We start from the raw sequence: 112,234 nt of genomic DNA on the forward strand, positions 1-112,234 counted from the left end.
CATCGCCGATGGTAGTGTGGGGTTTCCCCATGTGAGAGTAGGTCATCGTCAAGATTAAATTCCAAAATCCCTGTCTGCTCACGCAGACAGGGATTTTGTTTTTGTGCCTGAAAAAGAGCCTTCAGGTTATCTCTGCTGGGCACCTTCATCCCCAATCCTGCAGCCTTCCAGCCTTGTTTCGCCCGCCTCCGCCTAAAGTCCTACAAATAGGCAGCGTCATTTCGTAGTTCGCACACTAGAATAGGCGCATTCATTTTCAAGCCAGAGACTCCTTATATGCCAGATCCGGTTGACGCCCGCAGGGTGTCAGATTTACCGCTGGGTGAGTTAGTGGCCTGCCATGAGTGCGATCTGTTGATGCGTAAGCCGCATCTCGCCCTCGGTGAAAAAGCTCAATGCCCGCGCTGTGGTTATGAGCTCTACGCCCATCGGCATAACGTCGTAGAACGCAGCCTTGCACTCGTTATCGCCGCATTGCTGTTGTACGTCCCCGCGAACTTTTTGCCCATCATGCAACTCAATCTGTTGGGCCAAGCGACTCAAGACACTGTCTGGAGCGGTGTGGTCGGCCTGTTTGACACAGGCATGCAAGGCATCGCCGTGGTTGTGTTCTTGTGCAGCATGGGGATTCCGCTGCTCAAACTGCTGTGCCAACTGGCAGTCTTACTCAGCATTCGCTTGAATATCGGCCGCTCCTACGGATTGCTGATCTACAGGATTTATCACCACTTGAAAGACTGGGGCATGCTCGAGGTGTACCTGATGGGCGTGTTGGTGGCCATTGTGAAGTTGGCTGACATGGCAGAGTTAAGTCTGGGCCTTGGCTTGACGTGCTTTGTAAGTCTTTTGCTGGTCCAGGTCTGGTTGGAAGTTGTCATGTCGCCTCATCAGATCTGGCAGGCCCTTTCAGGGGAGGACACTCATGCGTGCGATTGATGCGGGCATTTTGATATGCGCCGAGTGCCACGAGTTGAATCGGCAAGACGCAGAAGCTGACGAGCAAACCTGTACCCGTTGCGGGGCATGGGTGCATGCACGGCGCCCTGACAGCCTGATGCGCACCTGGGCGTTACTGCTGACGTCCGCCATTCTGTACATCCCCGCCAACCTGTTGCCCATCATGACCGTCAGTTCGCTCGGTCAGGGATCTCCGAGCACCATCATGGCCGGCGTCATAGAGTTGGTGCAGCACGGCATGATCCCGATTGCCGCTGTGGTCTTTATCGCCAGTATTCTGGTGCCAACGTTCAAACTGGTGGGCATTGCCTTGCTGCTGTTCTCGGTGCAGCGCCGTCAGCCTTTATCGGCCCGCCAGCGCATCATCATGTACCGGTTTATCGAATTCATTGGTCGCTGGTCGATGCTGGATATTTTTGTCATCGCCATTCTGGTGGCGGTGGTCAACTTTGGGCGAATAGCCAGCGTAGAGGCCAACCTCGGCGCTGTGGCCTTTGCCAGTGTGGTGATATTAACAATGCTTGCTGCTGTTACTTTTGATCCCCGACTGATTTGGGATAACACGGAGTCGGACGACGACCATGAGTGATTTACCTACCGCAAAAACCCGCCCGGCATCTAACTGGTCGGCCATCTGGATTCTTCCTCTGATCGCGCTGGTTATCGGCGGCTGGTTGGGATGGCGTGCCTACAGTGAAACCGGCATCAACATCCAGGTTCGATTCGAAAGCGGGGAAGGGATCGTCGCCAACAAGACCGAAGTGGTCTACAAAGGCATGCCTGTGGGTAAGGTAAAAACCTTGGCGCTCGATGAGGATGGTCCCAGTAAAGGGGTAATTGCCACCGTTGAGATGGACAAGGATGTTGAGCGTTACCTGAGAACCAATACCCGTTTCTGGCTGGTCAAACCCAGCGTCACATTGGCTGGTATTACGGGCCTTGAAACCCTGGTATCGGGTAACTACATCGCTGTCAGCCCCGCCGATGGCGAGCCCACACGCAAGTTCAAGGCCCTGTCGCAAGAGCCGCCTTTGTCGGATGCCAAGCCGGGTCTGCACTTGACCCTTAAAGCCGAACGACTCGGGTCGCTTAACCGTGGCAGCCCGGTGTTCTACAAGCAGATTCAGGTCGGCCAGATCAAAAGCTACGTGCTGTCTGAAGACCAGAGCACCGTGGAGGTCAAGGTTTACATTGAACCGACCTACGCCAATCTGGTGCGCAAACACACGCGCTTCTGGAACGCCAGTGGCATCAGCATTGACGCCAACTTGTCCGGGCTGAAGCTGCGCAGCGAATCGCTGGCCAGCATCGTCGCCGGCGGGATTGCCTTCGCCACCCCTGAAAACCGCCAGGACAGCCCGCCAACGGATCCCAACCTGCCGTTCCGTTTGTATGAAGACTTCGACGCCGCTCAGGCCGGTATCAAGGTCAAAGTTAAACTCAGTGACTTTGAAGGCCTGCAAGCTGGCCGCACGCCCGTTATGTACAAAGGTATCCAGGTGGGCAGCCTGAAAGGCCTGAAGGTCGACCCTGATCTCACCAGCGCAAGCGCAGAACTGGCCCTGGATCCGCTGGCCGAAGATTATTTGGTCGAAGGCACTCAGTTCTGGGTCGTCAAACCTTCGATTTCGCTGGCCGGTATCACCGGGCTTGAAGCCTTGGTCAAAGGTAACTACATCGCGATTCGGCCGGGTGACAAAGGCAGCAAGCCGGAGCGTGAGTTTGTTGCACGCCCCAAAGCGCCGCCTCTTGACCTGCGCTCACCGGGTCTGCACATGGTGCTGTTCACCGATAACCTCGGCTCACTCGATGTAGGCAGCCCGATTCTCTACAAGCAAGTCAAAGTCGGTTCGGTGCAGAGCTACCAATTTTCGCGCACGAAAAAGCAATTGATCATTGGCGTGCACATCGAGAAGGAATATGAAGGTCTGGTCAACGGCTCCACCCGTTTCTGGAACGCCAGCGGTGTGACGTTGACAGGCGGCCTGACCGGCGGCATTCAGGTCAAAAGTGAATCATTGCAAAGTCTGATGGCAGGCGGCATTGCCTTTGAGACCCCGAAAGCCGCAGCCCCCCTGCAAAAACGCATCCCGCGTTTCCGCCTGTTCAAAGATCGCGACGCGGCCATGGAGCAAGGTGTGCCGGTCACCATCAAAGTCGCGCGGGCAGACGGCTTGAGCAGCGGCTCGCCCATTCGTTTCAAGGGCCTCACCGTGGGCAAAATTGAAAGTGTCGACCTGAGTGATGACTTGCAGTCAGTCCTGCTTCAGGCCCGTATTACTGAAGTGCCGGAGCGCATTGCACGGGTAGGGACCCAATTCTGGGTGGTCAAACCCGAGTTGGGCCTCATGAAAACCGCCAACCTCGAAACCCTGGTGACAGGCCAATACCTTGAGGTGCAACCCGCGCCGAAAGACCGTGGCCCGCAAAGCCATTTCGTCGCCCTCGATCAGGCGCCTGACGCCACCGTGCCTGAAGCCGGGTTGCGCCTGGTGTTGAGTGCCGCACGTCGAGGCTCCCTCAAAGAAGGCGTGCCCGTCACCTACCGGGAAGTCACCGTGGGCAAAGTCACGGGCTATGAGCTGGGCAACACGGCAGACCGCGTGCTGGTTCATATCCTGATTGAGCCCCGTTATGCACCGTTGGTGCGCAGCGGCAGCCGCTTCTGGAACAGCAGCGGGTTCGGTGTCGACTTCGGGTTGTTCAAAGGGGCAACGATTCGTACGGAATCGCTCGAAACCCTCGTACAGGGTGGTATCGCGTTTGCCACGCCGGACGATGACAAAATGGGCAACCAGGCCCGCCCGCAACAGACCTTCCCGCTCTTCGACAAATTTGAAGAGGAATGGCTGCAGTGGGCCCCCAAAATACCCCTCGCAAAGTGACCTTATAAGGTCGCCGTTTAACTAGCCTCCCTCTCAAAGGCCGCGATCATTCAATGATCGCGGCCTTTTTGCATTGTGCGTTTCCTGCTGCCTGCTGCTTCCTCTACCTATTTGAAATTGTTCAGAGAATTCCTACGTCAGATTTAAGTACGGTGCGCTAACTTCATATCAGTTTTCACCGACGGGGGTTTTAACTTGGGAATATAAAGAAACGGAGTTCTTGTGTTTTTCCTTTGTTTTAGAAGTGCGGTAAAACTCGCAGGTCTGGGTGGCCAACTTCACGGTTGTTTAATCTGAAGTGCGTTATATTTTTGCCCGGTATTAATAAGTAAGGAAACTACGGGTGAAAGGCCGGCCTTTCAATAAGAGCTGTTTCGGTTCTTTTATTAATTAAATGGGAATACACGAATGAAGTACGTACTTAAATCTGCTTTGGCTTCTATGGTCTTGCTGGCGGGCTCGGCCTCCATTGCACACGCAGCAGGGGCGGGGTCGGGCACTGTCACGTTCGAGGGCGCGATCATTGAAGCTGCGTGCTCTATCAAGCCAGAAAGCGTTGATCAGACCGTCAGCCTGGGTCAGGTCGCCAGATCGCAGTTGGCAGATGGCGGTTACGCTGATCCAGAACCCTTCTACATCAAGCTTGTAGGCTGTGACACCAGCACCCTTAAAACCGTGACCACCACCTTTACCGGTGCCGAGTCAGCTGCGGTTCCTGGCGCGCTGGGGATTGTCGGTACAGCCAGTGGCGCAGGCATCATGATGCGCGACGGTACCGGTACGCAAATCGTGCTCGGTACAGCGACCAAGCCACAAGCCCTGCAGGATGGAGACAACCAATTGTCCTTCGGCGCTTACTTGCAAGGCAGCACCGCAACGGATGCTGTCAAACCTGGCAAGTTCACAGCCGTTACTAACTTCTCATTGGCTTACCAATAAGTACTTGCCCTGCCACCGCGAGGTGGCAGGGCTAAGTTAATGGGATCAACAACGTGAAAGCACTTTCACCGGCAGCTCTTGCAACGTCACTTGTTCTTTTAACGCTGTCTGTTAATACGGTGCTCGCCGCAGGACAAGGCAGCGGTATTGTCAGGTTGGGTGGAGAAATCATTGATACGGCCTGCACCCTGGATACCGGCAGTGCCTTTCAAATTATAGAAATGGACCCGGCGCCTGTAGGGCGACTTATTCGTGAAGGTGAAGGCGATCCGCATCCGTTTACCTTGCGCTTGGTGGGCTGCTCGCTGACCCGCTACGACCCCGATCACATCGGTGAACGGCTGCCCGACTGGCAGCATGTCAGGGTGACTTTTGAAGGGGAGCCCGATCGAGAAGGGCGTTCGTTTGCGGCGACAGGGACCTCGCAAGGGGTTGCGCTGCACATCATCGATGCGCAGGGCCGCGAAAGTTTGCCAGGCGTGCCGATGCCGCTTGTTCCATTCTCTGCCACCAAAGATCAGGTGCTTCATTACACCCTTCGCTTGGTCGGCAATGACCAACCCATGTCTGTGGGTAGCCACAGCGCGGCGGTGCGTTTCAGGCTGGAGTATTACTGAATGAATGGGTTGTATGCCCTGCTGAGTCCTTCAGCAGTCAAGGCATTGTTGCGCCCGGGTTTTGTGGGCGGCCTGATGTCGATAACAAGCGCAGCGTTGGCTGCGGAGATTCAATTCAATACCGATATTCTGGACGTGAACGATCGCACCAATATCGATCTGTCCCAGTTTTCCCGCAGCGGTTTCATCTTGCCAGGTGTGTACCCGATGACTGTGCAAATGAACGCGCAACACCTGCCCGAGCAGCGCGTGGAATTTTTACCGCCCGACGATGACCCCAAAGGCAGCGCAGCATGCCTGACGCCCGAGTTGCTGGATCAGTTTGGCCTCAAAGAAGAAAAACTGGCCCAACTCACGTGGTGGAAAACGGCCAAGTGCCTGGACCTCAGCAGCTTGCCCGGCCTGGAAGTCAGTGGCGACCTGAGCACCTCAACCTTGCATGTCTCCTTGCCCCAAGCGTATTTGCAATACACCGCCCAAAACTGGGATCCGCCCTCGCGCTGGGATGAAGGTGTGCCCGGTCTGTTGGTGGATTACAACCTCACCGCGCAGTCCATTCATCAGGACGACAGCGACTCGCGCATGGGGTTGAGCGGTAACGGCACCGTGGGAGCCAATGCGGGCCCATGGCGGCTGCGTGCCGACTGGCAGGGAAGGGTCGATAACGACAGCACCCGGCGCACTCAGAATCTGGAATGGAGCCGATTTTATGCCTATCGGGCATTGCCTGCACTCCAGGCGCGCCTGACGGTGGGTGAAAACTACCTCTATTCGGATGTGTTCGACAGTTTCCGTTTTACCGGCGTGGCCCTGACTTCTGATGACAGTCAACTGCCTCCCAATTTGCGGGGATACGCCCCGGAAGTGGTCGGTGTGGCTAAAACCAACGCCAAAGTCATCATCAGCCAGCAAGGCCGCGTGCTGTATGAAACGCTGGTAGCGGCCGGGCCGTTTCGCATACAGGACTTGAACGATGCCGTCACGGGCTCACTCGATGTACGCGTCGAGGAGCAGGACGGGTCGGTGCATACCTTCAAGGTGGACTCGGCCAGCATTCCTTACCTGACGCGTCCCGGCACCGTGCGCTACAAGTTGGCCAGCGGGCGGCCATCTGCGCTGCATGGCGGCAACGAAGGCGACTTCTTTGGCACTGGGGAATTTTCATGGGGGATCAGTAACGGTTGGTCACTGTATGGCGGTGCACTGGGCGACAACAGCTACCGGGCTCTTTCACTGGGGCTCGGCCGTGATTTATTGGCGTTTGGGGCCGTGTCGCTGGATGCCACCCGTGCCAGAACCCAATTGCGGGATGAAACCTTGTCGGGTGCGTCCTATCGCCTGAGTTATTCCAAAAGCTTTGCCGAGTACGACAGCCAGATCACGTTTGCCGGATACCGCTTTTCCGAAAAGAACTACATGAGCATGAGCGAATACCTGGACGCGCGTCATTACGGCGGCCCGGTCGGTGGCAGTAAGTCGCTGTACACCGCGACGTTCAACAAGCAGTTCCGGGACGCGGGCGTGTCGGTATTTCTCAACTACAGCAATCAGTCCTATTGGGACCGTCCTGACCAGAAACGCTGGAACCTGTCACTGGCGCGCTATTTCAATGTGGGCGCGATCAAAAATGTCAGTTTCTCGCTGAACATGTTTCGTACCCAGGAGCGCGATCAGCCCAGCAGTGACGGGGTTTACCTCTCACTCAGCCTGCCGTTGGGGCGTACGGGGTCGCTGTCCACAAGTGCCAACCGGTCACAAAGCAAAAACAGTTATTCGGCGCGCTTCAGTGATCGCCTGAATGACCGCACCCACTATCAGCTCTCGGCCAGCAACACATCTGTCGGCGGGTATTTGAGTCATACGGGTGATCTTTCCGATGTCGATCTCACCGTCGGTCTTGAGGAAGATAACTACACCAGTTTCAGCCTTTCCGCACGGGGCGGAGCGACAGTCACTGCCAACGGTGGAGCGCTGCATCGTAGCAGCAGCATGGGCGGGACACGCTTGATGGTGGACACCCAAGGCGTGCCGGGCGTACCGGTTCGCGGTTACGGCAGCCCGACGCGCACCAATGCCTACGGTAAAGCCGTGATAGCGGACATCAGCAGTTACTACCGAACCGGGGCCAGCGTTGACCTGGAAAACCTGCCCAAGAATGTCGAAGCCACGCAGTCCGTGACCCAACTCACCCTGACCGAAGGGGCGATCGGCTACCGCTCGCTGGATGTAATCGCTGGCGAGAAAGCCATGGCCGTACTGCGCATGCCCGATGGCAAAGCGCCGCCTTTTGGCGCCACGGTGAAGAACGCCCGCCAACAAGACACCGGCATTGTGAATGACGGCGGCAGTGTCTACCTGAGCGGCATTCATCCGGGCGATCAGATGATCGTCAGTTGGGGAGCGGATGAGCAATGCACGCTCACGCTTCCGGCATCAATTCCAACGGACGGCCTGAGTTCTGAACTGAAGCTGCTCTGCCAGACCGGCACCGCCAAGAACGCTGTTGCGCCTCCCCCCACCGTGGGCACCCCTGACGACATGGAGAAGAAAAACTCATGAGTAACTCAACACGCTGTATGCCGCTGGCTCTGGCCGTTCTGACCGGGTGTTTGGCGCTCCCGGCGCAGGCTGCCATTGGTCTTGACCGAACCCGGGTGATTTTTGACGGGGCCAAAGATGCGGTGAGCATGAACATTGCCAATAACAACACCGAGCTGCCCTATCTGGCGCAGGGTTGGATCGAAGATGAACAGGGCAACAAGATCACATCGCCCCTGACCGTACTGCCGCCCGTGCAGCGTTTGGAGCCTGGCAAGCGCAGTCAGGTGAAAGTCCAGGCTTTACCCGGCGCCAAGTTGCTCGCCCAGGATCGCGAAACGGTTTACTACTTCAATTTGCGCGAAATACCACCGCGCAGCGACAAGAGCAACACGCTACAGATCGCGTTGCAGACACGTATCAAATTGTTTTATCGGCCTGCGGCCATCATCCCGAGCCAGCAAGAGCTGGCCAACCCCTGGCAAGAAAAGCTGACCCTTACACGGCAAGGTGACCACTATCAGGTCAACAACCCGACGCCTTACTACATCACGCTGGTGGACGCGCGCAGTAGCAAGGACGCCAAAACGGCAGACGACTTCGAGCCCCTCATGGTGCCGCCCAAAGGCTCTTTGACCTTGGGGCCACGGGCTACAGCGCTGGGTGCGACGCCTTATCTGACCTACATCAATGACTATGGCGGACGGCCTACATTGGCGTTTTCTTGCAAAGGCGATAACTGCGCGGTCGACCTTAAAGCGTCGCCCAAGCATGAATAACCGCAGAGGCTGGAGGCCGTCATGAAGTCTTGCTCAATGATGGTATCGCTTGGGCTGCTGCTGGCGACACAGCTCCAGGCGGCAGATGAACCGGGGATGTCCCACGACGGCATGCTTGATATTCGTGGCTCCCTTAATCATGCCCCCTGCGTTCTGGACATGACATCGGCGTTTCAAACCGTCGACTTGGGTAACGTGCCGCGCAGCTACCTGCAGCGTCCCGGAGACATGGCACCGCCCATCGCGTTTCAGATGCGCTTCATGGACTGCCGCCGCATTGCGGGCGGCTTGCCAGATGCACGAACGTCCACATTGGTCTGGAGCCCTTATGAACCCGTGCTCTCTGTGGCCTTTGTGGCCCCCGCTGATGCCGATAACCCCAAGCTGGTAAAGGTCAGAGGGGTGACAGGGATGGGGTTGCGGCTGACCGATGAGCTGGGGCGTGACATTCGCTTAGGCGCTTGGGGTGTGCCGTTATTTTTGACCAATGGCAGTGATGTTGTGACATGGCATGTTCAGCCCACGCGAACCTCGGCACCTCTGACCAATGGCGCCTTTAGTGCGGTGGCGGATTTCAGGCTCAACTATGACTAATCAAACCTTGTTGCATAAAGCAGCGGATGCCTGCGCAGTTTTTGTATTCAGTGCGTTGTTGTGCGTCGTTCCGCATCTGGCCTGGGCGGACGTGAATGTCACGATACGAGGCACTGTCGTGGCGCCTCAGGTCTGTGTGATTAACGGCGGCAGCACGTTGACAGTGCCTTTTGGCGACAATTTGCTGACGACCCGGATCGACGGTATCGAGTATCGACGCTCCGTACCGTACACCGTGACGTGCACAGGCTCGCCCGCGAATGCCATGACGCTCACCTTGACCGGTTCAGGTGCCTCCTTTGATGCTCAAGCACTGGCGACCAACAACCCAGACCTTGGAATCAAGCTGTATATCAATGGTGCGTCATGGCCCCTCAACACGATCATTAAATTTACCTATCCGACGTTGCCCGTGATGGAGGCTGTACCTGTTAAAAAGGCCGGCAGCACACTCAAAGGCGGGGCGTTTTCGGCAGTGGCCACGTTGGTGGTAGCTCAGCAATGAGAAGGAATGCGTCATGAAAAACTGGAAACAGCTTTCACTGTTGGCCCTGTGTACCGCAGGCATTCATGCCACGGCATCCGCCAACCTCTCGTTTATTGGCACATTGGTGGAGCCCCCCCTGTGCACCATCAACAACGGCAATACGCTGACCATCGACTTCAAGGAGGTTGGAGTCAACAAAGTGGATGGAGTCAATTACCGATTGCCGATGAATTACACGATCACCTGCGCGGGCAGCACGCTGCCATGGGAAATGATCTTGAGCGTTAAAGGTACGGCCACCTCGTTCGAATCGTCAGCGGTGCAAACGAGTGTCACTGATCTCGGGGTTCAACTCCTGCAAAATGGTCAGCCCTTTAAGCTCAACACGCCCATCGTCATCAACCCGGCGTCCCCGCCCGCGCTGGAAGCCGTTCCGGTGAAACGGCCGGGCACGACCCTCAAGTCAGGCGGCTTTAACGCAGCGGCAACGTTGCTGGCCGAGTACCAGTGATGGGGTGTGCAATCTCAGGTATGGGTTGGCGGCAAGCGGTAATAGTCGGGTGGCTGGGTGTGCCTTTGCTAATGCCTGATACAGCTGGCGCCGCCGATAACCTCAGTTTCACCGGTAATCTGGTCGCTGAAGCCTGCACGATCCGGCCGGGTGATGAAGCCCTAAAGCTCAAGTTCGACGACTTGTCCTCCCACTATTTGTATGTCAACACACGCACCGTGGGGCAGCCATTTTCGATTCACCTGGTCGGATGCGACACAAGCATTGCCGACTCGGTGACAACGACCTTCAGTGGCGTTGAAAACACCGAGTTGCCAGGTTTGTTGGCGTTAGCCGCGGGCAGTCGTGCGCGAGGCATTGCGATTGGTCTCGAAACCTTGACCGATGCGGCGCTGCCCTTAAACACGCCGAGTGACAAACAAACATTGAGCGCTGGTGACAACACCATCGAATTCAAGGCCTATGTGCGCGGAGAGCCTCGCGCCATTGCTCAACACGCCATCAGGGCTGGGTTATTCAGTGCCGTGTCGACATTCACGTTGGGTTATCCGTAACCGTTTAAGCACGATTGCCAGGGTGCGTAAGCATATGAGAAGAGTCGTAAGTTGGGTCGTGGGTGTTGCTCTTATAGTCGGCGTAGCGCCTCTATCAGTCGCCTGGAACTTAGTAAACAAAGCTAATCATGATCCGCATGTTATTAACTGGGACTTTATTAGTGTCTCAGGGTCTGGAAGTGCCTTTAATAACGGCGTTGCTAATCAATATCCCGGAAAAGTGGAGTGCCGAGGTACCGGGTGGGAATGCAACTTTGGACCCATGAGCGTGAGTTTTCCAGGGTCGTATTTTCCCATGGGCTGTGAGCCGGTGAATGGGGGCAACTGTCTGGATACGCCTAATACCGCCGTGAAAGTCAATAACAGCATGACCTGGGATCAAGCCATCAGTCTGTGGGTCAACCGTTATGGAACGACTTTACATCGGCACAACGCTTATACGTTTTATTCGATTACCACTTCGCTGTGCACCATGTGGGGGAGTTATACGCGTGGAGGTATTAAGATTGTGCCCAATACGCAGACCTGCGGAGGTGTACCCACGGTACCCAATCAATGCACGGTCAGCGGCGGCACGGTGGACTTGAATCACGGCATTTTAAATATCGGGGACATCAGGAATAAAAAAGTTGAAGTGTCTCGGCAGGTCAGTTGTACGCGAAGCACATCCATAAAATACAACGTCTCTTTGGGTAACCCCGTCGACTTGGGTAATGGAGTGAGTAGCCTTATTACGGTCAATGGTGTAGCGGCCGGGCAGGCAATTAACCTGCCCGGCGGTTCTTCTACATTGCGCATTGCTTCCACACTGACCGACAACGGTGCAAAGCCCGGGGGCTTCTCCAAAACGGTGGTGCTGATTCAAAGTTTTATGTGAACGTGAGTAAGTATCGCGAAGTGTGCAGGAGATGGCTATTGATGAGGGGATTAACCCTCTGGTCCGTTCATTGAAACAAATTGAGTGAGCCAACCCATGAAAACAGCTTCATTTTTGGCATTTCTACTGGCGTGCACGGCGCCCGCTGCGAGTGCCTGGAACCTTGTAAATAAGGTAAACGCAGACTCTCGTGGCATGCCCGGTGCAGAAAGCTTCGTATCGGTGACTTCTGGTAGTGCCAGTGCTTATGCAACTGATGGCAACGCGAGGCCGGGAAAAGTGATATGCAGCAGTGGGACAACGTGTCGATTCGGACCAATATCTGCAAGCATACTGGTCAATGGTAAGCGCACGGTAACGCCCATGGGGTGCACAACGTGGAGTAACTGTGGGTATCAAATTACGGATACCAATGTGGCAGTGACTACCGGCATGTCGTGGGATGACGCTATTAAAACCTGGGTGGCCAGATACGGAACGAGTATCACAAGATCCTACGCATACGCGTACTCAACAGACCCCGGATGGACTGTACGAATATGCGCTGCTTGGGGCACTTACACGACAGGCGGTTATTACATGTTGCCAGGCACTGACTCTTGCGCTACTCCCCCAATCCCTCCTAACCAATGTGATGTGCTAGGCGTGAGTGTCGATCTGAATTTTGGCGATTTAAAGATTGGAGACATCACTGGAGCCAGAAAACAAGCGACCCGCCAAGTCAGGTGTACGCGTAAGGCGAGCGTGCGGTATCAAGTGTCAGTCGGTAATCCATTCCCGTTGGGGAATGGGATCAGCTCAACCCTGACCGTTAATGGAATACGCGCTGGCGAAATGATTAGTCTGCCTGCCGGTACCTCAACACTGACCATCGCGTCCACGCTGACAGACACCGGGGCACGAGCCGGAGCCTTTTCAAAAACAGTGGTACTGATTCAAAGTTTTATGTGAGGAAGAACGTGTTGCATCCCTGATTAATGCCGTGCGCGAGCAAGGCCATGCGGATGTTTGTCTTTAAAGCAACCTTCTTTTCGAGTCCTCCTGGCCTCCAGGGGGGGGCATGATCACACCCGATACGCCTCAATCACTTCCAACACCTGCGCCATCGCTTCGTATTGCTCGTCCACCCGTTGCGCCAACTGGCTCCACTCCGGGCTTAGACATGCCTGCTCCAGGCGTTCGCAACAGTGGGTCAGGTGGGTGGCCTTGATCATGCGGGCGCCACTTTTAACTTTGTGCGCAATTTCGCTCATGCCCGGCAGATCGTTTTTAGTGAACGCATTCAATAACCCGCCCATGTCGTCTTCCAGGCTGTCGATCAAAGGCTCAAGCAGGTTCTTCAGGGCATTGGCATCTCCGCCGGTCAAATGTTCCAGCGCTTCAAGATCAATGAGCGGCGTAACCTGCCCAACATCCTGCTCGTTTTGCAGATTGACGGGCGCCCCGTCAGCGCTGGCCAGACGGGCTTCCAGGCTGTGCAAACTGATGGGTTTGAACAGGCAGTCATTCATACCCGCCGCCAGACAACGTTCGGCCTCTCCAATTTGAGCGTTGGCGGTAAAGCCGACAATCAAGGTGGGGGGGTTATTGGCTGCGGCTTCTTCTGCCCGGATGGCGCGGGTCAGCTCGTAACCATCCATTACTGGCATAGCGCAGTCGGTCATGATCATGTCGAAGTGGCGGCTGCGCCAGATTTTCAAGGCTTGCGTGCCGTCTTCGGCTTCCATCGCGGAATGGCCCAGATACCCCAGTTGTTGGGTCAGTAACTTGCGGTTTGGCGGGTAGTCATCGACCACCAAGACGTTGAGCGGTCGCGCATTGCTGGAAGGCAAGCGCGGGGTTGGCGCGGCGGGTGTTTGCGACAGCAGCGTCACAATATCGAACTGCATCGTGATGCATGTGCCTTTGCCCACGGTGCTGTTGAGCGTCAACGTACCGCCCATCAAGTCGCAGAGTTGACGGCTTATCATCAGGCCGAGCCCTGATCCGCCGGGCTTTTGCGCGCGTGTGTTCACTTGGGAAAAGGGGCTGAACAGGCGCTTTTGATCGCTGATGGAAATGCCAATGCCGGTGTCTTCAACTTGCACATTGAGTTGTAGCCGTTCGCCGTCCTCTGACCCTCTGGCCCGTACACTCAGACGCACCTGACCGGCATCGGTGAATTTGATGGCATTACTCAGCAGGTTGGACAGAATCTGTCGGAAACGCAGCGGATCAATCAATACATCCAGGTTGATTTTAGGGTCCAGCTCGGCACTCATCTGTATCCCTTTTTGTTGCGCCATGCCCTCAAACACGCGCACGGTGGATTGCACCAATGTCATCAACTGCGTGCGTTGCTGCTTGAGCGACATACGCCCGGACTCGATTTGTGCGATGTCCAGAATGTCCCCGATCAGCTCAAGCAAGCCGTGTGCCGCTTCGGAAGCCACGTTAATCGACGCTTTGTCCGCCACGCCTTGTTCGGCTTTTTTCATCGCCAGCTCCAGCATGCCGATCACGGCGTTCATCGGTGTGCGGATCTCGTGGCTCATGGTGGTCAGAAAATCACTTTTGGCCAGGTTGGCCTGGTCGGCATGGTTCTTCGCTTCTTTGAGTTGTTCGACCAATTGCTGGCGCTCGCTGATATCGATCCAGCCGCCGATGATGCCCATGACCGCACCATCGCTGCCGCGGTAGGGCAACACCCAGTGATAAATGGTCAGCACCTTGCCGTCGGGCAGGGTCAGCGAATGATCACGCAGCACCGGGCGCCCCTCTTGCATCACCTCCAGGTAGTCGGTGTGGTAAACCCGGCGCTGGTCTTCGGGGTTGAAGGTGGACTCCAGCAGGTTTTTGCCGATCACGGCTTCGCGGCTCACACCAAAGGCTTGCAGATACACCTCATTGCAAATCAGCAAGCGTCCCTCGCGGTCGCGCACATAGATCGGGTGCGGCGTGCCGTCGATCAAGGTGCGCATGAACGCCAGTTGGTCATTGAGGGCACGCTCGGCCTGATCGCGTTTTTGCACCAACCCCCGCAAATACGCAATCCACACCACCCCCACGGTCAGCACGCCCAGCAGCATCAGCGTCACTTTGATCACCGTCGAGCGATTGCGTACCCAGTAACGATTGTCCAGCACCACAGCGCTTTGCCAGCGGTTGGTCAGGGTGTCCATTTCCTCGGGGGAGATACTGGTCAATGCTTTGCCCAGAATCGAGTACAGCTCGTGCGCGTCGGGGTGGATGGCCAGTGCGAACTGGGCAGGGGCGACCCCGACGGTGCTGCGGATGCGCAGGCGTCCGCTGTACTGCTGCTTGATCAAATAACGGGCACTGATCAATGAGTTGATGGCACCGTCCACCTCACCTTTGGCGGCCATGGCCAGCGCGTGCGCCGAGTTGGGCGCGGACACCAGATTGACCTTGGGAAAATTTTGCTCAAGGTAGGTCTGCATCAGGCTATCGGTCACCAGCGCCACGCGTTTGCCTTGCAGCTCATCGAGGGTGGCAGGGCTTCCGGCTTTCAATGGCGTGACCAATACAAACGGCGTGGTGAGATAGGGTTTGGTAAAGCGCAGCACATCTTGCCGGTTGCTGCTGGGGGTAAATGCCGGTGTCAGATCGGCTTCACCCCGGCTGATCAGTTCGGTCAACTGGCTGACGGAAGGGCTGCGCACCAGATCAAACTTGAGCCCGGTGCGCACACTGATTTTGGCCAGCAAGTCCGCCGCCAGGCCGCTGAACATGCCATGTTCGTCATAAAAATTAAACGGCAGAAAATCTTCTGTAACGGCGACTTTCAGGCGCGGATTTTGGTCAATCCAGCGTTGTTCGGCGGGTGAAAAGTGCAGCGGCCCGCGGCCCTCGAATTTCATGCCGCTGACGCCCCAGCGGCTCAGGATCGCGTACTGCTCATCGCTGGGGATGCGCGCCATGGCCGTATTGATCAGCCGCAGCAGACGCGGGTTGGGGTGATGCGCTGCAAATGAAAAGGGATGCCCTTCAAGGCTGGAGAAGTCCTTGAGGTACACGTTGTTCAAGTAGTTTTTGTTGATCAGGTAATTGGTACTGATCGCGTCTCCCAAATACAGGTCGGCTTGACCGAACGCCACGGCGCCAATGGCGCTAAGGGTTGAGGCGTATAACTGAACGTCGGCTTGCGGGTATTGAGCTTTAACTTCCTCAATCGGCTGGTAGTGATACAGCATGGCCAGCCGCAGGCCACTGGGCAGTGTTTTTGTTCTCGGGTCATCGCCCATCCGAGTGACCAGTACTGGCGTGTCCAGCGCATACGAGGAAGAAAAGACCAGTTGCGGATCAGCCATTTCATACCCGTTGGCGGTCCCCAGCAGGTCGATTTCTCCCCGTTTCAACGCCGAGATCACGTCGCCCCGGGACGCGTACCGGCGCACTTTGAACGGGACTTGCAGCAAGTGACTGAGCAGGCCGGCGTAGTCCGCTGTCACCCCTTCAAAGTAATCACTGCCCGTGGAGATATCGAAAGGTGCATAGTCCGGGGAGGAAGTACCCAGCGTCAGTGCGGCTTTACCGGTTAACCATTGCCGGTCGCCTTCGCTCAAGTCCAGCGGGGGGATGTCGATTTGCGAGCGGGCCAATAGCTGTAAATCAACGGGATTGGCCTGGCATACAGACGTCATGCACAGCGATAAACAGAAGGGAATATATCGCCGGACTGACACGGTTTTCATTCGACCAGGTTATTGCGCTTGGCAAATTCGGCCAGGTACACCACTGATTTAATGTTGAGTTTGTTCAGGACGCGGGTCTTATACGTACTGACGGTCTTTTCGCTCAATAACATGGTTTCAGAGATTTTCTTGTTTGAGTAGCCCGACACTAAGTATTGAAGTGTGCGCAGCTCACGGTCAGACAGTTTTTTTATAAGTTGTAGGTCGCTGGGGTTGTCATTGTCAGCAGTGGCGACATTGGCATCCGGGTCATTTAAATAAATACGGCCACTCATCACATGATTGATTGCCTGAGTCAGCGCATCGACATCTTCTGTTTTTTCAATGAATCCGATGGCCCCCGCGCGTATACAACGATCCGCGAAAAACGCAGAGCCCTTGGACGTCAGAACCAAGACTTTAATGGGCAAGCCGAGAATGTTTAATCGCTTCAATACTTCGAACCCATCGAGCTTGGGCATCGACAGATCAAGCACGATCAAGTGCGGTACATGAGAACGCGCCAAGTCCAACGCTGTTGCGCCATTATCGGTTTCAGCGGCGATCTGGAAGTTGGCTTTTTCAAGGACTAATCTGACTATTCTTCGAATAAATGGATGGTCGTCTACGATAAGGGCTTTACGCATGATTTCTCCTACAACTTCTCAAGAGTTTCTTGTAGGCTTTTGTATTCAATGCTCACAAGTTGTGAAAGCAAAGCGCTTTTTAATGTTGAATAGTTTAATCGTTATTTAAAGTCATAAACATAGTTGTTGATCGTGAAGTGAAATTTCTAGCGTGCACTGGCCTGCTGTTGAGCGTGTTGGCAGGCGTGCTTGCTGTTGTTGTTTTTCCTTGTTTTTCCTTGTGTTTCAGAGGCTTCTTGATGGTGTTGTAGAGTTTGCCGTTTGGTTGCACAGTAGTTGGTAGGAATTTTCTGAAATTTAAAATATATTTTTTATTTGGATCAAGACTGATCTAAAAGACGTTATATGAGCGCTACGTTTGCGCACGCTTAATACGAGCGGGTATAAAAAACCGCGATCGGTGATCGCGGTTTTTAGGGTGAGGTGCTTAGGGTCAGGCTTCGTCCAGCTCGGGCAATGCCGTGTCAATGGCCTTGGCGGGCTGCACTTCGTCGTGGCGGCGAATGTACTTCCAGTCGTCCTCATCGATATAAATACCGTTAGGCCCGCTGCCGCCTTCAAGGTCGATTGCCACATGCGCACAGACCTGCGGTTTCACGCTCGCCAGAATCGGCACAAACCCCAGCTGCAAGCTGGTTTCGAGCAGCGCGGTCTGGTTCTTTTCGTCAATGTCCGCCGCCTCATCCAGGTAGTACGGCAAACGGATGCGCCCGGCCTGCTCGCGGTCCATCAAGTGCAGCAACAAATACATGTTGGTCAGCGCCTTGATGGTCATGGTGGTGCCGTTGGAGGCGGCACCGTCAATGTCGGTATGGATCACCGGCTGGCCGTTGACCTTGGTGATCTCGAACGCCAGTTCGAACAAATCCTTGAGGCCCAACTGGTTATGGTTGGCGGCCACGAGACGAGCCAGATACTCCTTGGCTTCCTCGTTTTTTGTGTCCTGTTCGGCGCTTTGGCTGAGGTCGAACACCGAGAGGGTTTCGCCTTCTTCGTACTGGCCGGCGCTGTGGATAATTTGATCGATGTGCTTGAGGGCTTCCTTGTTGGGGGCCAGCACGATGCGGAAACTTTGCAGGTTGGACACCTGACGCTTGTTAATCTCGCGGTTGAACAGCGCCAGTTGATGCTCAAGGCTGTCGTAGTCACTGCGAATGTTGCGCAACGTGCGGGCGATGTCGGTCACCGCCGCACGACGCGCCTTGCCCAGGGTCAGGGCTTCTTCGGTACGGTGCGCGTAAGCGTTAATCAACAGTTGCAGGCGGCGCTCCATGTCGTCTTCGCTGTCGAACTTGGCCACGCCCTTCAAGCGCACTTGGGCATAAAGGGCTTCGATCTGGCCATCACAGCGCAGCAGGCCTTGCCACGTGTCCTGGTAGTCGTTGAGCAACGGCAGCAGGTTGTCCATGGAGTCGTCGACCGGGTCCATGAACGGCGTACCGAACGGCAGGTCGGCGGGCAATAATTGACGGCGGCGCAGGCTGTCATCCAGCGTGCGCTGTTTGGCTTCCATGTCGCCCAGTTGACGGGCGACCAGTTGCAGCTTGGCCGACAGCTGTTGAACGCGCTCGGTGAACGCATCGCTGGAGCGCTTCAACTCGTCCTGGGCGGCTTCGGCCTGAGCCAGTTGTTCCAGTTTCTCGCCTTCCTCGGCACTCAGCGTCTGGCTGCGGCGGAAGTCTTCCAGCGCTTTTTGCGCGTCCAGTACCTGTTGGTAAAGCGACTCGGCTTCACTCTTGCTCGCCGCGCGGTCAGACGTCACGGCTTGCTGGGTTTTGAGCTGCTTGAGTTCTTTGTCCAGACGCTCTTTTTGATCGCGTAACGCCGCCCGGTCTGCCAAGGCCTGCAAGGCAGGTGGCTCGATGTGGCTGAGGTCAATCGACAACCCCGGCGCTTCAAAGCGCTCGCCTTTGAAGCCGTCGAGGATCATCTCCAGTGATTTGACCCAGGCGTCGCTGTCGTCCAGCGCAATCCCGTGTTCGCCCAGCGGCAGGCTGAACAGAGCGCTGTTGAACAGGCGCATCAGGCGCTCGACATCCTGTTGCGAAAACTCTTCGCGCAGGCGTGCGTAGCTGTTGTTATCGGCGTGATCGAGTTGCTGCTTGACCGACTTCAGGCGTTTTTCCAGATCCCGGACCCGTTCGTCCAGGTCCTCGGCGCTGAACTGCCGCGATTGCGCCAGGGCACCGGCCAGTTCGTCGTGGGCGTCCTTGGCGGCGAGCAACTGCTGCTCCAGCACCTTCACATCGTCCACCAGGGCAAACCGGTGCTTGAGCACGGACAGCTCGCCCAACCAGCGCTGGATGCCGGAGATTTCACGCTCCAGGCGCATCAATTCCTGAGTGCTGCTGCGCTGATCGTTTTGCAGCGCGTCTTGCTCGTGACGGTAGTGCTCGGACTGGGCCAGCAGCTCTTCTTTGCGTGCCCCCGAATAGTCCTGCCACGTACCGAGCAATGAGTCGAGCAGCGGAGACAGGCGGTGCAACTTGCCGCGCAGCAGATCGCGCTGGCGCACCCCGGCCGCCAGCGACTCAACCAATGGCCCGGCACCGACCAGGGCGTTGTAGTCCTGCTCCATGCGGCGTACGTCGCGGAAGGCCTCTTCACAGGCGGCAATGTAATCCACGCTGCCCGAGCGCAGGCTGTGCTCGAAGGCATCGAGGAACAGCTGCTTGAGTTTGGCGGCGGTGATTTCGCGCATGTGCAGCAGGTTGATAAACAGCGCGCGGAAGGTCTTCAGGCTTTGCTCGCTGGTGGAGCGCAGCGGGATCAGCGTCAGGTCCAGCGGGATGGACGTGTGGCCGCCCACCAACAGGCGCCGCAGTTCATCGGGTTTAAGCTCGTAGGCTTTAAGGCCGTTGCGCTCAAGGTTGTTGAACAGCTCTTTTTGCCGCAGGCAGGTGTCGTCTTTTTGGTAGTGCGCCAGGTCCAGTTGACCGGCGTAGGCAAAAAACTGGTGCCCGAAACCGCCGCCCGGGCCACGGCCGACCACGCCAATCACGTGCGGGCCATGGGGCAGCGACACTTCGACGAGGATGTAGCTGGTGTCGGAGGCAAAGTAAAAACGCCGCGATTGTTCGAGGCTGTACTTGCCGAAGCTCATGTCCGACATGCGCGCCAGAATCGGGAACTGCAAGGCGTTGATCGAGGCCGATTTGCCCAGGTTGTTGGCCCCGTACACCGACAGCGGGTGTTCCAGCGGGAACAGCCCGAGGCTGTAACCGGCAGTGTTCAACAGGGCAAAACGGCGTATTCCGTAGCGTTCCTGGCTCATGCATCCATCTCCTGTTGCTCGGCGGCAATGGCACGCGCCAGTGCGGCTTCTTCGTCTTCTTCCTCGACCTCGGGGTCGTCACCGGCCAGTACGGGCGTCGGCAGCGGCAAGATGCTGTGCAGGCTGGCGGCCAGATCGCGGTCCTGCTGCACCGACAGGCACACATCCAGAAAACGGTGCATCGGCGGCAGAAAGCGGTAAATGCCGTTTTCTTCACCGGCAAAGCCGAGCTGGGTCATGCGGCGCATGATCTTCTCTTCCAGCTCGTCCTGAGTGGTGACCTCGGCCTGTACGAACAGGTCGCGGTATTTTTCCAGCAGCGCGGGCAGTTCGTCGCGGCCCAGGCTGCCGCCATCGAGCACGGCAATCGGGTCGCGGCCCTGATCGGCCAGGTGCTCGACAATGATGAACGTGAACAGCGCCAGACGCTGTGCGGTCTTGTTCACCTGGGCGGTGGCCGTGTCGGGGACGAAGTAATAAAAACCGCGGGTGTCACACACCAACTCAAAGCCCAGCGCCTTGAACAGCGCGCGGTATTGATCCTGGAAATTCGACAACTGTGCGTACAGCTCGGGGTCGCGCCGGCTGACGTGATAGCCCTTGAACAGTTCGCGAAAAATCGGTGCCAGTTGGGACAGTTCAGACAGATCAAGATGCATGGAGGGGGCTCGCAGTAGGCTCGGTTGCGTCTTCGCTACGTGACAGCAGGGCGAAAGAGCGCAAGCTGACCACGTGTTCGTGGGTGTGATACTCGCGCCGTTCGAGACGTTCGCGCACGAAGCGTTTTTCCCGCGACAGGCGCGAGAACCAGTACAGCAATTCGTCGGTGTCGCCGTCGGGCTCTTGCGTCAGCAACCAGCTCATCAAGTCCGGCATGGGCAGTGCATCGCTGCAGCGGTCGAGCATTTCCTTGACCGTGCGTGGCGCCTTTGGGGCTTCGCCGCCTTTTTGGGTTTTGTGCGCCTTGGGGAACCGCGCAGGTTTTGCCTCGAAGCGCGCCAGCGCATACACGTACGCTTCCACCTGGCTGGCGCTGCCCAGAAAGGTGCTTTGCGGGCGGGTGAACATCGGCATCGCCGCTTGTGGCACGGCGTCCAGCCCTTTACGGCGGATCGCGGCCAGTGCCAGCGCCGCGCCGCGGGTCACGGCATTGTGGCGGCGGGCTTCTTCGCGCAACGGCAACAATAGCTCGCGCGCATGGCGCAGGGTGAGTTGAGCGCTGGTTTGCATTTCGAGGATCCGCGCGTGGGTACGCAGCAGCATGTCGTCGTCGACCAGGTGGCCGAGGCGCTGCTGTTCGCTGAGCATGCGCAGCAGCACGTTTTCAACCTTGCGCACACCTTGCTCGAAGGCGCCGTCGGCGTTGACCAATTGAATCATCGGCTCGACGTATTCATCCCACGTCGCCAGCACTTCGGCATACCGCTGGCGCAACGGGATTTGCCGGTCGCTGGTCTTGGCGCGCTCTGCCACGGCCACCAGCGCCTGCTCATCATTGGCCAGTTTTTTCAGCACATCGCGCACGCGCATGTCCAGCAGACGCAGTTGACGCGCCAGATCGTTGCCGTCGCGGATGTCGAACGCATCCTGGATATACCCTGCCAGACGCTCAAGGTGGCGCAGGTAGGCTTCGATTTCCAGGCACAGGCCGAGGCGGTGCTCGCGCCGCAGATAGGCAAGGAAGTCATGGATTTGCGCATTCAGCTCGAAGCGGTTCGGGCTTTTGGCGACCGGCACCAGAATGTCGAGCCGGATCCAGCTGTCGAGCACGTGGGTGATGTCTTGAGGGGTGCTGTCCAACTGATGCGCCGCCAGTTGCAGGCGCAGTTCGCTGAGGCTCAACGTGCCTTGGTCGAAGTGTTCGCACAAGGGCTCAAGGAGTGCCCAGTGCTCGGCGAGGGCACGTAAAACGCGCTTGGGTTCGATCATGGGAAGGCCGGTCGATTGGCAATGAAAGGCGGCGATTGTACTGCGCACATCTTCCCTTGGCGATCTGCCGCCCGATCGGCTGCCCACCGTTTAGCGATCAACTGCGGGCGGGAAGGGCAGAAGGGCGGTAGAATCCCCGTTCTTTTGTTATCCACAGATGGCCGACCCTTGTTGAACGAGTCCCGCCGCCGCGCTTATTTGACTGCCATGCAGGTGGTCACCTGGTTACCGCGCACCGAATTGCCGTTCGCCGCCCCGTCGCGGCCTGAACTGCTGGTGGTCCCCGAGCCGCCCGCAGCGCCGGTCATGGCGCCGCCTGTTGCCCAGGTGGCGGCGGTGCCGAGCACGCCTGCCGAACGCCCGAAGATCGAAGTGCCACGCCCGTCCGTCACCCCGCGTGCAGCGAGCAAACCGGTCGCCGAAGCCGACGCTGCGCCCGTGGTGGCCAAAGTAGTGCCCTTGCCAGCGCCGCGTTTTGCGTTGCAATTGTTGCGCGCCGGTCGCTGCCTGGTGCTGGTGGAGTTACCCACAGGCGGCGCGTTCCAAAGCCGCGATCCGGCTTATCTGTTGCTCAAAGACATGCTGCGTGCTGCCGGACTGCCGGACAGCCCGCAAATCATTGGCGAGCCGATTCGCTGGCCTTTGCTGCGCCGGGGCAATGTCGATCAGGGCCCGGAGGCTGCACGGGAATTTGTGCAGGGCTTTTTGATGGCGCGCCTTGAAGACATCGAGTGTGCGTGTTTGTGGCTGATCGGGCTGCCTGCCGTGCGTTTTGCGGGCCAAGCCAATGCTGAAGCCTACAATCGCGATCTGGACATTGAAGGGCTGGGCTGCGTTTGGGCGCTGCCGGGTCTTGAATTATTAATGGATGAGCCACAACGCAAAGCGGATGTGTGGCAAGCCATGCGCCGGCTGATGGCGCGCTGGAAACCAATCAATGAGTGACGCTGTAACTTTCCGCCCGATGACCGAAGCGGACCTCGATGCCGTGTTGAAAATTGAATACGCCGCCTTCAGCCACCCCTGGACGCGCGGGATATTCCTCGACGGGCTGGGCAAATATCACATCTGGTTGATGTTTGAAGGCGAACAGCAAGTGGGGCACGGCGTGGTGCAAATCATTCTCGATGAAGCGCACCTGCTCAATATCACGGTCAAACCCGAAAGCCAAGGCCGCGGCTTGGGGCTTAAATTGCTGGAGCACTTGATGTCCATTGCTTACCTGCATGACGCCCGCGAGTGCTTCCTTGAGCTGCGCGACAGCAACACCGCCGCGTTCAAGTTGTACGAGCGTTATGGCTTCAACGAAATCGGCCGCCGCCGCGACTATTACCCGGCCGTGGGCGGTCGCGAAGATGCCGTGGTCATGGCGTGTACGCTGGTGGATTGATTTACACCCTGTAGCCGCTGCTCGACAGCGGCCACAAAAGAGGGGGCTCAACGTTTTTTGCGGCCCACCGGATCTATATCCGCCAGTTCAGCCTCATCCAGCCCGCGGCCTGCGCCGATCTCGTCTTCATTCACAACGCTCAAATCCCAGTCTGCCGCGCCGCCCTGTTCTTCAAGGGCTTCATACGCATCACGTGCACCGTCTTCGGGCGTTAGCATGTCGGCGTCCAGATCGTCCGGGTTCGAATCGCGTCCCGGCAGCGCAGCACCGCTCAATTCCCGATTACGCGGGCGATGAGGGGCAATGTGACGTGCGTATTCCTCATCCGTCACCAAGTCGGTCAGCGGCTCGTGAGTATCTTCGGGATCATCGAAATCCAGCGGCTCAACCGAGCCCATGCGGTCTTCGGTGTCGTCGATGTCCAATGGTTCTTCTGCCCCGAACGGGCGACGTGAATCGGTCATGGTAAATCCTCATACTGTGGGGCCTTGATACGGTGGACTGTAGCTAAGCGTGAAGATTCCACCCGATTGATCGTCGGATTTGGCATTTGTCCACGTGACGTCGACCGCCGGTCGGCAGTCAAAGCTGAGCATCAACTCTTGAGGCCTTACCGCATGAACGAACTACAAGACCTGATTGATAACAACGCGCGCTGGGCCGATGCGATCAAGCAGGAAGATCCCGAATTTTTCGCCAAGCTGGCCCGCCAGCAAACGCCGGAATACCTATGGATTGGTTGTTCGGATGCCCGTGTACCGGCCAATGAGATCGTCGGCATGTTGCCCGGCGATCTGTTTGTACACCGCAACGTGGCCAACGTCGTGCTGCACACCGATTTGAACTGTTTGTCGGTGATTCAGTACGCCGTGGATGTATTGAAGGTCAAGCACATTCTGGTCACTGGCCACTACGGCTGTGGCGGCGTGCGTGCTTCGATGAAGGACCAGCAGCTGGGGCTGATCGACGGCTGGCTGCGCTCGATCCGCGACCTGTATTACGAAAATCGCGACGTGCTGGCGCTGTTGCCCACCGAAGAAGAGCGCGTAGATCGTTTGTGCGAACTCAACGTCATCCAGCAGGTGGCCAACGTGGGTCACACCAACATTGTGCAAAATGCCTGGCACCGCGGGCAGAGCCTGTCGGTTCACGGGTGCATCTACGGGATCAAGGATGGTCGCTGGAAGAGCCTGAACACGACCATCAGCGGGCTTGACCAATTGCCGCCGCAGTACCGTTTGCGGCCGGTCAATCCCGTTTAGCGATCGCGGTTCATCCTGCCCCTCTCCCACAGGGAGAAGGGCAGGGCGAGGGGTTAGGGCATCACCGGCGCCACATAAGTCAGCGTCGTGCCCAACGCCCACAGCAAAAACAGCACCAGTGGCGTGTGCACCAGCAATTGCACGAACGAGAAACCGATCAAATCCCGTGCTTTCAAGCCCAGTACACCTAGCAGCGGCAGCATGTAAAACGGGTTGATCAGGTTCGGCAAGGCTTCAGCTGCGTTGTAAATCTGTACCGCCCACCCCAAGTGGTACTCCAGATCATTGGCGACTTGCATCACGTAAGGCGCTTCGATAATCCATTTGCCACCCCCCGATGGGATGAAGAACCCCAGCACCGCCGAGTACACGCCCATCAACACGGCGTAGGTATCGTGGGACGCAATCTGCACAAAGAACGTGGAGATGTGATGCGCCAAGGTTTCGCCGTTTGTGCCCTTGACCACCGTCATCAGGGCCGCAATCGAGCCGTACAGCGGAAACTGGATCAGCACCCCGGTCGTGGTCGGCACGGCGCTGGCCACGGCATTTAGAAAACTGCGCGGGCGCCAGTGCAGCAATGCACCGAGCATCAGAAACAAAAAGTTGTAGGTGTTGAGGCCTGAAATGGCGCTGATTGCCGGTTTGGTCGAGAACTCGTGGAATAACCAGCCCGCCGCCAGCAACACCAGCAAAAGGGTCAGCACCGGACTGTATTCCAGCCACTCGCCGGGTCGCGTGCGCGCCGGCAGTTTGGGGAGGCTGAAGGCCGGATCAACGCCGCAGGCCGCCGCATCCCGGGCCGACTCCGGCCCCGGCGCCGTGGCGTAGGCAACGATCAGCGACACCACCACCAGCGCCGCCAGCAACACACCGGACTGCCACAGGAAGATGGTTTCAGTGAACGGGATCACCCCGGTGATTGCCAGAATCGAAGGCGGCAGGCTGGCGGGGTTGGCCTGCAACTGCGCGGCCGAGGATGACAGCCCCAGCGCCCACACCGCCCCCAATCCCAGGTAGGCGGCTGCTCCGGCGGCGCGGTAGTCCATGCGCAGGTTCGTGCGGCGGGCCAGTGCGCGCACCAGCAACCCGCCGAATACCAGCGACAACCCCCAGTTGAGCAACGACGCCACCATCGAAATCAGGGCGACCCAGCACACCGCCTGTCGGCCGTTTTTCGGGACGTGTGCCAGTTTGTCGATGAGTTTGACCGCAGGCGGTGAGCTGGCCACCACGTAGCCGCCAATCACCACGAAGCACATTTGCAGGGTGAAGGGGATCAGGCTCCAGAAGCCGTCACCGAACGCCTTCGCGGCATCCGTGGGTTTGGCGCCCATCGCCAGGGTGGCCAGTGCCACGGTGATCACGGCGACGGCGGCAAACACCCAGGAGTCAGGGAACCAGCGCTCCGCCCAATTGGAGCAGCGCAGGGCAAAGCGGGCATAACGGCTGGATTCAATCTCAGCGGCCATGGGAAGTACCTCGTTGTTCTTATGATTATGGTGACGCCTGCGCGAAGCCTTGCAGAGCGTCAAGGCATCAGCGGCGGCGGGCCAATACAGTAAATCAATCGACGGGGATTTCCGATGGGCAGTCGCTTTGAACCAACGCGCGAGGTCTACAGTCACTGCCTGTAAGCGGCAATGGTGCCGTTGTGTAACGACCTGACTACAAGGAGTTCACCATGAAAGAGCAAACGTGTGATTGTCCGGACTGCAACTGCAAAGTGGGTGCCCAGGGAGTGGAGCGCGACGGGAAACAGTACTGCTGCAAGGCGTGCGCCGATCATCACCCCGACGGTCAGGGGTGTGCGTCATCCAGCGGTTGCCATTGCGGCGATAAACGCTAAATGAACTGAGTGCAGACGCGCGCAGTCGTGGACTGCGCGTTTGCGCCACTGCCCTTCATGTTGAAGCCAGGCGCCATTTCACGTTGGCAATGCCTTTTCGTTCCATTTGCGCGCGATCGAGCTTTTTGGCGGCTTCGCGTTCATTGCGGGCAATGCGTTCAACCCCTGCGTCACAACCCGCCCAGTACCAGGCCGTGAGATTGTCCAGCGCGGCGTGGCGGATGATGAATGACTTGGGCTCGCCATGCAGCGTGTAATCAATAATGAATAATTTTGCCGAGTTCATGATTCAGACATTTCTCCCAGTGTTGAGTAAGTGAGTCTGTGGCTTTCAAAAAATTCACTCCAATTGACGGTCGCCGCCATCGGTTCAGGGCTATCTGCCAGTGGAATGATGTGGATCCATTAAAAGGTGAATTATTTTGATGGGTGGTCGTCTCAGTCTCTCTAGAAAATCGGCCGGCCGCCGATGTTGTGGTATGCAGCCCCCCATTCCCTCAGGTATCCCATGTTTAACAAACGCATGAAGCAAGAGCTAGCGGCTCTTCGTGAAGAATTGTCCAGCCTGCAGCAAGTCAGAGAGAGCCTGGACAGCGAAATGCTGGTGCTCTCGCTTGGGGCGGATGGGCGGATTGAGACGGCGAATCACAATTTCACGCAAGAAATGCGCTATGCAAACAGTTCGCTGGTGGGGCGGCATATTGATGAGCTGGTACCTGCTCACCTGAAAAACGACGAACATCACCGTCGGTTCAAAACGGCGATGACCCGCAACGAGCATTTCAGCGGCACCGTGCGGTTGCTGCGCGGTGATGGGCAGGAGGCATGGCTGCGCTCGATCATGCAGCCAATTCTGGATTCCAGCGGCCGTGTGCTGCGGATTTCTATTTTCTCCAGCGACCTGACACGCACCATCGAAGCTTCCCGCGATCATGAAAATCTGATGAGTGCGCTCTTGCGTTCCACGGCCGTGATCGAGTTCAACCTCGCTGGCGAAGTGCTGACGGCCAACGATCGCTTTCTGCACGGCATGGGGTACACCCTGGCGCAAATTCAGGGCAAGCATCACAGCCTGTTTTGCACGGCTCAGGAGCAGAACAGCGCTGAATACGAGGCGTTCTGGAAGCGGCTCATTGCCGGTGAATTTGTTGCCGGGCGTTTTCAGCGCGTTGACAGCCATGGCCGTGACGTCTGGCTTGAAGCCTCGTACAACCCGGTGCGTGATGCCAATAACACCCTGTACAAAGTGGTCAAGTTCGCGACGGTGATTACCGATCAGGTCCACCGGGAACAGGCGGTTTCAGAGGCGGCGGGTATCGCTTACAGCACGTCTTTGCAAACCGATGAAAGCGCCCAGCGCGGCACCAAGGTGGTGACCCAGGCCGTTGAGGTCATGCGGGATCTGGCCAAACACATGCAGCAGGCCGGCGATGGCATCGAAGCCCTTAACGACCAGTCGCAAGTGATTGGCAGCATCGTCAAAACCATCAGCGCGATTGCCGAGCAAACCAACCTGCTGGCGCTCAACGCCGCGATTGAAGCCGCCCGCGCCGGGGAGCAGGGGCGCGGTTTTGCGGTGGTGGCCGACGAAGTGCGGCAATTGGCCTCGCGCACCAGCAAAGCCACGGAAGAGATCATCAACGTGGTGCGTCAAAACCAGGACATGGCGCGTGACGCCGTGACCCTGATGGCCGACGGCAAGCTGCAGGCCGAACAGGGGCTGGCATTGGCGGCGGAAGCGGGTACGGTGATTGTCGAAATTCAGGACGGCGCGCAAAAAGTGGTGGATGCGGTCGGGCAATTCGCCAACCAACTGTCGACCTGAGCCGTGATGCACGAGGGTTGCGCATAAGAAAAGTAACCCTCGAGTGACGGAAAAAGAACGTCTGGGAGTAAACTCTGCGCTTTCCAAAGGAGTTTCTATGAGTCTCTACCAGTCGAGCATTCTGGCTAAACCTATCCCTTCGCAAGCGCGTTACCTGTTTTTCGCCCTCAAGTCAGTAGAAGCATTGCCGGCTGCACTCGACGTTCTGTCGCAGTGGGTGGACGGCAAAAGCGTGGTGGCGGGGTTTGGCTCGCCGCTGGTAATGGCGTTGGGGGCAAAGGTTCCAGGCTTGCGCGTCTTTCCGGCACTCAATGCCATGGTTGAAAACCCGTCGACCCAGCACGCGCTGTGGTTGTGGCTGTTGGGTGATGACCGTGGCGAGCTGCTGCACCGCAGCCAAAAAATCGAGACGTCGCTGGCGTCAGCCTTCAACCTGCTGCAAGTGACGGAAGGCTTCCGCTACGGCACCGACCGCGACCTGACCGGCTACGAAGACGGCACGGAAAACCCGGTGGACGATGCAGCGGTCGAGGCAGCCATCGTCGCCCATGCAGGCCCGGGCCTGGACGGTGGCAGTTTTGTTGCGATCCAGCAGTGGCAGCATGATTTGAACGGTTTTGCGGCGCTGCCGTCCGAAGAGCAAGACAACATCATGGGCCGTCGCATGAGCGACAACGAGGAACTGGACGACGCGCCAGCGTCCGCCCACGTCAAGCGCACTGCCCAGGAAAGCTTCACGCCTGAGGCCTTTATCGTGCGTCGCTCGATGCCGTGGACTGAAAACGGCAAGTCGGGCCTGATGTTTGTCGCCTTCGGTCGCACCCTCAACGCCTTTGAAGTGCAATTGCGCCGCATGAGCGGCATGGAAGACGGCATCATTGACGGCCTGTACCGCTACAGCCGACCGCTCAATGGCGGCTATTACTGGTGCCCACCGATGAAAGACGGCCGCCTGGACCTCGCAGCGGTGTGCGCGGGCTAACCCGTTTTGGTGTTCTCCCCCTGCCTTGGCTGAACCGTTTTTTTAAGGTTTGTCTGATGTTTCACATGCTGCTGGCTCCCTAGGCTGGCAGCATGAAGCTCAAACAGTTTTTCCGTCCGTTAGATGCCTCGTTCTCGACCTCAATCGCAGCGCGTACGTTGCTGCGTTCTTTTTTCGTGGCGTTGCTGCTTTCGTTGTTCGGCGGGCTCTATGTCTATGTGAATTCCAGCTTCGACCGGGAGATATCCAAGCGTCGCGGCTATATGAGCGGCGCCATTCTCGAAGCCCAGCGCTTTTTTACCGGCCATGAAATTCTCCTCAAGAACCTGAGCCTGTCGGCGGTGCGCAACACCAGATCCGCCCCCCCTGAAGCGCAAGCAGACAGCGACGAGTTCCAGCTGGTGTTGGGACAGGGCGCCCATTCGTGGAGCCTGTGGCAAACGTCCCGCGAACTGGATGACCTGCGCGTCAGCAAACCCAGCTCCACGGCCTTGGCATACGCAGCTGAAGAGACTTGCACGCCCAGCGCGGTCTGATTGGTGTTGACCCCCGACACCGCCTGATCGCTGCATTCAATCTCGATGCTGAAATCGCTTTCGCGGGTCATGTTGTCGTTCAGTTCCTGGGCCGTGACCGGCGGGAACACCACCAGCGGCGTGACATTGCGCGCGACGCAGGTGGCGGTGTAGCTGATGGAGGCCGCGCTGCGCATGCCAAAGCCGATGCCGTTGTACTGGCCCCAGAAGTAATAATGGGTATTGGAGTCGGTGCCCACGGTGTCGGACTTATAGCCAGGCCCCTGAAATTGCACATAGCCATTGGGCTGGGTGCAGGTGTAGCTGTAGGTGCCGCTGCCACTGGCAGCCGCCATGCCGCCGCAAAAGTTACTGCCGCTGCCGGATGTGGGCGGCAGGCTGGAAACGCGGGCCAGATCCGCTTGCACCATGCTCAGGTGCTTGGGTTTGATTTGCAGCTTGGTGCCGACCACGTCGTATTGGGTGATTTTGCTTTGCTGCCAGTAGCGGGTGAACACTTTGCCGGAGTTGAGGTGCGTCAGCTTGAGCCCGACATAGGGGAAGTAGGTGGCGTAGTAGCCGGGCAACCCGTCATTGGTCGCGGTACCGGCGCCGTTGCCGATTTCCCAGTAGCCACCGACCCGGTCATCGCCGTTGGTGGCAAACACTTCATACAGCTCGTCCTTGTCCGCCAGGTCGCATTCCCACAGCACCGTCTCGCTGTTGAGGCCCGTGGCGGTGGCGCTGTCGACAATCGTCGTGCCCAGCGGCGTCCCTACCGGTTGCAGGTAGGTGCTGGTGAGGTTGACCCGGCCAAAGTTGATTTGCGCCGAGTAAGGGTCAAGCACGGTGATGCCGTTGTAGACCCGTCGGCACGTGGCTTCAGCCGTGGGAAGCAAGCCGAGTGTCAGCGCCAGCAGCAGTAACTGATTCAATCGTGGGCGTAAGGTGAACATAAGAAAGCCTCGATTTTCGGGGTGATTAACGCGATGAATCCACTGGGCGGCAGTCGCTGGTCACACGCAGCAAGGGCTGGTCCAGATCGCGTCCGGAGACGTCGTAGTGCAGGGCGCATTGCTCTTCAGGGCGATCGCCCCAGCGCAAGGTCAAGGCGCCTGCTGGCTTCTCGCTGCGCAAGTAGGCCTGGCTGCCCTGACCCACCATGCCGATCACGCTACCGGTTTCATCGAGTACATCCGCGCCCATCGGTACGGCCTGGTTGTCGGGCAGCAGGGCCTTGACCAGCAGGGCGTTGCCGCTGCGGGTCTTGAACGTGATCTTGACCGCGGCACCGGCGTACGGCGCCACCCGGCGCTGGCCATCGTCGAGTTCGGTTTTCTGGTTCATGCCTTCCGGGGTGATGGCCACGGTGTTGTAGCGGTAAGGCGTGAGGGCTGGCACCAGGGCATAACCCGAATCATCAATGGTCGTGCCTTGGCTGTTCATGACTTTTGCACCGCTGGCGCCTTTGGCTACAGCCGGGCTTTAATCAGACGATTCTTAAAAGGCCGTGGCGGGCGATTGAGGCGGGGGATTTGCCCCAGGCAAAAAAAATGGCTGGCCATGCGGCAAGCCATTTTTCGGTACGGGTACACGGTCTTTATCAACAGGGGTTTGACGCGACGGTCACCTCTGAGGTCCAAGGGCAAGCGATCGCCCAAACCAGCGAGAAACGCTCATCCGCTCACGCGCGTCGACTTCGCCTTCACACCGGCGTGGAAAGCGAAAACGGGATGCGCAGCTCCCCGACAGGCCCAGTATCGCGGCCGCACATTTCGTCGTGCACGCAGTGCTGCACCAGCACGCACGGGAATACCGGCACGGTGTGCAGCACCTCCCGCAGGTGGGGGATTGAGCGCAGGTGCATCGGCTGGGCCGCCTCGTCAAGCAAGGTGAACTGGCCGTGATCCAGGCGGATCCGTGCCAGATAAACACCACCTTCGAGTGACAGCAGCTCCAGCTCGCGTATTTCGCTGTTGGCCGCATGTTGGGTGAGGGTGTGCAGGTTCATGCTTCACTCCTTGCCTACCAGGGCAGGCGTTGTCCATCGTAAGCAAAGAAATGGCCACTGTCGGCCGGTGTCAACTGGTCAATCAAGGTCAGTAATCGCGCCGCGGCAACGTCTGCGGGACGGGCGCTGTCGGCGACGCGGAAAGGATGCGACAGCCCCGACACCACCGTGCCCGGGTGCAGGCTCAGCAAGCGGCTGTGCGGACGAGTGCGCGCCAGTTCGATGGCGGCAGTCTTGATCAGCATGTTCAGCGCGGCCTTGGACGCACGGTAGGCGTACCAGCCGCCCAAACGGTTGTCGCCAATGCTCCCGACCTTTGCCGAGAGCATCGCCATGGCGCCGCGCGGTGCGAGCAGTGGTAGAAAGTCGCGCAACACGATGGCCGGCCCCAGCGTGTTGACTTGAAACACAGCCTGCAGCGCCTCGGGTTCGAGGGCGCTGATGCTTTTTTCCGGTTTGATCCCCTCGCGATGGAGCAGGCCGGCCGCGTGTACGATCAGGTGATACGGCGCTTCGGCTGCCAGTTCGGTGGCGGCGCTGGCAATCGTTTCGGGGCGTTCAAGGTCCAGCTCGGGCACGGTACGGCGCCCTAGCGCACGAACCCCGGCGCAGCGCGGATCCTGCCTCAGGAGTTCGCAAAACGCCGTGCCGAGGGCGCCGCTGGCGCCGATCACCAGCGCGCGATAGCCGTCGTCGAGGGAGGTCATGGTCACGACGTGGTTCATTGGCTCACCCCGGCGCCCTGACGGCGGAAGAATATCGTCACCTGACCCACCTCAACCCCGAACTTGGACATACGGGTGCGGTTGATTAACGTGTCTTCGTCCATCAAGTACATCCAGTCGTCCATGCTCATTTCGTAGGTCGAATCATCGACCGGCAGGTTCAGACGGTACCGCCAGTGCAACGTGTTTCCGGCGACTTGGCCCTTGGCGATACCCACCACATCCTCGGCGCGGCCGCTCCAGCGTCCCTGGCCCTCGGGCGTGAGGGTCCAGACGCGGCGCTGGCGGGTGCCGTCGCTGTAGAGGAAGCGCTCGTCGAGAATCAGGTTGTTGCCCTCGCGACGGCTGACGATATTGACCTCGAAACGCTTGACCACCTCACCGCTGCGCTTTTGAAACATCCCCCAGGCTTTGACGGGCTGGCTGAAATACTGCTCCAGATTCAACGTCGGTTGTTGATCTGCATACCGGGCGACATCCACACCGGTACAGCTGGTGATGCTGAGGGCCAGCGCCAGTAACAGCAGTAATCGTTTCATTGTCTTTCTCCCTGAAGCACGCGGCTCACGCGTGCGAAGCATCGCGCCATGGGTGCGTTCGGTGGGCAGTCCTGGTAGAGGGTTCTGCGTCGGCCTTGCGGGTCAGTATCAAGCCCCATCTAAATACTTGTACAAGGACGATCGCCTTGTATAGGTTTTATTCAAGATAGGCTGAAAAAAATCAACTGACAATCCATCGGCAATCTTTTTATGCAGAGGCGAAAACCTCACCTCGCAGAGCACGAGGCTGCTTGGGGCTCGCCAGTGCGGTGGGGGCATGTGCGATAGCGTCGGGCACGTTATTCAAGGGGCCTTATCAGGCCAGAAAGCGGTTAGCGCTGATGGAGTAGCGATTGTGCTGCGTAGGTTTTTTGAATGGGTTGCGCTGGATTGGCGGGTGTCACGTTGATTCGAGTTCGTAACGAAGGAGGAACACGGGGGATGCACGGAGGGGGAGGTATGGAGAGAGACAAGAAGAAACCCCCAGACACAAGAAAGCCCGCACTAGGCGGGCTTCTTGTACTGTTTATAGACTCAAGGAGACATCTGTAAACAAGCGTTTGGTGGCTACACAGGGACTTGAACCCCGGACCCCAGCATTATGAATGCTATGCTCTAACCAACTGAGCTATGTAGCCAATGGCGCGCATTATTCCTTCGAGCCGGGCATGTGTCAAGCAAATATCTTAAAAAAATCTTTGTTCAATCAACCGCTTAAGGATTTACGGCGTTTGGATGGCAATATCCTGTTAAAAAATGGCACATTGACCGACCTGCACGTGCGCATTCACCTGATGTACGGAAAGTCTCATGGCCCTTAGCAACACTCAAACAACAACAACGACTGCCTCACAAACGCCTCAAACCAGCCCGTTGGTGCTACGCATTATCGGTGCAGTGGCGTTGGCGCATCTGATCAATGACTTGATTCAAGCCGTTCTGCCTTCGATCTATCCGATGCTCAAGGCCAAATATGACCTGACCTTTACCCAGATCGGCCTGATTACCCTGACCTTCCAAATGACCGCCTCGCTGTTACAGCCCTGGGTAGGTTATTACACCGATCGCCATCCCAACCCGTTGCTCTTGCCTGCGGGCATGGTGTGTACGCTGGTGGGGATTTTGATGTTGTCCCAGGTCGGCAGTTTTCCCTTGATCCTCTTGGCCGCCGCGCTGGTGGGCATCGGTTCGTCGACCTTCCACCCCGAGGCTTCACGGGTGGCGCGTCTGGCCTCAGGCGGGCGCTACGGTTTTGCACAGTCTACGTTTCAGGTGGGCGGTAATGCCGGTTCTGCGTTTGGTCCTTTGCTGGCAGCATCGATCATCATTCCATTCGGGCAAGGCAATGTGGCCTGGTTTGGCCTCTTTGCGCTGTTCGCCGTTGGCTTGCTGTATGCGATCAGTCGTTGGTATCGCAGCCACTTAAACCTGTTCAAGCTCAAAGCCGGGCAAAAGGCCACCCACGGGCTGTCTAAAAATCGGGTGTTGAGCGCGTTGGTCGTGCTTGGGCTGCTGGTGTTCTCCAAATATTTCTATATGGCGAGCCTGACCAGCTACTACACGTTCTTCCTGATCGAGAAGTTCGGCGTCTCCATCGCCAATTCGCAGATGTACTTGTTCCTGTTCCTCGGTGCGGTGGCGGCCGGTACGTTTTTTGGCGGGCCGATCGGCGACCGCATCGGGCGTAAAGCCGTGATCTGGTTCTCGATTCTGGGTGTAGCGCCGTTCACTTTACTGCTGCCCTATGCGGACTTGTTCTGGACCAGCGTGTTGAGCGTCATCATCGGCTTTGTACTGGCCTCGGCGTTCTCGGCGATTGTGGTGTATGCGCAAGAATTGGTGCCAGGCAATGTGGGCATGATTGCCGGTATCTTCTTTGGCCTGATGTTTGGTTTTGGCGGGATCGGTGCGGCGCTGTTGGGCCATCTGGCGGATATTCACGGTATCGAATACGTGTACACCTTGTGCTCATACCTGCCGCTGCTGGGTGTGCTGGCGATTTTCCTGCCGCGGACCAAAAAGGTCTGATCCGCGCAGGTAAACAGCCTCAGCGCTTAAACAGTGGGTTTGTCGTTTTGGGTGGTGAAGCCAAACGTGAGCAGGGCACTTTCAACCGTGCTCATGTGTTGCAGGCACAGTTGCCACGGCGCGGACACCGCATCGGCCACTTCATTGGGCGCCACGGGAAGCAATACCGGGCGCTGGTTGTCGCTGGCGATGGCCGCGCAGCCTGATGCCACACTGGCCAACCGTTCGTGCAATGACGCTGGAGGCGGGCCCTGTTCCTTGCGCAAGGCATCGGCAAAGGCCTCGGCGAACAGCAGCGAGCTGGCGTACAGGCGCACGGCATGGCGTTCGTAGCGGCTGGCAATGTCTTTGACTTCTCGTGATACAAAGCGCCCGCGTAACGTCCAGCGCGCCGTATTACGGGCGCTGCTGATGCCGGTTTCCAGTGCAATCAGGCTGTCATGGGCGGCCGAGAAGATCAGCACGGCATTTTTGGCTTTGTTGGCGTCGTTCTCTTCCAGTGATTGCAGGCTTTTACCGAAACCTTTCGCCAGCTTTTCCAGCAAATCCTTTGCCGAGCTGTCGATGATCCCGATGGGGTTCGGGGTCAGCAGGATCTGACTGAACACCAGCCCGACACCCGCGCCCACCAGCACGTCCATCATGCGCACAACACCGGCGCTTTCCGGCCCCACAGCCAGCATCAGCACCGCCGAGACGCCCGCTTGAATCGGTACGACAGCGCCCAGGCCATACAGGGCTGCAATGGCGATGGCGGAAAACGTGGCAAATCCGATCCGCAGCAGGGGATAGCCATCCGGCAGCCAAAGCGCGGCTTCCCCCACGATGATCCCGGTGGCCACCCCGACCATTAGTCCTACTGCCTGTTTGCCATGACTGGGCAGGCCGGGCGCCAGGCACACGACAGCGCTGATGGCTGCAAACACCGGGTGTTCATGTCCCAGGAAATGCACCGCCAGAATCCACGCCAGCGCGGCGGCAATGGCTGAGGCCAGCGCATCACGCCAGCCGGAGGCCCAGCGGGTTTTGATTTTTTCGACCAGCGAATCGATAGAGCGAGTCAGGAAATTGGGGCGGGCGATCATTCAGGCTCCTGAAGTTGAACAATGGTGGTGATAACCATAGACCTTCGCGCGCCGATAGCGTGCGCCACGGTGCCGGCGTCCAACTCAGAGCCCAAAAAAAACCGCGCCTGAGCGCGGTTTTGTACGTGTGGTGTTTACACGTTGAAGCGGAAGTGCAGAACGTCACCGTCTTTAACGATGTAGTCCTTGCCTTCCAGGCGCCATTTGCCAGCGGTTTTGGCACCGGCTTCACCCTTGTACTGGATGAAATCGTCGTAGGCGATGACTTCGGCGCGAATAAAGCCTTTTTCAAAGTCGGTGTGAATCACGGCGGCGGCTTGCGGGGCCGTTGCACCTACTTTTACAGTCCAGGCGCGTACTTCTTTAACACCTGCCGTGAAGTAGGTTTGCAGGTTCAGCATCTGATAACCGGCACGAATAACCCGGTTCAAGCCCGGCTCTTCGAGGCCCAGCGCTTCCAGGAACATGTCCTTTTCTTCGCCTTCTTCCAGTTCTGCGATTTCCGCTTCGATCTTGTTGCAGACCGGAACGACCATTGCGCCTTCTTCTTCGGCAATGCCCATGACCACGTCGAGGAACGGGTTGTTCTCGAAACCGTCTTCAGCGACGTTGGCGATGTACATAACCGGCTTGGTGGTCAGCAGGTGGAAGCCACGGATGATGGCTTTTTCGTCTGCCGACATGTTCTTGATCAGGCTGCGGGCTGGTTTGCCTTCGGTGAAGTGGGCGATCAACTGCTCCAGCAGAGCCTTTTGAGCCACGGCTTCTTTGTCGCCGCCTTTGGCGTTGCGCGCCACTTTCTGCAACTGCTTTTCGCAGCTGTCGAGGTCAGCGAAGATCAGTTCAAGGTCGATGATTTCGATGTCGCGTTTCGGGTCAACGCTGTTGGAAACGTGAATCACGTTTTCGTCTTCAAAGCAGCGGACTACGTGAGCGATGGCATCGGTCTCACGGATGTTGGCCAGGAACTTGTTACCCAGGCCTTCACCTTTGGAGGCGCCAGCTACCAGGCCCGCGATATCGACGAACTCCATGGTGGTCGGCAGCACCCGCTCCGGGTTCACAATGGCAGCCAGCGCGTCCAGACGCGGATCGGGCATCGGCACGATACCGGTGTTCGGTTCGATCGTGCAGAAGGGGAAGTTCTCAGCCGCAATACCGGATTTGGTCAGGGCGTTGAACAGGGTGGACTTACCGACGTTAGGCAGGCCGACGATGCCGCAATTGAATCCCATGGTGTTTTCCCCGAGGAGTAGAGTCAGGCCTTCTGGCTGTGCAGGTTTTTCATCGCACGGTTCCATTCCCCGGCGAGGATATCCGGCAGCACGCCGAGGGCAAAATCGATGCTGGCATCCAGTTTTTCCTGTTCGGCGCGCGGCGCGCGACCCAGGACAAAATTGGAGACCATGCTGGCGACGCCTGGGTGGCCAATGCCGAGCCGCAGACGGTAGAAATTATTGTTGTTCCCCAGTTGCGCGATGATGTCACGCAGCCCGTTGTGACCTCCATGGCCGCCGCCCAGTTTGAGCTTGGCAACACCTGGCGGGAGATCGAGTTCGTCGTGGGCCACCAATATGGATTCCGGCGCAATCCGGAAGAAACCGGCAAGCGCCGCAACGGCCTGGCCGCTTCGGTTCATATAGGTGGTGGGAATCAACAGACGAACATCCTGACCTTGATGGCTGAATCGACCGGTCAGGCCAAAATACTTTCGGTCTGCAACGAGGTTAACCCCGTGCGCGGACGCGAGACGCTCAACAAAAAGGGCCCCTGCGTTATGCCGGGTCTGTTCGTATTCGGTGCCTGGATTTCCCAGACCAACGATCAGTTTTATGGCGGTCACGACAAGGGCCCTTCTATGGAGTTGTGGATAACATCGCCGCTGACAGCAGCGGCGAAAACGGACAAAAAAGCGGGTTTACATGAGTAAACTTCGCGATCTTGTCCGCTTTACTCGCTGCGTGTTAGCTCGCGATGTTCCTCAAAACTCCAGACAGAGTAATGAATTACTCTGCTTCAGCTTCTGGTGCAACACGTGGAGCGTGAACGTTGGCTACTGCCAGGTCGTTACCGTGTGCCAGTGCTACGAACTCAACGCCTTTAGGAGCGGTGATGTCCGACAGGTGAATGATCGAGCCGACTTCGGCGTTAGCCAGGTCAACTTCGATGAATTCAGGCAGGTCTTTTGGCAGGCAGGAAACTTCGATTTCAGCAACAACGTGCGAGATCTCGCCGCCTTTCTTGATCGGAGCAGCTTCACCAACGAAGTGAACTGGAACGATTGCAGTCAGCTTCTGACCGGCAACAACGCGTACGAAGTCAGCGTGCATCACGTGGCCTTTGGCCGGGTGACGCTGCAGCGCTTTGATGATTACGTTTTGCTTGGTGCCGCCAACAGTCAGTTCGATAACGTGGCTGTAAGCCGCTTCGTTTTCGAGCAGTTTGGCAACTTCTTTAGCCAGCAGGCTGATGGATTCAGGGGCTTTTTCGCCACCGTAAACGACAGCTGGAACCAGGCTTGCGAGACGACGCAGGCGGCGGCTCGCACCTTTCCCCAGGTCGGAACGCACTTCAGCATTCAGAGTAAATTCGTTCATGTTGTATCTCCAAAATAACCACATCCGGCCTAGCGTTTGCGACCAGCGCTATGGACGGTATGGGCAAAAAAGCCCCGCCCCAACAGGCTGTTGGGGCGGGGCGCTTTTCGTCAACGAGGCATTCGAGAAGGGCAGGGCCCTTATCGGAACATCGCGCTGATCGATTCTTCGTTGCTGATGCGGCGAACCGCTTCAGCCACAACCGGTGCGATATCCAGTTGACGGATACGCGAACAGGCTTGTGCGGCAGCGGACAGCGGAATGGTGTTAGTCACCACCAGCTCATCCAGCATGGAATTTTCGATATTCTCGATTGCCCGACCCGACAGCACAGGGTGTGTGCAGTAGGCGAACACTTTGGCAGCGCCATGCTCTTTCAAGGCTTTAGCCGCGTGGCACAGAGTGCCGGCGGTATCGACCATGTCATCAACCAGAATGCAGGTACGCCCTTCGACATCACCAATGATATGCATCACTTCCGAGTGATTGGCTTTCTCACGGCGTTTGTCGATGATACCCAGATCAACGCCCAGGGATTTGGCAACAGCACGTGCACGCACGACGCCGCCGATATCCGGGGACACGATCATTAGGTTTTCAAAGCGCTGATCTTCGATGTCATCCACCAAAACTGGGGAGCCATAGATGTTATCTACAGGAATATCGAAGAAACCCTGGATTTGGTCAGCATGCAAATCAACCGTGAGAACACGGTCAATGCCGACAACGGTAAGCATGTCAGCCACAACTTTTGCGCTGATAGCCACACGTGCGGAACGCGGACGGCGATCCTGACGGGCATAACCAAAGTAAGGAATAACAGCAGTAATACGAGTCGCTGAGGAGCGGCGGAAGGCATCAGCCATCACGACGAGTTCCATCAGGTTATCGTTGGTCGGAGCACAAGTCGGCTGAATGATGAAAACGTCTTTACCGCGGACATTTTCATTAATCTCAGCGGTAATCTCGCCGTCGGAAAACTTACCGACAGAAATGTCACCGAGTGGGATATGCAGCTGACGTACGACACGCCGAGCCAGATCGGGGTTAGCGTTCCCCGTAAAGACCATCATCTTGGACACGCGCAGTACCTGAAGGCTGAGGGTAACCTGGATGAGTATAAGAAATGGCAGGGGCGGCTGGATTCGAACCAACGCATGGCAGGATCAAAACCTGCTGCCTTACCGCTTGGCGACGCCCCTGTATCTGTTGCTACGAGTACCGTGTACCCGTTTCCTTTGACAGATCTTGTAGCTTGCGATGCAACATCGAAACGTTGCTTCCTTTCGCTACAAACCCTGTAAGGGTGTCTGCAAGAAGGTGCAGGACTTTATCAGCATCTGCTTCGTTTGGGAAGGCCCCAAATATACAACTTCCAGTTCCAGTTAATTTTGCTTCGGTATATTTACCTAACAAATTCAAAGCCTTACGTACATCTGGGTAAAGCTCCGTTACTACTGCTTCGCAGTCGTTTCGGCTGTTTCCCTTGGGAACGGGGCGCACTTTAATGGGCAAAGAGTTACGTGTCAACAAAGGATGCGAAAAAATTTCTGCTGTGCTTACAGAGACTTGCGGTACGAGCACGACGTACCACGGTTCTTCCGGGTATTCGGGTGACAGTTTTTCGCCAACCCCTTCGGCGAAAGCGGCATGCCCGCGAACGAAAACCGGTACATCCGCGCCCAGGTTCAACCCCAGTGCCGCCAGTTGATCCTCGCTCCAGCCCAGCCCCCACAGATGATTGAGGCCCAGTAATGTGGTGGCGGCATTCGAACTTCCGCCGCCGATTCCGCCACCCATGGGCAAAATTTTATTGATGTGGATATCGATGCCCAGCGTGCAACCTGATTGCGCCTGAAGTTGTCGAGCCGCTTTCACGATCAGGTTGTGATCGTGCGGCACGCCTGCAAACTCAGTGAGGAGACGAATCTCACCGTCCTCTCGCACTGAAAACGTCATTTCATCGCCATAGTCGAGGAATTGAAACAACGTTTGCAGTTCGTGATAGCCATCTTCACGGCGGCCGAGAATGTGCAGCATCAAATTCAATTTTGCCGGGGAGGGCAAAATCAGTGGGTCGTTTTGCATGTCATTGTCCCAACTGACGGGGTTGCCAATCTTTCACCACCAAGGTGACGTCCAAATCTTTCCCGTGCAGTTTTACGCGCTCAGGGAGCCAGAAGCCGTTCTGCTCGACGTAACTCAGGTATTCGATTTTCCAGCCGTCCTGTTCCAGTTGGCCCAGGCGGCTGTCTGCATTCAAGGCAACGCGGCTTTTGCTGCCCGGCGCCGGCAAGCCGCGAACCCACCAGACCAGGTGCGACACGGGCAGGCTCCAACCCAGCTGTTCGCCGAGCAACTCTTCAGGAGAAGAGGCTTCGTAGCGGCCCTGATTGGCCACTTCCAGTGTGACATTGCCCGGGCGCCCGGTCAGGCGGGCAGCGCCACGGCCTAGCGGGCCTGACAAGCGAATGTCGTAATAATCCTGGCGTTGCAGCCAGAACAACGTGGCGCTGCCGGAGTCTTTCGGGGCGCGGATGCCGACTTTGCCGTTGATCTGCCAACCGTCGAGTTGGGTCAAATGCTGTTTATGTGCTGACCACAATGCCGGGCTGCCATGGCCTTCGACCGATTCACGGGCGCCAAACATGGAACAGCCAGCCAGCAAGGCGATAAGGCTAAAGGCAATAAGGTGTCGCAGGGTGCGATAACGCATGATTTAAAGAGTCTCGGATCCGGTCAAGCGCAAAACGGTTTTGCGCAGGATAGGGCTTTCTGGGTTGTCTTTAAGGAACTTGGCCCAGATTTGCCTGGCTTCACGCTGTTTGCCATTGGCCCATAGCACTTCGCCCAAATGCGCGGCGACTTCTTGGTCCGCAAAGCGATCCAGCGCCTGACGCAATAACCGCTCGGCTTCATTCAAATTGCCGAGGCGGTAATTGACCCAGCCCAAGCTGTCGAGCACGGCAGGGTCGTCGGGGTTGATGTCATAAGCCTGTTGAATCAGCGCTTTGGCTTCGGCGTAACGTGTTGTCCGATCTGACAGGGTGTAACCCAGCGCGTTCAATGCCATGGCATTGTCAGGTTCGCGGGCGATGATGGCACGCAGGTCCTTCTCCAGTTGAGGCAGGTCATTGCGCTTCTCGGCGAGCATGGCGCGCGAGTAGAGCAAGTTCAGGTCATCCGGATACTGTTTCAGCGCTTGCTGAAGGACATCCCATGCGCGGTTTGTCTGATTATTCGCACTCAGCGTTTCTGCTTCGATCAAAAACAGCTGAATGGCGTAATCGGGTTGCTCGTCGCGGGCCGCCGCCAATTTGGCAGAGGCTTCTGTGCCGCGACCGTGGCTGATCAGGATGTCGGCCTGTCGCAGTTGGGCGGGCAAGTAGTCATTGCCGGGGCCGACTTGAGCGTATTCGATCAACGCGCCTTGGGGGTCGTTGCGCTCTTCAGCGATACGCCCGAGGTTCAAGTGCGCCGCGTCGACATGGCTGTCGCGTTCGATCAGCGTTTGCAAATACCCTTCTGCTTCATCCCAGGCTTTGCCTTCGAGGCACACCAGCGCCAGAGAAAAGCGCAGTTCGTCGTCTTCTGGGTATTGCTGGACCAGGCTGGCGAATTGCGCCTTCGCCTCATCCATGCGGTTTTGCTCAACCAGCGCGCGGGCGTAGGTGAGCGCCAGGCGTTTGTCTTGCGGGTATTGCTGAATGCTTTTCTTCAGTAGCGGCAGGGCTTCATCGCCGCGATTGAGGCTTTGCAGGATTCTGGCCCGCAACAGCACGGGGGCGACTTCACCAGCTTGCGGCGGATTGTTCTCCAGTAACTTGAGTGCGCCTTCGGCGTCTCCATCCTGCTGCATGAGCAACGCTTTACCGAAAATCAGCTGACCGTTGTCCGGATGCCGGGCGAGCAGGCTGTTGAAACTTTTCAACATGCCGCTGCGGGTTTCGGGGTCTGATTCAGAGGCTGACAACGCTAAAAAGTCGAAGTGAGTATCGCCCTTGGCTTGCAGGACTTTTTCCATGTACACGATGGAATCGTCGTAACGGCCGTTGCGCGCCAGCTGAATGGCGGCGGCGCGTTGAGCTTCAAGGTCGTCCTGTGCGTTTTTGGCCCAGATCAGCGACGTGTCGAGTGCGGCCTGATCGGCGCCCAGGTACTCGGCGATGCGAAATGCGCGCTCGGAAATGCCCGGGTCCTGAGTATTGATGGCCTGGGTCACGTAGTTGTCCAGCGCAATGTCCAGACGATTACGTTGCCCTGCCAGTTCGGCACTCAACAGGCTATACAGCGTGTCTTCGCTGAAAGAGCTGTAGACCTTTGGCTTTTCGGGCACAGAAGTGGTGTCTTCAACCGCGGACGATTCATCCGGCGACGTGGGAGCCAAGGCCTGGCAGCCACTGAGGAAGACAAGAGCAAGGAGCAACGCGGAGGATCTATTCATATAAGAGAAGGGCGACTTACCTGCGGTCGGGGCATCATGACACATGCGAAAGGGCAAACCTAACGGCTGCGACTATCGATATCAGGATGCAGATGATGGCTAATTGGGCGTCAACAGACCTTAACTATAGAGACAATAGTCAGCAATGGTTGTTCTGAATCTGGCGAAGTAGGACAATTGCCGGCTTCTCGTCATCATCAGCGATCTTGAATGGCCTTCCTCGCACTCGGTATTAACCACAAGACTGCTTCAGTAGACGTCCGCGAGCGCGTGGCTTTTACCCCGGAGCAGTTGGTTGAGGCCTTGCAGCAGCTCTGCCGACTGACCGACAGTCGTGAAGCTGCGATCCTCTCAACCTGCAATCGCAGTGAGCTGTATATAGAGCAAGACCAGATTTCAGCCGATACCGTTCTGAAATGGCTGGCCGATTACCATCAGCTCGACCTTGAAGAATTGAAGTCTTGCGCCTACATCCATGAAGACGATGCTGCCGTTCGTCACATGATGCGTGTGGCCGCAGGCCTCGATTCACTGGTGTTGGGCGAGCCGCAAATTCTCGGCCAGTTGAAGTCGGCGTATGCGGTGGCGCGTGAGGCGGGCACCGTCGGGCCGCTGCTTGGGCGCCTGTTTCAGGCCACGTTCAACTCGGCCAAGCAAGTGCGCACCGACACGGCCATCGGCGAAAACCCGGTTTCCGTGGCGTTTGCCGCGGTCAGCCTGGCCAAGCAGATTTTCAGTGACTTGCAGCGCAGTCAGGCTTTGTTGATAGGGGCTGGCGAAACCATCACCCTGGTCGCCCGACACCTGCATGACTTGGGGGTCAAACGTATCGTGGTTGCTAACCGTACGCTGGAGCGTGCCAGTCTGTTGGCCGAACAGTTCGGCGCGCATGCCGTGTTGTTGTCGGACATTCCTCAAGAGTTGGTGCACAGCGACATCGTCATCAGCTCGACGGCCAGTCAGTTGCCTATTCTCGGTAAAGGCGCGGTTGAAAGCGCGCTGAAGCTGCGCAAGCACAAACCCATCTTCATGGTCGATATTGCTGTTCCTCGCGATATCGAGCCAGAAGTCGGCGAGTTGGACGACGTTTACCTCTACACCGTCGACGACTTGCATGAAGTAGTGGCTGAAAACCTCAAGAGCCGCCAAGGCGCTGCTCAAGCCGCTGAAGAGCTGGTCAGCATTGGCGCCGAAGAATTCATGGTGCGTTTGCGTGAGCTGGCGGCCGTGGATGTGCTCAAGGCCTACCGCCAGCAAGGCGAACGCCTGCGCGATGAAGAGCTGCAAAAAGCGTTGAAAATGCTGGCCAATGGCGGCAACCCTGAAGACGTGCTGGCCCAATTGGCGCGCGGTCTGACCAATAAATTGCTGCACGCGCCCAGCGTGCAGTTGAAAAAGCTGTCCGCCGAAGGCCGCCTCGATGCGCTGGCCATGGCACAAGAACTTTTTGCCCTCGGTGAGGGCTCATCGCATAGCTCTGCGGATAAAAAATCGTAATGAAAGCGTCATTGCTTAATAAGCTGGACATCCTCCAGGACCGTTTTGAGGAACTGACCGCATTGCTTGGCGATGGCGAAGTTATCTCCGACCAAACCAAATTCCGCGCTTATTCCAAGGAATACGCAGAAGTTGAGCCCATTGTTGGCGCGTACGGCCAGTGGCTGAAAGTTCAGGGCGACCTGGAAGGCGCTCAAGCCTTGCTCAAGGACAGCGACCCCGACATGCGTGAAATGGCTGTCGAAGAAGTGCGCGAAGCCAAAGAGCGACTGATTGAGCTCGAAGGTGACCTGCAGCGCATGTTGCTGCCCAAAGACCCGAACGATGGGCGCAACGTCTTCCTCGAAATCCGGGCGGGCACCGGGGGCGATGAGGCCGCGATTTTTGCAGGCGATCTGTTTCGCATGTATTCCCGTTATGCCGAACGGCGTGGCTGGAGGCTGGAAATCCTGTCGGAAAACCCCGGTGAGCATGGCGGCTATAAAGAAGTCATTGCGCGGGTTGAAGGCGAGAGCGTGTACGGCAAGCTGAAGTTCGAGTCGGGCGTTCACCGTGTTCAGCGTGTCCCGGCGACTGAATCCCAAGGGCGTATTCACACCTCGGCCTGCACCGTCGCGGTATTGCCTGAGCCTGACGAACAAGAAGCGATCGAGATCAACCCGGCCGATTTGCGCGTCGACACCTACCGTTCTTCGGGCGCGGGTGGTCAGCACGTCAACAAGACCGACTCCGCCATCCGCATCACGCACTTGCCGTCGGGCATTGTGGTGGAGTGCCAGGAAGAACGCTCCCAGCATAAAAACCGTGCGCGGGCGATGTCGTGGCTTTCAGCTAAATTGAATGACCAGCAAACCAGCGCCGCCGCCAACGCGATTGCCAGTGAACGCAAACTGTTGGTGGGTTCGGGAGATCGTTCCGAGCGCATTCGCACCTACAACTTTGCCCAAGGCCGAGTGACTGACCATCGCGTCAACCTCACGTTGTACTCACTGGATGAAGTGCTCGCAGGCGGCGTCGAAGCCGTGATCGAACCGTTGTTAGCGGAATATCAGGCTGATCAACTGACAGCCCTGGGTGAATAAATGACCATTATTGCCAGCTTGTTGCGCGCCGCCCAATTGCCCGATTCGCCGACGGCGCGTCTGGATGCAGAGCTGTTGTTGGCAGCCGCCCTGGGCAAGTCGCGCAGTTACCTGCACACATGGCCCGAGAAAATTGTCAGCAGCGAAGCCGCACTGACCTTTGCCGACTTCCTGCAGCGCCGCCGCGCGGGCGAACCCGTGGCCTACATTCTGGGGCAGCAAGGTTTCTGGAACCTCGATCTGGAAGTGGCCCCGCACACGTTGATCCCGCGTCCGGATACCGAACTGCTGGTGGAGACGGCCCTGCAATTGCTGCCTGCAACCCCGGCCAGCGTGCTGGACCTGGGCACCGGCAGCGGCGCCATCGCCTTGGCCCTGGCCAGTGAACGCCCGGCCTGGAAGGTCACGGCCGTTGATCGCATCCTCGAAGCCGTGGCGCTGGCAGAGCGCAACCGGCAGCGCCTTGAATTGAATAATGTCACCGTGCTCAACAGCCATTGGTTCAGCGCGTTGGCAGGCCACCGTTTTGATTTGATCATCAGCAACCCGCCTTACATTGCGGCCGGGGATGTGCATCTGGATGAAGGGGACGTGCGTTTCGAGCCCGAAAGTGCGCTGGTCGCCGGTGCTGACGGGCTGGATGACATTCGTGAGATTGTCGCCGCAGCCCCGCACCACCTGAATGCCGGGGGCTGGTTGATGCTTGAGCATGGTTACGATCAGGCGCCTGCCGTGCGTGACCTGTTGCAGGGCGTGGGATTCGTTGAGGTTGAAAGCCGCCAGGACCTGGGCACTCACGAACGTATTACGTTGGGTCGCCTGCCGTGCTGACCGATCAGGAACTGTTGCGCTATAGCCGACAGATCCTGTTGCAACAGGTCGATATCGCCGGGCAGTTGGCCCTCAAAAACAGCCGTGTATTGATCGTCGGCCTCGGCGGGCTAGGCTCGCCGGTGGCGTTGTACCTGGCCGCGGCGGGGGTGGGCGAGTTGCACCTGGCTGACTTCGACAGCGTCGACGTCACCAACTTGCAACGCCAGATCCTGCACGACACGGCCAGTGTCGGTGAGAGCAAGGTCGACTCGGCCCTGACCCGGCTTACCGCGATCAACCCGGCGATCACCCTGATTGCCCACCGTACGGCGCTGGACGAAGACTCATTGGCCGATGCAGTCGCCGCCGTGGATCTGGTGCTCGACTGTTGCGACAACTTTGGCACCCGTGAAGCCGTGAACCGAGCGTGTGTGGCGGCGCGCAAGCCGTTGGTGAGCGGGGCTGCCATCCGCCTGGAAGGCCAGTTATCGGTCTTCGATTCGCGCCAGCCTTCCAGCCCCTGTTACCACTGTTTATACGGGCACGGCAGCGAAGATGAATTGACCTGCAGCGAAGCCGGCGTCATCGGCCCGCTGGTGGGGTTGGTGGGCAGTTTGCAAGCCCTTGAAGCCTTGAAGCTACTGGCCGGTTTTGGTGAGCCGCTGGTCGGTCGACTGCTGTTGATTGATGCCCTCGGCACGCGTTTTCGCGAGCTGCGGGTCAAGCGTGACCCGGCGTGCAGCGTGTGCGGTTCAGCCCATGAGTGAAGCACCGATTGGCGTCTTCGACTCGGGTGTCGGCGGCTTGTCAGTGCTCAACGAGATTCACGCCTTACTGCCCAATGAGTCGCTGCTGTACGTCGGTGATTGTGGGCATATTCCGTATGGAGAGAAATCCCCGGAATTTATCCGCCAGCGTTGTGCGGTGATTGCCGACTTCTTTCAGCACCAGGGCGCCAAAGCCATCGTGTTGGCCTGCAATACCGCCACGGTGGCGGGTGTGGCAGATTTGCGCCAACGCTATCCGCACTGGCCAATCGTTGGCATGGAGCCTGCCGTCAAGCCGGCTGCGGCCGCGACCCGAAGTGGCGTCGTGGGGGTTCTGGCCACCACGGGCACGTTGCAGAGCGCCAAATTCGCCGCCTTGCTGGACCGGTTCGCCAATGATGTCCGCGTCATCACCCAGCCTTGTCCCGGGCTGGTGGAATTGATCGAAACCGGCGATCTGCAAAGCCAGGCCTTGCGCTCACTGTTGCAAGGCTATGTCGAGCCGCTGCTGGCTGCCGGGTGCGACACGATCATCCTGGGGTGTACCCACTATCCCTTCCTCAAGCCTCTGCTCAGTCAGATGCTCGCGCCGTCGATCTGCCTGATCGATACCGGTGCGGCTGTCGCCCGTCAATTGCAACGTTTACTCCGTGAACGTGGGCTTTTGGCCACTGGGCCGGCTCAAGAAACCCAGTTTTGGACAAGCGCCTTACCTGAACAGATGAGAAATATCCTGCCTGCGCTGTGGAATAAGTCTGGCGTTGTGCGAAGCTTCGGCCTGTAAAGAAATGTGTGTCCGTTCAAATGGGTTGAACTTTCACGTTGTGATCGGATTCATAACGCCTGCCTGATGGGGCACACAACAAATGACCTATGCATACGAAAATAGGATTTTCTTATGAAGCGCTTTTTAGGCTTGGCTGCTCTCGCAGCAACGGTTCTGGGGCACAGTTACACGGCACAAGCGGCCGGTATCGAGTTTGGGGTAGGGCATACAAGCCAATCGAGCATGACCTATCGCCTGGGGTTGAAGTCCGATTGGGACAAGAGTTGGCTACAAAGTGATGTCGGTCGCCTGACCGGCTATTGGGACGGTGCTTACACGTTCTGGGATGGCAAGAAGTCATCCAGCAGTAACAGTCTGTCGTTCTCCCCTGTATTTGTGTACGAATTTGCCGGCGAAACGGTGAAGCCTTATATCGAAGCGGGGATCGGCATGGCGTTGTTCTCCAAGACCGAAGTGGAAGAGCAAAAGCTGGGCACCGCGTTCCAGTTTGAAGACCGCATTGGTGTTGGCCTGCGTTTCAACGGCGGTCATGAAGTCGGGATTCGTGCGACGCATTACTCCAACGCCGGGCTTTCCAGTACCAATGACGGGGTTGAGAGCTACGCCCTGCATTACACAATGCCGCTGTAACCTCAGCGATACGCGGTGGCAATGCCTTGACGCTCGTTGAGGCATTCAACCTCACCCATTTCGAACTCGCGGCAAATCAGCGGACGCTTTTCGTAAATGGTGCACATCATGGTGTTGCGGTCCAGGGCTGCACACCAGCCATCGTCCAGGCGCAACATCACTTCGCCTCCCCAGTCATCGGTATCGATAAAACGCTCGGGCACACCCGTGTCGGTGATCAGCATCACTTCGAGCTGGCAACAGCACGCCGCGCAGGTTGAGCACGTGACGGCGGGTTCGGTAATTTCAGTCAACGGGATGGTGGTCATAGGCGCGCAGTGTAAGGCAGTGCCGCATCAAGGTGTGAAACAGCTGACAGCTGCACCTATCCGGCCGGGTGAGAAAGTTTACCTGCCAGCCATTGCAGGGTTGGGAACAACGCCCCCCAAACAACCCCCAGCCCGATCAGGGTTGGCCACAGGCCCAATGGAAACGCCACGGCGTCCAGGCGCTGCCCTGCATAGTACGAAAGCGGACCTGCCACGGCGCCCAGCACTGCGCAAAGCCAGAGCGGTTTCGCGGTCCATGCCAGGCAATGATTCAAGGTAGTGGCCAACAGGGCCCACAGCAGCATCAGCCAGAACGGGATGATCTTTCCTGGACTGTCGAATGCAAACACGCCCACGTTCAACAGAACGCTGTCGATGACGCTGCCCAGCACGCACACCAGCACCACCAGGCGGATGTCAGCTTTTATCCACAGCACTTGAATAACCAAGGCCGCGCCTGCCAGCAGGAGCCAGGCGCTGTGGCCGCCCAGCACGCAGGCAAACCAGCCGACCTGAAACAGCGCGGCGTTGGCCAGCGTCTTGTTAAGCATCGAGTCGGCCCAACAGCGGTTCGAGCGTGGCGCCCGGTTTGGCCAGCAGCAATTGCGCGGTGCCAATGCTGCGCTCCAGAAAGCCGCCTTCGCAGTAGCACAAGTAAAACTCCCACAGCCTCAGGAAGTATTCGTCGTAGCCCAACTCAGTCAAACGGCCATGGGCGCGTCGAAAATTCTCGCGCCACAGGTGCAGGGTTTTGGCGTAATGCAGGCCGAAGTCTTCCATGTGCATCAAGTTCATGTCGGTGTCCTGGCCGACGATTTCGAGCATCTTCTGCACGCTGGGCAAAGCGCCGCCGGGGAAAATGTAGCGCTGGATAAAGTCCACGCTGCGTTTTGCCTGCTCATAGCGTTGTTCGCGGATGGTAATGGCTTGCAGCAGCATCAAGCCGTGGGGCTTGAGCAAGTGGGAACACTGTTTGAAATAGCTGGGCAAAAAGCGGTGACCGACTGCTTCGATCATTTCGATGGACACCAGCTTGTCGTACTGCCCTGTCAGATCACGGTAATCCTCAAGCAGCAATGTCACCTGATCTTGTAGGCCAAGTGCATGGATGCGCGCGAGGGTGTAGTCGTACTGCTCCTTGGACAAGGTCGTGGTGGTGACTTTGCACCCGTATTGCTGAGCGGCAAACAACGCCATGCTGCCCCAGCCCGTGCCGATTTCCAGCAAGTGGTCGTCGGCAGTCAGCCCGAGTTTCTGACAGATACGCGCCAATTTATTAAGCTGCGCCTGCTCCAGCGTGTCGTCGGGCGTAAGGAACTGGGCGGCGGAATACATCATGGTCGGGTCGAGAAACTGCTCGAACATCTCATTGCCCAGATCGTAGTGCGCGGCAATGTTTTTCTGCGAACCCTTGCGCGTGTTGCGATTGATCCAGTGCAGGCCCCGAATGAACGGGCGGCTCAGACGCGCCAGGCCTCCTTCCATGGCATCCAGCACTTCCATATTGCTGACCAGCACACGGATCACTTTTGTGAGGTCCGGGGAACTCCAGTAGCCATGGATAAAGGCTTCCCCGGCGCCAATCGAACCGTTGCTGGCGATCATGCCCCACACGCTGGCGTCGTGGATGTGAACCTCCGCCACAAGCCCCGCGCCATGCTCGCCGAATGTCCGGCGCTCGCCTTTTTCGACGACGGTCAGGTGGCCGTTTTTCAACTGGGCCAATTGGCGCATCACTCCGCGGCGCAATAGCGCGCTGGTCAGATTATGGGTACTCGACGATGACGATTTGCTCACCAGGCTAGGGCTTTTCATGGCGTTGTTCCTTGTTATGCGCAGTAGCAATGCGAAAGGCGCCATCGGCGGCCTGATGGGAAAAAATCGGTGTGCGCTTGAGAAAAAGCCGCACGGCTTGCCAGTAAATAGCCACGCACGTCTTCGCCGTCATCCATGGGAACTGGCGCACATAGCGATGCAGTCCCGCGCGGTCCAGCGACGTGCGTTGCAGATTGAGGGTGGCATCAAACAGTTTTAACTCACCTTGCCAGTCGGCCATGTGTACACCGAGGCGCGCGTCGGGCGCGCTGAAGCTCATGCGGTATTGCAGATCGCGCGGCAAAAACGGCGACACATGAAAAGCCTTGGCCACGGCGACGTGCTGAAAACCGTCACCTTGCGCCGGGAGAACATAGTGATAGCGCTCGCGCCAGGGCGTATTGGTCACTTCGCACAAGACAGCAGCCAAGGTGCCGTCAGCCTCAAAGCAGTAAAAAAAACTCACCGGGTTGAATGAAAGCCCCCAACTGCGCGGTTGCGTGAGCACGCGGATTGCGCCTTGCGGGGTGTGCCCCAACGCGATACCGACTTGTTGGCGCACCGCGTCGATCAGGCGCATGCCCGTATGGGTGTACGTTTTCAGGTAATCGGTTTCACGGAAAGAGAAGGGCGCCAGTCGGCTTTTTCCGGCCAAAGGGGAGAGGCCCAAGACCGCCTCTTGTTCATCCAGGTCGAGATAAAGCAGCCCGATGCGGTAACGAAACGCATGGGCGGTGGGCGCGAAGCGCCGGTGGGCGATCCACCCGGTATACAGGGCGCTGTTCATAAGCGATGCCCGAAGGCGTTGGTCACACGTAATGCGCTGACCACACCATCTTCATGGAAACCATTGGCCCAGTAGGCGCCGCAAAAATAGCTGTTGTTCGCGCCCAGCAGTTCTTGCCAGCGCGCTTGTGCGGCAATGCCCTGCAAGCTGTATTGCGGGTGGGCATAGGTAAAGCTGGCCAGCACTGTAAGCGGGTCGATGGCTGAAGTTTGGTTAAGACTGACGCAGAACGTGGTCTCGCTCTGAATACCTTGCAGGATGTTCATGTTGTAGGTCACGGCAGCGCGTTTTTGTACGGCTGACCCCAGGCGATAATTCCAACTGGCCCAAGCGAGTTTTCGGTCAGGCAACAGGCGCGTATCGGTGTGCAGCACAACATCGTTGTCCGCGTAGGGCAGCGCGCCGAGGATGTCCTTTTCGGCCGTTGAGGGCTGGGCCAGCAAGGCGAGGGCCTGATCGCTGTGGCAGGCAAAAATCACTTTGTCGAATCGCTCAACACCGGCCGCCGTGTGGATCAGTACGCCTTGCTCGTAGCGCTCGACCTGAGTCACCGGGCAATTAAGGTGGATTCGATCAGCAAAACCGGCACTCAGCGGTTTGACGTAAGCACTTGAGCCTCCCTCAATCACACGCCATTGCGGGCGATTACTGACGCTGAGCAGGCCGTGGTTCTTAAAGAAACGTACGAAAAATTGCAGGGGAAACGTCAGCATGTCGGCCAGTGACATGGACCAGATGGCGGCGCCCATCGGCACGATGTAGTGCTCAATGAAACGTTCGCCATAGCCGCGCCGTTGCAAATAGTCGCCGAGCCGGGTGTCAGCGGCGATACGCTGCTCGTCCAGGTCGCGGACGGCTTCGCGGTTAAAACGCAAAATGTCGCGCAACATGCCCCAAAAAGCAGGCGACAGCAGATTGCCGCGCTGGGCAAACAGGCTGTTGAGCGTATTGCCGTTGTATTCAAGCCGCGTGTCCGTATCGTGCACGGAGAAGCTCATTTCAGTGGCGTTGGAGCGCACCCCCAGTTGGTCCATCAGTTTAATGAAGTTGGGGTAGGTCCAATCGTTGAAAACGATGAATCCCGTGTCGACCGCATAGGATTGCCCGTTGACGTCAACAGTGACCGTGTGGGTGTGGCCGCCGACCCAGTCGCTGGCTTCAAACACCGTGATGTCGTGGGTCTTGTGCAGTAAATAGCCACAGGTCAGGCCTGATATGCCGCTGCCGATAATCGCGATTTTCATGGGTGTGGTTGCTCGCCATTACGCGCAAGACGTTTGCCCAGCGCCACTTGCATGCGCTTGGGCAGGCTGGACAACAGGCGCAACAGCGCGATGAAAGGGGTTGGAAATGCGATCTCCAGCGGGCGTTTCTCCAGACGCTGGGCAATATGGCTGGCTGCTTTGTCGGCAGGCCAGCGCATGGGCATCGGAAAGTCATTTTTTTCAGTCAGCGGCGTGTCCACGAAGCCAGGGCTGACGAGGGTGACGTCCATCCCTTCGTGGGCAAGATCCAGCCGCAGGGATTCCAGCAAGTAACGCAGCCCCGCCTTTGACGCGCCATAGGCGCCTGCCCGTGGCAGCGCCCAATAGGTGACGGAGCTCACAACGCCCACCAGATGCGGGCGCGAACCGGCGCGCAGCAAGGGCAGTGCCGTCTCGATGCAATAACTGGTGGCCAATAAATTGGTGCGTACGACGCGCTCGATCAGGGCGGCATCAAAGTGGTCGACGTCGATGTATTCGCAGGTGCCCGCATTGAGAATTACGGTGTCCAGCGCTCCCCAGGTCTGGGCAATGTGCATGCCGATCTCACGCACCTGAGCGCAGTCGGTCAAATCGCCGGGGACAACCAGAACTTGTCCGGGATAGCGGTCAGACAGGGCTGTAAGCGGTTGCGGGTTTCGTGCGCTGACGGCGAGCCGGGCGCCTGTTTCAAGCAGCACCTGAGCCAGATGCGCACCGATACCGCTGCTGGCTCCTGTGAGCCAGATTCTGCGCCCGTCAGTCATGACTCATCTCCAACATGTGCCTGGTAGGAAGATTTTTGAAGGCGCTGAGCGCGCGGTCGCGGCTTTGGCTCAAGTTCACGATAGGAGCAGGGTAGTTGACTGCGCCGAACAGGCCGCCCACTGAGGCCGGGTTATGCACCTGTTTTTTATTCAAATCAGCCAATTCGGGGAGCCAGTGTTTGATGAAGGTGCCTTCGGGATCGAAGCGCTCAGACTGACTCAACGGGTTGAAAATTCTGAAGTACGGAACGGAATCGGTACCGGTGGAAGAACTCCATTGCCAACCGCCGTTGTTGGCAGCCAAATCGCCGTCAATCAAGTGCTGCATGAAAAAGCGTTCGCCTTCACGCCAATCAATCAGCAGGTTCTTGGTCAGGAACATCGCCACCACCATGCGCAGGCGGTTGTGCATCCAGCCGGTTTCCAGCAGTTGGCGAATCGCGGCATCAATGATCGGAAAGCCGGTGCGGCCCAGTTTCCAGGCCTCCAACTCCTCCGGGGCCTCACGCCACGGCATGAATTCGGTTTCGGGGCGGAAGGCGCGATGCCGTGAGACGCGGGGGTAACCGACCAAAATGTGCTTATAAAACTCGCGCCACAGCAACTCGGTGATCCATGTGAAGACGCCGGGGCTGCCACTTTCGAACTCGCCGTTGTTGCTCATGAGTGCTGCGTGCAGGCATTGACGCGGGGAAATCACACCCGCCGCCAAGTAGGCGGAAAGCTGGCTGGTCCCCGGCTTGGCCGGCAGGTCGCGCTCATCCTGGTAGTAGTGGATGTGTTCATCAGCGAAGCGTGCCAGGCGTGTTTGGGCTTCTTCCTCTCCGGCGGGCCACAGCGCACGCAGCGCGTCATTGGGCGTGGCAAAGCCGTCGATTGCAGCAGGCACCGGGTCGCTTTGGATATTCAAGGGCGCTTGAGCCGCGGGGGCGGCGAGGGTCTGCGGCAGGGCCATGTGCAAACGGTTGTAACAGACTCGGCGAAATTGGCTGAACACCTGAAAGTACGAGCCCGACTGGGTGAGGATGCTGCCCGGTTGAAACAGCAGTTGGTCAAGGTAACGGTGGAAGGCGATGCCTTGGGCTTCCAGGGTTTGAGCCACCGCCGTGTCGCGGCGCGTTTCATTGATGCCGTATTCCTCATTGGTGTGCAGCGCTTGAATGCCTTGCTCTTGGCACAGCGTGAGCAGCACCGCAGGGACGTCTTCCCACGTGGCGGCGGTGCGAATCAGAAGAGGGATATTGAGCTGGCGCAAACGCTCGCTCAAGGTGTGCAGGTTGCGCAACCAGAAGTCGACTTTGCAGGCCGCGTCATCGTGCATCAGCCATTGCTGGGGGCTGATCACATACACCGCCAACGTGGGACCACGTGCAGCGGCGGCGCTCAGGGCGGTGTTATCGAGGTGACGCAGGTCGCTTCTTAGCCAAAAAAGTTGCATGTCAGTTCCTTGAGCCCATAGCAGAGCGTTACAAAAGCCCGAGTTGGTTGAGGCGTAGATGCGCTTCCATGGGGTCGTTGGCCAGGCACAGGCCTGCGATCTCGGTTGTGCTTACGGACAACACGTCGTAATGAATGCGTACCGCCGGGCCGGCAATCAACGTCGGGCACTCGATGCCGTTCAGTAATTTGTTCAATGCCTGGGTGTTAATGGTTTTGCTGGAGTACAGCACCACCGCTCGAGGCTCCAGTCGCTCGACTGCCAGGCCCAGTTCACCCACCGGCAAAGGCGCGTCAAACATCTCAACCGGGCAGTGACTGCTGCTGATCAGCAAGGCGGTGAGCCACAGGTGGGGGTCGAAGGGCAGGTCCGAGTGGTTAATCAGCAGGACCGGATCGCCTTTAAGCGAACGGTTGTTGTGATAAATGCGTGCGCCCAGCTTGCTGCGCAGCCAGGTATGAAAGAACACCCGCTCCAGTTGGGCGCCGAACTGCCCTTGCCAGCGCTGTTCCAGCTCATCGAGCAGCGGCATCAACAGTCGCTCGCACAAGGGGCGTGTGGGGTAGAGCGACATGACTTGGTTGAAACAATCATCGAGGCGGCGCTCGGCCAACTCACTGATGGCTTCAATCAGGGTATGACGCCAAACCTGCCAGTCGCTGCCGGGTGCTTCGGCAGACGGACCGGGAGCATCAAGCAATGGCTTGATTTGGCTGACAGCCACGCCGCGGTTAAGCCACAGCACAATCTGCTGGATCCGCTGAATATGCTCTGTGGAAAACAGCCGATGCCCCTTGGCGGTGCGATGGGGGACGATCAATCCGTAGCGACGCTCCCAGGCACGCAAGGTCACCGCGTTAACCCCCGTAATACGCGAAACATCACGTATGGGCAGCCAACCTTGTGCCAGAGCCTGGCTGTAGTCCGTATCAGGTGTGTTGGACATAATCAGGTCGTCGGTCATGGTCAGATGGCATTGCGCAGGCTGAGGTTTTCCGGATGCGGCTGCAGGTACACCTGACGCGAGATGTAAGGGTCCGGGTGCTGACGGAAGTGATGCTTGAGCAGGGTCAGCGGCACCACTAAAGGCACGATGCCCTGCAAGTATTGGCCGATGATCTGCTGGATCTCTTGCTTGTCGGCACTGCTGATGGATTGTTTGAGGTAGCCGCTCAGGTGTTGCAGCACATTGGTGTGCGTGCGCCGGGTGGCACATCGTTTGAGGGCTTTCATCAGCTCGCTGAAGTACTGCGGTGCAATAGCGTGCGGGTCTTGTTTGCCAAGGCTGCCCAGTAAATTGCCCAGGGTTTTGTACTGGACCGGATGGTTTGCCATCAGTTGATATTTATACCGGGCATGGAACTCGGTCAGGCTGCGCCGTGTGATGCCTTGTTTGAGCAGCGCTTGCCAGTCCCGGTAGGCGTAGACCCGGGTCATGAAGTTCTCGCGCAATACCGGGTCATTTAAACGACCGTCTTCTTCCACCGGCAGGTTGGGGTGCGCGTCACAGAAGGCGCGGGCGTATATGCCGCGGCCACTGAGTTCGGCCGGGCGGCCACCGTCCTGATAGACCTTGACCCGCTCCAGCCCGCAGGACGGTGACTTCTGCATAAAAATGTAGCCACAAATGTCGGTGTGTTCGGCCGCCATGTCCACCCCGTAGTCATGCAGGGGGCCGGTGACGTCCAGCGCGCTGTCGACACTGCCGACGGCCAGCGGCTGTTGCGGGTTGCCAATCAGACGGATGGGTTGACGGGGAATGCCAAGGCCGATGGCGACCTCGGGGCACAGCGGCACAAAGTCGAAATGTTCACTCAGGGCCTGGCTGCACAGGCGCGACTCTTTATGGCCGCCGTTAAAGCGAACTTCAGCTCCCAGCAGGCAGGCGCTGATGGCGATTTTCGGTTTGTCATGAGCTGAGACGGCGCTGGCCATGTGATGAACCTCCAAGAATTACTTGTACATCTTTTGTGCGATGTACAACTTAAGGTCATCATAGGCTTGATATTGTACAAGTCAAATAACTTGTACAGGTTTTGGGGCTTCTACGGAGTTATCGCATCTGATGTCGTTTGGTAAGACCACGGCAGTGCCTGCAGACGCCGCGCGAGGCGGCGTCAGGGGGGGGGAGTGATGTGCGGTGCGTTATTCCAGGTGCTCAAGCAACTTTCGCGCAGCGTCCTGGCCGCTGAGCCAGGCGCCTTCGACCCGGCCAGACAAACACCAGTCGCCGCAGGCGTATAAGCCCAGGTCTGAGTCGGCCAAAGCGCCCCATTCATGGGCCGTTGCGGGTCGAGCATAGAGCCAGCGGTGGGCCAGGGTAAAAATCGGGGCCGGTGTGGGGAAGTGCATCAGCTCGGCAAAGGCGCCGTGCAGTTGCTCAATGACCGCTTCTTTGGGCAGGTCGAGGTTTTGTCGGCTCCAGGCGCTGGTGGCATGCAGCACCCAGGTGTCGGGCTGGTTGTTACGGCCCGGTTTGCTGCTGTTGCGTGCCAGCCAGTCCAGCGGGCTGTCTTGTACAAAACAGCCATCCATTTTGGTTGCCAGAGGGGTTTCAAAGGCCAGCGCCAACGCCCAGGTGGGGTCCATCTTCACACTGGCCACCATGCTGGCCAATTTAGGGGCCAGGGCCAGTAACGCCGTGGCCTGTGGCGCGGGAGTCGCGATGATCACATGGCTGAAGGGGCCATGATCATCACCGTTTGCATCTTGCAGGTGCCAGTGTGTCTCACCTTTGATCAGGTCGGTGATCCGGCAGGAAAAGGTCACGTGGGATTTGCCTAGCAGGCCGCGGGTGATCGCACTCATGCGCGGGCTGCCGACCCAGCGGGTTTGCTCGTCGGGGGAAGGAGTCAGTTGGCCATGTTTGTGGTTGTACAGATGCGGTTCCCATTCACTGGCCCAGCCTTTGGCTTGCCAGCGTTGCACTTCTTCGACGAAACGTCGATCGCGGGCAGTGAAGTACTGCGCGCCCATGTCCAGGTTGCCCGCTTCACTGCGTTTACTGGACATACGGCCACCGCTGCCCCTGCTTTTATCGAACAGGTGCACCGTGTGACCTGCTGTTTGAAGGGCGTGCGCTGCTGAAAGACCGGCAATGCCGGTGCCGATGATTGCGATGGGTACAGTCATAGTGGCCTCGATTCCTGTTTGCACAGACTACGCCGACGGTAATACCTGTACAAATCTATTTATTGGTATAAGTTTTAGCGTGCTCGCTGGGTCCATCTGGCCTATTCTTATACACAGCCGACGGCGCGACGAATTGGGGCTTTCTCTAAAAATAGACCAGTGCTTGCGATAAAACTTCCTGCGAGGTTGAACAGATGCACATATTGCTGACAGGCGGTACAGGCTTGATAGGGCGCCAGCTTTGTCGTCACTGGTTGGCCCAAGGTCATCGTTTGACGGTGTGGAGCAGACGCCCCGCGCAGGTGAGTGAACTCTGTGCAACAGGCGTCAGGGGCATCGCCACGCTCGAAGAACTGGGGCAGGACCCCGTGGATGCCGTGATCAATTTGGCGGGGGCACCGATTGCGGATCGGCCCTGGACGCGCAAGCGCAAGATGTTGCTCTGGAGCAGTCGGATCACCCTGACCGAAACCCTCCTGGCATGGCTCGAAAGCCGCGAGCAAAAACCTTCTGTGCTGGTTTCGGGGTCGGCAGTGGGCTGGTATGGGGATGGCGGTGAGCGCGAGTTGACCGAAGACGCCGCGCCGGTCAGCGAAGATTTTGCCAGTCACCTGTGCATCGCCTGGGAAGAGACCGCGCTGCGTGCGCAGGCACTGGGGATACGTGTGGTGTTGGTGCGCACCGGGCTGGTGTTGTCAGCCGAGGGCGGCTTTTTGTCACGCCTGTTGCTGCCTTTCAAGCTGGCGCTCGGCGGGCCGATAGGCAATGGTCGGCAATGGATGCCCTGGATTCATATTCAGGACCAAATCGCCCTGATTGATTTTCTTGTGCATGAGAATGCGGCAACCGGTCCTTATAATGCCTGCGCCCCGCACCCGGTGCGTAACGCCGAGTTCGCCAAAACCCTTGGCCGCGTGCTGCATCGCCCGGCCGTGATGCCCATGCCCGCGTTTGTATTGCGCGTATTGCTGGGCGAAATGTCGCAGTTGTTATTGGGCGGGCAGCGGGCGACCCCCGCACGCTTGCTTGAAGCCGGTTTCACTTTTCAGTTCACCGATTTGCGAGCGGCACTCGATGATGTGTCCGCCCGCCTCTGAAATAGGATGTTGCATGACCGACCACGCGCTGTTGCTGGTAAACCTGGGTTCACCGGCGTCTACGTCGGTAGCGGATGTTCGCAGCTACTTGAACCAGTTTTTGATGGACCCGTACGTGATCGACTTGCCATGGCCGGTTCGACGCTTGCTGGTGTCGCTGATCCTGATCAAACGCCCCGAGCAGTCGGCGCATGCCTACGCGTCAATCTGGTGGGATGAAGGTTCACCGTTGGTGGTGCTCAGCCGCCGTTTGCAGCAGGCCATGACCCGCGAGTGGAAGCAGGGGCCGGTGGAATTGGCGATGCGCTATGGCGAGCCGTCCATTGAAACTGTGCTGACCCGGCTGGCCGCTCAGGGCATCAAGAAGGTCACCCTTGCGCCGCTCTACCCGCAATTTGCGGACAGCACCGTGACCACGGTGATTGAAGAAGCCAAGCGGGTGGTCAAGGCTAAAAAGCTGCCGATTCAGTTCTCAATCCTGCAGCCGTTTTATGACCAGCCCGAGTACCTGGAAGCGATGGTGGCCAGTGCCAAACCGCATCTGGCGCAGGATTACGATCACCTGCTGCTGAGCTTCCACGGTTTGCCCGAGCGGCATCTGCACAAACTCGACCCGACCGGTAATCACTGTTTCAAAAATGAAGACTGCTGCCAAAACGCGTCCCCTGCGGTGATGGCTACCTGCTATCGCGCGCAATGCCTGCGTACCGCTGAGTTGTTTGCGCAGCGAATGGGCTTGCCGGACGGTAAGTGGTCGGTGGCTTTTCAGTCCCGTTTGGGGCGCGCGAAGTGGATCGAACCCTATACCGAAGCGCGGCTGGATGCGCTGGCCAAAGAGGGCGTGAAAAAAATTCTGGTGATGTGCCCGGCCTTTGTCGCCGATTGCATCGAGACGCTGGAAGAGATTGGCGATCGCGGTCGCGAGCAGTTTATCGAGGCGGGGGGCGAGGAGTTGGTGCTGGTGCCGTGCCTCAATGACAGCCCTGAATGGGCGGCTGCGTTGAATACGTTATGCGAAAGGGCGCCGCTGGCGCTGTGAAATAAAAAACCCTCTCCCGAGGGGAGAGGGTTGCAGGTGACGCAGGCCGGTTTAGATAATCGGCTCGTCACCTTTTTTCTTTTTCCAACTGTCGTTACCCGGCAGGATCAGGTTCAGCGCTATCGCCACAATGGCGCACAGCGCGATGCCCTTGAGACCGAAGTCTTCAGGGCCCATCCCGGTGCCGATCAGCACACCGCCAATACCGAACACCAACGTGACCGAAACGATCACCAGATTGCGTGCCTCGCTCAGGTCGACCTGATGACGGATCAGGGTGTTCATCCCCACCGCCGCGATCGAACCGAACAGCAGGCACAAAATCCCGCCCATGACTGGCACTGGAATGCTTTGCAGCAGTGCGCCGAACTTGCCGATAAATGCCAGGCTGATGGCAAAGATGGCCGCCCAGGTCATGATTTTCGGGTTGTAGTTCTTGGTCAGCATCACGGCGCCCGTCACTTCGGCGTAGGTGGTGTTGGGTGGGCCGCCCAGCAGACCAGCAGCCGTGGTGGCAATACCGTCACCGAACAGGGTGCGGTGCAGGCCGGGCTTTTTCAGGTAGTCGCGACCGGTCACGCTGCCCACGGCAATCACGCCGCCAATGTGCTCAATGGCCGGGGCCAATGCCACCGGGACGATAAACAGAATCGCCTGCCAGTTGAACTCCGGCGCCGTGAACTGCGGCAAGGCAAACCAGGGGGCTGCGGCAATTTTGGCCGTGTCGACCACGCCAAAATAGAAGGCCAGGGCAAACCCCACCAACACACCGGCAATGATCGGAACCAGACGGAAAATCCCTTTACCGAACACCGCCACGATCAGGGTGGTCAGCAAGGCTGGCATCGAGATCATCATGGCGGTCTGGTAGTGGATCAGCTCGGTGCCATCTTCAGCGCGGCCCATGGCCATGTGCGCGGCAATCGGTGCCATCGCCAGACCGATGGAGATAATCACCGGGCCAATGACCACGGGCGGGAGCAGGCGATCAATGAAACCGGTGCCCTTGAGCTTTACCGCGAAACCGAGAAAGGTGTACACGAAACCGGCTGCCATCACGCCGCCCATGGTCGCCGCCAGGCCGAATTGACCCTTGGCGAGAATGATCGGGGTAATGAAAGCGAAACTCGAAGCCAGAAAGACCGGCACCTGGCGCCGGGTCACGATCTGGAACAGCAGAGTCCCGAGACCCGCCGTGAACAGCGCAACGTTAGGGTCCAGGCCTGTAATCAAAGGCATCAACACCAACGCGCCAAAGGCCACGAAGAGCATCTGCGCGCCAGAGAGGATCTGGCGCCAGAGCGGGTCGTTGAACTCGTCCTGCATGTTATGCGTCCTTTTGCTTGGTGCCGAAGATCTTGTCGCCGGCATCGCCCAAGCCCGGAATGATGTAGCCGTGTTCGTCCAGACGGTTATCGATGGACGCTGTGTAGATGGTGACGTCCGGGTGAGCGGCTTCTACCGCAGCGATCCCTTCGGGGGCGGCAACCAGCACCATGGCGCGGATCTCTTTGCAGCCGGCTTTTTTCAGCAGGTCAATGGTTGCAACCATCGAAGAACCGGTGGCCAACATCGGGTCGATGATCATCGCCAGACGCTCGTCGATTTCCGGTACGAGTTTTTCCAGATAAGTGTGGGCCTGCAGGGTTTCTTCGTTACGGGCAACGCCGACGGCGCTGACTTTGGCGCCCGGGATCAGGCTCAGCACACCTTCGAGCATGCCGATGCCGGCGCGCAGGATAGGCACGACAGTAATTTTCTTACCGGCGATTTTCTCAACGTGAACAGGGCCGCTCCAGCCTTCAATCTCGTAGGTTTCGAGCGTCAGGTCGCTGGTGGCTTCATAGGTCAGCAACGCGCCGACTTCCTGAGCGAGCTCGCGGAAGTTCTTCGTGCTAATGTCGGCACGGCGCATAAGGCCGAGCTTGTGACGGATCAGCGGATGGCGGATCTCACGGATAGGCATAGGGAAAAGCTCCGGGGGCAGGCAAAAAAACCGGCCTAGATTAATCTAATCCGGGGTGATGTCCTATAGACATAACAGCACGTTAGTCCATAAATGCTTGATCTGAGCCATGCGGATGCGTACCTTTGCCCGCTTTTCTTGAGCAACCCCCCCTGGAGAGCGTCATGTCTGCTGATCTCGAGCATATCCGTCAAGTCATGCGAGAGGCTGACTGCCTGTACACCGAAGCTGAAGTCGAGGCGGCCATTGCCCGTGTTGGCGCGCAAATCACGGCCGACATGGCCGAGATGAATCCAGTGGTTTTTTGTGTGATGAACGGCGGGCTGATTTTTGCCGGCAAGCTGCTCACGCATTTGAAATTTCCGCTTGAGTCGTCTTACCTGCACGCCACGCGCTACCGTAATCAGACCAGCGGTGGCGATCTGTTCTGGAAGGCCAAGCCGGAAGTGTCGTTCATGGACCGCCATGTGCTGATCATCGACGACATTCTGGATGAAGGTCACACCCTGAGCGCCATTGTGGATTTCTGCAATCACGCTGGCGCACGTCAGGTGCACACGGCGGTGTTGATCGACAAAGAACACGACCGCAAGGCGAGTGCCGGCCTCAAGGCCACTTATGAAGGCCTGCCGTGCATCGACCGCTACGTATTCGGTTATGGCATGGACTACAAAGGCTACTGGCGTAACGCCGCCGGCATTTATGCCGTTAAAGGTTTGTAAACAAGGACGTTGAAACCATGACTACCCCCAGCTTTCTCGATCAGACACTGTTTAACGAACTGGCCGAGAAGGCTGCCGGTAACCCTCGTGGTCGCCAGCACCACAACCTGCATCAGATGCAGGAGCCTTGTCATCGCATGGTGGTGGGCCTGCAACCCGCCACGTACATCCCGCCCCACTGTCACCTGAGCAGCGACAAGGCTGAAACCCTGTTGGTGCTCAGGGGCAAGCTGGGGGTGCTGATTTTTGACCGCAACGGTCAGTTGCTCGAAACGCGCGTGTTGATGGCCGGGGGCGAAAGCCTCGGCGTAGACCTGCCGCCGGGAGTATTTCATGGCCTTGTGGTGCTTGAGCCTGACAGCGTGATGTTCGAGTGCAAAGCCGGACCCTATCGCCCTGTGGGGGATGGCGAACTGGCACCTTGGGCGCCTCGTGAAGGTGAGCCTGAAGTGGCCCAGTACCAGGCCTGGATGCGCGCGCAGTTCGATTGATCCGGGCAATAATGGCTTTTCAATATTAGGTGTTGCTCCTGTCCATGGCATAAGATTCGCGGTCTGACGATTGCAATCGGAATTGCTTGGCATGCTGGCTATCTTCCTTCAGACCTTGACCATCACTGCGCCCGTGTTTGCCATGCTGTTTGTGGGGGTAGTGCTCAAGCGTGTCGGCTGGATCAATGACAGCTTCATCCATACCGCGTCGGCTCTGGTGTTTAACGTCACCATGCCGGCGTTGTTGTTTCTGGGCATTGTGCACGCGGACCTTAATGCCGCCTTGCAGCCTAAAGTCTTGGGCTACTTCACGGTGGCGACCCTGGTGAGCTTCGCGTTGGCCTGGGGCTGGTCGATCTGGCGGTGCCCACGCGAAGACCGTGGCATCTACACGCAGGGCGCCTTTCGCGGCAATAACGCGGTGATCGGGCTGGCGCTGGCCGCCAGTATGTACGGCGCCTACGGCATCTCGTTGGGGGCTGTGCTCGCGGCGCTGGTGATCCTGCTGTACAACACGTTGTCGACCATCGTGCTGGCCGTATACAGCCCGGTGATCAAATCCGACCCGTGGAGCATCTGCAAAAGCGTGTTTCGCAACCCGCTGATTATCAGTGTGCTGGCAGCCGTGCCGTTTGCTGCATTCAAGATAGTGTTGCCCGGCTGGTTGCAGGCATCCGGGGAATATCTGGCTGCGATGACCTTGCCGTTGGCGCTGATCTGTATCGGCGGCACGTTGTCACTCGCGGCCCTGCGCAAAAGTGGCGATCTGGCCTTCAGCGCCAGCTTGCTGAAGATGATTGGCCTGCCGCTCATTACCACGTGGGGCGCATGGTTGTACGGTTTTCGCGGGCCGGAGCTGGGCACGCTGTTTCTGTATTTCGCCAGCCCGACTGCCGCGGCCAGTTTTGTCATGGCGCGCGCCGCCAATGGCAATCATGAACTCGCGGCTGCCATCATCGTGATCACCACGGTGATGGCGGCGGTCACGACCAATATCGGGATTTTTGTCTTGCAGTGGGGCGGCTGGATTTAAGCGTCGTAGCTGTCGATGACTTCTTGCGCTGCCCGAAACGCATCAATGGCCGCCGGAACCCCTGCGTACACCGCGCAATGCAGCAGGGCTTCGCGGATCTCCTCTACGCTGCAGCCGTTGTTCAGCGCGCCGCGCACGTGGCCTTTGAGTTCCTGAGGGCACTTGAGCGCGGTCAGGGTGGCCAGGGTGATCAGGCTGCGGGTCTTGAGGGGCAAGCCTTCTCGGTTCCACACACCGCCCCATGCGTGCTCGTTGACGAAGTCTTGCAACGGCTGCGTGAAGTCAGTGGCGTTGCCCAGGGCGCGGTCCACAAATTCATCGCCCATCACCTGGCGGCGCATTTCAAGTCCGGTCTTTTTATTATTCAAGGGAAGACTCCTCAGTGTTGTCGACGCCACGCGCGCAGGGTACTGAACAGCACATACACCAGCAGCGCCGGCAGGATAAAAAACTGCATCAGGTGTTCGAGTTTTCCGGCCAGCGGCATGCCGGTGGTGAAGGACACGACATGCAGCCCGTAGACGAGATACAACCCCAGAAGCAACACGCCTTCTGCCCGCGTGACGCGGTAGCCGCTGTAGAAAATGGGCAGGCACAAGGCCGCGACCCCGAGCATGACAGGCAAGTCAAAGGCCAGGGCGTTCGGTGAAACGGACAGCGGTGCGGGGGACACCAGTGCGGTGATGCCCAGCACGCCCAGCAGGTTGAAGACGTTGCTGCCGATCACGTTGCCCACGGCAATTTCACGTTGCCCGCGAAAGGCGGCAATCAGCGAGGTGGCCAGCTCCGGCAGCGACGTGCACACGGCAACGATGGTCAGGCCGATGATGCGCTCCGACAGCCCGAGCTGCGTCGCGACATCAACCGCGGCGCCTAGCAATAGCCGACCGGCAAGCCCGAGCAGGAGCAGGGCGCAGAGTATCATCAGCACATTGCGCAGCCAGGAATGCTGGGGTTGGTCGTGACTGACATGATGATGGCTGCCATGGCGCGACTGGCGCAGCAACAGGCCCAGGTAGCCTGTCAGGCCGCACAGCAAGATCACGCCGTCCAGCCGGTCGAGTTCCGTGTTGAGGGCCAGGGCGAGCACCAGTGCGCTGGCAATCACCATCAGCGGGATGTCCAGGCGTACCAGCTGGCGAGAGACGCGCAACGGGATAATCAGTGCGGAAAGCCCCAGGGTGACCAGCACGTTGAAGATGTTGCTGCCGATCACGCTGCCGACGGCAATGTCCGGGGTGTCATTGAAGGCGGCTTGCAGGCTGACGGTCATTTGCGGGGCGCTGCTGCCCAGTGCGACCACGGTCAGGCCGATCAGCAACGGGCGGACTTTGAGCGTGGCTGCCATGCTGACGGCGCAGCGCACCAGCAGTTCTGCACCGGCGATCAGCAGGCCGAGACCGCAGAGCAATTGCAGCAGGTTCCATGTCGATAACGCGTTCAAGCCCAAATCGCAGCCACTCCCTGATTAATCGCTCAAGCCCTGGATTCGGACATTGGCGGTGCCGCTGCGCAGCATACCCAACTGCCGGGCGGCCTGGCGCGAAAGATCAATCAATCGGCCACGGGTGTGAGGGCCGCGATCATTGATGCGCACCACAACCGATTTGTTATTGCTCAGATTGGTGACCAGAACGCGACTGCCGAACGCCAGTTGGCGATGGGCGGCGCTGAGGGCGTGCTGATCGAAAGGTTCGCCGCTGGCAGTACGTTTGCCATGGTGGCGGGCGCCGTAATAAGAGGCAACGCCGGTTTTGTCATAGCCGCGCGGGTCTATGTCGTGACTGGCACAACCCGCGAGCAGGCTCAGCAGGGCGCAGGCGCCGAGTAGCTGCTTCATGGGGGAGAATCCTCGTAAGCGTGTTAACCGGTGTAGCCGCTGACAAGGTGCTAGGCTGCGACAAGGCCGGGTGAGGCCTTCCCGATAAAGGGGGCTGCTTCGCAACCCCTCGCAGCCTGAGGCCTCGTCCGTGACCACAGGTATCGTATGTAGCCGGTGCGTCAGCCTTCGAGCTTGCTCTTGAGCAATTCGTTGACTTGTTGCGGGTTGGCTTTGCCTTTGGAGGCTTTCATGGCCTGGCCGACAAAGAAGCCGAACATTTTGCCGCGCTTGGCTTCGTCTGCCGCACGGTATTGCTCAACTTGCTCGGTGTTGGCTGCCAGCACTTCATCCAGCACTTTTTCAATCGCGCCGCTGTCGGTCACTTGCTTGAGACCGCGTTTTTCGATGACGTCGTCTGCGCTGCCTTCGCCGTTGGCCATGGCTTCAAGCACCACTTTGGCGATCTTGCCGGAGATGGTGTTGTCCTTGATGCGCTGCAACATGCCGCCCAGTTGTTCGGCCGTAACCGGCGACTGGTCGATGTCCAGGCCTTGTTTGTTGAGCAGGCTGCCCAGCTCGACCATGACCCAGTTGGCGGCCAGTTTGGCGTCACCGCTGATGCTGACCACTTTTTCGAAGTAGTCTGCTTGCTCACGGCTGGAAGCCAAGACGCTGGCGTCATAGGCCGACAGGCCGAACTGCGACTGGAAACGCTCGCGCTTTTGCGGCGGCAGTTCCGGCAGGGTGGCGCGTACGTCTTCGATGAACGAGTCTTCGATGACGACCGGCAGCAAGTCTGGGTCCGGGAAGTAACGGTAGTCGTTGGCTTCCTCTTTGCTGCGCATGGCGCGGGTCTCGTCTTTGTTCGGGTCGTACAGGCGGGTTTGCTGAACCACCTTGCCGCCGTCTTCGATCAGCTCGATCTGGCGTTGTACTTCGCTGTTGATCGCCTTTTCGATAAAGCGGAACGAGTTGACGTTCTTGATCTCGCAGCGGGTGCCGAACTCGGTCTGGCCCACCTGGCGAATCGACACGTTGCAGTCGCAACGCAACGAACCTTCGGCCATGTTGCCATCGCAGATGCCCAGGTAGCGCACCAGGGCGTGCATGGCCTTGACGTAAGCGACTGCTTCTTTGGCGCTGCGCATGTCCGGCTCGGAAACGATTTCCAGCAGCGGGGTGCCAGCGCGGTTCAGGTCGATACCGGTCGAGCCGCTGAAGTCTTCGTGCAGGCTTTTGCCGGCGTCTTCTTCAAGGTGCGCACGGGTAATGCCCACTCGTTTGACCGTGCCATCTTCCAGTGTGATGTCCAAGTGACCCTTGCCGACGATCGGCAATTCCATCTGGCTGATCTGGTAGCCCTTGGGCAGGTCCGGGTAGAAATAGTTTTTACGGGCGAAGACGTTGTGCTGACCGATTTCAGCGTCCACTGCCAGGCCAAACATCACGGCCATGCGCACGGCTTCTTCGTTGAGCACCGGCAATACGCCCGGCATGCCCAGGTCAACCAGGCTGGCCTGGGTGTTCGGCTCCGAGCCAAAAGTGGTGGCGCTACCGGAGAAAATCTTCGATTGGGTGGCGAGCTGGGAGTGAATTTCCAGCCCGATCACAACTTCCCATTGCATATGTTTCTCCTCAGAAGCCGGCAGGTGAGCGCGTGTGCCAGTCAGTGTTCAACTGGTACTGGTGAGCGACGTTGAGCAGACGACCTTCCTGGAAGTAAGGTGCCAGCAACTGCACGCCCACTGGCAAGCCGTCGACAAAACCGGCTGGCATCGACAGGCCCGGCAGGCCCGCGAGGTTGGCGGTGATGGTGTAGACGTCTTCCAGGTAGGCCGAGACCGGGTCGCTGTTTTTAGCGCCGATTTTCCAGGCCGGGTTAGGCGTGGTTGGGCCGAGGATGATGTCGACTTCATTAAAGGCAGCCATGAAGTCGTTTTTGATCAGGCGGCGGATTTTTTGCGCTTGCAGGTAGTACGCATCGTAGTAACCGGCCGACAGCGCATAGGCGCCCACCAGAATCCGGCGCTGCACTTCAGGGCCGAAGCCTTCGGCGCGCGAGCGCTTGTACAGGTCGGTGAGGTCTTTCGGGTCTTCGCAGCGATGGCCGAAGCGCACGCCGTCAAAACGCGACAGGTTGGAAGACGCTTCTGCCGGCGCGATCACGTAGTACGCAGGGATCGCGTGCTGCATGTTGGGCAGGCTGATGGGCTTGATCACGGCGCCGAGTTTTTCGAGTTCTTTGATGCTGGTGTGCACTAGCTCCGCGATGCGCGGGTCGAGGCCCTCGCTGAAGAACTCTTTCGGTACGCCAATGCGCAGGCCTTGCAGCGATGTGTTCAGGTTGGCGCTGAAGTCCGGCACGGGCTCATCGATGCTGGTGGAATCTTGCGGGTCGAAACCGGCCATGCCTTGCAGCAGGATGGCGCAGTCTTCAGCCGTGCGCGCCAACGGGCCGCCTTGGTCAAGGCTGGAGGCGTAGGCAATCATGCCCCAGCGCGAGACGCGACCGTAGGTCGGCTTCAGGCCGGTGAGGTTGGTCAACGCGGCGGGCTGGCGGATCGAACCGCCGGTGTCGGTGCCGGTAGCGGCAGGCAACAGGCGGGCGGCTACTGCGGCGGCCGACCCTCCGGACGAACCGCCGGGCACGTGCTCAAGGTTCCACGGGTTTTTGACGGCGCCGTAGTAGCTCGATTCGTTGGCCGAGCCCATCGCAAACTCGTCCATGTTGGTCTTGCCCAGGCTCACCGCGCCGGCAGCGGCCAGCTTGGACACTACGGTGGCGTCGTACGGTGCCTTGAAGTTGTCGAGCATCTTCGAGCCGCAGCTGGTGCGTACGCCGAGGGTGCAGAACAAGTCCTTGTGACCGATTGGCGCACCCAGCAGGGCGCCGGTTTCACCGTTGGCGCGACGGGCGTCGGCGGCCTTGGCCTGCTCCAGGGCGAGGTCTTCGGTGAGGGTAATGAAGCTGTTGAGCTGCGGGTCCAGTTGGGCGATTCGCGCCAGCAGGGTTTTGGTCAGCTCTTCAGACGAAAACTTTTTATCGGCGAGTCCGCGGGCGATCTCGGCCAGAGTCATTTGATGCATGCAGGCTCTTCCTTTTACTCGATGACCTTGGGAACCAGATAGAGGCCGTTTTCGACCGCTGGCGCGATGGACTGGTAAGCCTCGCGATGATTGGTTTCAGTCACGACGTCTGCACGCAGGCGCTGGCTGGCTTCCAGGGGGTGGGCCAGCGGCTCGATACCGGTGGTGTCGACAGCCTGCATCTGGTCAATCAGCCCCAAAATGCTGTTAAGGGCTTCGGTGGTGCGTGGCAGATCGGCATCATTCAAACCCAGGCGGGCCAAATGAGCGATTTTTTCCACGTCGGAGCGTTCAAGCGCCATGGGATTCTCCAGTGGAAAACAAGACGGATGCTATCCGTGTGTTAGATTGTCGGAACACTACCGCATTTCTACGGTCATATGGCCGCGATTGTGGGGGCTGGTGCTCGGAAAAGCGGCCAATTTAACATATTGGCGCCTTGCCCAAAATCCCTGTCGTTGTTAGAGTTTGCCGCACTTTTTTACCCACGCGTTGCCTAGGGTCCCTTTCCCATGTTCAAGAAACTGCGTGGCATGTTTTCCAGCGATCTTTCCATCGACCTGGGCACTGCCAACACCCTTATTTACGTGCGCGAGCGCGGTATTGTCCTGAATGAGCCATCGGTTGTGGCTATTCGGACACACGGTAACCAGAAAAGTGTCGTTGCCGTCGGCACCGAGGCCAAGCGCATGCTGGGCCGTACACCGGGCAACATTGCAGCCATTCGTCCGATGAAGGACGGCGTGATCGCTGACTTCAGCGTGTGCGAAAAAATGCTGCAGTACTTTATCAACAAGGTTCACGAGAACAGCTTCCTGCAGCCAAGCCCTCGGGTTCTGATTTGCGTGCCGTGCAAATCGACTCAGGTTGAGCGTCGCGCCATTCGTGAGTCGGCACTGGGTGCCGGCGCTCGTGAAGTCTTCCTGATTGAAGAACCGATGGCCGCTGCCATCGGCGCCGGCTTGCCGGTTGAGGAAGCTCGCGGCTCGATGGTTGTCGATATCGGTGGCGGTACCACTGAAATCGCGCTGATCTCCCTGAACGGTGTGGTTTACGCCGAATCCGTACGGGTTGGCGGCGACCGCTTCGACGAAGCGATCATCACCTATGTGCGCCGTAACTACGGCAGCCTGATCGGTGAGTCGACCGCCGAGCGCATCAAGCAGGAAATCGGCACGGCCTATCCGGGCGGTGAAGTGCGTGAAGTAGACGTGCGCGGCCGTAACCTGGCTGAAGGCGTTCCACGTGCCTTCACTCTGAACTCCAATGAAGTGCTTGAAGCCCTGCAAGAGTCGCTGGCGACCATCGTTCAGGCGGTTAAAAGCGCGCTGGAACAATCCCCGCCAGAGCTGGCGTCGGACATCGCCGAGCGTGGCCTGGTGCTGACCGGTGGTGGCGCATTGTTGCGTGATCTCGACAAGTTGCTGGCCCAGGAAACCGGTTTGCCGGTCATCGTTGCCGAAGACCCGCTGACCTGCGTCGCGCGTGGTGGTGGCCGTGCGCTGGAAATGATGGATAAGCACACCATGGATCTGCTCTCCAGCGAATAATATCGGTGGTTGCAGTTCGAGGGTTATCACCAAAAGGTAGCACTTTGCTGTGCTGCCTTTTGGCGTTTATCTTTTGTCAATCTTCATCCAGGCCGCTTGAAGCCGTATGAATACATTGAATCCTTGCCCCGGAGGAGCGGCTTATTAAACCGCTCTTTTCCAAAGGCCCCTCTTTGGGCGTGCGCCTGTTGGTGCTGGTCGTGCTATCGGTCGCGCTGATGGTGGTCGATGCCCGTTTCACGTTGCTCAAGCCGGTGCGCAGTCAAATGTCGCTGGTGCTGATGCAGACCTACTGGATTACCGATCTGCCGCAACGTCTGTTCCAGGGCGTCGCCAGTCAATTTGGTAGCCGGACGGAGCTGGTCGCCGAGAACGAGAAGCTCAAGACTGAAAACCTTCTGCTGCAAGGGCGCATGCAAAAACTCGCCGCCCTGACCGAGCAAAACGTTCGCCTGCGCGAGTTGCTTAACTCCTCTGCGCTGGTCAACGAAAAGGTTGAAGTGGCCGAGCTGATCGGCATGGACCCCAACCCGTTTACTCATCGCATCATCATCAACAAGGGTGAGCGCGACGGCGTGGTGCTCGGTCAACCGGTGCTCGATGCCCGCGGGCTGATGGGGCAAGTGGTCGAGTTGATGCCGTACACCTCGCGGGTTTTGCTGCTGACCGACACCACCCACAGCATTCCGGTCCAGGTCAACCGCAACGGGCTGCGTGCAATTGCCAGTGGCACGGGCAACCCCGAGCGCCTTGAGTTGCGCCATGTGGCCGACACGGCGGATATCAAAGAGGGCGACCTGCTGGTCAGCTCGGGTCTGGGGCAACGCTTCCCGGCGGGCTATCCGGTCGCAACGGTCAAAGAAGTGATTCACGACTCGGGCCAGCCATTCGCCATTGTGCGGGCCGTGCCGACAGCCGCTTTGAACCGCAGCCGTTACTTGCTGTTGGTCTTCAGCGACAGCCGCACCCCTGAAGAGCGCGCCAACGACGCGGCTCAAGCCCAGGAAGCCGAAAACAACGGCGAGCCACAGCCCATTATTCCGGCGACTGTGCCCAAGCCCGTGCCTGCATCCGTGCCCGCCGTGGCCCCGGCGCCCGCTGTCACCACGCCAGCAACGCCTGCGCCCGCCGCCGGAGCGGTCAAAAAACCTGCGCCAGTTGCAACACCCGCCGCAGCCACGCCGCCAGCCGCTGCGCCGGCCACCACCCGGGAGAGGCAATAATGGCGGGTATCCGTTCACGTAATGGCTGGATCATCTGGCTGACGTTTGCCATTGGCGTCTTGCTCAGCGTTTCGCCAATGCCGCAGTTCATGGAAGTGTTCCGTCCGCTGTGGCTGGCGTTGTTGCTGGCTTTCTGGGCGCTGTACATGCCGCACAAGGTGGGCATGGTCACCGCGTGGTGCCTGGGCCTGGTTGAAGACGTGGTTTACGGCACGCTGCTGGGGCAGAACGCCTTGATCCTGACCCTGATCACCTTCCTCGTGCTGTCCCTGCAACAGCGCCTGCGCATGTTCCCGATGTGGCAGCAAAGCCTGGTGTTGCTGGTCATCTTTGGCCTGGCCCAGTTGGCGCAATTGTGGCTCAGCGCCTTGACCGGGAACCGTCAACCAACCCTGGCGCTGGTGTTGCCTGCACTGGTCAGCGCCTTGTTGTGGCCTTGGGTCAGCTACGGGCTGCGCGGGCTGGTTCGACGTTTCAAAATCAATTGATGGAAGCGTGAGCCATTTCCTGGTTTGCGCACACTGACAGGGAGATGTCTCGATGACTTCGCTTTATCTGGCCTCAGGCTCACCCCGCCGACGCGAGTTACTGACTCAAATCGGCGTGCCCTTCAGCACCGTCAGTGCTGCCATCGACGAAACCCCTTTGGTCAATGAGGCCGCCACGGCGTATGTCGAGCGGCTGGCGCGGGAAAAAGCGCGGGCAGGTTATAAGCACGTCATGGTGTCGCCTCCAGACGATGCTTTTTGCGTGTTGGGCGCTGACACCGCCGTGGTGCTGGACGGACAGATTCTTGGCAAACCCGTCGACGAAGCCGATGCCTTGGCTATGCTCATGGCGTTATCTGGCCGCGAGCATGAAGTCTTGACCGCCATTGCCCTGATTGATGCAACCCGCTGCGAAACCCGTGTGGTGCGCAGCGCGGTGCGTTTCAGAAACATCAGCACACAAGAAGCTGCGCGTTACTGGGCCAGCGGCGAACCGCTGGATAAAGCCGGTGGCTACGCGATTCAGGGGCTGGGCGCGGTATTCGTGTCCGGGCTTGAGGGCAGCTATTCCGCTGTCGTGGGCTTGCCCGTGTGCGAAACCGCAGAACTGCTGGGACATTTCGGCATACCCTGTTGGCAAACCCTTTCCGTGCGCTAACTATTGCACCCATGAAACGTGGCACTACTGTGATGACGCCTGAACGAGACCCAGCCATGAGTGAAGAGATCCTGATCAACATCACGCCGATGGAATCGCGCGTGGCGGTGGTAGAAAACGGTGTTTTGCAAGAGGTGCATGTCGAGCGCACCCAGCGCCGAGGCATTGTCGGCAACATTTATAAAGGCAAGGTCGTTCGTGTTTTGCCCGGCATGCAAGCGGCATTCGTGGACATCGGCCTGGACCGTGCGGCGTTCATCCATGCCTCCGAAATCTCCCTGCGTGAAGGTCAGGCGGTCGAAAGCATCAGCTCGCTGGTTCATGAAGGTCAAAGTCTGGTGGTGCAAGTCACCAAAGACCCGATCGGTTCCAAAGGCGCACGGTTGACGACCCAATTGTCGATTCCTTCGCGTTATCTGGTGTACATGCCGCGCACGGCCCATGTCGGCATTTCCCTGAAGATCGAAGACGAAGCCGAGCGGGACCGCCTCAAACAGGTGGTCAGTGATTGCGTGGCGCAGGAAGGTATCAAGGAAGCGGGCGGTTTCATCCTGCGTACAGCGGCCGAAGGCGCTGGCGCGGATGAAATCCTGATGGACATTCGCTACCTGCGTCGCCTGTGGGACCAAATCGGTGCCCAGATCAAAACCGTCGGCGCTCCCACGGTCATTTATGAAGACCTGGGCCTGGCCCTGCGTACCCTGCGCGACCTGGTCAGCCCGAAGATTGAAAAAATCCGCATCGACTCCCGCGAAACCTTCCAGAAAACCACGCAGTTCGTGGCTGAGCTGATGCCAGAAATTGCGGACCGTCTGGAGCATTACCCCGGCGAACGGCCGATCTTTGATTTGTACGGCGTTGAAAGCGAAATCCAGAAAGCCCTCGACCGCAAAGTGCCACTCAAGTCGGGCGGCTATCTGGTGGTGGACCCGGCTGAAGCCATGACCACCATTGACGTCAACACGGGCGCGTTCGTGGGGCATCGCAATCTTGAAGAAACCATCTTCAAGACCAACCTCGAAGCGGCAACGGCCATTGCGCGTCAACTGCGTCTGCGCAACCTGGGCGGCATCATCATCATCGACTTCATCGACATGGAAGACGAAGAGCACCAGCGGCAGGTGCTGCGCACGCTCGAAAAGCAACTCGAACGCGATCACGCCAAAACCAACATCATCGGCATTACCGAGTTGGGGTTGGTGCAAATGACCCGCAAGCGGACCCGCGAAAGCCTCGAACAGGTGCTCTGTGAACCCTGCGTGTGCTGCCAGGGCCGGGGCAAGTTGAAAACCCCGGAAACCATCTGCTACGAAATATTCCGTGAAATCCTGCGCGAAGCCCGTGCGTATCAGGCCGAGGGGTATCGCGTGCTGGCCAGTCAGCGCGTGGTTGACCGGTTGCTGGATGAAGAGTCGGGCAATGTGGCGGAGCTGGAAGGGTTTATCGGGCGTACGATCCGCTTTCAAGTGGAAACCATGTACTCCCAGGAACAATACGACGTGGTGCTGCTCTGAAGCTGCACGCGATGTCCGGATTTAAAAAGGGGGCTGCATTCAGCCCCTTCGATCATTACTGAAGGGGCCACCTGACATGGAGCGTCTGACACGCTTTTTTGCCGCGCTGACCCGCTGGGGATTAAGTCTTTGTGCGTTATTGCTGGTGCTGACGGCGCTCTACGTCAGCCTCGGGCGAGAACTTACGCCCCTGATTGCCGAATACCGCGCCGACGTGCAAACCAAGGCCCGCGATGCCTTGGGCATGCCGTTGACCATCGGCAGCCTCGAAGGGCGCTGGCGCGGCATGGCGCCGGTGTTGCTGGCACATGACGTGATGGTGGGCGAAGGTCGCAGCGCCTTGCGCCTGGATGAAGTGCAAGTGGTGCCTGATGTCTGGGGCAGCGTGCTGGCCCGCGAAGTACGTATCGCCCACGTGCAGCTCAATGGCTTGCAACTGAGTGCGCGCCAGGACAAGGACGGGCACTGGACGCTCGAAGGTTTGCCAGTTCAGGACGACAAGCCTCTGGACCCCGAGCAGTTACTCAATCAGCTGCAAAAGGTTGCGCGTCTCTCCGTGCTCGACAGCCAGTTGACCCTGGAACCCTATAAAGAAGCGCCGATGACCCTGACGTATGTCGGCCTGACCCTCGACGTGGGGTCTTCCGATCAACGCCTGGATGCACGGTTGACCCTGCCCGATGGCCAGCCGGTTGCGCTGAGTGTCAAAAGCCAGATTCGCGCCAGCCAGTGGCGTGACGGCGCGGCGCAAGCGTATGTCAGCCTGCCGCAAAGTAATTGGGCCAAATGGCTGCCGTCCAGCATGACCCAAGGCTGGACCCTCAAGACACTCAAGGCCGGTGGTGAGTTCTGGTTCAATTGGGGCAACGGCACGGTGCAAAGCGCCACCGCCCGACTCAACGCCCCCACGTTCACCGGTGCCTACGCAGACCGCAAGCCAGCCACTATTGACAACCTGGCCTTGCATGCCTGGCTGGAACGCGGCCAGCAGGGTTACAACCTGGTGCTGGACTCTCTGGCCATGAGCCTGGGCGATACGCGCTGGGAAACCCGCGCGCAAGTGCAGCAGTTCAAGGGCACAGACACAGCGCAGGAGCGCTGGCACCTGCAAGCCGATCATGTGAACCTGACCCCGATCACACCCTTGCTGGACGCGCTGGCGCCGTGGCCGGAGGGCGTGGCCAAAGTGGTCGATCAACTCAAGGCGACTGGCACGCTGCGCAATGTGCTGGCTGATTTTCGCCCTCACGTGAGCGGCGATCAAAAGCTCAGTTTCGCGGCCAATCTGCAGCAAGTCGGTTTCAACGCCACCCACGGTGCACCTGCGGCGCGCAATGTCAGCGGCCTGATCAGCGGCGACCTGGGCAAGGGCGAGCTGCGGCTGGACAGCAAGGATTTCATGCTGCACCTGGACCCGATCTTCGCCAAACCCTGGCAGTACCAGCAGGCCAACGCCTTGCTGACCTGGACCCTGAGCAAAGACACCTTCACCCTCATCGCGCCCTACATCAAGGTGCTGGGCGAAGAGGGCAAGATCGCTGCCGACTTCCTGATCCGCATCCATCTGGACCATTCGCAGGAAGACTACATGGACCTGCGCGTCGGGCTGACCGACGGCGACGGCCGTTTCACCCCCAAATACTTGCCTGAAGTCTTGAGCCCGGCCCTGACTGAATGGCTCAGCACTGCCATCATCAAGGGTGACGTGGAGGAGGGCTTCTTCCAATATCAGGGCTCGTTAAGCCATGATGCGGTCGCGGCCGCGCGCACCCTCAGCTTGTTTTTCAAGGTGCATGGCGCCGAGCTGGCTTTCCAGCCGGGCTGGCCCCATGTACGGAATGTATCGGGTGACGTCTTTATCGAGGACAGCGGCGTGCGGATCATGGCCAGTAAAGGCCAGTTGCTCGACACCGAGGTGCGTGATGTCGCAGTCAATATTCCCCACGTTCCCAGCGGCAAGGTCAGCCACTTGTTGTTGCAAGGGGACTTTGCAGGCGGTTTGGGCGACGGCCTGAAAATCCTTCAAGAAGCCCCCATCGGCACCGCTGACACCTTTGCCGGTTGGCAGGGTGATGGCCCGCTCACCGGGCGGGTCGACCTGGATATACCGCTTGAGCACAGCGTCGAACCGAACATCGTGGTGGATTTCAAAACCGACAAGGCGCGGCTCAAAATCAGCGAACCGGAGCTTGAACTGACGCAACTCAAGGGTGATTTCCGCTTCGACAGTGCCAAAGGCCTGAGCGGCAAAGGCATCACCGCCCGCGCATTCGACCGGCCGGTCAACGCGCAGATTTTTGCCGACGGCAAACCGGGCCGCATCAGCACTCGCGTGGTTGCCAATGGCCAAATCGCCGTCAAAACCCTGACCGACTGGCTGAAGTTCAACCAGCCGATTCCGGTTTCCGGCAACCTGCCCTATCAATTGCAACTGACGCTCGACGGCGCGGACAGCCAGTTGCGTGTCAATTCCAGCCTCAAAGGCGCGGCGATTGATTTGCCCGCACCGTTTGGCCTGGCAACCAATGAAAGCCGTGACAGCGTATTGCGCATGACCCTGCAAGGGGCCGAGAAGCGGTACTGGTTTGACTACGGCAACCTGGCGAGCCTGACGTTCGCCGCGCCGGACGGCAAGCTTGAGGCAGGCCGCGGCGAGTTGTACCTCGGCGCCGGAGCGGCCTCGTTGCCCACCAGCAAGGGCTTGCGTGTTCGCGGCGTACTCTCGGAACTGGACGTGGCGCCGTGGCAGGCAGTGGTGGAGCGTTATGCGGGCAAGGATGTGGGTGGCAGCGCACAGCAATTGCTCAGCAGTGCGGATTTCAAAATTGGCAAACTGATTGCCATGGGCACCCAGCTCGACCAGGTTCGCTTGCAGATGAACCGCTACCCGGCGTCGTGGGGGATGAAAATCGACAGCAAACAGGCAGTCGGCTCGGTCACGTTGCCTGATGCGAAACAGGCCCCGATTGCCATCACCATGCAGATCGTTCGGCTGCCGGCGACCGACCCTAAAGCTGTGGCTGATGAGAATGCCCCTGACCCTTTGGCATCGGTTGACCCGCGTAAAATTCCGGCGATGGACATCATCATCCGCCAGCTCTACCAAGGCCCGGACCTGATCGGCGCCTGGTCGCTCAATGTGCGGCCCACCAATCGTGGCGTGTTGCTCAACAACCTCAACCTGGGGCTCAAAGGCCTGCTGCTTGAAGGGTCGGGCGGCTGGGAGGGTTTTGCTGGCGCCAGCAACAGTTGGTACAAGGGCCGCCTGGGCGGGCGGAATCTGGCGCACGTGCTGAAAAACTGGGGCTTCGCACCGAGCGTCACCAGTGACAACTTCCGACTGGACGTTGATGGCAACTGGCCAGGTTCGCCGGCGTGGATTGGCCTCAAGCGCTTCAGCGGCACACTGGACGCGTCCTTGAACAAAGGCCAGTTTGTGGAGGTCGATGGCAGCGCGCAGGTGCTGCGCATTTTTGGGCTGCTGAACTTCAACTCCATCGGTCGACGCTTGCGCCTGGACTTCTCCGACCTGTTCGGCAAAGGATTGAGTTACGACCGCGTCAAAGGTCTGCTACAAGCCAATCGCGGGGTGTACCGCGCGAACAAGCCCATCACCATGACCGGCCCTTCAAGCAACCTTGAGCTGAGCGGCACGCTGAACATGGTGACCGACCAAGTGGATGCGAATTTGCTGGTGACCTTACCCGTGACCAATAACTTGCCGATCGCGGCTTTGCTGGTGGGCGCCCCGGCCGTCGGCGGTGCGTTGTTCCTGATCAACAAGTTAATTGGTGATCAGGTGTCGCGCTTTGCGAGTGTGCAATACAGCATCAAAGGGCCATGGCAGGATCCGAAGATCACCTTCGACAAGCCATTCGAGAAGAAGTAAGCGCGACCGAGGAGCAGGGCATGTCGTTAGCAGTGATTCAAATGGTCAGTCAAAGCGATGTGCTGGCCAACTTGGCTCAAGCCCGGCGTTTACTTGAAGACGCGGCAGCCGGTGGCGCGCAACTGGCCGTGCTGCCGGAGAACTTCGCGGCCATGGGGCGCCGGGACATGGCCGCCGTGGGGCGAGCCGAGGCGTTGGGCGAAGGTCCAATCCTGCCCTGGTTGAAACAGACCGCTTGCGACCTCAAGTTATGGGTGGTGGCGGGCACGTTGCCATTGCCGCCTGCCGGTAAGCCCGATGCCAAATCCCGTGCCTGTTCGATGTTGATCAACGCAGACGGTGAACAGGTGGCGCGCTACGACAAGCTGCACTTGTTTGACGTAGACGTGTCTGACAATCGTGGCCGGTACCGTGAGTCTGACGACTATGCTCAAGGTGAGCAGGTGGTCGTGGCAGACACGCCGGTCGGCAAGTTGGGGATGACGGTGTGTTATGACCTGCGCTTCCCCGAGCTGTACAGCGAGCTACGTGCAGCCGGTGCCGAACTGATCAGTGCACCGTCGGCCTTTACCGCTGTGACCGGGGCGGCGCATTGGGACATCCTGATCCGTGCCCGGGCCATTGAAACTCAATGTTACGTGTTGGCGGCGGCACAAGGTGGCATACATCCCGGGCCACGTGAGACTTTCGGCCATGCGGCCATCATTGACCCCTGGGGCCGAGTGCTGGCTGAGCAGGCGCAAGGTGAGGGCGTTTTGATCGCCCCTCGCGATGCAGCAGAACAAGCGGCCATCAGGGCACGCATGCCGGTGGTCAGCCACCGGCGATTTTTTTCGCAGGGCGCACAGCGACCTGCCACGCAAGGCTAATTCAGGCCCATGGGTTCGGCACTCAAAGATGCTGAAGCACGGGCCAAGACGGAGTGAATATGAGCGAGTTGTTGACCTCAGTCAGCGAACACCTGTTGGCACCGGGCGGTGTCACCCTTGAGAGCCTGCAGACCGTGCTGGGTGACTTGGCCGGGCCGGGGATCGATGCGGCGGATTTGTACTTTCAGGGCCAGATTTCCGAATCCTGGGCACTGGAAGACGGCATCGTAAAAGAAGGCAGCTTCAATTTGGATCAAGGCGTGGGTGTACGCGCCCAGTCCGGCGAGAAAACCGGATTTGCCTACAGCAACGCCATCACCCTTGAGGCATTGGGGCTGGCCGCCCGTGCAGCGCGCTCGATCTCTCGGGCCGGTCAGCACGGCACCGTTCAAGCCTTCACCACGCAGGATGTAGCGCAGTTGTATGCGCCGGACAACCCGCTGGAAGTCATCAGCCGTGCGCAAAAGGTTGAACTGCTCAAGCGCGTCGACGCCGCCACCCGCGCCCTCGACCCGCGCATTCAACAAGTCACCGTGAGCATGGCCGGGGTGTGGGAACGCATTCTGGTGGCTTCCACCGACGGCGGCCTGGCGGCAGACGTGCGGCCGTTGGTGCGCTTCAACGTGAGTGTCATCGTTGAGCAAAACGGTCGTCGTGAGCGGGGCGGACATGGCGGCGGCGGGCGTACGGATTACCGTTATTTCCTGACTGACGACCGCGCCATGGGCTATGCCCGCGAAGCCTTGCGTCAGGCGCTGGTCAACCTCGAAGCCGTACCCGCCCCGGCCGGCACCCTGCCTGTCGTACTGGGTTCCGGTTGGTCGGGCGTGTTGCTGCACGAAGCCGTGGGCCATGGTCTGGAGGGGGATTTCAATCGCAAGGGCAGTTCAGCCTACAGCGGCCGTATGGGCGAGCGTGTGGCCTCCAGCTTGTGCACCATCGTCGATGACGGCACCTTGCCAGGGCGTCGCGGCTCGTTGAGCGTGGACGACGAAGGCACCCCGACCGAGTGCACGACGCTAATCGAAAACGGCGTACTCAAGGGCTACATGCAAGACAAACTGAATGCGCGCTTGATGGGCGTAGCCCGCACCGGTAACGGTCGTCGCGAATCCTATGCACATTTACCCATGCCACGCATGACCAACACCTACATGTTGGGCGGCGAAAGCGATCCGGCTGAAATCATTGCCTCGGTAAAAAAGGGCATCTACTGCGCCAATCTGGGCGGTGGTCAGGTCGACATCACCAGCGGCAAGTTCGTGTTTTCTACCAGCGAAGCGTATTTGATCGAAGACGGCAAAATCACCCGTCCGGTCAAGGGCGCGACCCTGATTGGCAACGGACCCGAAGCGATGAGCAAAGTGTCGATGGTCGGTAATGACCTGTCGCTGGACAGCGGTGTGGGGACATGTGGCAAGGACGGGCAGTCGGTGCCGGTGGGCGTCGGTCAGCCAACCTTGAAGATTGATGCAATTACAGTCGGCGGTACGGGCAGTTGACGGGCAGCGGGCGGGTTGCAGGGCAACCCGCCCGCGCACGGGACTTAACGCAAGCCGCGTTGAGTCTCGTCCAACCCACGAATGTACTTGAACAATTTGCGGCTGGAAGCCGGGGCCTTGTTATGAGCCAGTTCGTGTTTGGCCTGACGCACGATCGAACGCAATTGCTGACGATCGGCTTCGGGGAACTCGATGACAAATTTTTCCAGTACATCGTCATCGCCTTCGATCAGGCGATCACGCCAGCGCTCGAGGCCGTGGAAACGTTCGTTGTATTGGCGCGAAGAGGCATCCACTTGATCGAGCATCGCCAGAATTTCGTCGATCGGTTGATCGCGCATCAGCTTGCCGATGAACTGGATGTGCCGCTTACGGGCAATATGAGCCGTATGTTTTGAAGCATCTACCAGTGCCCGGCGCAAAGCGTCGGTCAAAGGCATTTTGTTCAGCAAGTCAGGCTTGAGCGTCGTCAGACGTTCGCCCAGATCAACCAGAGCATGAAGCTCGCGTTTGACCTGTGATTTGCTTTTTTCGCCGTCGAAGGCGTCGTCGTAAGAATCAACCATGGTGGCAGTCCGCAAAGAAACGCCGCCATGATAACCAGTCGGGGGCCGCTTGTCCGGCCCGGTCGCTCGGCGGCCCTTCCGAAAACAGAATTTGAGTGGAGAAAACCATGAGTGCAGTAGAAAGCGTCGGCCCGCAGGCCTTGCCGGCACTGCAAGAGCAGGTCGAGCACATTATTGCCGAAGCCAAGCGTCAGGGCGCCAGTGCCTGCGAAGTGGCCGTGTCGCTGGAGCAGGGCCTGTCGACTTCGGTGCGTCAGCGTGAGGTTGAGACCGTTGAGTTCAATCGCGATCAGGGCTTCGGTATCACCCTTTACGTGGGGCAACGCAAAGGTTCGGCGAGCACTTCGGCCACCGGTCCTGATGCGATTCGCGAAACGGTTGCTGCTGCGCTGGCGATTGCCAGCCATACGTCCGAGGACGAAAGTTCCGGCTTGGCCGACCCGCAGTTAATGGCTCGGGACCTGAAGGATTTCGATCTGTTCCACACGTGGGACATCACCCCCGAGCAAGCCATCGAAAAGGCACTGGCCTGCGAAGCGGCTGCTTTTGACGCCGACAGCCGCATCAAAAACGCCGACGGCACCACACTCAGCACCCATCAAGGCTGCCGCGTGTATGGCAACAGCAACGGGTTTATTGGAGGCTCGGCCTCTACACGCCACAGCCTGAGCTGCGTGATGATCGCCGAAGGCGACGGCCAGATGCAGCGCGATTACTGGTATGACGTGAACTGTCAGGGTGAGTTGCTGGCCGACGCTGCCGTCATCGGCCGACGGGCCGCGGAGCGCGCAGCTCGTCGTCTGGGCTCGCGCCCGGTGCCGACCTGCGAAGTGCCGGTGCTGTTTAGCGCCGAGCTGGCCGGAGGGCTGTTCGGCAGCTTTTTGGGCGCCATTTCGGGCGGCAACCTGTACCGCAAATCGTCGTTCCTGATCGATGCCATGGGCCAGCAGATTTTCCCTGAATGGCTGACCCTGGACGAACGTCCGCACTTGATGCGTGCCATGGGCAGTTCGTCTTTCGACAACGATGGCCTGGCCACTTACGCCAAACCGTTCATCAAGGACGGCGAACTGGTGTCCTACATCCTCAGCACGTATTCCGGCCGCAAATTGGGCATGCCCAGCACGGCGAACGCGGGCGGCGTGCACAACCTGTTTGTGACCCATGGCGATGAAGACCAGGCTGCCTTGATTCGCCGCATGGGCCGCGGGTTGTTTGTGACGGAATTGATGGGCAGCGGCCTGAATATGGTCACAGGCGACTACTCACGGGGCGCGGCGGGTTTCTGGGTCGAAAACGGCGAAATCCAGTTCCCGGTGCAAGAGGTGACCATCGCCGGCAATATGCGCGATATGTTCAAACAGATCGTTGCCGTGGGCAATGACCTTGAGCTGCGCAGCAATATTCGCACCGGTTCTGTGTTGATTGAGCGGATGAAAATCGGCGGCAGCTGATTTCTCAACTGTTTTAAAAAAGGCGTATCACGGTTCAAGTGATGCGCCTTTTTTGTGCAGGTGAGCCATTGCGTCAGTGACTAGCTCATCCCGCCGGCATACGTCCGCAGAGCGCATTCCCCTCATAACTGTGCCCAAGTTTGGCGAAGTGCATCAAGGGGCCACAGCTATAAAAATCGGATGTTAGTTCAGTATCAATTTTGCAAACCGGTAACATCAACGGGACGGGGAAAAAGACGAGCCACAGGCTTATCCCGCACCATTTGTGCCCCTCTTGCGGTTCGCGAGCATGTTCAACCTGGCGAGGATTGCTTTTTGGCACAAGGACCGAAGCGCCTATGCATCCGGTCAATACACTTGTCATTGCAATGTATGCAATAAATCGCTTCATATTCAATGGCTTACTTCAATGGGTTCAATGTTGTTTTCAGCGTTTTGATCGTGACCCAATACCCTTGGAATCAGATTCTTGGGCAAGATGAAAGCTTGGCGTTATTCGAGCAGCCCCCTCTTCTAATCATCCGAAAAGCAGTCATTGATGCGTTGCTTATCAGGAAGTGAGAAGGGGGGGTTACGCCAAGAGTTAGCAGGTTTGAATCAGGTTGTTTGACCTGCGAGAGCATGAGCTTATCCTTAAGCAAATATGAAGTTTAAATAGAATATCCTGCGTATCCGATAGGGCGTAGAGCCTATTTGTTGGCGCAACTTAACAGGTATTTTCACCTAAGTAAGTGGGTTTATTATTTAAAGAGAGATATCCACAAAGTGCGCAAGAAGTTGCGCACTCCTATTCAGGGATTCAACTGACTCATTGCAGTCCGGTTTTTCGTGTTCAACCTGTGCTCGCGTTTTTGAACCTCGTGGGGCCGAGTTTTGCGTGCAAACTGAGCGCCTGCGCTTCCCCGCCTTGAAAGCGTGACGGACGTTTTTGTCCGGGAGGTACCTCCTTTCGTAGGCTTGTTTTGATAATCAATATCGCTTAATAATGAATCTCATTATCGAGCGAGCCTGGATCATGAGTTCTGTGTTGCATGAAAGCCCTTATCAGGACAGCTGGCGCTGGATGAGTCGCCAGATCCGCTGCGGGCTGGCGCCCGATGAGCCGCGCCTGATTGAGCATTATCTGGCCGAAGGCCGTTACCTGGCCTGTTGCACGTCAACGTCGTCCTGGACGATTGCCCTCACGTCGTTCCGGCTTTTGCTGGACACCGCCACCGATACGGCGCTGCCGTGGCACTGGCGCAGTCTGTGCCTTGACCATGCGTGGCGACCGCTGCGTGACCTCGAAACCCAAGCCTTATGCGGATGTCGCCTCAAACGCTGGCAACGCTGTGCCTGGCAATTGGCGACCTGTGAACTTGAACCGTCCATTTCTTTAATCGAACTGATGCAAGGATTTCACGATGAGTAATACCCGTATCGAACGCGACAGCATGGGCGAACTGCACGTGCCTGAGGCCGCGCTGTATGGCGCGCAGACCCAGCGTGCGGTGGATAACTTTCCCGTCAGTCATCAGCGCATGCCGGCGCAATTCATTCGCGCCTTGATTCTGGCCAAAGCAGCAGCCGCCAAAGCCAACGTGGCGTTAGGGCAAATCTCGGACGCTCAGGGCAATGCCATTGTCGAAGCGACGCAGATCCTGCTGGCAGGCGATTTCATGGAGCACTTCCCGGTGGATATCTTTCAGACCGGTTCAGGTACCAGCTCCAACATGAACGCCAACGAAGTGATCGCCACCCTGGCCACCCGCGTGCAGGGCGAAACGATCAACCCGAACGATCACGTCAACTGCGGCCAAAGCAGCAACGACATCATCCCGACCAGCATTCACGTCAGCGCCGCCTTGGGCTTGCATGAGCGTCTTTTGCCAGCGCTGACGCATCTGGTGGAGATCATTGAGCGCAAGGCTTTACAGGTCCACAGCCATGTCAAAACCGGACGCACCCACTTGATGGACGCGATGCCGGTGCGCATGAGTCAGGTGCTCAACGGCTGGGCGCAGCAGCTCAAGGCCAATATCGGGCATTTGCAGGACCTGCAACCTGCGCTGCAATCCCTGGCGCAGGGCGGCACGGCAGTCGGTACCGGGATCAACGCGCACCCGCAATTTGCCGCGCTGTTCAGTCAGCAACTGAGTGCCTTGACGCACGTGCAGTTCACGCCGGGCGAAGACCTGTTTGCCCTGATCGGTTCGCAGGACACTGCTGTCTCGGTATCGGGCCAGCTCAAGGCCACAGCCGTATCGCTGATGAAAATCGCCAACGATCTGCGCTGGATGAACTCCGGGCCGCTGGCGGGATTGGGTGAAATTGAGCTGGAGGCGTTGCAGCCGGGTTCTTCGATCATGCCGGGCAAGGTCAATCCGGTGATCCCGGAAGCCACTGCCATGGTCGCCGCGCAAGTCATCGGCAATGACTCGGTGATTACGGTCGCGGGCCAGTCCGGCAACTTTGAGCTGAACGTGATGCTGCCGGTCATTGCCCAGAACCTGCTCAGTAGCATTGAGCTGTTGGCCAATGTCAGCCGTTTGCTGGCCGACAAGGCAATCGCCACGTTCAAGGTCAACGAAGCCAAGCTCAAGGAAGCGTTGTCGCGTAACCCCATTCTGGTAACGGCCCTGAACCCGATCATTGGCTATCAACAGGCCGCTGAAATCGCCAAGACCGCCTACAAACAAGGGCGCCCGGTGATTGACGTGGCGCTTGAGTTCACCGACCTGCCACGCAGCCAGCTTGAGGTTCTGCTGGACCCCGAGAAGCTGACCGCAGGCGGCGTCTAACCCCCCGACACTGCTTTGGAGGTGCACATGGAACACTGGAAACGCACGATCGAAAGAGCCAATCGCTGTTTCGCTGAAGGCGAGCTGGTGGATGCGCGCGAGCACTACTTGCAAGCGCTGGCGCTGGCTCAAGTGTTGTTTGAGCGCTGGAGTGATGCTGACGAAGCAGTGGCGGCCTGCGTGATTTCGCATCACAACCTGGCGGACGTGCATTTACGCCTTAATCAGCCGGAAGAGAGCGTTGAGTACTTATGCTCGATTCATCAGCGGTTGTTGCAAACCGTCCAGAACCCGCGCCTCAAGCCTGAGCTGCGAGAAGCCGCGCTGCGTCAGAGCAGCAAAACCTATGTCGAATTATTGAATTTCATCAGTGAGCATGGCGAGTACCCGCGCTCAGACCTGTTGCTCAAGCGCAACGTGACTCAATCCAGCCACGCATTCTCAACGGTCAGCGGCCAACCTTCAGGAGTCCATTGATATGACGTACACCTTGCCTGCACTGCCTTACGCCTATGACGCACTTGAGCCGCACATCGATGCGCAGACCATGGAGATCCATTACACCAAGCATCATCAGACGTACATCAACAACCTCAATGCCGCCGTAGAAGGCACGGAGTGGGCGCAATGGCCTGTGGAAAAGCTGGTGGCCAGTGTGCACCAGCTCCCTGAAAACCTGCGCGCAGCGGTTATCAATCAGGGCGGCGGCCACGCTAACCACTCGTTGTTCTGGGAGGTCATGAGCCCCAACGGGGGTGGTAAACCCGATGGCGCGTTGGCCAGGGCCATGGATGAACAGTTGGGTGGGCTGCAAGCATTTAAGGACGCGTTTACCAAGGCTGCGCTGACCCGGTTTGGCAGTGGCTGGGCGTGGTTGAGCGTGACGCCGCACAAAACCCTGGTGGTTGAAAGCAGTGGCAATCAGGACAGCCCGCTGATGAGCGGCAACACTCCGATTCTGGGACTGGATGTGTGGGAGCACGCGTATTACCTGCGTTACCAGAATCGACGGCCTGAATACATCAATGCGTTTTATAACGTGATTAATTGGCCCGAAGTAGCACGCCGCTACCAAGCAGCTATGGTCTAAGGCTACTCACAAGGATTCAGGCGGATATGGGCACGCAAATTTTGGCGGTCGGCGGCGTGCGAATGTTTCGCTATGCCCTCGGTACGCTGTTGCTGTTGGCGGGCACTGCGCTGTTGGTGGCCAAAGGATTGGTCTGGCTGGACCTCGAGCCCAAAATGCTCAGAGCCCTGCAAGGCGGGGCATTGTGCGCGCTGGGTACGGCGCTGGGTGCTGTGCCGGTACTGGTGATTCGCAACATGCCGGTGGCGGTCAGCGATACGTTGTTGGGCTTTGGTGCCGGGGTCATGCTGGCGGCCACGGCGTTTTCGCTGGTTGTGCCGGGCATTGCAGCGGCTGAAAGTCTGGGGTTGTCTGCATGGGCATCCAGCGGGCTGGTGTGTGCGGGCATTCTGTTGGGCGCCCTGTGCTTGTTTCTGGTGGACCTGAAAGTGTCGGGTGCCGGGCCGGACGTTATTGTCAGCCGTCCGGGTGAGCCCGTCATAGCACCGCGCATTTGGCTGTTCGTCATCGCGATAGTGGCGCATAACATTCCGGAAGGTATGGCGGTGGGCGTTTCGGCGGGCGGCGGTATGCCGGACGCCGACAGCCTGGCGATGGGGATTGCGTTGCAGGATGTGCCGGAGGGGTTGGTCATTGCCTTGGTGCTGGCGGGTGCGGGCATGTCGCGGATCAGGGCGTTCTTGATTGGTGCCGCGTCCGGGCTGGTGGAGCCGGTATTCGCGGTGTTGTGTGCCTGGCTGGTGAATTTGGCCGAGCTTCTATTGCCGCTGGGGCTGGCGCTGGCCGCGGGAGCGATGCTGCTTGTGGTGACGCAAGAGGTGATTCCGGAATCGCGGCGTAACGGTCACGAAAAACTGGCGAGCGTTGGGCTCTGCATCGGGTTCTGCGTGATGATGGTCATGGATACTGCGCTGGGGTAGAGCCATGCGGCGCAGTCAGGTTCGCTGTCTCGGTAGGTACGAGGCGACGAAGGATTGCGCAGCAAGCCCGGGTCTGTGAGCCCTCAATCACGGCCTCAGCAACCTCGCGATAGCCGTTATTCACCTTCATCAAAGAAGTTATTGATCAGGGCCACCAGTGCATCCATGGCTTCCTGCTCCTGTTCGCCTTCGGTCTTTAAATGAATGGTCGTACCTTTGCCCGCGGCAAGCATCATCATGGCCATGATGCTTTTGCCATCGACCATGGACTCCAGCGTACGGCCTGCTCGCACCTGACAAGGAAACCGACCTGCAACCCCGACGAACTTGGCAGATGCCCGAGCGTGCAAGCCCAATTTGTTGATGATTTCGATTTCCAGAGCAGGCATCGCGGGGTAGATCCTTTCAAGTAAGGTCGCGGTGGCGAACCTGGACGTTTTTCAGGGTTTCTTGCAGGCACTTGCCCAGTCGTTCGGTCAGGTACACAGAGCGGTGATGCCCGCCGGTGCAACCGATACCGATGGTCACATAAGCACGATTGCTCGCGGCAAAACGCGGCAGCCATTTAAGCAGGTAGCTGGAAATGTCCTGGAACATCTCTTCAACATCTGGCTGGGCGGCCAAATAATCGGCCACCGGTTGATCAAGCCCCGATTGCTCACGCAACTCGGGTTTCCAGTACGGGTTGGGCAGGCAGCGCACATCGAAGACCAGATCGGCATCCACCGGCATCCCGCGCTTGAAGCCAAACGACTCCACCAGAAAGGCCGTACCGGGCTCGGGTTTGTTCAGCAGGCGCAACTTGATGGTGTCGCGCAGTTGGTAGAGGTTCAGGTTGGTCGTGTTGATCGTGAGGTCTGCCAGATCAACGATGGGGCCAAGCAGTTTTGTTTCATCGCGGATGGCTTCTGCCAGCGAGCGACTGGCGCTGCTCAGCGGGTGCCTGCGGCGGGTCTCGGAGAAGCGCTTGAGCAGGGTTTCTTCGTCTGCGTCCAGGTACAACACGTCACACTGAATATGACGGTTGCGCACCTCTTCGAGCAATTGTGGAAAGCGCGATAAATGGCTGGGCAAGTTACGCGCATCAATCGAGACCGCCACCAGCGGTTGTGCGAGTTCAGTGTGAATCAACGCACGCTCGGCCAGCTCGGGAAGCAAGCCTGCGGGCAGGTTGTCGATGCAATAGAAACCGTTGTCTTCGAGGACGGCGAGGGCGGTGCTTTTACCGGAGCCGGAGCGTCCGCTGACAATGACTAAGCGCATGATTAATGACCGTTCTGTACGTCCAGAACAACCTGATACAGCGCTTCGTTGCTTTGTGCACTGCGCAGTTTTTCCCGCACGTCTTTGCGATCGAGCATGCTGGCGATCTGCCTGAGCAGTTCCAGGTGTGCATCGGTGGCCGCTTCTGGCACCAGCAATACGAACAACAGGTCGACCGGCGCGCCATCGATGGCGTCGAAATCTATAGGGGCGTCAAGGTGGAGCAGGGCGCTCACAGGCGCCTCGCAGCCTTTGAGGCGACAGTGGGGGATAGCAATGCCGTTACCAAAACCGGTTGAACCCAGTTTTTCACGGGCAATCAGACTTTCATAAACATCCTGCATGTCGAGACCAGGCACTTCTCGGCTGATCAGGTTGGCAATGTATTCAAGGGCTTTCTTTTTGCTGCCGCCCGGCACGTTCACGTGGGAACGGCCGGGGGTCAGGATGTTTTCAAGTCGAATCATGGGTATGGGGTTTTAACGACCGGTCGCGCCTTGCAGCTGGCTGAGGGTCTTTTCCTTTTGCTTTTTCAGTTGGCGATCAAGCTTGTCGGCGAGCAGGTCGATAGCGGCATACATATCGGTATGCTCAGCATTTGCGACAACTTCCCCTGGCCCTACGGGTATGTGCAGGGTCGCTTCGATTTTGTGGAGCAGCTTTTCTACGGAAAGAATCACACTCACGTTAGTGATTTTGTCGAAGTGACGCTCCAGCCGGTCCAGTTTTTCGCCGATGTAAGTGCGCAGCGGTTCGGTCACTTCCAGATGCTGTCCACTGATGTTGACTTGCATATAGTTTCTCCTTCGATGCCATTGCATAAAGCGGCAGGCTGGCAAGCCTGCCACTGAAACGCTGTGGCCCGTTGCTTACATCAAACGCTTACGCTCGCTAGACGGCGCAATCCCAAGGGATTCGCGGTACTTGGCGACCGTGCGACGGGCTACCTGAATACCTTGTGCCTCCAGTAAACCAGCGATCTTACTGTCACTCAACGGCTTTTTCTGATTTTCAGCCGCGACCAGTTTTTTAATGATCGCGCGGATCGCCGTGGACGAGCATTCACCGCCTTCGGAGGTGCTTACATGGCTGGAGAAAAAGTACTTGAGTTCATAGATACCGCGCGGGGTATGCATGAATTTCTGGGTGGTTACCCGTGAAATGGTCGATTCGTGCATGCCGACGGCTTCTGCAATGTCATGCAACACCAGTGGCTTCATGGCTTCATCGCCGTACTCCAGAAACCCGCGCTGATGTTCGACAATTTGTGTCGCCACTTTCATCAAGGTTTCGTTGCGGCTTTGCAGGCTTTTGATGAACCAGCGCGCCTCTTGCAGCTGGTTGCGCATGAAGGTGTTATCGGCACTGGTGTCGGCGCGTCGCACGAAGCCCGCGTATTGGGCATTGACCCGCAGGCGCGGAACCGATTCCTGATTGAGTTCTACCAGCCAGCGTTCGTTGTCCTTGCGTACGATGACGTCCGGTACAACGTATTCAGGCTCAGTGGACTCGATTTGCGAACCCGGACGCGGATTAAGGCTTTGTACCAGCTCGATGACCTGGCGCAGCTCGTCTTCCTTGAGCTTCATGCGGCGCATCAGTTGGCTGTAGTCGCGGGCGCCCAGCAGATCGATGTGGTCCGTTACCAACCGCTTGGCGTCGTCGAGCCAAGGCGTAGTTGCAGGCAATTGGCGCAGTTGCAACAACAGGCATTCGCCCAGATTGCGTGCGCCGATGCCGGCCGGTTCGAATTGCTGGATACGGTGCAGGACGGCTTCGATTTCATCGAGCTCAATGTCCAGTTCCGGGTCAAAGGCTTCGAGAATTTCTTCGAGGGTTTCGTCGAGGTAGCCCTGCGTATTGATGCAGTCGATGAGGGTCACGCCAATGAGTCGGTCGGTGTCCGACATGGGCGCCAGATTCAACTGCCAGAGCAAATGGCTTTGCAGGCTTTCACCGGCCGACGTGCGCGTAGTGAAATCCCACTCGTCATCGTCGTTGCTGGGCAGGCTGCTGGCACTGGTCTGGTAAACGTCTTCCCAGGCCGTATCGACGGGCAGCTCGTTGGGAATGCGATCGTTCCATTCACCTTCCTCCAGGTTATCCACAGTGGTTGCGGATTCCTGCTGATAGGAGGGTTCTTGAATTTCGCTGGCGGGTTTTTGCTCGATGTTGTCGGCCAAGGGGTCCGAATTGTCGAAGTCTTCGCCTTCTTCCTGGCGTTCGAGCATCGGGTTGGATTCCAGAGCCTCCTGGATTTCCTGTTGCAGGTCCAGGGTCGACAATTGGAGCAGGCGTATGGCTTGTTGCAGCTGAGGTGTCATTGTCAGCTGCTGGCCCATTCTCAGGACTAGCGATGGTTTCATGGCAGGGGCTTAACACCTTATTCGCCGGCGCGCATGGCGCCATCCACTACAAGGGCGCGTGAGCGCCAAACATAAGCAAATTATATGCCTGAAACCGTAGCGTTTGCCTAGAGGTGTTTACAATTCGTCAGGCTGGCTTGAGCAAATTGAAAACACCTTCAAGGCATGTACAAGCGTAAGGGCTTACAAGCGGAACTCATTGCCCAGATACACTTCTCTCACCAATTTATTGGCCAGAATCGTTTCAGCGTCGCCTTCAGCAATCAGTTGTCCGTCATTTACGATGTAGGCAGTTTCGCAAATATCGAGTGTTTCACGAACGTTGTGATCGGTGATCAGCACGCCAATGCCTTTGGCCTTGAGGTGGTGAATGATCTGCTTGATGTCGCCCACGGAGATGGGGTCAACACCGGCAAAGGGTTCATCGAGCAGAATGAACTTGGGGGCGGTAGCCAGTGCGCGGGCGATTTCCACCCGGCGGCGCTCGCCACCCGACAGGCTCATGCCCAGGTTGTCGCGGATGTGGTTGATGTGGAATTCCTGTAACAGGCTTTCCAGCTCCTTGCGACGACCTGCTTTGTCGAGCTCCTTGCGTGTCTCAAGAATCGCCATGATGTTATCGGCGACCGAGAGCTTGCGGAAAATCGAGGCTTCCTGCGGCAGATAACCGATACCGGCGCGTGCGCGGCCGTGCATGGGTTGGTGGCTGACATCCAGGTCGTCGATCAGCACGCGACCCTGGTCAGCCTGCACCAGGCCCACAATCATGTAAAAGCAGGTGGTCTTGCCGGCGCCGTTAGGGCCGAGCAGGCCCACGATCTGCCCGCTGTCGATCGACAGGCTGACATCGCGCACCACCTGACGGCTCTTGTAGCTTTTAGCCAAATGCTGGGCTTTGAGAGTTGCCATTACTGGGCCTTCGCGTCAGTTTTTTTCTTCGGCTGGATCACCATGTCGATGCGCGGACGAGGAGCAGTCACGCTGCTACCGTTGGCGCGACCGGCGTTGGCCACTTGCTTGACCGTGTCGTAGACGATTTTCTCGCCTTCAGTGGTGTTGCCGTCGTTGATCACTTTGGCCTTGTCGATCAGGACGATGCGGTTTTGCGGTGCATGGTACTGAATGGTCACTGCGTAGGCTTTGACCGGAACCGGGTCTGTGGCTTTTTGCAGTTGTTCGAAGTAGGCCAGATTGCCGACCGAGGTCACGACGTCAATTTCGCCAGCCGCGTTGCGGGTGATCGTGACGGTATTACCGGTAATTTTCATCGAGCCTTGCGTGATGATGACGTCGCCCTTGTAGGTGGCGACGCCTTTCTTGTCATCCAGCTGCGCTTCGTTGGCCTGAATACGGATAGGCTGTTCGGTGTCGTTCGGCAGAGCCCAGGCGCTCACGCTTCCCAGTGCTGCGCTCAAACTGAGCAATAAAGGGAGGGTTTTAACGAGACTCATACTGTCCTCTTACGTTGGACAGCAGGTCCATCCTGCCGTCTTTCAAATATGCTTTCATTCCCTTGGCAGTGGTCACACCGCCAGCGCCGTCGATTCTAACGGCTTGCTCGGTCTGCGCATATTGCTTCTGTGGGAATACTGTCATGCGTGAGCTGGTGATAATCAGCTCGCGGTTGCGTTCGTCGGTGCGGGCGACACGTACCGAGTCGATCAGCTCGACCTCCGTGCCGTCCGGGTTGACCTCGCCGCGCTCACTTTGAACATGCCACGGGAACGTGGTTCCGCGGTACATCTGCAGGTCCGGGTTGGTCAGCAGCGTCACTTCGGAAGCCTTGAGGTGTTCAACCTTGTCGGACGTCATTTCATATTGCAGCTTGCCGTCCGGCAAGTACTGAAGGCTGTGGGCGTTGATGGCGTAATAGTCGATCGCGTGCTCATCCACCGCCACGGCAGGTTTGTCGAGGAAGCGTTCCGGGCTGATATTCCAGTAGCCCACGGCTGCAAACAGCGCCGCAATGACACCGAATAACAGGAAGTTGCGAATTTTTTTACTCAGCATAGAAAGCTCTATAAGTAGGCCGCGTGAGCGGCATCCAGACGGCCCTGGGCGCGCAGGATCAGTTCGCAGAATTCACGTGCGGCGCCTTCACCGCCGCGTGCCTGGGTAATACCGTGGGCGTGCTCGCGTACGAAACTGGCGGCATTGGCCACAGCCATGCCCAGGCCTACGCGACGGATAACCGGTAAATCCGGCAGGTCGTCGCCCAGATAGGCAACCTGTTCATAGCTTAGGTTGAGTTGGCCGAGAAGCTCGTCCAATACCACCAATTTATCTTCTCGACCCTGATACAGGTGCGCGATACCCAGGTTTTGCGCGCGACGTTCAACGACCGGTGTCTTGCGACCACTGATGATTGCCGTCTGAACGCCGGCTGCCATCAGCATCTTGATGCCCTGGCCGTCGAGGGTATTGAAGGTCTTGAACTCGCTGCCGTCTTCAAGGAAGTACAGCCGGCCATCAGTCAGTACACCGTCAACGTCGAAAACGGCGAGCTTGATGGCTTTGCCGCGTTTGAGCAAATCGTTGGTCATTACATCACTCCTGCGCGCAACAGATCGTGCATGTTCAAGGCGCCGACTGGGCGGTCGTGCTTGTCGACGACAACCAGCGCGCTGATTTTATGGTCTTCCATGATTTTAAGGGCCTCGGCGGCGAGCATGTCGGCGCGGGCTGTTTTGCCGTGAGGTGTCATCACCGTATCGATAGTCGCGTTGCGGATATCGATTTCGCGATCCAGCGTGCGGCGCAAGTCGCCGTCGGTGAAGATCCCGGCCAGTGTGCCGTCCGCTTCAGTGACAACGGTCATGCCCAGCCCTTTATGGGTCATCTCCATCAGGGCGTCCCTGAGCAGCGTGCCGCGTACCACTTGAGGCAGTTCATCACCCGAGTGCATGACATTTTCAACTTTAAGCAGCAAGCGGCGACCCAGTGCACCGCCAGGGTGCGAGAAGGCGAAATCCTCAGCCGTGAACCCGCGGGCTTCGAGCAAGGCAATGGCCAGCGCATCGCCCAGTACCAGCGTGGCAGTGGTCGATGACGTAGGCGCCAGGTTCAATGGGCAGGCTTCTTGGGCCACGCGGGCATCCAGGCTGACGTCGGCAGCCTTGGCCAGCGGGGACTCGGGATTGCCGGTCATGCTGATGAGCTGGATGCCGAGGCGTTTGATAAGAGGAAGCAGTGTGACGATCTCGGCGGTGGAGCCCGAGTTCGACAGCGCGAGGATGATGTCGTCGCGGGTAATCATGCCCATGTCGCCGTGGCTGGCTTCGGCCGGGTGAACAAAGAAAGCCGTGGTGCCGGTGCTGGCCAGGGTGGCGGCGATTTTATTGCCGATATGCCCGGACTTGCCCATGCCGACTACGACAACTCGACCCTTGCTCGCTAGAATCATCTCGCAAGCGCGTACGAAATCAGCGTCGATCCGGGGCAGTAAATCTTCTACGGCTTCCAGTTCGAGGCGGATGGTGCGTTGTGCAGATTGAATCAGGTCGCTGGATTGGCTCATGTTTGAAGTCGGGTAGCCTGAGAAAAGGCGGCGATTATAGCGGTTCTGAGCAATTCCCTCACGTGTGTTCGTCATGCTTTGTTGTCTCATGCCACAAAGCTCTACTGGACTTTAGGATGATTTACTCATTTTTCACTGTCCTTAACCTGAATGGGCACTCCTTCGGCCTTTGGCGGTCAGTAACAGCAGTGATATAGTTCGCCGCCAGTTCGGCCCGCTCAAGGAACGCGCGCTTCCTGAAAAGAAGCTTGATGTCCGGTTAGAGGCAGAGGCTGCATCGCAAGGAGTTTAGATGAGTGCCGATAACGCCTACGCGGTCGAGCTGAAGGGAGTTTCCTTCAAGCGCGGTTCGCGCAGCATTTTCAATAACGTCGATATTCGTATCCCGCGTGGCAAAGTCACGGGGATCATGGGTCCGTCCGGCTGCGGCAAGACCACCCTGTTGCGCTTGATGGGCATGCAACTGCGTCCCAGCAACGGCGAAGTGTGGGTCAACGGCCAGAACCTGCCGACCCTGTCGCGCAGCGATCTGTTCGACGCGCGCAAGCATATGGGCGTGCTGTTTCAGAGCGGCGCCCTGTTTACCGATCTGGATGTATTCGAAAACGTTGCCTTCCCGCTGCGCGTGCATACCGAGCTGCCGGAAGAAATGATCCGCGACATCGTGCTGCTCAAGTTGCAGGCGGTCGGGTTGCGCGGAGCCATTGACCTGATGCCGGACGAGCTGTCTGGCGGTATGAAACGCCGTGTGGCGCTGGCTCGTGCCATTGCGCTGGACCCGCAAATTCTGATGTACGACGAACCGTTTGTCGGCCAGGACCCCATTGCCATGGGGGTGCTGGTGCGTCTCATCCGTCTGCTGAATGACGCATTGGGCATCACCAGCATTGTGGTTTCTCACGATTTGGCCGAAACAGCGAGCATTGCCGACTATTTATACGTAGTGGGCGATGGTCAGGTGCTGGGGCAGGGGACGCCGCAAGAGTTGATGAATGCCGATAACCCGCGCATCCGTCAGTTCATGACTGGCGATCCCGACGGTCCGGTTCCGTTTCACTTTCCGGCGTCGGACTACCGAACCGATCTTCTGGGGAAGCGTTGATGCGCAAACAATCAATGTTGGACCGCGTCGGATTGTTCGGCCGGGCCGGGATCGACATGGTCTCGGTACTGGGGCGTTCGACGATTTTCCTGTTTCACGCATTGCTGGGGCGCGGCGGAATCGGCGGCGGGTTTGGGCTGTTGCTCAAGCAACTGCATTCCGTGGGTGTCATGTCGCTGGTGATCATCGTGGTTTCCGGCGTCTTCATCGGCATGGTGCTGGCGCTGCAAGGCTTCAGCATCCTGTCCAGCTATGGCTCGGAGCAGGCGGTGGGGCAGATGGTGGCCCTGACCCTGTTGCGTGAGCTGGGGCCGGTGGTGACCGCGCTGCTGTTCGCCGGTCGGGCCGGGTCTGCACTGACCGCTGAAATCGGCAACATGAAATCGACCGAGCAACTGTCCAGCCTGGAAATGATTGGTGTCGATCCGCTGAAATACATCATTGCGCCGCGGATGTGGGCCGGGTTCATTTCTCTGCCTGTGCTGGCCATGATTTTCAGCGTGGTCGGGATTTGGGGCGGTTCGTGGGTGGCGGTGGACTGGCTGGGCGTCTATGACGGCTCCTACTGGGCCAATATGCAGAACAGCGTGACCTTCACCGGTGACGTGCTTAACGGGATCATCAAAAGCATCGTTTTTGCCTTTGTAGTGACCTGGATTGCCGTGTTTCAAGGTTATGACTGCGAGCCCACTTCAGAGGGGATCAGCCGTGCCACTACCAAGACCGTGGTGTATGCCTCATTGGCTGTACTCGGGCTGGACTTTATTTTGACCGCCTTGATGTTTGGAGATTTCTGATGCAAAACCGCACCATGGAAATCGGTGTCGGCCTGTTCCTGCTGGCTGGCATCCTGGCTTTGCTGTTGCTCGCCCTACGGGTCAGTGGACTGTCCCCGACCGCCAGCAGTGACACCTACAAGCTGTATGCCTACTTCGACAATATTGCCGGCCTGACCGTGCGCGCCAAGGTGTCCATGGCGGGCGTCACCATCGGCAAGGTGACCGCGATCGACCTGGACCGTGACAACTTCACGGCCCGCGTCACGCTGCAGATCGAAAAAGACGTGGATAACCTGCCGGTGGATTCGACAGCGTCTATTCTCACGGCAGGCCTGCTGGGTGAGAAATACATCGGTATTAGCGTGGGCGGGGAGGATGAGTTGCTCAAGAACGGCGGAACTATTCACGACACCCAGTCGTCACTGGTTCTGGAAGACCTGATCGGCAAGTTCCTGCTCAATACCGTTAGCAAAGACGCCAAATAAGGAGTGTTTCGATGATTTCTCTCTTGCGCCGTGGCCTGCTGGTTGTTTTGGCGGCCGCACTTCCTCTGATGGCGAATGCAGCACCGGGGCAATCGGCCCACGACATCGTTCAAGACACCACCACACGTTTGCTGGCTGACCTGACGGCCAACAAAGAGCAATACAAACAAAACCCGAGCAAGTTTTACGATGCCCTGAACAATATTGTCGGGCCTGCGGTGGATGTGGAAGGCATCTCCAAAAGCATCATGACCGTCAAGTACTCGCGCAAGGCAACGCCAGCACAAATGCAGCGGTTCCAGGAGAACTTCAAGCGCAGCCTCATGCAGTTCTACGGCAATGCCTTGCTGGAGTTCAAAAACCAGGGCATCACCGTTGGGCCAGCCAAGGATGAAAGCGGCAATCGCACCAGCGTTGACATGATCGTTAAAGGCGATAACGGCGCGACTTATCCGTTGTCGTACACCCTTAACAAGGTGAACGGCGAGTGGAAAGTACGTAACGTGATCGTCAATGGCATCAACATTGGCAAGTTGTTCCGTGATCAATTCGCCGATGCCATGCAGAAAAACGGCAACGATCTGGATAAGACCATTGATAACTGGGCTGGCGAAGTGGCCAAGGTCAAGCAAGAGACTGACAAGGCCATCGACAAATGAGTGAGGGTGCCGTGACCCTGGCCGGTGAAAGCGAGCTGCGCCTCAGTGGCGTGCTTGACTACCAGACCGGCCCCCGCTTACGTAAGGAAGGCCAGGCGCTGATCAAAAAGGCGCTGGCCAAATCCCTTGTGGTGGATTGCTCGGCCGTCACCAAATCCAGCAGCGTCGGTTTGTCGTTGCTGCTGTGTTTTATCCGTGACGCACAAGCCCTGAACAAGCCATTGAGCATTCGTGCCATGCCTGAAGACATGCGCGAAATCGCTCAGGTTTCGGGCCTGACCGAGCTATTGGCACATCATTAATCGCCATTTATAGACAAGCCCCTCCGTCAGAGTCCTGTTCAGCGGGGTTCGCAGGCGCGGGGCTTTTTTGTATGATGGCCGACCCGCGCGCGTTGGGCGCCGATTGAGGTTGAGCATGCAGGCCGTAGAAGTGAAGAGCTTTCTTGAGGGAAAGCTGCCTGGAACCCAGGTAGAAGTTGAGGGCGAAGGCTGCAACTTTCAGCTGAACGTGATTAGTGACGAACTGGTGGCCTTGAGCCCGGTGAAACGTCAACAAAGCATCTATGCCCATTTGAACCCGTGGATCGCTGATGGCAGCATCCATGCGGTCACTATGAAATTCTTCAGCAGCGCGGCCTGGGCCGAGCGCACCTGAGCCCCCTGAGCCCATTGGCGTCGAGATTGTTATGGATAAATTGATTATTACCGGCGGTGCCCGTCTAGATGGCGAGATCCGCATTTCCGGGGCGAAAAACTCTGCCCTGCCGATTCTGGCTGCGACCCTGCTGTGCGATGGCCCGGTGACCGTGGCCAACCTGCCGCACCTGCATGACATCACCACCATGATCGAGCTCTTCGGCCGCATGGGCATTGAGCCGGTGATCGATGAGAAACTGTCGGTCGAAATCGACCCGAACACCATCAAAACCCTGATCGCCCCGTACGAACTGGTTAAGACCATGCGTGCTTCGATCCTGGTACTGGGCCCGATGGTTGCCCGTTTCGGTGAAGCTGAAGTGGCGTTGCCTGGCGGTTGCGCCATCGGTTCGCGTCCGGTTGACCTGCACATCCGCGGCCTTGAAGCCATGGGCGCGGTGATCGACGTTGAAGGCGGCTACATCAAGGCCAAGGCGCCCGAAGGCGGCTTGCGTGGCGCCAACTTCTTCTTCGATACCGTCAGCGTGACCGGTACTGAAAACATCATGATGGCCGCAGCATTGGCCAAAGGCCGCAGCGTTCTGCAAAACGCGGCCCGTGAACCTGAAGTGGTTGACCTGGCCAACTTCCTGAACGCCATGGGCGCCAAGGTCAGCGGTGCAGGTACCGACACCATCACCATCGATGGCGTCGAGCGTCTGCACTCTGCCACTTACCGCGTGATGCCGGACCGTATCGAAACCGGTACTTACCTGGTGGCTGCTGCCGTGACCGGCGGCCGCGTGAAGGTCAAGGACACCGATCCGACCATCCTCGAAGCCGTGCTTGAAAAACTCAAGGAAGCGGGCGCCGAGATCACCACCGGCGAAGACTGGATCGAGCTGAACATGCACGGCAAGCGTCCTAAGGCCGTCAATGTGCGTACCGCTCCTTACCCGGCGTTCCCGACCGACATGCAGGCACAGTTCATCTCGTTGAACGCCATTGCTGAAGGCACCGGCGCCGTGATCGAGACCATCTTCGAAAACCGCTTCATGCACGTGTACGAACTGCACCGCATGGGCGCCAAGATCCAGGTCGAAGGCAACACGGCCATCGTGACCGGCACTGAAACACTCAAGGGCGCGCCTGTGATGGCCACCGACCTGCGTGCGTCGGCCAGCCTGGTGATTTCGGCACTGGTGGCCGAAGGCGATACCTTGATCGACCGCATCTACCACATAGACCGTGGTTACGAGTGCATCGAAGAAAAACTGCAAATGCTGGGTGCCAAAATCCGCCGCGTTCCGGGCTAGTTTTTGGTAACAGGCATCAGGGCACACGGACTGTGTCCAGCCGCCAGGTGACGTAACGGTTTTGACGCGTTACCTTACCTGGCCTCGAATCGTTCAAGTCGAGCCTGATTATCAGGCTCGATGTTTGTCCGGCGCCGATTGCGCCCGGGCATAAGTACCCTGATAAGGACTTACGTTTCCCATGCTGACCATTGCATTGTCCAAGGGCCGTATCCTTGACGACACCCTGCCGCTTCTGGCTGAAGCGGGCATTGTGCCGACCGAGAATCCGGACAAAAGCCGCAAGCTGATCATTCCGACCTCTCAGCCAGACGTACGTTTGCTGATCGTGCGCGCCACTGACGTACCCACTTACGTTGAGCATGGCGCCGCCGACCTGGGCGTTGCCGGTAAAGACGTATTGATGGAGTACGGCGGTCAGGGCCTCTATGAGCCACTGGACCTGCGCATTGCCCAGTGCAAGCTGATGACAGCTGGTGCCGTGGGTGCCGTCGAGCCTAAAGGCCGCCTGCGCGTGGCGACCAAGTTCGTCAACGTGGCCAAGCGTTATTACGCTGAACAGGGCCGTCAGGTCGACATCATCAAGCTGTACGGCTCGATGGAGCTGGCACCGCTGATCGGTCTGGCCGACAAAATCATCGACGTGGTCGATACCGGTAACACCTTGCGCGCCAATGGCCTGGAACCCCAGGACTTCATTGCCGCCATCAGCTCTCGTCTGGTGGTTAACAAGGCTTCCATGAAAATGCAGCACGCCCGCATTCAAGCCCTGATCGATACCCTGCGCAAAGCAGTGGAATCCCGACACCGCGGCTGACTCACCCGCGCGTCTCCGGGCGCGCCCATCTATCCGTGTAAAAGCCAGAATTCTCAGGTACCCGCGCGGATGGCTTGGTAGTCTTGCGGTGCCTGAGCTGTGCAATATCCTGAATTCTAAGCATTCGCCAATTACCGAGGCCCTCGCTATGACCGCTCCCACTGCAATTCGCCGTCTCAACGCTGCTGATCCGGATTTCGCGCAGCATCTGGATCATCTGCTGAGCTGGGAAAGTGTGTCTGACGACTCGGTCAACCAGCGCGTGCTCGACATCATCAAGGCAGTGCGTGAGCGTGGCGATGCGGCGCTGGTGGAATTCACCCAGCGCTTCGACGGCCTGGAAGTGGCCTCGATGGCGGATCTGATCCTGCCTCGTGAGCGCCTGGAACTGGCCTTGACCCGCATCACTGCCGAGCAGCGCGAGGCGCTGGAAAAAGCCGCCCAACGCGTGCGCAGCTACCACGAAAAGCAAAAGCAAGACTCCTGGACCTACACCGAAGCCGACGGCACGGTGCTCGGGCAAAAAGTCACGCCGCTGGACCGTGCCGGTTTGTATGTGCCGGGCGGCAAGGCGTCGTACCCGTCGTCGGTGCTGATGAACGCGATCCCGGCCAAAGTGGCCGGTGTAACCGAAGTGGTCATGGTCGTGCCGACCCCGCGGGGTGAACTCAACGAACTGGTGCTGGCTGCCGCCTGCATTGCGGGCGTGGACCGGGTATTCACCATCGGCGGCGCGCAGGCGGTTGCCGCGCTGGCTTATGGCACCGAAAGCGTCCCTAAAGTCGACAAAGTCGTCGGGCCGGGCAACATTTATGTCGCCACTGCCAAGCGCCACGTGTTTGGTCAGGTCGGTATCGACATGATCGCCGGGCCGTCGGAGATTCTGGTGGTGTGTGATGGCCAGACCGACCCTGACTGGATTGCCATGGACCTGTTTTCCCAGGCCGAGCACGACGAAGACGCTCAGGCGATTCTGGTCAGCCCCGATGCCGAGTTCCTCGACAAGGTCGCCGCCAGCATTGCCAAACTGTTGCCGACCATGGAGCGCGCCGAGATCATCAACACCTCAATCAATGGCCGTGGCGCGCTGATTCTGGTGGACGACATGCAGCAGGCCATCGACGTGGCCAACCGTATCGCCCCGGAACACCTGGAGTTGTCGGTTGCCGACCCCCAGGCGTGGTTGCCGCAGATTCGCCACGCCGGTGCAATTTTCATGGGTCGTCACACCTCAGAAGCGCTGGGTGATTATTGCGCAGGCCCTAACCATGTGTTGCCGACCTCGGGCACGGCGCGTTTCTCCTCGCCGTTGGGGGTCTATGACTTCCAGAAGCGTTCATCGATCATTTTTTGCTCCGAACAAGGCGCTTCCGAGTTGGGCAAGACGGCTTCGGTCCTGGCCCGTGGCGAGTCGTTGACCGGCCACGCCCGCAGTGCCGAGTACCGCATCATTGCTGACAAAAAGGGGCAATAAGCATGAGCAAATTCTGGAGTTCCTTCGTTAAAGACCTGGTGCCTTACGTGCCGGGCGAGCAGCCGAAACTGACCCGACTGGTCAAGCTCAACACCAACGAAAACCCTTACGGCCCTTCGCCCAAAGCCCTTGCGGCCATGCAGGCCGAGCTCAATGACAACCTGCGCTTGTACCCGGACCCGAACAGCGACCTGCTCAAGCAGGCGGTGGCCAGCTATTACGGCGTACAGCCCCGTCAGGTGTTTTTGGGCAACGGCTCGGACGAAGTGCTGGCCCATGTCTTCAATGGCTTGTTTCAGCACGACCAGCCGTTGTTGTTTCCGGACATCAGCTACAGCTTTTATCCGGTGTATTGCGGGCTGTACGGCATCGAGTTCGAGCCCGTAGCGCTGGATGCACAGTTCCAGATCCAGCCGACCGATTACGCCAGACCCAATGGCGGCATCATCTTCCCCAACCCCAATGCGCCGACGGGTTGCCTGCTGGCGCTGGAGGCTATCGAGCAGATACTCAACGCCAACCCGGACTCGGTGGTGGTGGTCGACGAAGCCTACATCGACTTTGGCGGGCAGACGGCAATCAGTCTGGTGGATCGTTATCCGAACCTGCTGGTGACCCAAACCCTGTCCAAATCCCGCTCGCTGGCAGGTTTGCGGGTTGGGCTCGCGGTAGGGCATCCCGACCTGATCGAGGCGCTGGAGCGCATCAAAAACAGCTTCAACTCCTATCCGCTGGACCGCCTGGCGATAGTCGGTGCAGCTGCGGCGTTCGAGGATCGTGACTATTTCGAGCAGACCTGCAAGGCCGTCATCGACAGCCGTGAACAGCTGGTCGGGCAACTTGAGGGGCTGGGGTTTGAGGTGCTGCCGTCAGCGGCCAACTTCATCTTCGCCCGCCACCCGGAGCACGATGCCGCGGCGCTGGCCGCCAAGTTGCGTGCACAAGGTGTGATCGTGCGCCACTTCAAGCAACTGCGGATCGACCAGTTCCTGCGCATCACCATCGGCACGCCGGAGCAGAACGCAGCGTTGATTGAAGGGTTGTCAGGCGTTTAATCAGACAGTATTGCCGCTGCCCATGACGTGAGTGTCACCAGGGCAGCGGCCGTACGAAGTGCGTTTATTCCTGCTGCGGCGGCTGTTCCTGTGGTGGACGCAAGCCCACTTCGGCCGTCAGTTTCAGCTCTTTGCCATTACGCATCACTTGAATGCTGATTTTCTCCGACGGCTTGATTCGCGCCACCTGGTTCATTGAGCGACGACCGTCACTGGCGGGGGCGCCATCAATGCTCAGAATCACATCACCCAACTGCAGACCCGCTTTTTGCGCCGGGCCATCGCGGAAAATCCCCGCCACGACAATCCCCGGACGACCGCTCAGGCCGAACGATTCGGCCAGGTCCGGGGTCAACGGTTGCACTTCAATCCCCAACCAGCCACGAATCACTTGGCCGTGTTCGATGATCGACTTCATGACCTCCATCGCCAGATTGATCGGGATGGCAAAGCCGATACCTTGAGAGCCGCCGGATTTGGTGAAAATAGCCGTGTTGATGCCGGTCAGGTTGCCATTGGCGTCCACCAGTGCGCCGCCGGAGTTACCCGGATTGATCGCTGCATCGGTCTGGATGAAGTCTTCGTAGTTGTTCAGCCCCAACTGGTTACGGCCGGTGGCACTGATGATGCCCATGGTCGTGGTCTGGCCGACCCCGAACGGGTTGCCGATCGCCAGTGCAATGTCACCGATGCGCAGGCTGTCGGAGCGACCAATGGTAATGGCCGGCAGGTTTTTCAGATCAATCTTGAGCACCGCCAGGTCGGTTTCCGGGTCGCTGCCGATCACTCGGGCCAGGGTTTCACGCCCGTCCTTGAGGGCCACGACGATCTGGTCGGCGTTCAGCACCACGTGGTTATTGGTGAGCAAATACCCTTCGGGGCTCATCAATACCGCCGAGCCGAGGCTCGATTCCATGCGTTTTTGCTTGGGGGCGTTGTTGCCGAAAAAGTGACGGAACTGCGGGTCTTCAAACAAGGGGCGGGCGTTGCGGTTCACCACCTTGGTGGTGTACAGGTTGGCCACGGCTGGCGCGGCGCGCACCACCGCATCGGCGTAGGTGACCGGCCCTTGCTGCGCGTAATTGGTTTGCGGCGCCTGTTGCAGATTAACGTCCAGACTCGGCAGCCCGACCCATTGCGGGTAGCGCTGAATAATCAGCAAAGCGATAAGAACGCCGGCCAGCAGTGGCCAGCCAAAGAAACGCAAAGCCTTGAGCATTGAACTGAGTCCTGAAGGTTGCAGAGCCACCATGACGGCCCATAATGGCGGCCATTATACGAGGGCTGCGCGCCTCTGAACGCTATATTTAGGAGTCTTTTATGGCCGTCGCCTTGAGCACGCTGGTCGAAGAAGCAAATCGATACCTCAATTGCGCTGCAATCAGCGATTACTGCCCCAATGGCTTGCAGGTTGAGGGGCGGCCGCAGGTGCTGCGTATTGTCAGCGGCGTGACAGCCAGTCAAGCCTTGTTGGATGCGGCTGTGGAGGCCGGGGCCGATTTGGTACTGGTGCATCACGGTTACTTCTGGAAAGGGGAAGACCCGTGCGTCACCGGCATGAAGCAGCGTCGCCTTAAAACCCTGCTCAAGCACGACATCAGCTTGTTGGCCTACCACTTGCCGCTCGACCTGCACCCGGACGTGGGCAACAACGTTCAACTGGCGCGGCAACTGGACATCACCGTTGAAGGGCCGCTGGATCCCGACAATGCCAAAGTGGTAGGGCTGGTGGGCTCGTTGGCTGAGCCCATGACGGCGCGGGACTTTGCCAGACGGGTGCAAGACGTACTGGGGCGTGAACCACTGGTCATAGAAGGCAGCCCAATGATACGGCGTGTCGGCTGGTGCACCGGAGGCGGGCAGGGTTACATTGATCAAGCCGTCCAGGCCGGCGTTGACCTGTACCTCAGTGGGGAAGCGTCCGAGCAAACCTTTCACAGCGCCCGTGAAAACGACATCAGCTTCATAGCTGCCGGGCATCACGCGACCGAGCGGTATGGCGTGCAAGCGCTGGGTGATTACCTCGCCCGGCGTTTTGCCCTGGAGCACCTGTTCATCGATTGCCCCAACCCGATCTAGCTGCTCACTGACAGGCGCGGTCGCTGCAGGTTTCTGACAGCCTGCAGCGCTTTTTCAGTGGCGCTGAGCCCAAACCCCGCGATCTATTCTTAGACTTTTTCGATCTAGTTGGCGCCCTCAATATAAGAAGGTGCTGTGCTAGCATTCTCCGCTCGAACACGGCCCGCAGGCCGTTCATAAGATAGCTTTCGTGAGTAGCCATGGTCGACAAACTGACGCACCTGAAACAGCTGGAGGCGGAAAGCATCCACATCATCCGCGAGGTGGCTGCCGAGTTCGATAACCCGGTAATGCTGTACTCGATCGGTAAAGATTCCGCCGTGATGCTGCACCTTGCTCGCAAGGCTTTTTTCCCTGGCAAGCTGCCGTTTCCGGTGATGCATGTCGACACGCAGTGGAAATTCCAGGAGATGTACCGCTTCCGCGACAAGATGGTCGCCGAGCTGGGCCTGGACTTGATCACTCACGTCAACCCGGACGGTGTGGCGCAGGGCATCAACCCGTTTACCCATGGCAGTGCCAAGCACACGGACATCATGAAAACCGAGGGCCTGAAACAGGCGCTCGACAAGTACGGCTTTGATGCGGCCTTCGGTGGCGCACGCCGTGACGAAGAAAAATCCCGCGCCAAAGAGCGCGTGTACTCGTTCCGTGACAGCAAACACCGCTGGGACCCGAAGAACCAGCGGCCTGAACTGTGGAACGTCTACAACGGCAACGTCAACAAGGGCGAATCGATCCGCGTCTTCCCGTTGTCGAACTGGACCGAACTCGATATCTGGCAGTACATCTACCTCGAAGGCATTCCGATTGTGCCGCTGTACTTCGCCGCTGAGCGTGAAGTCATCGAGAAAAACGGCACCCTGATCATGATCGATGACGAGCGCATCCTTGAGCACCTGTCTGACGAAGACAAGGCGCGCATCGTCAAGAAGAAAGTCCGTTTCCGTACGCTGGGTTGCTACCCGCTGACCGGCGCGGTGGAATCGGAGGCTGAAAGCCTGACCGACATCATCCAGGAAATGCTCCTGACGCGAACTTCCGAGCGCCAGGGCCGAGTCATCGATCACGATGGCGCAGGCTCCATGGAAGATAAAAAACGTCAAGGTTATTTCTAAGGGGTTGTCATGTCGCACGTATCTGATTTGATCAGCGAGGACATCCTCGCCTACCTGGGCCAGCACGAACGCAAAGAGATGTTGCGCTTCCTGACCTGCGGCAACGTCGATGACGGCAAAAGCACCCTGATCGGGCGCTTGCTGCACGACTCCAAGATGATCTACGAAGATCACCTGGAAGCCATTACCCGCGATTCGAAAAAAAGCGGCACCACGGGCGATGACATCGACCTGGCGCTGCTGGTGGATGGCCTGCAAGCCGAGCGCGAACAGGGTATTACCATTGACGTGGCCTACCGCTACTTCTCCACGGCCAAGCGCAAATTCATCATTGCCGACACCCCGGGCCATGAGCAGTACACCCGCAACATGGCCACGGGCGCATCGACCTGTGATCTGGCAATTATTTTGGTGGATGCCCGTTACGGCGTGCAAACCCAGACGCGCCGCCACAGCTTTATTGCGTCGTTGCTGGGCATCAAACACATCGTAGTCGCCATCAACAAGATGGACCTCAAAGGGTTTGACGAAGGCGTCTTCGAGTCGATCAAGGCGGACTACTTGACGTTTGCCGAAGGCTTGAAGATGAAGCCGAGCAGCCTGCATTTTGTACCGATGTCGGCGCTCAAGGGCGACAACGTGGTGAACCGAAGCGAGCGTTCGCCGTGGTACACCGGCCAATCGTTGATGGAAATTCTTGAAACCGTCGAGGTGGCGGCCGACCGCAACTTGACCGACCTGCGTTTCCCCGTGCAATACGTCAACCGTCCCAACCTGAACTTCCGGGGTTTTGCCGGCACGCTGGCCAGCGGCATCGTGCGCAAGGGCGATGAAGTGATGGTATTGCCATCGGGCAAGAGCAGCCGGGTCAAATCCATCGTCACGTTTGAAGGTGAGTTGGAGCACGCCGGGCCGGGTCAGGCGATCACCCTGACCATGGAAGACGAGATCGATATTTCGCGCGGTGACTTGCTGGTACACGCCGACAGCGTACCGCCGGTGACTGATACCTTCGACGCCATGCTGGTGTGGATGGCCGAAGAACCCATGCTGCCGGGCAAAAAGTACGACATCAAGCGCGCGACCAGCTACGTGCCGGGCTCCATCGCGAGCATCATCAACAAGGTCGATGTCAACACCCTGGAAGAAGGTCCGGCCAGTGCCTTGCAACTGAACGAAATCGGCAAGGTCAAGATCAGCCTCGACGCACCCATTGCGCTGGACGGTTACGACAGCAACCGCACCACGGGCTCGTTTATCATCATTGATCGCCTGACCAATGGCACCGTGGGCGCAGGCATGATCGTTGCCCAGCCGGTCAGCCATGGCAGCACGGGTCATCATGGCGAGCTGGCTCACGTGACGACTCAAGAGCGTGCGCAACGCTTCGGTCAGCAACCGGCGACCGTGCTGTTCAGCGGCCTGTCGGGCGCGGGTAAAAGCACGCTGGCCTATGCCGTTGAGCGCAAGTTGTTCGACATGGGCCGTGCGGTGTTTGTGCTCGATGGCCAGAACCTGCGTCATGACTTGAACAAGGGGTTGGCACAAGACCGCGCCGGACGCACAGAAAACTGGCGTCGTGCAGCGCATGTCGCGCGCCAGTTCAACGAGGCGGGTCTGCTGACGCTGGCCGCCTTTGTGGCGCCGGACGCACAAGGCCGTGATCAGGCCAAAGCGTTGATTGGCGATGATCGCCTGATCACCGTGTATGTGCAGGCGTCACCTGCCGTCTGCGCCGAACGTGATCCGCAAGGGTTGTACGCAGCGGGTGGTGACAACATTCCGGGTGAGTCCTTCCCGTATGACGTTCCGCTCGATGCAGACCTGGTGGTGAACACGCAGGCGCTGACGGTTGATGAAGGCGTCAAGTTGGTGCTGGACCTGTTGCGTCAACGCGGCGCGATTTAAGCCACACTGAAAAAGCCCGCTGCCGAGGGATCGGTGGCGGGCTTTTTGTCTATCTGCTTGCGAATCAGCTTTTGGGGTATTCGCGATGCAACTCGCCCAGCAGGCGGTCTTTGTCTTCCCACAATTGATTGATCCAGCTCTGAAAGGCCAATTTGTACTCGGCATCCTGATCGTAGTTGCGCCCCAGAAACTCAGCCGGAATGCTCAACTCTTCAAACACCACCACGACCTCGCGCACGTTGCCGCACAGCAGATCCCAGTAACCGGGGCGGCCGCCGGGGTAGTGAATGGTCACGTTGACGATGGATTTCAGTTGCTCGCCCATGGCGTCCAGCACAAAGGCAATACCACCCGCCTTGGGCTTGAGCAGGTAGCGAAACGGTGATTGTTGCTGCCCATGCTTGGCTTCGGTGAAACGCGTGCCTTCCACGAAGTTGAAAATGCCGACCGGCTGGTTTTTAAACTTCGCACAGGTTTTGCGCGTGGTCGCCAGATCGGCGCCTTTTTTCTCGGGGTGTTTGGCCAGGTACGCCTTGGAGTAACGTTTCATGAACGGGAAACCCAGCGCCCACCACGCCAGACCAATTACCGGCACCCAGATCAACTCCTGCTTGAGGAAGAACTTCAGCGGGCGGATGCGTTTATTGAGCACGTATTGCAGCACCATGATGTCGACCCAGCTCTGGTGGTTGCTGGTCACCAGGTACGAATGCTCGTAATCGAGCCCCTCCAGTCCCTTGATCTGCCAGCGGGTCTGCCCCAGCAGGTCCATCCAGCGTTTGTTATTGCTGACCCACGCTTCGTGGATATGGCGCATCAGCCAGTCGGTGCAGCGCTGGGCGGCTGCAAAGGGCAGGCACAGTTTGAAAATGGCCACCACGAACAGCGGCGTGCAGCACACGATGGTGTTGATCGCCAGTAGCAGGGAAGCAATCACGCCGCGTAACGGCGCAGGCAGGGAGTCCAGCATTTACACATCCATAGGTCGGTTGGCGGCTTGAATCGCCGTGAGGGCGATGGTGTACACAATGTCGTCGACCTGAGCGCCGCGGGGAAGGTCGTTCACCGGTTTGCGCAGGCCTTGCAGCATAGGGCCGAGGCTGACGCAATCAGCGCTGCGTTGCACGGCTTTGTGGGTGGTGTTGCCGGTGTTGAGATCGGGGAACACAAACACGGTGGCCCGCCCGGCAACCTGGCTGTTGGGGGCGAGTTGTCGAGCCACGTCCTCATTGGCGGCGGCGTCATATTGCAACGGGCCGTCAATCAACAGGGCATGTTGTGATTCGTGCGCCAGCAGGGTGGCTTCACGGACTTTTTCGACCTCTTCACCGCTGGCCGAGTCGCCACTGGAATAACTGATCATCGCCACCCGCGGTGTAATGCCGAACGCTGCCGCAGAGTCGGCGCTTTGCAGGGCGATTTCGGCCAGTTCAGCCGCCGACGGGTGCGGGTTCATCACGCAGTCGCCGTAGACCAGAACCTGCTCGGGGAAAAGCATGAAGAACACCGACGACACCAGCGTGCAGCCGGGTGCGGTCTTGATCAATTGCAGGGCCGGGCGGATGGTGTTGGCAGTGGAGTGAATGACCCCTGACACCAGGCCGTCCACTTCGTCCAGCGCCAACATCATGGTGCCGATCACCACCGGGTCTTCAAGCTGCTGTTCAGCCATCGGGGCATTGAGGCTTTTGGTTTTGCGCAGCGCCACCATCGGCTCGACATACCGATCGCGAATCACGTCGGGGTCAAGAATTTCCAGCCCGTCCGGCAGTTCAATACCGTGGGCCTTGGCCACCGCCCGGACTTCGTCAGGCTTGGCCAGCAACACACAGCGTGCAATGCCGCGTGCCTGACAGATCGCCGCCGCCTGCACGGTTAACGGTTCGCTGCCTTCAGGCAAGACGATACGTTTGTTGGCTTGCTGAGCACGCTGGATCAGTTGATAGCGAAACACGGCAGGGGTGAGGCGCATTTCGCGCGGCGTGCCGCAACGCTGGTGCAACCATTTGGCATCCAGGTGGCTGGCCACGAAATCGGTGATGATTTCCGCACGTTCTCGGTCATCAATCGGGATTTCCTTGTTCAGGTTGTTCAGGCGGTTGGCGGTGTCATACGAACCGGTACTGACCGACAGCACGGGCAGACCCGCTTGCAGGGCCCCGCGGCACAATTCCATCAGGCGCGGATCGGGCTGGGTGTCGCTGGTCAGCAGCAACCCGGCCAGCGGCACCCCATTCATCGCCGCCAGGCTGACCGCCAGAATGATGTCGTCGCGATCCCCCGGGGTGACCACCAACACACCGGGCTTGAGCAATTGCAGGGTGTTGAGCACGGTGCGGGCGCACAAAATGATTTTTGACATGCGCCGGGTCTCGTAGTCCCCGGCATTCAGCACGTTGGCACCCAGCAGATCGGCCACGTCACGGGTGCGCGGCGCGTTGAGTTCGGGCTGATACGGGATGCAGCCCAGCAACTTGAAGTCACCGGTACGCAGCAGGGGCGAGTGTTCTTTAAGGCGCGCGGCGAAGTCTTCCATGCTTTCGTCAGTGCGTACCTTGTTCAGGATCACACCGAGGACTTTCGGGTCTTTGGGACCGCCAAACAGTTGTGCCTGCAATTCGACACGGCCCGAGAGTTCGGTCAGCACTTCGTTCTCGGGCGCCGACACCAGAATCACCTCTGCATCGAGGCTCTTGGCCAAATGCAAGTTGACCCGGGCGGCATAGCTGGCGCTGCGGGTCGGGACCATGCCTTCGACGATCAGGACGTCTTTGCCGACCGCTGCTTGCTGGTAGAGGCTGATGATTTCTTCGAGCAGTTCATCCAGTTGGCCATCGCCCAGCATCCGCTCAACGTGCGCCAACCCCAATGGCTGTGGCGGTTTCAGCCCGTGGGTGCGGGCGACCAGTTCGGTCGAGCGCTCCGGGCCGACATCGCCGGGGTGCGGCTGGGCAATTGGCTTGAAAAAGCCGACTTTCAGGCCGGCACGCTCCAGTGTGCGCACCAGCCCCAGGCTGATAGAAGTCAGGCCCACACCAAAATCAGTGGGGGCAATAAAGAAAGTTTGCATGCGAGCTTCCTGACGTGAGCAGTGCAAGGGCACGCCCGCCGAACGGGTCATGTGCCTGAATCAATTGCCAAGATTAGCGCTATCCGCCGCTTGAGCACACCAGCCACACGTAAAGGGCTGACCTATTTTTGCGTCGCGTTGTTCGGGGTCAAGCACCCAGGCCCGTGATTGCCAGGGCGGTTGATGGCGCTGGTGTTGAGTGTGGCCACAGGACAGTACGACCACCCAATGTGCCTCTTCATCCTGAC

General features: G+C 58.4%; 110 protein-coding genes, 2 tRNA genes and 4 pseudogenes (1 of these 116 cut by a window edge). 59 read left to right on the plus strand and 57 right to left on the minus strand.

The genetic code is table 11. From position 1 onward, the window contains the following. Positions 1–276 precede the first annotated feature (276 nt). From V6F78_RS18405 to V6F78_RS22485, 13 genes are all read left to right on the plus strand, one after another. Entirely contained in the window at positions 277–936 is a 660-nt protein-coding gene (locus tag V6F78_RS18405) for a paraquat-inducible protein A (protein ID WP_047292204.1), read from the plus strand. Further along, on the plus strand, positions 923–1,546 hold the full coding sequence (locus tag V6F78_RS18410; protein ID WP_047292205.1) for a paraquat-inducible protein A: 624 nt from the start codon (positions 923–925) through the stop codon (positions 1,544–1,546). Before V6F78_RS18405 ends, V6F78_RS18410 begins: the two co-directional genes overlap by 14 nt. Beyond that, positions 1,539–3,842: a PqiB family protein gene (locus V6F78_RS18415; RefSeq protein ID WP_047292207.1), complete on the plus strand. Its 2,304-nt coding sequence runs from the start codon at positions 1,539–1,541 to the stop codon at positions 3,840–3,842. Before V6F78_RS18410 ends, V6F78_RS18415 begins: the two co-directional genes overlap by 8 nt. A 408-nt stretch (positions 3,843–4,250) precedes the next feature. Continuing rightward, on the plus strand, positions 4,251–4,781 hold the full coding sequence (locus tag V6F78_RS18420; protein WP_047275303.1) for a fimbrial protein: 531 nt from the start codon (positions 4,251–4,253) through the stop codon (positions 4,779–4,781). Between the two features lie 53 nt (positions 4,782–4,834). Beyond that, complete coding sequence (locus V6F78_RS18425; RefSeq protein ID WP_052893264.1) at positions 4,835–5,398, plus strand: fimbrial protein; 564 nt, start codon at positions 4,835–4,837, stop codon at positions 5,396–5,398. Next, entirely contained in the window at positions 5,399–7,957 is a 2,559-nt protein-coding gene (locus tag V6F78_RS18430; RefSeq protein ID WP_094990568.1) for an outer membrane usher protein, read from the plus strand. It abuts the gene before it with no gap. A gap of 17 nt (positions 7,958–7,974) precedes the next feature. After that, positions 7,975–8,715 carry a fimbria/pilus periplasmic chaperone gene (locus tag V6F78_RS18435; protein WP_254658297.1) on the plus strand — a complete coding sequence of 247 codons (741 nt, stop codon included), beginning with the start codon at positions 7,975–7,977 and terminating at the stop codon, positions 8,713–8,715. Positions 8,716–8,736: 21 nt separating this feature from the next. Continuing rightward, positions 8,737–9,309, plus strand: coding sequence for a fimbrial protein (locus V6F78_RS18440; RefSeq protein ID WP_047292210.1), 573 nt, complete (start codon positions 8,737–8,739; stop codon positions 9,307–9,309). Next, positions 9,302–9,814, plus strand: coding sequence for a fimbrial protein (locus V6F78_RS18445; RefSeq protein ID WP_052959370.1), 513 nt, complete (start codon positions 9,302–9,304; stop codon positions 9,812–9,814). Before V6F78_RS18440 ends, V6F78_RS18445 begins: the two co-directional genes overlap by 8 nt. A 13-nt stretch (positions 9,815–9,827) precedes the next feature. Continuing rightward, entirely contained in the window at positions 9,828–10,307 is a 480-nt protein-coding gene (locus V6F78_RS18450; RefSeq protein WP_047292212.1) for a fimbrial protein, read from the plus strand. A gap of 71 nt (positions 10,308–10,378) precedes the next feature. After that, the gene (locus tag V6F78_RS18455; protein WP_238934043.1) at positions 10,379–10,861 is read left to right on the plus strand and encodes a fimbrial protein; all 483 of its coding nucleotides are present in this window, start codon (positions 10,379–10,381) and stop codon (positions 10,859–10,861) included. 262 nt (positions 10,862–11,123) lie between these two features. Continuing rightward, complete coding sequence (locus V6F78_RS18460) at positions 11,124–11,738, plus strand: MrpH family fimbial adhesin (RefSeq protein ID WP_169840195.1); 615 nt, start codon at positions 11,124–11,126, stop codon at positions 11,736–11,738. 579 nt (positions 11,739–12,317) lie between these two features. Beyond that, on the plus strand, positions 12,318–12,689 hold the full coding sequence (locus V6F78_RS22485) for an MrpH family fimbial adhesin (RefSeq protein ID WP_420916731.1): 372 nt from the start codon (positions 12,318–12,320) through the stop codon (positions 12,687–12,689). Positions 12,690–12,802: 113 nt separating this feature from the next. Here V6F78_RS22485 and V6F78_RS18465 read toward each other — a convergent pair whose 3' ends face one another. The 5 genes from V6F78_RS18465 to mksB all read right to left on the minus strand — a co-directional run bounded on the left by V6F78_RS18465 (position 12,803) and on the right by mksB (position 22,261). Then, the gene (locus tag V6F78_RS18465; protein WP_332727991.1) at positions 12,803–16,381 is read right to left on the minus strand and encodes an ATP-binding protein; all 3,579 of its coding nucleotides are present in this window, start codon (positions 16,379–16,381) and stop codon (positions 12,803–12,805) included. A gap of 47 nt (positions 16,382–16,428) precedes the next feature. Further along, positions 16,429–17,058, minus strand: a complete 630-nt coding sequence (locus tag V6F78_RS18470) for a response regulator transcription factor (protein WP_047292219.1) — start codon at positions 17,056–17,058, stop codon at positions 16,429–16,431. Between the two features lie 433 nt (positions 17,059–17,491). Beyond that, the gene (mksF, locus tag V6F78_RS18475) at positions 17,492–20,332 is read right to left on the minus strand and encodes an Mks condensin complex protein MksF (RefSeq protein WP_047273291.1); all 2,841 of its coding nucleotides are present in this window, start codon (positions 20,330–20,332) and stop codon (positions 17,492–17,494) included. Further along, entirely contained in the window at positions 20,329–20,991 is a 663-nt protein-coding gene (mksE, locus tag V6F78_RS18480; RefSeq protein WP_047273292.1) for an Mks condensin complex protein MksE, read from the minus strand. The genes mksF and mksE overlap by 4 nt, the downstream gene beginning before the upstream one ends. Further along, positions 20,981–22,261: an Mks condensin complex protein MksB gene (gene mksB, locus V6F78_RS18485; protein WP_094990564.1), complete on the minus strand. Its 1,281-nt coding sequence runs from the start codon at positions 22,259–22,261 to the stop codon at positions 20,981–20,983. Before mksB ends, mksE begins: the two co-directional genes overlap by 11 nt. Before the next feature lie 168 nt (positions 22,262–22,429). Between mksB and V6F78_RS18490 the strand changes: the two genes are divergently transcribed. Further along, complete coding sequence (locus V6F78_RS18490; RefSeq protein WP_169840197.1) at positions 22,430–23,206, plus strand: energy transducer TonB; 777 nt, start codon at positions 22,430–22,432, stop codon at positions 23,204–23,206. Then, positions 23,199–23,651, plus strand: coding sequence for a ribosomal protein S18-alanine N-acetyltransferase (gene rimI / locus V6F78_RS18495; protein ID WP_094990562.1), 453 nt, complete (start codon positions 23,199–23,201; stop codon positions 23,649–23,651). Before V6F78_RS18490 ends, rimI begins: the two co-directional genes overlap by 8 nt. 47 nt (positions 23,652–23,698) lie before the next feature. Here rimI and V6F78_RS18500 read toward each other — a convergent pair whose 3' ends face one another. Continuing rightward, complete coding sequence (locus V6F78_RS18500) at positions 23,699–24,115, minus strand: serine kinase/phosphatase (RefSeq protein ID WP_094990561.1); 417 nt, start codon at positions 24,113–24,115, stop codon at positions 23,699–23,701. A gap of 153 nt (positions 24,116–24,268) precedes the next feature. Between V6F78_RS18500 and can the strand changes: the two genes are divergently transcribed. After that, entirely contained in the window at positions 24,269–24,913 is a 645-nt protein-coding gene (gene can, locus V6F78_RS18505) for a carbonate dehydratase (protein WP_047273297.1), read from the plus strand. A gap of 53 nt (positions 24,914–24,966) precedes the next feature. Here can and V6F78_RS18510 read toward each other — a convergent pair whose 3' ends face one another. Beyond that, entirely contained in the window at positions 24,967–26,385 is a 1,419-nt protein-coding gene (locus V6F78_RS18510; protein ID WP_047282063.1) for a short-chain fatty acid transporter, read from the minus strand. Positions 26,386–26,597: 212 nt separating this feature from the next. Between V6F78_RS18510 and V6F78_RS18515 the strand changes: the two genes are divergently transcribed. After that, entirely contained in the window at positions 26,598–26,762 is a 165-nt protein-coding gene (locus V6F78_RS18515; RefSeq protein WP_080960279.1) for a metallothionein, read from the plus strand. A 55-nt stretch (positions 26,763–26,817) separates the two neighbouring features. Here V6F78_RS18515 and V6F78_RS18520 read toward each other — a convergent pair whose 3' ends face one another. Then, positions 26,818–27,048, minus strand: coding sequence for a DUF6555 family protein (locus V6F78_RS18520; protein WP_047273299.1), 231 nt, complete (start codon positions 27,046–27,048; stop codon positions 26,818–26,820). Between the two features lie 237 nt (positions 27,049–27,285). On the opposite strand from V6F78_RS18520, the pseudogene V6F78_RS22490 reads away from it, so the two are divergent. The 3 genes and pseudogenes from V6F78_RS22490 to V6F78_RS18530 all read left to right on the plus strand — a co-directional run. Further along, positions 27,286–28,047, plus strand: a pseudogene (locus V6F78_RS22490) (PAS domain-containing protein); the annotation flags it as partial. A gap of 108 nt (positions 28,048–28,155) precedes the next feature. Next, positions 28,156–28,587 (plus strand): annotated as a pseudogene (locus V6F78_RS22495) (methyl-accepting chemotaxis protein); the annotation flags it as partial. A 97-nt stretch (positions 28,588–28,684) separates the two neighbouring features. Beyond that, entirely contained in the window at positions 28,685–29,569 is an 885-nt protein-coding gene (locus V6F78_RS18530) for a Dyp-type peroxidase (protein WP_047292233.1), read from the plus strand. 259 nt (positions 29,570–29,828) lie between these two features. On the opposite strand, the gene V6F78_RS18535 is transcribed toward V6F78_RS18530, so the two are convergent. The 7 genes and pseudogenes from V6F78_RS18535 to V6F78_RS18565 all read right to left on the minus strand — a co-directional run bounded on the left by V6F78_RS18535 (position 29,829) and on the right by V6F78_RS18565 (position 33,997). Continuing rightward, positions 29,829–31,040: a fimbrial protein gene (locus V6F78_RS18535; RefSeq protein ID WP_257011153.1), complete on the minus strand. Its 1,212-nt coding sequence runs from the start codon at positions 31,038–31,040 to the stop codon at positions 29,829–29,831. 25 nt (positions 31,041–31,065) lie between these two features. Further along, positions 31,066–31,392, minus strand: a complete 327-nt coding sequence (locus V6F78_RS18540; protein WP_257011155.1) for a FimD/PapC C-terminal domain-containing protein — start codon at positions 31,390–31,392, stop codon at positions 31,066–31,068. Continuing rightward, positions 31,366–31,545, minus strand: a pseudogene (locus V6F78_RS18545) (fimbria/pilus outer membrane usher protein); the annotation flags it as partial. The pseudogene V6F78_RS18545 and the gene V6F78_RS18540, both read right to left, overlap by 27 nt. Before the next feature lie 244 nt (positions 31,546–31,789). Next, positions 31,790–32,095, minus strand: coding sequence for a DUF6482 family protein (locus V6F78_RS18550; RefSeq protein ID WP_047292236.1), 306 nt, complete (start codon positions 32,093–32,095; stop codon positions 31,790–31,792). A gap of 14 nt (positions 32,096–32,109) precedes the next feature. Further along, the gene (locus V6F78_RS18555; protein WP_332727992.1) at positions 32,110–32,820 is read right to left on the minus strand and encodes an SDR family NAD(P)-dependent oxidoreductase; all 711 of its coding nucleotides are present in this window, start codon (positions 32,818–32,820) and stop codon (positions 32,110–32,112) included. Further along, positions 32,817–33,359: a DUF3833 domain-containing protein gene (locus V6F78_RS18560; protein ID WP_047292238.1), complete on the minus strand. Its 543-nt coding sequence runs from the start codon at positions 33,357–33,359 to the stop codon at positions 32,817–32,819. Before V6F78_RS18560 ends, V6F78_RS18555 begins: the two co-directional genes overlap by 4 nt. Positions 33,360–33,920: 561 nt before the next feature. Continuing rightward, positions 33,921–33,997: transfer RNA gene (locus V6F78_RS18565), tRNA-Met, on the minus strand. 172 nt (positions 33,998–34,169) lie between these two features. On the opposite strand from V6F78_RS18565, the gene V6F78_RS18570 reads away from it, so the two are divergent. Continuing rightward, entirely contained in the window at positions 34,170–35,387 is a 1,218-nt protein-coding gene (locus tag V6F78_RS18570; protein WP_047292239.1) for an MFS transporter, read from the plus strand. Between the two features lie 26 nt (positions 35,388–35,413). Here V6F78_RS18570 and V6F78_RS18575 read toward each other — a convergent pair whose 3' ends face one another. The 9 genes from V6F78_RS18575 to V6F78_RS18615 all read right to left on the minus strand — a co-directional run bounded on the left by V6F78_RS18575 (position 35,414) and on the right by V6F78_RS18615 (position 43,513). Next, positions 35,414–36,472 (minus strand): FUSC family protein, encoded by a 1,059-nt coding sequence (locus tag V6F78_RS18575; protein WP_047273313.1) that lies wholly within the window; start codon positions 36,470–36,472, stop codon positions 35,414–35,416. 134 nt (positions 36,473–36,606) lie between these two features. Then, entirely contained in the window at positions 36,607–37,707 is a 1,101-nt protein-coding gene (gene ychF, locus V6F78_RS18580; protein WP_047292240.1) for a redox-regulated ATPase YchF, read from the minus strand. 23 nt (positions 37,708–37,730) lie between these two features. Beyond that, positions 37,731–38,315 (minus strand): aminoacyl-tRNA hydrolase, encoded by a 585-nt coding sequence (pth, locus tag V6F78_RS18585; RefSeq protein WP_047273315.1) that lies wholly within the window; start codon positions 38,313–38,315, stop codon positions 37,731–37,733. Positions 38,316–38,478: 163 nt separating this feature from the next. Continuing rightward, positions 38,479–39,069 (minus strand): 50S ribosomal protein L25/general stress protein Ctc, encoded by a 591-nt coding sequence (locus V6F78_RS18590; protein WP_047273316.1) that lies wholly within the window; start codon positions 39,067–39,069, stop codon positions 38,479–38,481. Positions 39,070–39,209: 140 nt separating this feature from the next. Continuing rightward, positions 39,210–40,151 (minus strand): ribose-phosphate pyrophosphokinase, encoded by a 942-nt coding sequence (locus V6F78_RS18595; RefSeq protein WP_003208392.1) that lies wholly within the window; start codon positions 40,149–40,151, stop codon positions 39,210–39,212. A gap of 45 nt (positions 40,152–40,196) precedes the next feature. Continuing rightward, positions 40,197–40,271 (minus strand) — tRNA-Gln (locus tag V6F78_RS18600). Between the two features lie 10 nt (positions 40,272–40,281). Further along, on the minus strand, positions 40,282–41,157 hold the full coding sequence (ispE, locus tag V6F78_RS18605; protein WP_047280023.1) for a 4-(cytidine 5'-diphospho)-2-C-methyl-D-erythritol kinase: 876 nt from the start codon (positions 41,155–41,157) through the stop codon (positions 40,282–40,284). A 1-nt stretch (position 41,158) separates the two neighbouring features. Then, positions 41,159–41,785, minus strand: coding sequence for a lipoprotein insertase outer membrane protein LolB (lolB, locus tag V6F78_RS18610; protein ID WP_047275357.1), 627 nt, complete (start codon positions 41,783–41,785; stop codon positions 41,159–41,161). A 3-nt stretch (positions 41,786–41,788) separates the two neighbouring features. Beyond that, positions 41,789–43,513, minus strand: a complete 1,725-nt coding sequence (locus V6F78_RS18615) for a tetratricopeptide repeat protein (RefSeq protein ID WP_332727993.1) — start codon at positions 43,511–43,513, stop codon at positions 41,789–41,791. A 210-nt stretch (positions 43,514–43,723) separates the two neighbouring features. Between V6F78_RS18615 and hemA the strand changes: the two genes are divergently transcribed. From hemA to V6F78_RS18645, 6 genes are all read left to right on the plus strand, one after another. Next, positions 43,724–45,010: a glutamyl-tRNA reductase gene (gene hemA, locus V6F78_RS18620; RefSeq protein ID WP_047273320.1), complete on the plus strand. Its 1,287-nt coding sequence runs from the start codon at positions 43,724–43,726 to the stop codon at positions 45,008–45,010. Further along, on the plus strand, positions 45,010–46,092 hold the full coding sequence (prfA, locus tag V6F78_RS18625; protein ID WP_332727994.1) for a peptide chain release factor 1: 1,083 nt from the start codon (positions 45,010–45,012) through the stop codon (positions 46,090–46,092). The genes hemA and prfA overlap by 1 nt, the downstream gene beginning before the upstream one ends. After that, positions 46,093–46,923: a peptide chain release factor N(5)-glutamine methyltransferase gene (gene prmC / locus V6F78_RS18630; RefSeq protein ID WP_047292247.1), complete on the plus strand. Its 831-nt coding sequence runs from the start codon at positions 46,093–46,095 to the stop codon at positions 46,921–46,923. Next, positions 46,917–47,672, plus strand: a complete 756-nt coding sequence (locus tag V6F78_RS18635; RefSeq protein WP_047275363.1) for a molybdopterin-synthase adenylyltransferase MoeB — start codon at positions 46,917–46,919, stop codon at positions 47,670–47,672. Before prmC ends, V6F78_RS18635 begins: the two co-directional genes overlap by 7 nt. After that, positions 47,665–48,456 (plus strand): glutamate racemase, encoded by a 792-nt coding sequence (gene murI, locus V6F78_RS18640; RefSeq protein WP_332727995.1) that lies wholly within the window; start codon positions 47,665–47,667, stop codon positions 48,454–48,456. Before V6F78_RS18635 ends, murI begins: the two co-directional genes overlap by 8 nt. Positions 48,457–48,570: 114 nt before the next feature. Next, positions 48,571–49,089 (plus strand): acyloxyacyl hydrolase, encoded by a 519-nt coding sequence (locus V6F78_RS18645; RefSeq protein WP_047273325.1) that lies wholly within the window; start codon positions 48,571–48,573, stop codon positions 49,087–49,089. A 2-nt stretch (positions 49,090–49,091) separates the two neighbouring features. Here the strand turns inward: V6F78_RS18645 and V6F78_RS18650 are convergent, their stop codons facing one another. From V6F78_RS18650 to V6F78_RS18695, 10 genes are all read right to left on the minus strand, one after another. Beyond that, on the minus strand, positions 49,092–49,397 hold the full coding sequence (locus V6F78_RS18650; protein ID WP_047273326.1) for a YkgJ family cysteine cluster protein: 306 nt from the start codon (positions 49,395–49,397) through the stop codon (positions 49,092–49,094). A gap of 56 nt (positions 49,398–49,453) precedes the next feature. After that, on the minus strand, positions 49,454–49,948 hold the full coding sequence (locus V6F78_RS18655) for a DUF2878 domain-containing protein (RefSeq protein WP_332727996.1): 495 nt from the start codon (positions 49,946–49,948) through the stop codon (positions 49,454–49,456). Continuing rightward, the gene (locus V6F78_RS18660) at positions 49,941–51,212 is read right to left on the minus strand and encodes an SAM-dependent methyltransferase (RefSeq protein ID WP_047275369.1); all 1,272 of its coding nucleotides are present in this window, start codon (positions 51,210–51,212) and stop codon (positions 49,941–49,943) included. Before V6F78_RS18660 ends, V6F78_RS18655 begins: the two co-directional genes overlap by 8 nt. Next, on the minus strand, positions 51,199–51,999 hold the full coding sequence (locus tag V6F78_RS18665) for a DUF1365 domain-containing protein (RefSeq protein WP_047292250.1): 801 nt from the start codon (positions 51,997–51,999) through the stop codon (positions 51,199–51,201). Before V6F78_RS18665 ends, V6F78_RS18660 begins: the two co-directional genes overlap by 14 nt. Next, the gene (locus V6F78_RS18670; protein ID WP_169858836.1) at positions 51,996–53,243 is read right to left on the minus strand and encodes an NAD(P)/FAD-dependent oxidoreductase; all 1,248 of its coding nucleotides are present in this window, start codon (positions 53,241–53,243) and stop codon (positions 51,996–51,998) included. The genes V6F78_RS18665 and V6F78_RS18670 overlap by 4 nt, the downstream gene beginning before the upstream one ends. After that, positions 53,240–54,010 carry an SDR family NAD(P)-dependent oxidoreductase gene (locus tag V6F78_RS18675; RefSeq protein WP_047292257.1) on the minus strand — a complete coding sequence of 257 codons (771 nt, stop codon included), beginning with the start codon at positions 54,008–54,010 and terminating at the stop codon, positions 53,240–53,242. Before V6F78_RS18675 ends, V6F78_RS18670 begins: the two co-directional genes overlap by 4 nt. Next, entirely contained in the window at positions 54,003–55,448 is a 1,446-nt protein-coding gene (gene phrB, locus V6F78_RS18680; RefSeq protein WP_332727997.1) for a deoxyribodipyrimidine photo-lyase, read from the minus strand. The genes V6F78_RS18675 and phrB overlap by 8 nt, the downstream gene beginning before the upstream one ends. A gap of 28 nt (positions 55,449–55,476) precedes the next feature. After that, positions 55,477–56,412, minus strand: a complete 936-nt coding sequence (locus V6F78_RS18685; protein WP_332727998.1) for a MerR family transcriptional regulator — start codon at positions 56,410–56,412, stop codon at positions 55,477–55,479. A 2-nt stretch (positions 56,413–56,414) separates the two neighbouring features. Next, a complete protein-coding gene (locus tag V6F78_RS18690; RefSeq protein WP_094990551.1) occupies positions 56,415–57,383 on the minus strand; it encodes a YbgA family protein in 969 nt (322 codons plus the stop codon). A 210-nt stretch (positions 57,384–57,593) separates the two neighbouring features. Further along, positions 57,594–58,580 (minus strand): NAD(P)/FAD-dependent oxidoreductase, encoded by a 987-nt coding sequence (locus tag V6F78_RS18695; protein WP_047292261.1) that lies wholly within the window; start codon positions 58,578–58,580, stop codon positions 57,594–57,596. Between the two features lie 194 nt (positions 58,581–58,774). Between V6F78_RS18695 and V6F78_RS18700 the strand changes: the two genes are divergently transcribed. Next, entirely contained in the window at positions 58,775–59,677 is a 903-nt protein-coding gene (locus V6F78_RS18700; RefSeq protein ID WP_047292262.1) for a TIGR01777 family oxidoreductase, read from the plus strand. 13 nt (positions 59,678–59,690) lie between these two features. After that, a complete protein-coding gene (gene hemH, locus V6F78_RS18705) occupies positions 59,691–60,716 on the plus strand; it encodes a ferrochelatase (protein ID WP_047292264.1) in 1,026 nt (341 codons plus the stop codon). 51 nt (positions 60,717–60,767) lie between these two features. Here the strand turns inward: hemH and V6F78_RS18710 are convergent, their stop codons facing one another. Then, a complete protein-coding gene (locus tag V6F78_RS18710; RefSeq protein ID WP_047275397.1) occupies positions 60,768–62,042 on the minus strand; it encodes a uracil-xanthine permease family protein in 1,275 nt (424 codons plus the stop codon). Position 62,043: 1 nt separating this feature from the next. Beyond that, the gene (gene upp / locus V6F78_RS18715; protein WP_047273339.1) at positions 62,044–62,682 is read right to left on the minus strand and encodes a uracil phosphoribosyltransferase; all 639 of its coding nucleotides are present in this window, start codon (positions 62,680–62,682) and stop codon (positions 62,044–62,046) included. 164 nt (positions 62,683–62,846) lie between these two features. Between upp and V6F78_RS18720 the strand changes: the two genes are divergently transcribed. From V6F78_RS18720 to V6F78_RS18730, 3 genes are all read left to right on the plus strand, one after another. After that, complete coding sequence (locus V6F78_RS18720; RefSeq protein ID WP_047273340.1) at positions 62,847–63,404, plus strand: hypoxanthine-guanine phosphoribosyltransferase; 558 nt, start codon at positions 62,847–62,849, stop codon at positions 63,402–63,404. A 17-nt stretch (positions 63,405–63,421) separates the two neighbouring features. Next, complete coding sequence (locus V6F78_RS18725; protein ID WP_047273341.1) at positions 63,422–63,895, plus strand: WbuC family cupin fold metalloprotein; 474 nt, start codon at positions 63,422–63,424, stop codon at positions 63,893–63,895. 91 nt (positions 63,896–63,986) lie between these two features. After that, a complete protein-coding gene (locus V6F78_RS18730) occupies positions 63,987–64,928 on the plus strand; it encodes an AEC family transporter (RefSeq protein ID WP_047273342.1) in 942 nt (313 codons plus the stop codon). Here the strand turns inward: V6F78_RS18730 and V6F78_RS18735 are convergent. The 6 genes from V6F78_RS18735 to gatC all read right to left on the minus strand — a co-directional run bounded on the left by V6F78_RS18735 (position 64,925) and on the right by gatC (position 70,139). Continuing rightward, positions 64,925–65,269, minus strand: coding sequence for a carboxymuconolactone decarboxylase family protein (locus tag V6F78_RS18735; RefSeq protein ID WP_047275399.1), 345 nt, complete (start codon positions 65,267–65,269; stop codon positions 64,925–64,927). The two genes, V6F78_RS18730 and V6F78_RS18735, sit on opposite strands and share 4 nt — an antisense overlap. 38 nt (positions 65,270–65,307) lie before the next feature. Then, positions 65,308–66,348, minus strand: coding sequence for a calcium/sodium antiporter (locus tag V6F78_RS18740; protein ID WP_332728016.1), 1,041 nt, complete (start codon positions 66,346–66,348; stop codon positions 65,308–65,310). Positions 66,349–66,396: 48 nt separating this feature from the next. After that, positions 66,397–66,768 (minus strand): septal ring lytic transglycosylase RlpA family protein, encoded by a 372-nt coding sequence (locus V6F78_RS18745; protein ID WP_047273344.1) that lies wholly within the window; start codon positions 66,766–66,768, stop codon positions 66,397–66,399. A gap of 161 nt (positions 66,769–66,929) precedes the next feature. Next, positions 66,930–68,375 carry an Asp-tRNA(Asn)/Glu-tRNA(Gln) amidotransferase subunit GatB gene (gene gatB / locus V6F78_RS18750; protein WP_169858841.1) on the minus strand — a complete coding sequence of 482 codons (1,446 nt, stop codon included), beginning with the start codon at positions 68,373–68,375 and terminating at the stop codon, positions 66,930–66,932. A 10-nt stretch (positions 68,376–68,385) separates the two neighbouring features. Next, positions 68,386–69,837 (minus strand): Asp-tRNA(Asn)/Glu-tRNA(Gln) amidotransferase subunit GatA, encoded by a 1,452-nt coding sequence (gene gatA, locus V6F78_RS18755; protein WP_047273346.1) that lies wholly within the window; start codon positions 69,835–69,837, stop codon positions 68,386–68,388. A 14-nt stretch (positions 69,838–69,851) separates the two neighbouring features. Then, positions 69,852–70,139, minus strand: coding sequence for an Asp-tRNA(Asn)/Glu-tRNA(Gln) amidotransferase subunit GatC (gene gatC, locus V6F78_RS18760; RefSeq protein WP_047273347.1), 288 nt, complete (start codon positions 70,137–70,139; stop codon positions 69,852–69,854). Between the two features lie 210 nt (positions 70,140–70,349). On the opposite strand from gatC, the gene mreB reads away from it, so the two are divergent. The 8 genes from mreB to tldD all read left to right on the plus strand — a co-directional run bounded on the left by mreB (position 70,350) and on the right by tldD (position 81,530). Next, the gene (gene mreB / locus V6F78_RS18765) at positions 70,350–71,387 is read left to right on the plus strand and encodes a rod shape-determining protein MreB (RefSeq protein ID WP_002555108.1); all 1,038 of its coding nucleotides are present in this window, start codon (positions 70,350–70,352) and stop codon (positions 71,385–71,387) included. Between the two features lie 143 nt (positions 71,388–71,530). After that, positions 71,531–72,610 carry a rod shape-determining protein MreC gene (gene mreC / locus V6F78_RS18770; RefSeq protein WP_080960815.1) on the plus strand — a complete coding sequence of 360 codons (1,080 nt, stop codon included), beginning with the start codon at positions 71,531–71,533 and terminating at the stop codon, positions 72,608–72,610. Beyond that, on the plus strand, positions 72,610–73,098 hold the full coding sequence (gene mreD, locus V6F78_RS18775; RefSeq protein ID WP_047273349.1) for a rod shape-determining protein MreD: 489 nt from the start codon (positions 72,610–72,612) through the stop codon (positions 73,096–73,098). Before mreC ends, mreD begins: the two co-directional genes overlap by 1 nt. 52 nt (positions 73,099–73,150) lie before the next feature. After that, positions 73,151–73,756, plus strand: coding sequence for a Maf family protein (locus V6F78_RS18780; RefSeq protein ID WP_070413864.1), 606 nt, complete (start codon positions 73,151–73,153; stop codon positions 73,754–73,756). Positions 73,757–73,812: 56 nt separating this feature from the next. Further along, positions 73,813–75,270, plus strand: coding sequence for a ribonuclease G (gene rng / locus V6F78_RS18785; RefSeq protein ID WP_047273351.1), 1,458 nt, complete (start codon positions 73,813–73,815; stop codon positions 75,268–75,270). A 76-nt stretch (positions 75,271–75,346) separates the two neighbouring features. Further along, the gene (locus tag V6F78_RS18790) at positions 75,347–79,159 is read left to right on the plus strand and encodes a YhdP family protein (RefSeq protein WP_332727999.1); all 3,813 of its coding nucleotides are present in this window, start codon (positions 75,347–75,349) and stop codon (positions 79,157–79,159) included. Between the two features lie 20 nt (positions 79,160–79,179). After that, a complete protein-coding gene (locus V6F78_RS18795) occupies positions 79,180–80,028 on the plus strand; it encodes a carbon-nitrogen hydrolase family protein (RefSeq protein ID WP_332728000.1) in 849 nt (282 codons plus the stop codon). A gap of 59 nt (positions 80,029–80,087) precedes the next feature. Continuing rightward, a complete protein-coding gene (gene tldD, locus V6F78_RS18800; RefSeq protein ID WP_047273354.1) occupies positions 80,088–81,530 on the plus strand; it encodes a metalloprotease TldD in 1,443 nt (480 codons plus the stop codon). A gap of 44 nt (positions 81,531–81,574) precedes the next feature. On the opposite strand, the gene yjgA is transcribed toward tldD, so the two are convergent. Next, positions 81,575–82,096 (minus strand): ribosome biogenesis factor YjgA, encoded by a 522-nt coding sequence (gene yjgA, locus V6F78_RS18805; protein WP_047273355.1) that lies wholly within the window; start codon positions 82,094–82,096, stop codon positions 81,575–81,577. Between the two features lie 107 nt (positions 82,097–82,203). On the opposite strand from yjgA, the gene pmbA reads away from it, so the two are divergent. The 6 genes from pmbA to V6F78_RS18835 all read left to right on the plus strand — a co-directional run bounded on the left by pmbA (position 82,204) and on the right by V6F78_RS18835 (position 88,340). Then, the gene (gene pmbA, locus V6F78_RS18810) at positions 82,204–83,550 is read left to right on the plus strand and encodes a metalloprotease PmbA (RefSeq protein ID WP_095008026.1); all 1,347 of its coding nucleotides are present in this window, start codon (positions 82,204–82,206) and stop codon (positions 83,548–83,550) included. Positions 83,551–84,565: 1,015 nt separating this feature from the next. Beyond that, positions 84,566–84,961 carry a hypothetical protein gene (locus V6F78_RS18815; protein WP_047292391.1) on the plus strand — a complete coding sequence of 132 codons (396 nt, stop codon included), beginning with the start codon at positions 84,566–84,568 and terminating at the stop codon, positions 84,959–84,961. Further along, entirely contained in the window at positions 84,954–86,330 is a 1,377-nt protein-coding gene (locus tag V6F78_RS18820; RefSeq protein WP_332728001.1) for a class II fumarate hydratase, read from the plus strand. The genes V6F78_RS18815 and V6F78_RS18820 overlap by 8 nt, the downstream gene beginning before the upstream one ends. 27 nt (positions 86,331–86,357) lie before the next feature. Beyond that, on the plus strand, positions 86,358–86,807 hold the full coding sequence (locus V6F78_RS18825; RefSeq protein ID WP_047273358.1) for a hypothetical protein: 450 nt from the start codon (positions 86,358–86,360) through the stop codon (positions 86,805–86,807). A gap of 1 nt (position 86,808) precedes the next feature. Continuing rightward, on the plus strand, positions 86,809–87,420 hold the full coding sequence (locus tag V6F78_RS18830) for a superoxide dismutase (RefSeq protein ID WP_047292276.1): 612 nt from the start codon (positions 86,809–86,811) through the stop codon (positions 87,418–87,420). A 26-nt stretch (positions 87,421–87,446) separates the two neighbouring features. Beyond that, positions 87,447–88,340: a ZIP family metal transporter gene (locus tag V6F78_RS18835; RefSeq protein WP_047275422.1), complete on the plus strand. Its 894-nt coding sequence runs from the start codon at positions 87,447–87,449 to the stop codon at positions 88,338–88,340. A gap of 116 nt (positions 88,341–88,456) precedes the next feature. Here the strand turns inward: V6F78_RS18835 and V6F78_RS18840 are convergent, their stop codons facing one another. From V6F78_RS18840 to V6F78_RS18885, 10 genes are all read right to left on the minus strand, one after another. Further along, positions 88,457–88,729 carry an HPr family phosphocarrier protein gene (locus tag V6F78_RS18840; protein ID WP_047292280.1) on the minus strand — a complete coding sequence of 91 codons (273 nt, stop codon included), beginning with the start codon at positions 88,727–88,729 and terminating at the stop codon, positions 88,457–88,459. Positions 88,730–88,745: 16 nt separating this feature from the next. After that, entirely contained in the window at positions 88,746–89,603 is an 858-nt protein-coding gene (gene rapZ / locus V6F78_RS18845) for an RNase adapter RapZ (RefSeq protein WP_047273362.1), read from the minus strand. Positions 89,604–89,605: 2 nt separating this feature from the next. Next, a complete protein-coding gene (gene ptsN / locus V6F78_RS18850) occupies positions 89,606–90,070 on the minus strand; it encodes a PTS IIA-like nitrogen regulatory protein PtsN (protein ID WP_047273363.1) in 465 nt (154 codons plus the stop codon). Between the two features lie 12 nt (positions 90,071–90,082). After that, positions 90,083–90,397 carry a ribosome hibernation-promoting factor, HPF/YfiA family gene (gene hpf / locus V6F78_RS18855; protein ID WP_095008028.1) on the minus strand — a complete coding sequence of 105 codons (315 nt, stop codon included), beginning with the start codon at positions 90,395–90,397 and terminating at the stop codon, positions 90,083–90,085. A 75-nt stretch (positions 90,398–90,472) separates the two neighbouring features. After that, a complete protein-coding gene (locus V6F78_RS18860; protein WP_047273365.1) occupies positions 90,473–91,969 on the minus strand; it encodes an RNA polymerase factor sigma-54 in 1,497 nt (498 codons plus the stop codon). Between the two features lie 183 nt (positions 91,970–92,152). Continuing rightward, positions 92,153–92,878: an LPS export ABC transporter ATP-binding protein gene (gene lptB / locus V6F78_RS18865; RefSeq protein WP_047273366.1), complete on the minus strand. Its 726-nt coding sequence runs from the start codon at positions 92,876–92,878 to the stop codon at positions 92,153–92,155. After that, entirely contained in the window at positions 92,878–93,420 is a 543-nt protein-coding gene (lptA, locus tag V6F78_RS18870) for a lipopolysaccharide transport periplasmic protein LptA (RefSeq protein ID WP_047292283.1), read from the minus strand. Before lptA ends, lptB begins: the two co-directional genes overlap by 1 nt. Beyond that, entirely contained in the window at positions 93,407–93,979 is a 573-nt protein-coding gene (gene lptC, locus V6F78_RS18875) for an LPS export ABC transporter periplasmic protein LptC (protein WP_047273368.1), read from the minus strand. The genes lptA and lptC overlap by 14 nt, the downstream gene beginning before the upstream one ends. A gap of 8 nt (positions 93,980–93,987) precedes the next feature. Next, complete coding sequence (locus V6F78_RS18880) at positions 93,988–94,512, minus strand: KdsC family phosphatase (RefSeq protein ID WP_047273369.1); 525 nt, start codon at positions 94,510–94,512, stop codon at positions 93,988–93,990. After that, positions 94,512–95,486 carry a KpsF/GutQ family sugar-phosphate isomerase gene (locus V6F78_RS18885; protein ID WP_047292296.1) on the minus strand — a complete coding sequence of 325 codons (975 nt, stop codon included), beginning with the start codon at positions 95,484–95,486 and terminating at the stop codon, positions 94,512–94,514. Before V6F78_RS18885 ends, V6F78_RS18880 begins: the two co-directional genes overlap by 1 nt. Positions 95,487–95,778: 292 nt before the next feature. Here V6F78_RS18885 and V6F78_RS18890 point away from each other — a divergent pair, with 292 nt between their 5' ends. The 10 genes from V6F78_RS18890 (at position 95,779) to hisC (ending at position 103,811) form a co-directional block, all read left to right on the plus strand. After that, positions 95,779–96,588, plus strand: a complete 810-nt coding sequence (locus tag V6F78_RS18890; RefSeq protein WP_047273371.1) for an ATP-binding cassette domain-containing protein — start codon at positions 95,779–95,781, stop codon at positions 96,586–96,588. After that, positions 96,588–97,385: a lipid asymmetry maintenance ABC transporter permease subunit MlaE gene (gene mlaE / locus V6F78_RS18895; protein WP_047273372.1), complete on the plus strand. Its 798-nt coding sequence runs from the start codon at positions 96,588–96,590 to the stop codon at positions 97,383–97,385. The genes V6F78_RS18890 and mlaE overlap by 1 nt, the downstream gene beginning before the upstream one ends. Further along, complete coding sequence (mlaD, locus tag V6F78_RS18900; RefSeq protein WP_047273373.1) at positions 97,385–97,852, plus strand: outer membrane lipid asymmetry maintenance protein MlaD; 468 nt, start codon at positions 97,385–97,387, stop codon at positions 97,850–97,852. Before mlaE ends, mlaD begins: the two co-directional genes overlap by 1 nt. An 11-nt stretch (positions 97,853–97,863) precedes the next feature. Next, a complete protein-coding gene (locus V6F78_RS18905; RefSeq protein ID WP_047292298.1) occupies positions 97,864–98,511 on the plus strand; it encodes an MlaC/ttg2D family ABC transporter substrate-binding protein in 648 nt (215 codons plus the stop codon). Beyond that, the gene (locus V6F78_RS18910; RefSeq protein ID WP_047273375.1) at positions 98,508–98,813 is read left to right on the plus strand and encodes an STAS domain-containing protein; all 306 of its coding nucleotides are present in this window, start codon (positions 98,508–98,510) and stop codon (positions 98,811–98,813) included. The genes V6F78_RS18905 and V6F78_RS18910 overlap by 4 nt, the downstream gene beginning before the upstream one ends. A gap of 115 nt (positions 98,814–98,928) precedes the next feature. Beyond that, positions 98,929–99,168 (plus strand): BolA family protein, encoded by a 240-nt coding sequence (locus V6F78_RS18915; protein WP_003439919.1) that lies wholly within the window; start codon positions 98,929–98,931, stop codon positions 99,166–99,168. A gap of 31 nt (positions 99,169–99,199) precedes the next feature. Further along, positions 99,200–100,465 carry a UDP-N-acetylglucosamine 1-carboxyvinyltransferase gene (gene murA / locus V6F78_RS18920; RefSeq protein WP_047273376.1) on the plus strand — a complete coding sequence of 422 codons (1,266 nt, stop codon included), beginning with the start codon at positions 99,200–99,202 and terminating at the stop codon, positions 100,463–100,465. A gap of 181 nt (positions 100,466–100,646) precedes the next feature. Next, positions 100,647–101,282 (plus strand): ATP phosphoribosyltransferase, encoded by a 636-nt coding sequence (gene hisG, locus V6F78_RS18925; RefSeq protein ID WP_047273377.1) that lies wholly within the window; start codon positions 100,647–100,649, stop codon positions 101,280–101,282. Positions 101,283–101,430: 148 nt separating this feature from the next. Beyond that, the gene (gene hisD, locus V6F78_RS18930; protein WP_070413857.1) at positions 101,431–102,756 is read left to right on the plus strand and encodes a histidinol dehydrogenase; all 1,326 of its coding nucleotides are present in this window, start codon (positions 101,431–101,433) and stop codon (positions 102,754–102,756) included. 2 nt (positions 102,757–102,758) lie between these two features. Next, the gene (gene hisC / locus V6F78_RS18935) at positions 102,759–103,811 is read left to right on the plus strand and encodes a histidinol-phosphate transaminase (RefSeq protein ID WP_047282078.1); all 1,053 of its coding nucleotides are present in this window, start codon (positions 102,759–102,761) and stop codon (positions 103,809–103,811) included. Between the two features lie 64 nt (positions 103,812–103,875). On the opposite strand, the gene algW is transcribed toward hisC, so the two are convergent. Further along, the gene (gene algW, locus V6F78_RS18940; RefSeq protein WP_047273380.1) at positions 103,876–105,030 is read right to left on the minus strand and encodes a Do family serine endopeptidase AlgW; all 1,155 of its coding nucleotides are present in this window, start codon (positions 105,028–105,030) and stop codon (positions 103,876–103,878) included. Between the two features lie 101 nt (positions 105,031–105,131). Between algW and V6F78_RS18945 the strand changes: the two genes are divergently transcribed. The 3 genes from V6F78_RS18945 (at position 105,132) to cysN (ending at position 108,916) form a co-directional block, all read left to right on the plus strand. Beyond that, positions 105,132–105,890 (plus strand): Nif3-like dinuclear metal center hexameric protein, encoded by a 759-nt coding sequence (locus tag V6F78_RS18945; protein WP_047273381.1) that lies wholly within the window; start codon positions 105,132–105,134, stop codon positions 105,888–105,890. 200 nt (positions 105,891–106,090) lie between these two features. Further along, positions 106,091–107,008 (plus strand): sulfate adenylyltransferase subunit CysD, encoded by a 918-nt coding sequence (cysD, locus tag V6F78_RS18950; RefSeq protein WP_047273382.1) that lies wholly within the window; start codon positions 106,091–106,093, stop codon positions 107,006–107,008. Positions 107,009–107,017: 9 nt separating this feature from the next. Then, positions 107,018–108,916, plus strand: a complete 1,899-nt coding sequence (cysN, locus tag V6F78_RS18955; protein WP_070413856.1) for a sulfate adenylyltransferase subunit CysN — start codon at positions 107,018–107,020, stop codon at positions 108,914–108,916. Between the two features lie 64 nt (positions 108,917–108,980). Here cysN and V6F78_RS18960 read toward each other — a convergent pair whose 3' ends face one another. The 3 genes and pseudogenes from V6F78_RS18960 to V6F78_RS18970 all read right to left on the minus strand — a co-directional run. Beyond that, complete coding sequence (locus V6F78_RS18960) at positions 108,981–109,886, minus strand: acyltransferase (RefSeq protein ID WP_047273384.1); 906 nt, start codon at positions 109,884–109,886, stop codon at positions 108,981–108,983. Further along, positions 109,887–111,986 carry a phosphate acetyltransferase gene (pta, locus tag V6F78_RS18965; protein ID WP_047273385.1) on the minus strand — a complete coding sequence of 700 codons (2,100 nt, stop codon included), beginning with the start codon at positions 111,984–111,986 and terminating at the stop codon, positions 109,887–109,889. A 60-nt stretch (positions 111,987–112,046) separates the two neighbouring features. Further along, positions 112,047–112,234 (minus strand): annotated as a pseudogene (locus V6F78_RS18970) (DUF3565 domain-containing protein) (it continues 129 nt past the right edge of the window).

It is taken from the genome of Pseudomonas sp. ESBL9, assembly GCF_036668715.1.
Taxonomy (GTDB): domain Bacteria; phylum Pseudomonadota; class Gammaproteobacteria; order Pseudomonadales; family Pseudomonadaceae; genus Aquipseudomonas; species Aquipseudomonas lundensis.

Excerpts from the sequence above, each read along its gene's own strand:
- V6F78_RS18450 (WP_047292212.1), top strand. The coding sequence starts at position 9,828 with ATGAAAAACTGGAAACAGCTTTCACTGTTGGCCCTGTGTACCGCAGGC.
- V6F78_RS18510 (WP_047282063.1), bottom strand. The coding sequence starts at position 26,385 with ATGGCCGCTGAGATTGAATCCAGCCGTTATGCCCGCTTTGCCCTGCGC.
- V6F78_RS18445 (WP_052959370.1), top strand. The coding sequence starts at position 9,302 with ATGACTAATCAAACCTTGTTGCATAAAGCAGCGGATGCCTGCGCAGTT.
- V6F78_RS18830 (WP_047292276.1), top strand. The coding sequence starts at position 86,809 with ATGACGTACACCTTGCCTGCACTGCCTTACGCCTATGACGCACTTGAG.
- hisD (WP_070413857.1), top strand. The coding sequence starts at position 101,431 with ATGACCGCTCCCACTGCAATTCGCCGTCTCAACGCTGCTGATCCGGAT.
- V6F78_RS18700 (WP_047292262.1), top strand. The coding sequence starts at position 58,775 with ATGCACATATTGCTGACAGGCGGTACAGGCTTGATAGGGCGCCAGCTT.
- V6F78_RS18465 (WP_332727991.1), bottom strand. The coding sequence starts at position 16,381 with ATGACGTCTGTATGCCAGGCCAATCCCGTTGATTTACAGCTATTGGCC.
- V6F78_RS18500 (WP_094990561.1), bottom strand. The coding sequence starts at position 24,115 with ATGACCGATTCACGTCGCCCGTTCGGGGCAGAAGAACCATTGGACATC.
- lolB (WP_047275357.1), bottom strand. The coding sequence starts at position 41,785 with ATGCGTTATCGCACCCTGCGACACCTTATTGCCTTTAGCCTTATCGCC.
- rapZ (WP_047273362.1), bottom strand. The coding sequence starts at position 89,603 with ATGCGCTTAGTCATTGTCAGCGGACGCTCCGGCTCCGGTAAAAGCACC.
- V6F78_RS18835 (WP_047275422.1), top strand. The coding sequence starts at position 87,447 with ATGGGCACGCAAATTTTGGCGGTCGGCGGCGTGCGAATGTTTCGCTAT.
- V6F78_RS18470 (WP_047292219.1), bottom strand. The coding sequence starts at position 17,058 with ATGCGTAAAGCCCTTATCGTAGACGACCATCCATTTATTCGAAGAATA.
- V6F78_RS18405 (WP_047292204.1), top strand. The coding sequence starts at position 277 with ATGCCAGATCCGGTTGACGCCCGCAGGGTGTCAGATTTACCGCTGGGT.
- pta (WP_047273385.1), bottom strand. The coding sequence starts at position 111,986 with ATGCAAACTTTCTTTATTGCCCCCACTGATTTTGGTGTGGGCCTGACT.
- mlaD (WP_047273373.1), top strand. The coding sequence starts at position 97,385 with ATGCAAAACCGCACCATGGAAATCGGTGTCGGCCTGTTCCTGCTGGCT.
- mksB (WP_094990564.1), bottom strand. The coding sequence starts at position 22,261 with ATGATCGAACCCAAGCGCGTTTTACGTGCCCTCGCCGAGCACTGGGCA.
- murA (WP_047273376.1), top strand. The coding sequence starts at position 99,200 with ATGGATAAATTGATTATTACCGGCGGTGCCCGTCTAGATGGCGAGATC.
- V6F78_RS18960 (WP_047273384.1), bottom strand. The coding sequence starts at position 109,886 with ATGCTGGACTCCCTGCCTGCGCCGTTACGCGGCGTGATTGCTTCCCTG.
- pmbA (WP_095008026.1), top strand. The coding sequence starts at position 82,204 with ATGAGTGCAGTAGAAAGCGTCGGCCCGCAGGCCTTGCCGGCACTGCAA.
- V6F78_RS18435 (WP_254658297.1), top strand. The coding sequence starts at position 7,975 with ATGCCGCTGGCTCTGGCCGTTCTGACCGGGTGTTTGGCGCTCCCGGCG.
- V6F78_RS18575 (WP_047273313.1), bottom strand. The coding sequence starts at position 36,472 with ATGATCGCCCGCCCCAATTTCCTGACTCGCTCTATCGATTCGCTGGTC.
- V6F78_RS18670 (WP_169858836.1), bottom strand. The coding sequence starts at position 53,243 with ATGAAAATCGCGATTATCGGCAGCGGCATATCAGGCCTGACCTGTGGC.
- V6F78_RS18515 (WP_080960279.1), top strand. The coding sequence starts at position 26,598 with ATGAAAGAGCAAACGTGTGATTGTCCGGACTGCAACTGCAAAGTGGGT.
- V6F78_RS18535 (WP_257011153.1), bottom strand. The coding sequence starts at position 31,040 with ATGTTCACCTTACGCCCACGATTGAATCAGTTACTGCTGCTGGCGCTG.
- V6F78_RS18945 (WP_047273381.1), top strand. The coding sequence starts at position 105,132 with ATGGCCGTCGCCTTGAGCACGCTGGTCGAAGAAGCAAATCGATACCTC.
- V6F78_RS18590 (WP_047273316.1), bottom strand. The coding sequence starts at position 39,069 with ATGAACGAATTTACTCTGAATGCTGAAGTGCGTTCCGACCTGGGGAAA.
- V6F78_RS18730 (WP_047273342.1), top strand. The coding sequence starts at position 63,987 with ATGCTGGCTATCTTCCTTCAGACCTTGACCATCACTGCGCCCGTGTTT.
- mlaE (WP_047273372.1), top strand. The coding sequence starts at position 96,588 with ATGCGCAAACAATCAATGTTGGACCGCGTCGGATTGTTCGGCCGGGCC.
- ychF (WP_047292240.1), bottom strand. The coding sequence starts at position 37,707 with ATGGGATTCAATTGCGGCATCGTCGGCCTGCCTAACGTCGGTAAGTCC.
- V6F78_RS18520 (WP_047273299.1), bottom strand. The coding sequence starts at position 27,048 with ATGAACTCGGCAAAATTATTCATTATTGATTACACGCTGCATGGCGAG.
- V6F78_RS18820 (WP_332728001.1), top strand. The coding sequence starts at position 84,954 with ATGAGTAATACCCGTATCGAACGCGACAGCATGGGCGAACTGCACGTG.
- V6F78_RS18710 (WP_047275397.1), bottom strand. The coding sequence starts at position 62,042 with ATGCAGGACGAGTTCAACGACCCGCTCTGGCGCCAGATCCTCTCTGGC.
- lptB (WP_047273366.1), bottom strand. The coding sequence starts at position 92,878 with ATGGCAACTCTCAAAGCCCAGCATTTGGCTAAAAGCTACAAGAGCCGT.
- V6F78_RS18440 (WP_047292210.1), top strand. The coding sequence starts at position 8,737 with ATGAAGTCTTGCTCAATGATGGTATCGCTTGGGCTGCTGCTGGCGACA.
- lptC (WP_047273368.1), bottom strand. The coding sequence starts at position 93,979 with ATGCTGAGTAAAAAAATTCGCAACTTCCTGTTATTCGGTGTCATTGCG.
- V6F78_RS18860 (WP_047273365.1), bottom strand. The coding sequence starts at position 91,969 with ATGAAACCATCGCTAGTCCTGAGAATGGGCCAGCAGCTGACAATGACA.
- rng (WP_047273351.1), top strand. The coding sequence starts at position 73,813 with ATGAGTGAAGAGATCCTGATCAACATCACGCCGATGGAATCGCGCGTG.
- V6F78_RS18530 (WP_047292233.1), top strand. The coding sequence starts at position 28,685 with ATGAGTCTCTACCAGTCGAGCATTCTGGCTAAACCTATCCCTTCGCAA.
- V6F78_RS18735 (WP_047275399.1), bottom strand. The coding sequence starts at position 65,269 with ATGCGCCGCCAGGTGATGGGCGATGAATTTGTGGACCGCGCCCTGGGC.
- hemA (WP_047273320.1), top strand. The coding sequence starts at position 43,724 with ATGGCCTTCCTCGCACTCGGTATTAACCACAAGACTGCTTCAGTAGAC.
- mksF (WP_047273291.1), bottom strand. The coding sequence starts at position 20,332 with ATGAGCCAGGAACGCTACGGAATACGCCGTTTTGCCCTGTTGAACACT.
- V6F78_RS18615 (WP_332727993.1), bottom strand. The coding sequence starts at position 43,513 with ATGAATAGATCCTCCGCGTTGCTCCTTGCTCTTGTCTTCCTCAGTGGC.
- hisC (WP_047282078.1), top strand. The coding sequence starts at position 102,759 with ATGAGCAAATTCTGGAGTTCCTTCGTTAAAGACCTGGTGCCTTACGTG.
- V6F78_RS18720 (WP_047273340.1), top strand. The coding sequence starts at position 62,847 with ATGTCTGCTGATCTCGAGCATATCCGTCAAGTCATGCGAGAGGCTGAC.
- prmC (WP_047292247.1), top strand. The coding sequence starts at position 46,093 with ATGACCATTATTGCCAGCTTGTTGCGCGCCGCCCAATTGCCCGATTCG.
- V6F78_RS18695 (WP_047292261.1), bottom strand. The coding sequence starts at position 58,580 with ATGACTGTACCCATCGCAATCATCGGCACCGGCATTGCCGGTCTTTCA.
- cysD (WP_047273382.1), top strand. The coding sequence starts at position 106,091 with ATGGTCGACAAACTGACGCACCTGAAACAGCTGGAGGCGGAAAGCATC.
- V6F78_RS18460 (WP_169840195.1), top strand. The coding sequence starts at position 11,124 with ATGAGCGTGAGTTTTCCAGGGTCGTATTTTCCCATGGGCTGTGAGCCG.
- V6F78_RS18665 (WP_047292250.1), bottom strand. The coding sequence starts at position 51,999 with ATGAACAGCGCCCTGTATACCGGGTGGATCGCCCACCGGCGCTTCGCG.
- V6F78_RS18660 (WP_047275369.1), bottom strand. The coding sequence starts at position 51,212 with ATGAAAAGCCCTAGCCTGGTGAGCAAATCGTCATCGTCGAGTACCCAT.
- V6F78_RS18650 (WP_047273326.1), bottom strand. The coding sequence starts at position 49,397 with ATGACCACCATCCCGTTGACTGAAATTACCGAACCCGCCGTCACGTGC.
- ispE (WP_047280023.1), bottom strand. The coding sequence starts at position 41,157 with ATGCAAAACGACCCACTGATTTTGCCCTCCCCGGCAAAATTGAATTTG.
- V6F78_RS22485 (WP_420916731.1), top strand. The coding sequence starts at position 12,318 with ATGTTGCCAGGCACTGACTCTTGCGCTACTCCCCCAATCCCTCCTAAC.
- lptA (WP_047292283.1), bottom strand. The coding sequence starts at position 93,420 with ATGAGTCTCGTTAAAACCCTCCCTTTATTGCTCAGTTTGAGCGCAGCA.
- prfA (WP_332727994.1), top strand. The coding sequence starts at position 45,010 with ATGAAAGCGTCATTGCTTAATAAGCTGGACATCCTCCAGGACCGTTTT.
- V6F78_RS18455 (WP_238934043.1), top strand. The coding sequence starts at position 10,379 with ATGCCTGATACAGCTGGCGCCGCCGATAACCTCAGTTTCACCGGTAAT.
- V6F78_RS18570 (WP_047292239.1), top strand. The coding sequence starts at position 34,170 with ATGGCCCTTAGCAACACTCAAACAACAACAACGACTGCCTCACAAACG.
- V6F78_RS18780 (WP_070413864.1), top strand. The coding sequence starts at position 73,151 with ATGACTTCGCTTTATCTGGCCTCAGGCTCACCCCGCCGACGCGAGTTA.
- ptsN (WP_047273363.1), bottom strand. The coding sequence starts at position 90,070 with ATGATTCGACTTGAAAACATCCTGACCCCCGGCCGTTCCCACGTGAAC.
- mksE (WP_047273292.1), bottom strand. The coding sequence starts at position 20,991 with ATGCATCTTGATCTGTCTGAACTGTCCCAACTGGCACCGATTTTTCGC.
- V6F78_RS18905 (WP_047292298.1), top strand. The coding sequence starts at position 97,864 with ATGATTTCTCTCTTGCGCCGTGGCCTGCTGGTTGTTTTGGCGGCCGCA.
- V6F78_RS18840 (WP_047292280.1), bottom strand. The coding sequence starts at position 88,729 with ATGCCTGCTCTGGAAATCGAAATCATCAACAAATTGGGCTTGCACGCT.
- hpf (WP_095008028.1), bottom strand. The coding sequence starts at position 90,397 with ATGCAAGTCAACATCAGTGGACAGCATCTGGAAGTGACCGAACCGCTG.
- gatC (WP_047273347.1), bottom strand. The coding sequence starts at position 70,139 with ATGGCGCTTGAACGCTCCGACGTGGAAAAAATCGCTCATTTGGCCCGC.
- mreB (WP_002555108.1), top strand. The coding sequence starts at position 70,350 with ATGTTCAAGAAACTGCGTGGCATGTTTTCCAGCGATCTTTCCATCGAC.
- V6F78_RS18745 (WP_047273344.1), bottom strand. The coding sequence starts at position 66,768 with ATGAAGCAGCTACTCGGCGCCTGCGCCCTGCTGAGCCTGCTCGCGGGT.
- gatB (WP_169858841.1), bottom strand. The coding sequence starts at position 68,375 with ATGCAATGGGAAGTTGTGATCGGGCTGGAAATTCACTCCCAGCTCGCC.
- V6F78_RS18645 (WP_047273325.1), top strand. The coding sequence starts at position 48,571 with ATGAAGCGCTTTTTAGGCTTGGCTGCTCTCGCAGCAACGGTTCTGGGG.
- V6F78_RS18910 (WP_047273375.1), top strand. The coding sequence starts at position 98,508 with ATGAGTGAGGGTGCCGTGACCCTGGCCGGTGAAAGCGAGCTGCGCCTC.
- V6F78_RS18690 (WP_094990551.1), bottom strand. The coding sequence starts at position 57,383 with ATGGCCAGCGCCGTCTCAGCTCATGACAAACCGAAAATCGCCATCAGC.
- tldD (WP_047273354.1), top strand. The coding sequence starts at position 80,088 with ATGAGCGAGTTGTTGACCTCAGTCAGCGAACACCTGTTGGCACCGGGC.
- gatA (WP_047273346.1), bottom strand. The coding sequence starts at position 69,837 with ATGCATCAAATGACTCTGGCCGAGATCGCCCGCGGACTCGCCGATAAA.
- V6F78_RS18430 (WP_094990568.1), top strand. The coding sequence starts at position 5,399 with ATGAATGGGTTGTATGCCCTGCTGAGTCCTTCAGCAGTCAAGGCATTG.
- V6F78_RS18885 (WP_047292296.1), bottom strand. The coding sequence starts at position 95,486 with ATGAGCCAATCCAGCGACCTGATTCAATCTGCACAACGCACCATCCGC.
- cysN (WP_070413856.1), top strand. The coding sequence starts at position 107,018 with ATGTCGCACGTATCTGATTTGATCAGCGAGGACATCCTCGCCTACCTG.
- murI (WP_332727995.1), top strand. The coding sequence starts at position 47,665 with ATGAGTGAAGCACCGATTGGCGTCTTCGACTCGGGTGTCGGCGGCTTG.
- V6F78_RS18410 (WP_047292205.1), top strand. The coding sequence starts at position 923 with ATGCGTGCGATTGATGCGGGCATTTTGATATGCGCCGAGTGCCACGAG.
- V6F78_RS18655 (WP_332727996.1), bottom strand. The coding sequence starts at position 49,948 with ATGCTTAACAAGACGCTGGCCAACGCCGCGCTGTTTCAGGTCGGCTGG.
- algW (WP_047273380.1), bottom strand. The coding sequence starts at position 105,030 with ATGCTCAAGGCTTTGCGTTTCTTTGGCTGGCCACTGCTGGCCGGCGTT.
- V6F78_RS18790 (WP_332727999.1), top strand. The coding sequence starts at position 75,347 with ATGGAGCGTCTGACACGCTTTTTTGCCGCGCTGACCCGCTGGGGATTA.
- V6F78_RS18685 (WP_332727998.1), bottom strand. The coding sequence starts at position 56,412 with ATGACCGACGACCTGATTATGTCCAACACACCTGATACGGACTACAGC.
- V6F78_RS18795 (WP_332728000.1), top strand. The coding sequence starts at position 79,180 with ATGTCGTTAGCAGTGATTCAAATGGTCAGTCAAAGCGATGTGCTGGCC.
- V6F78_RS18415 (WP_047292207.1), top strand. The coding sequence starts at position 1,539 with ATGAGTGATTTACCTACCGCAAAAACCCGCCCGGCATCTAACTGGTCG.
- V6F78_RS18555 (WP_332727992.1), bottom strand. The coding sequence starts at position 32,820 with ATGAACCACGTCGTGACCATGACCTCCCTCGACGACGGCTATCGCGCG.
- hisG (WP_047273377.1), top strand. The coding sequence starts at position 100,647 with ATGCTGACCATTGCATTGTCCAAGGGCCGTATCCTTGACGACACCCTG.
- V6F78_RS18725 (WP_047273341.1), top strand. The coding sequence starts at position 63,422 with ATGACTACCCCCAGCTTTCTCGATCAGACACTGTTTAACGAACTGGCC.
- V6F78_RS18420 (WP_047275303.1), top strand. The coding sequence starts at position 4,251 with ATGAAGTACGTACTTAAATCTGCTTTGGCTTCTATGGTCTTGCTGGCG.
- V6F78_RS18815 (WP_047292391.1), top strand. The coding sequence starts at position 84,566 with ATGAGTTCTGTGTTGCATGAAAGCCCTTATCAGGACAGCTGGCGCTGG.
- V6F78_RS18915 (WP_003439919.1), top strand. The coding sequence starts at position 98,929 with ATGCAGGCCGTAGAAGTGAAGAGCTTTCTTGAGGGAAAGCTGCCTGGA.
- yjgA (WP_047273355.1), bottom strand. The coding sequence starts at position 82,096 with ATGGTTGATTCTTACGACGACGCCTTCGACGGCGAAAAAAGCAAATCA.
- V6F78_RS18675 (WP_047292257.1), bottom strand. The coding sequence starts at position 54,010 with ATGACTGACGGGCGCAGAATCTGGCTCACAGGAGCCAGCAGCGGTATC.
- mreD (WP_047273349.1), top strand. The coding sequence starts at position 72,610 with ATGGCGGGTATCCGTTCACGTAATGGCTGGATCATCTGGCTGACGTTT.
- phrB (WP_332727997.1), bottom strand. The coding sequence starts at position 55,448 with ATGCAACTTTTTTGGCTAAGAAGCGACCTGCGTCACCTCGATAACACC.
- V6F78_RS18825 (WP_047273358.1), top strand. The coding sequence starts at position 86,358 with ATGGAACACTGGAAACGCACGATCGAAAGAGCCAATCGCTGTTTCGCT.
- V6F78_RS18560 (WP_047292238.1), bottom strand. The coding sequence starts at position 33,359 with ATGAAACGATTACTGCTGTTACTGGCGCTGGCCCTCAGCATCACCAGC.
- rimI (WP_094990562.1), top strand. The coding sequence starts at position 23,199 with ATGAGTGACGCTGTAACTTTCCGCCCGATGACCGAAGCGGACCTCGAT.
- can (WP_047273297.1), top strand. The coding sequence starts at position 24,269 with ATGAACGAACTACAAGACCTGATTGATAACAACGCGCGCTGGGCCGAT.
- V6F78_RS18880 (WP_047273369.1), bottom strand. The coding sequence starts at position 94,512 with ATGACCAACGATTTGCTCAAACGCGGCAAAGCCATCAAGCTCGCCGTT.
- hemH (WP_047292264.1), top strand. The coding sequence starts at position 59,691 with ATGACCGACCACGCGCTGTTGCTGGTAAACCTGGGTTCACCGGCGTCT.
- V6F78_RS18550 (WP_047292236.1), bottom strand. The coding sequence starts at position 32,095 with ATGAACCTGCACACCCTCACCCAACATGCGGCCAACAGCGAAATACGC.
- V6F78_RS18890 (WP_047273371.1), top strand. The coding sequence starts at position 95,779 with ATGAGTGCCGATAACGCCTACGCGGTCGAGCTGAAGGGAGTTTCCTTC.
- upp (WP_047273339.1), bottom strand. The coding sequence starts at position 62,682 with ATGCCTATCCGTGAGATCCGCCATCCGCTGATCCGTCACAAGCTCGGC.